This is a genomic window from Halomonas sp. MMSF_3323 (genome assembly GCF_030733595.1).
Taxonomy (GTDB): Bacteria; Pseudomonadota; Gammaproteobacteria; order Pseudomonadales; family Halomonadaceae; genus Halomonas; species Halomonas litopenaei.
Window position 1 is genome coordinate 1 of sequence record NZ_JASHIT010000021.1, and the last position, 93,128, is coordinate 93,128.

Consider the following 93,128-nt stretch of genomic DNA (forward strand, 5'->3'; position numbering starts at 1 on the left):
GGTGACGGTGTCCACACCCGATCCGGCGGTGACACTGGCCGCTGCGGTGACGGTAAGGTCTCGAGTCACGTCCAGGGTGTTGGCGCCATCGCCCATGGCGATGGCGAGCGAGCCGGCCTTGACGCTGGCGTCGAGGGTGATGCGGTCATCACCACCCGTGGTTTCGACATCGAAGGCGTTGGTAACTGTAAGCGTGTCGCTTACGCTCAGGACGTTATCGCCGGCGCCCAGCGCCAGGCTCAGCGAGCCCGCCTGATGGGTGCCGTTGAAGGTGACGGTGTCCACACCCGATCCGGCGGTGACACTGGCCGCTGCGGTGACGGTAAGGTCTCGAGTCACGTCCAGGGCGTTGGCACCCTCGCCCATGGCGAGGGAGAGCGAGCCGGCCTGGATACTGGCGTCGAAGGTGATGCGGTCATCGCCCTCTTCGGTCGTCACATCAAAGGCGTTGGTTACCGTCAGGCTGTCTTTGACGCTCAGCACGTTATCGCCGGCGCCCAGCGCCAGGCTCAGCGCGCCCGCCTGATGGGTGCCGTCAAAGGTGACGGTATCGACGCCGGTGCCGGCGGTGACACTGGCCGCTGCGGTGACGGTAAGGTCTCGAGTCACGTCCAGGGTGTTGGCACCCTCGCCCATGGCGATGGAGAGCGAGCCGGCCTGGATGCTGGCGTCGAAGGTGATGCGGTCATCGCCCTCTCTGGTCGTGACATCGAAGGCGTTGGTCACGCCCAGTGAGTTGTTGACGGACAGCACGTTATTCCCGGCGCCCAGCGCCAGGCTCAGCGAGTCCGCCTGATGGGTGCCGTTAAAGGTGACGCTGTCCACACCCGATCCGGCGGTGACTTCGGCCAGACCATCGACGGTAAGGTCTCGAGTCACGTCCAGGGTATTGGCGCCCTCGCCCATGGCGAGGGATAGCGAGCCGGCCTGGACGCTGGCGTCGAAGGTCAGGGAGTCATCGCCACCCGTGGTTTCGACATCGAAGGCGTTGGTGACCGTCAGGCTGTCTTTGACGCTCAGCACGTTATCGCCGGCGCCCAGCGACAGACTCAGCGAGCCCGCCTGGTGGGTGCCGTTGAAGGTGACGGTGTCCACACCAGAGCCAGCGGTGACACTGGCCGCTGCGGTGACCGTCAGGTCCTTGGTCACGTCCAGGGTATTGGCGCCCTCGCCCATGGCGATGGAGAGCGAGCCGGCCTGGATGCTGGCGTCGAAGGTGATGCGGTCATCGCCACCCATGGTTTCGACATCGAAGGCGTCGGTCACGCCCAGTGAGTTGTTGACGCTCAGGACGTTATCGCCGGCGCCCAGCGCCAGGCTCAGCGAGCCGGCCTGATGGGTGCCGTTAAAGGTGACGCTGTCCACACCCGATCCGGCGGTGACACTGGCCGCTGCGGTGACGGTGAGGTCTTCGGTTACGCCCAGGGCATTGGCGCCCTCGCCCATGGCGATGGAGAGCGAGCCGGCCTGGATGCTGGCGTCGAAGATCAGGGAGTCATCGCCCTCTTCGGTCGTGACATCGAAGGCATTGGTGACGGTGAGTGTGTCGCTTACGCTCAGCACGTTATCACCGGTGCCCAGCGCCAGACTCAGCGCGCCCGCCTGGTGGGTGCCGTTAAAGGTGACGGTGTCGACGCCGGAGCCGGCGGTGACTTCGGCCAGACCGTCGACGGTGAGGTCTTGGGTCACGCCCAGGGTGTTGGCGCCATCGCCCATGGCGATGGAGAGCGAACCGGCCTGGATGCTGGCGTCGAAGGTCAGGGAGTCATCGCCCTCTCCGGTCGTCACATCAAAGGAGTTGGTTACCGTCAGGCTGTCTTTGACGCTCAGCACGTTATTCCCGGCGCCCAGCGCCAGGCTCAGCGAGCCCGCCTGATGGGTGCCGTTAAAGGTAACGGTGTCGACGCCGGAGCCGGCGGTGACTTCGGCCAGGCCGTCGACGGTAAGGTCTCGAGTCACGTCCAGGGTGTTGGCGCCATCGCCCATGGCGATGGAGAGAGAACCTGCCTGGATGCTGCCATCGAAGGTGATGCGGTCATCACCACCCGTGGTTTCGACATCAAAGGCGTCGGTCACGCCCAGTGAGTTGTTGACGGACAGCACGTTATCGCCGGCGCCCAGCGCCAGGCTCAGCGAGCCTGCCTGGTGGGTGCCGTTAAAGGTGACGGTGTCCACACCAGCGCCGGCGGTGACACTGCCCAGGCCGGTGACGGTGAGGTCTTCGGTCACGCCCAGGGTGTTGGCACCCTCGCCCATGGCGATGGAGAGCGAGCCGGCCTGGATGCTGGCGTCGAAGGTGATGCGGTCGTCGCCACCAGTGGTTTCGACATCGAAGGCATTGGTGACGGTGAGTGTGTCGCTTACGCTCAGGACGTTATCGCCGGCGCCCAGCGACAGACTCAGCGAGCCGACCTGATGGGTGCCGTTGAAGGTAACGGTGTCGACGCCTGCGTTGCCGTCGATTCTCAGGCTCGCCGCCTCGACACTACCCTCGATAGTGACGCTATTGTCACCATCGCCGCCGGCAATGTTGAGTTGCTGGGCGATGTCCAGGCTACCCTGCTGGGTCAGCGCATCATTGCCGGCGCCCAGCGCCACACTCATGCTGTCGGCTTTCAGGCTTGCACCCGCCGCGATCAGTACCGTCTGGCGCTTGTCACCTCCTTCCAGAGTGATATCACCGGCCACTGTCCAGTCACCACGCAATTCGACCTTGGCCTCCGGCGTGTCCCGGAAGGCGGGCTGGTCTTCATCTGGCGTGTCGACCTTCATCACCACATGGCGCGCGGCCTTCACGATGATGTCGTTGGCCTTGAATAGCAGATCGTCGCCCGCGGTCATCAGGATGTCGCGACCGGCATCCAGCGTCACCCCTGCCTCGATGTGCAGGTAGTCTTCGTTGTCATTGGCGTCAGAGGTGTTTTCCCTGGCCGTCAGCACGATATCGCCATCAGCCGAAACGATATCCTCGGTCACCGTGATCGGACTGTTGGCGGTTATCTCGATATCGCCGGTGGCCGTCAGTCCCAGACCATGGATGGTCAGATGTCCGGTGTTGTTGAGGTAGACCTTGCCGTCGCGGGACTGGCCTTCCAGGGTACCGATACGGGAGGTCAGCACCTTGCTCTTGGTACCCACGTCCTTGACCGCGATCAGACGTACCCCGGCGGTCAACAGGTTGAACGTCTCGTTGGCACCCAGGGCGCTGTAGATGGCGCCCTGCGAGAACACGAACGCCAGTGCATCGGTGGAGCCCGCCGGCCCCGCCTGCACGGTTCCCAGCCGCAGATCACCCTTCACCTCACGCACGAACACGGAATCGGCGCTATCGATATCGACGCGCCCCGCGGTGTCATCGGTGACCAGCGCCAGCAGGCGATCGGCGGCGCCGACTCCGCCGAAGCCGGTCTCGAGCTGCAGCGTTTTCGCCTCGATGTCGCCGCGGAATTCATCGGCATGGGTCGCGATGATGGAGTTGAGCGCGCTGAGTTCGACCCGCTCCCCCCCCTTGATATGGCCGACCCTGAGATTGCCATCCACCGCCGCCAGGTAGACGTCTTCGCCGGCATCGACGGTGACGACACCATCGCCGCGCGTGGCCAGCTCGATGGCGTTGGTCGCCTGGCCCACGCTGTCGCCGGCGATCAAGGTGACATTGTTGGCCAACACCTTGAGCAGGTCATGGTTCAGCCCGTCGATGATGCTGCCCGCGGCCTTCAGCCACAGGTCGCCGCGCTCGGTGAACAGGGTCGAGATCGCCAGATCCCCCTCGATCTCGTGCAGCGAGATATCGCCCTGAGCGCGTGCGGTCAGGGTGGCGGCATCGGTCAGGGCCAGCTTGAGCGGTGCACTGGCGCCGGAACCGATCTGCCCGCTGGCCGCTTCCAGCACCAGATCCGAGGTGCGTATGACCAGGTCGGCACCGGAGGACGTGGCCGCCAGGATCGATCCGGACACCTTGACCCTGGCGTCCTGTCCGGCCACCAGCTTGGCCAGGCGAATATCGGTCTCCGACACCACGTAGGCCGAGTTGGCGGCGGTGATAAAGGTATCGCCTGCGTTTTCGATGGCGAAGTCATCGATCAGGTTGATCGAGATGTAGCGAATCAACTGCTCACCGCTACTGACCTGGGTCTGGGGGTCCAGCAACACCGTTGCCAGCTCCACCTGGGCACCAAGCTCGCCGACCACCTCCAGCGCGGTGGACAGCTCCAGCGTGCCGCCGCTTATCGCGGTCACGGTGTAGTAACGTCCATTCTCGGTCACATTGAGCGACTTGCCGGCAAGATCGACGGCCTCGCCCACCTTGAACACGCTGGTATCCCAGCTCTGCCCGTCGGTGCGCACCAGCTTGACCGTGGTCACGCCCTGGTCGCGCTGGATATCAAGGAAGTCCACCACGGCGCTCTGTGGCGCCTGCTTGAGGTAGGTGACATCGGCCCGTTCGGCGGCGGACAGCAGTACCCGCTGCTCGTCGGAGAGCCCGGTCAGCCCACCTGACATGTCGAGCAGCTCGCGTCCGCGGGCCACACCGACACTGTCGCCGGCGATCAGGGTGATATCGCCCCCGGCAATCACGTTGGGTTCCTGAATCTCGGTGCGAGTATCGGTGGTTTCCTGCAACAGGCCCGCGCCGATCAGCGACAGCAGCTCCTGCTCGGTCCACACCTTGATGCTGCCGCGCACCTGCTCCTTCTCTGCCGCGCTAAGGGTGACCTTGAAGCTTGCGTCCTGGTACTCGGTCGCACTGCCGTAGACGTCATACAGCTCGTGGTAGATATCGGTGCGATCGGACTCGATGCCCGTGAGGCGAGCCTCGATCTGGGCGTCGTCGAGACCCTGGTCGGCGAAACGCTGACGATAGGCGTCACGCTCCGCCTGGGACAGCCTGATCACCTGATCGCTGGCGTAGAACGCCACACGCCGGTAGGTCAAGGTGTTGCCCTGGGCCACGCCAGCCCCGGAGGCCAGGATCAACCCTTCTGCGCTGAGGTCGGTCAGACTGTCGATGGTGAAGTAGCTGCCATCGGCCCGATAGAAACGATGCTCGACGCGGGCATCACCGGCGGCGATGTCCGGCGCGCTGAGGCGCAGCTCGTCACGTACTTCCAGGGTGCCGCCGCTACCATCGCTGATCTGACGCACAAGACCGAGCAGGATGGCCCCGCTGTCGACGCTGAGCACACTGTAGCTGGTGCCATCGGCCAAGCCGCCGATCCAGTCGTCGGAGGTTGCCTGGCGGTAGTTCCAGTAGGTGTTGTACTCCTGGGTCTTGCGGGTTGCCAGGTCGTCCTGGGCGTCCTGAATCTTCTGCTCGGCGGCGCTGCCGACCAGATTGAGCTGTGACCAGACGCCGTCACGCAATTGCTCGACCGTACGTTCATCGACCGTGGCGGCGTCATTGCGGTCGAGCAGATTCCCCGCGGCACGCACCCAGACGTCGCCCAGGCGGCTTTCGACCCGTTCGATCCCCAGGTCCCCGCTGAGCTGATCGATGGCAATATCGCCACCGGCCACGGCATTGAGACGGCCATCGGCGTGCTGGGCCAGGGTCAGGGGGGCGGCCAAGGAGCCGATCGCATCGTCGGCCGCCAGACTCAGGTTGTTGCCCTTGACGTGGACACCGCCAAGGGCACTGCCCGCCTTGAGTGAGCCTTCGGCAGACAGGCTGACGTCGCCCCAGCCGCTGTGGGCGCGCAGCACGATCAGGTCAGCGTTTTCGTGCGCCAGATTCAGCGGACCACGCTCGGTCACGGCGTCCACCGTCATGGTCATCGCCGCAGCGCCGCCAGCGCCCTCGATGGACAGGAGCTTCAACGCCGAACCATCACCGATACCGTCCGCTGCGCGCAATACCACGCTGGCGCCGGAGACCCGCACATCACGGGTCGGGTCATTGTAGTGAAGAATCTGGCCATCGCTGTCGATGCGTGTCTCGCCGTTGTAGTTGGCCAGATCCCCGAGCACCACCACGTCGCCCACCGAATCGATATTGATCGAACCCGTAGCCTGGCCGAAGAAGCTGATATCCACCGACTTGTTGGCGGCCACCGAGTGGGTGTGCAGGATCTGACTCGACTGTTCCTGGACGAACTTGGCGTAGTGGGTCTTCTTGCCATACCAGGTGCTGGTCGACCACTTGTCGACGAGCTGCGGATCGGTCCACTCGCTGGCATTGACCTCGCTCTTGTTGTACTGATAGCCGGACTCGCTGCTGGTATAGAAGTAGGACAGCGAATCCTGCAGGCGCCCAGGCGATATCTCGGATTCGCCCCAGTTCAGGGTATCCGGGTCGGCGGCAAAGGCGTCGATTCCCGCCCAGGCGCTGGAGGCGGTCTGAGCATAACGTCGCTTGGAGCTGTCCTGGACCACGCTGAAGCCGTAGCGCACATCACTGTCCGGCGTATAGCTGTAGGTCTTGCCAGGATCGGCGAAGTCGTAGCGATACTCGGTCACCAGGGGATTGGTACTGGAACCCTTGTACTTGTCGGCGATCCGTAGATAGCCCTCGCCATGACGGCTGACGTCGAGATCCCCCACCGCCAGGGTGTAGGAAGTGTTGTTGGTGATATTGATCGCACCATAGCCCCCCAGCACCTCAAGCTTGCCGTTGCCGGTATTGGCGATGTGACCGGTGATATCCAGCTTGCCGCCGCTGATGGCAAGGCCGGTGACCTCTATCTGGCGAGTATGGCCATTGAAGATCACCAGGGCGTCGCCGGAGGACGCCGACAGCGTCAGGTTACCGCTGGAGCCGCTGCGGATGTGGTCGGCGATACGCTGGGCATCGGCGGCGCCGATGGTCAGGTCGTAGCCGTCGACGCCGGCACGAATATAGCCGTTGAGGTTGACGTATTCGGCATCGATGACGATGCTGCGCGCCTCCACTTGTGGGCTCGCGCTAGCGCTGTTGGCGATCGCGGATAGCGCATCAGCGTCCAGCGCCCCTGCGCCATCGTCGCCATCGGCTCGCACCGCGGCAGCATCCGCATTACCCCCGGGGTTGAACTGTGACAGCCCCTTGATCGTCAGTTCGCCCGGCGAGCTCAACAGGATGCTTTCAGCGCGCATCTCGTTTTCCACCGAGATGGATCCCTTGGCGTAGCCGATCAGCTCACCGGAAATATTGCGGGTCAGCCCACCGAACACCAGGCTCGAGGGCGGAGCGGTGTCAAAGATTCGTCGGTCGTAGAGCGACTCCGCGTCGCTGTAGCCAAGCGCCCCCATCAGCACGTCGCGGATCTTCTTCTGGTTGGCGTCGTCCTCGCTGAAGGCAACACCGTAGCTGTTGACCACGGTGATGCGCGGCTGGCCATTCTGAGCGCCAGGGTCTCCCTCCACCTTCAAGCCGGCGCTCACGCTCGCGTTGATGGCGTCGATCTCGGCGCTGGAAGCCACCTGGGTCAGGTTCAGGTAGAGCCCCCCGGTAACCTGGGGAATCTCGATATCGCCCAGTACCATGCGCGAGGGCGCCTTGTTGAGGATGGTGATGCTGGCGTCGGTGGGCGCCTCGACAACGCCGTCACCGCTCAAGTCGTCGGCGTAGACGTAGACCGCCCCCGCCTGGGCCCAGACGTCATCCAGGGTGATGGTCAATTCGTCCACCCGACTGACGATCAGCTGGCCGTTGACCTTCTCGCCATAGCCTTCATCGACCAGGGCCTGCTCGAGGCGCGCGATCTCGCCCTGGTAGAAGTCGACCAGCCGGGTATTGCCGGAGTTGCGATAGACGTTGTATGCCTCGCGAATGCGTTGAAGTTCGTCGACCAGTCCGCTCTGACCCGGAGTGACGCTCACCGCGAAACCAATATCGTCATGGCCGGATTCGGCCACGATATAGTTGCCACTATTGGCCACCTTGGCCGCTAGCTGGTCCTCGAGGGCTGCCATTTCGGCTTCTTTCTGGGTGCGCTCGGCGGGGGTCAGGCTGGTGCTGTTGAGCGCTTCTGCGAGGGCATTGATGCGCGAATTGAGATCCGCGATGTCTTGCTGTTCCTGCGTTACGTCGATCACCCCGAGCACCAGCGTCTTGTGGCGCCCCAGGCCGGTTTCCACCCGGCCGTCGATAATCACGTCGGCGTCGGCGTCGGTCTCGACATCGCCGTCCACCAGTTGAGCGCCGCCGCTGCCGAGGGCGGCGTCGATGGCGCTGCCCACCGCCGACAGCCAGTTGACGCCCTTGGCCCGCGCCTCCATGTCGCTGAAGCCAAAGCGCTCGGTAAAAAGCAGGATATCCCGCGCACCGATGACCTCGGCCCCGCTTGCCACCTCGATGCGGTTGGTCTGGTCCATCTTGGCCAGGGCGTTGAGGTCATCGATCGGAATGATGCTGCCGGCGAAGCTGTCGAGCACCGCGCTGACCGCGTAGCGATCACGCTCGCCCTGGGCACTGCCACCGGCCACGATATCGATATTGCCAAGCGCGGACACCTTGGCACCACCGCGCACGGTGACCCTGTTGTCCGGAGTCACCACCACCTTGGCGCTGCCCACCCCGACGGTGGCCGCGCCATAGGTATCCATCAGCAGGGTCGCCGCCAGGTCGCCGCCGCCACGGGCCGACATCAGCAGTTCGCCCTGGCTGACCAGCTCGGCGTTGCTCTTGATCTCGACGCTGGCGGCCAGATTGGTGGTCAGGATGTCCACCGTGATACCGGCGCCGGAGGCCAGGCCGCCGGCGGTCAGGTTGACCTTCTCCTTGAACACCACCTGGTTCTTCGCCGCCAGGCGCAGATCACCGTCACTGGTGTGCAGGTACGCACCCGCACCGACCACCACTCGGGTATTCAGATCGAGACGGGCGACGCTGGAGGCGCCGGCGCCGGCCACCGCACCACCGGCCACCCCACGGATATTGCCATCGTCGGTGCCTGCCAGACGCTGCTTGTCCAGCCGGGTATCGCTGAATACGTCGATCGCCGCAGCCTTGACCAGCGCCTTGTCACCGACCTCGGCCAGGGTATTGGCGGTAATCCAGTAGCGCGACTCGGCACCGCTTCCGGCGAACACGCCCCCGGAGACACTCATGATGCGGGCGTCGACGTCGAAGCTCTGATCGGCGTGTACGGTCAGCAGGCCGCTGTTGCCGGCAGCCTTCACCAGCAGCAGTTCGGCGGCGCCGATCAGCGCTTCGGTGGTGGCATGCTGGGTGACGTGGGTGGCGGCGCCGGCGCCGGCGGCCACACCGCCACTGCCGGCCAGGGCGTCGAGGGTCGCTTCCAGCTGCCCGTTCGCACGGACGCTGGCGTCTCCGGCGAGGATGCCATTGCCGCTGCCAATGCGCGCACGACTGACGGTGCGCTGATCGACGGTAACCTTGGCGGCACCCGCCGCCACCAGGCCGCCGACGATACTGCTGGACTTGCCAGAGAGGCGCGAGATCAGGTCGCTGGTGACGTCCAGCCGCCCGGCGATGGCAATATTGGTGCTCTCGCGCAGGCTACCGCTGCCGTCCTCCAGGGAGGTGTCAGCGATCTCTGCCACCACCTCGGTGCTGTCCTTGAGCGTCACCAGGGTCGCATCGACGCCCAACAGCGCCCCCCCGGCGGAACCCAGGGCCTCACCGCTCAGACTGTTGCCATTCGCCAGGGTATTCAGGGACGCGGCAACGTCCATGGACCCGGCGGTGATGCGGATATCATGGGCCGCGCTGGAGTCAGGCGTGCCGACCCGCGCCAGCACCTTGGCCTTGAGCTCTCCTTCGACCACCGAGACGCCGATGCCGACGCCCGCCGCCACCGATACCCCCAGGGTCTTGATCTGTACCGCAGGCGTCAGGCTGGCGTTGATGCTCAGGGCGTCAGACAACGAGATCCGCGCGCCGTCACCGATCCACGCCTGCACCTCCTGGGACAGGGTCACCAAGGCCACGTTGGCGCTGCCGCCGGCCATCCCGGCGGCCACCGCCACCACCTCCAGCGCGACCCGATCGATACTCGTGGCCGAGACGTTCAGCGAACCGACGCTCTGGTTCTCGCCCACCCTGGTATGCTCGCCGACCCAGGCCCTCGTCGCACCGCTGATCTCGACGGTGCCCACCGACACGCCTGCGGCCACCAGGCCGATGGCCCCACCTGCAGCCCTCAGTGAATAGTCGCGATCGGCGCTGGCCATAATATCGACGCGATCCGCCGCCTTGATCAGGGTGCCGCCAGCGGCGCTCGTGGCGCCTTCCAGCGAGGCAAGCTGCTGGGTGCGATCCAGCAGGATGGCCACCTGGCCACCCACCGCGATGCTGGGTGCCGCCGAACCGCCATAGGCGCTGATCGACACGTCACCGTCGTAGTCGCTCGCCACCTCGATGGTGTCCGCCGCATCCAGGGTCGAGCCGCGGCCCACCTGGGCGGTCACCGCCCCGTTGAGCTCGACCACCCCCACCGACAGGCCGACACTGGCAACACCGCTGACCGCACCGGAGCCGGTCAGGGTCTGCACCTTGAGGGCTTCGCTGGCCTTGACGCTGACGTCCCCGCCGGCGGTAATCACCACGCCACGTCCCAGGGTCGCCGCGGTGTCACCTACCTTCAGAGGCGACTTGACGTCGAACAGCTTGTCACCCGAGAGACCACCGGTCAGGGTGCTCAGGGCGCTGTTGGTCGAGGTGCGGTTGGCCTTGTTGTGGTTTCCGGCATCGTCGGGACGATCGAAGTCACCGTCGAACGCCGCCTGCTCGTCGCTGTCCAGCGGCGTATCGGTGCCGGAATCAGAGTCTTCGGCCTCGGCCTTCATGGCGAACTCGCCGCTCTGGAAGCCGGCGAAGGTATCGCTCACCAGGTCTTGCAGGTCCTCGACCCGCTCGAAGCTCTCCTCACTCAGCCCCTTGCCCAGACTGATCACCGAGATGGCGCCACTGAGGCTCAAAGAGCCGGAGCCAGCAAAGGCGATCACCGTGGAGTTGAGGGTACGCGACAGCCTGGCCTCGGCGGTCACATCGCCCCCCGCGATGATCTGCGCACCATCCGCCACACTGACACGGGTCTGCTCGCGCAGCACCATGACGTCCACCGAAGCACCGAAGCCCGCCGCGCCGACGGCGGCAGCGCCGACCCCCTGCAGATAGCCGGCCAGGCCACTGCGCTCATTGACCAGGGTGGTGGTGGATGCCTCGAGCAGCACGTCATTGCCGGCGTTCAGTTCGCTATCGCCGGACACCAGCACCTGCGTCACCGAATCCGCCGTCATCACCGATACCGCGCCGGCCACACCGACCGCACCGCCACCGGCGGTGGCTACGGTGATGCCCAGATCCAGGCGCTGGCTTGCCGTCACCGCGATATCATTGCTGGCAGTCACTATTGCCTTGTCCAGCGACACTCGTGCCTCGGGGTTGAGCAACCCCAGCGCCAGCGAGGCGCCAAAGCCGACGGAGCCACCGGCCACCGCACCGACGATAAAGCGGCCGTCCACGTCGTTGTCGGCACGTACCGCCACGTTGGTGCCGGCGACCTCCACGTCCTTGAGATAGGCCAGGGTCTCAAGCGACAGATCGACCACGCTGGCCGATCCCGCACCGGCGACGCCGTTGAGGCCCACCGCCGCCCCCATCACCGTGGACAGGAAGCTCACGTCGGCGCGGGCCTCCACCGCCACGTCGCCACCAGCCTTGACCATCAGGCCGTCGCTTTCAGCCGAATGGTCGAAGCCGTCACCGCTGATGAAGGCCTCGGTCTTGTGCTGGAAAAGGGTGACATCGACACCAGCGGCGCCGGAGCTGCCTCCACTGACCGCCGCCGCGCCACCGCCACTGTCGGCGTCGCCACGATGCAGGGCCCGCACCACCACGTCGGCGGTGCTGTCGATGCGCGCCTTGTCGATGTAGGCGCGGGTCGCGCCGGTGACACCATCCACCACCACATTGGCCGCCAGGGCATTGCCGGCGGCTCCCGCCGCGGTCACCGCCACGCTGGTGAAGGACACCTCGCTGGTGGCCAGCACCACCACACCCTTGTGGCTGTCTGTCGTCCAGCCATTGTTCCAGTCATCGCGCACCGATAAGGCCGCACCGCCGGCGCCGGCGCTGACGCGCGCTCCACCACCGATCCAGGCTTCGGAGGTGCTGCCCAGCAGGTCGACCCCGACACCACCGCCCAGCGCCACCGCACCCACACTGACGGTGCCCAGGGTAATAGTGCTGACGTCCTTGCTGTCGCTGACCACGCTGACGTTGCCGGCGGCATCGACGCTGCCGCCGTCGATGCGCGCGACGCTGGTGTTGTTGATCAACGAGCTGCCGGCGTTGCCGGCACCTGCGCCGAAGGTGCCATAGCTGACACCGGCTATCACGATCAGGTTGGTGGAGCGCGAGCGGGCATCAATGGCGATATCGCCGCCGCTCGAGTCGAGCGTGGCGCCCTGGCTACCGGCCAGGATGCTGTTGTCGATATCCAGGTAGGCCACCGAAAGACCGGCCGCACCACCCTTGACCGCCACGTTGACCTGGGCACTGGCCGCCGAGATCGCGCTGGTGTCGCTGGCGCTTACCGCGATGCCGCCGGCGCCACTCACCTCGGTGGCGCTGTCGCGAATATCGGCGACCACGTCCTTGCGGGTGAAATTGAGCGAGGTGGTACCGCTGAGTGCGGCGAAACCGGCCACGGCACCACCCAGGGAGTAGGCGCTGATGCTCGAGGATGAGACCGCTGAAAGGCTGACCTTGCCGGCGCTGGACGCCACGCTGGCGCCGCCCTTGATCAGCGCGTGGATACGGTTGGCGCTGTCGCTGGTGGGGTCGTCCGGATCACCGCCGATGTAGTTGTAGGCCAGGTAACCGGCAAGGGCGAAGGCCCCGGCACCGGACCCCGCCACGGTAAAGGCATTGAGGCCGAGATCATCGCTGGCCGACAGGGCAATGTCTCCCGTCGCCGAGACCGTGGCCTGGTCGATCACCGCCGTGACGCTGCCGCGCAGCCAGTTGAGCGACAGCGCCCCGGCCACCGCCACCTTGCCGGCACCGGCACCGGCCAGCGCAAAGCTCCAGACCTGGTCGCCCTGCCCAGGCGTCGCCGGGCGATTCTCGTCTGAGTCTTCTGGCGGTATCAGGCTGTCATCGACCTTGACCGAAGGCACATCGGTGATCCGAATCAGCTCGGCCTTGACGTCGACGCGCCCACCCGCCGTTACCTCGGTGCTCGCCCCGAGGATGCTCGCGCTCAGCGTCGACGCCATGTCGTTGGTCGCCGAGGCGCCGGCAAGACCGACGGAGCCGGCACCAGCCGCCGCGCCGGCCACGTTGATCATGATCGGCGCCACCGAGGCATGCACGCTGACGTCACCGGCGCTGGCCATGACCACGGCGCCATTGCCAATCGATGCCAGCACATCGTTCTGCATGAAGTTGATGCCGATGGAGCCGGCCAGGGCCACCGCCCCGGCGCCCGCACCGCCGGCGGTAATGTTGAGCATGCTGGCTTCGGAACGGGCGTCCACCAGCACGTCGCCACTGGTGGCGGTCACACTGGAGGCATCGATCAAGGCGGCGATCTGGCCCACGCTGTAGCCGTGGTCGCTGCGCTCGCCCTGGAGGATGAAGGCGTCTTCGCTGGCGTCGACGTTCTGGTCGCTGGTGTTGTCGACGGTGCGCGAGGGATCGCTGGGGTCGCCTCCCAGATAGTTGAAAGCGATCGCCGCGCCCCCCGCCGCATTGCCGGCACCGGCGGCGCCGAAGGAGAAGTTGACCAGGCCCTTCTTGTCCTGGGCCAGCACGCTGACACTATCAGCGGCGGTGATACTGGCGCCGCCCGAGACTTCGGCCAGCACGCTGGAGCGCAGCCAGTTGAGCCCCACCGCAGCGGAGCCGGCCACGCTGCCGGCGCCCGCACCGGCGATGGTCAGGTTGATCACCCCGGCGGTCCAGTCCATGTTGGACATGTCCCGGGTGGCAATATCCGATGATCCCGTGCTCGGATTGGTCTCGGTGCCCTGGGTCGCCGGGTCCACCTCAAGTCCCAGTGCCGACAATTCCAGCGCGGCGCGACCGCTGCGCTCGGCCAGGCCCGCCCAGACAGCCACGTCACCACCGGCGATCAAGGTGGCCCCCGTCACCCGGGCCACAATGGCGTTGTCGACCTGAACGGTACCGCTGCTGACCCCGCCGGCCACGGTGCCGGCGCCCGCGGCGCCGATGGCCACGACCACCACCTGGGCACTGTCGGTGGCCTGGATGCGAATATCACCGGTACTGCTTTCGACGCGACCGCCGTCGATCAGCGCCTCCACCTTGCCCTTGATCAGATTGACGCTGACGGCACCGGCGAGGCCCACCTTGCCGGCCCCGGCGCCTCCAAGGGCGACTGACACCACCAGGCTGCTGGCCTCGGCGTCCACCACCACATCGCCACCAGCTGTAACGGTGGAGTTCTGGATCAGCGCCTGGCTGTCGTTGTCGATCAGATTGACCGAGACGCTGCCGGCCAGGGCCACCTTGCCGGCACCGGCTCCTGCACCGCTGATCGCCACCAGCTCGGCGCGATCGCGGGTGGCCACCAGCACCTGGCCGCTGGCCGAGACGCTGGTGTTCTTCAGGGAACTACGCAAGGTATTGGCGATCTGGTTGACCGAGACGCTACCGGACCCGGCGAACTTGGTACTGGCGCCGACCCCCAGGGTCAGCGATCGCACCAGACCGGTGTTGGCCGCTACCACCGACACCGCGCCGGCGTTGGCGATGGCACCGCCACTGATCAGGGCCAGCGTTTCATTGGACAGACTGTTGACCGACACCCCGGCACCAAAGCCGGCGGTGCCACCGACACCGACGGCGCCGGCCAGGGTCCAGACGCTGCTGTTGTCCTCGGCGTTGACCGACACGTTCGGCGTCGGTGCAAGGGCGTCACTGCCCTTGGCCAGGAAACTGTCGACCACACGTGCCTGGGTGGAATTGTCGATCAGATTGACCGCGGCAGTTCCCGCAAGGCCAACCCCCTTGGGCCCGGTACCGATACCGGCCGAGCCGGCCAGGCTAATGACCAGCGTATCGCTGAGCGCCTTGACCGAGAGTCCACCAATCACCAGCGACTCGCTGGCACTGCCCAGCGCTTCGACGTGGGCGTCGACGTCGTGGCTGATATCGGCAAAGGCCGCCGCCCCCCCGACACCCGCCTTGCCGCCGCCAGCCACTGCGCCGGCGATCAGTACCGTGTTGGCGGCGTCACGCGCCACCACACTGACATCCCCGAGATCGCCGGACTGGATGTTCAACAGCCCCGCATCGACGGTGCGAGCGGAGGTCAGCACACTGGCCGCCCCGGCCACACCAAAGCCCTTGGCGCCCGAAGCGACGGCGACACCGGCGGCAGCGACCACCGTCCAGCCCTCACGCGCCGCGCTGAGTGCCAGACCGCCCGTATCAAAGGAGGTGACGCGATCGATCCGCGCCCGGGTGATGCCGCTGTCGAAGGCCAGGGCGGCGGCCCCGGCCACCGCCACCTGGGTGCCACTGCTGCCCAGCGACAGCGCCGCGCCACCGGCCAGCATGCCAAGATGGCTGCTGTCCTTGGCGGCCACCGACGTCTTGCCGGTGATCTTCAGCGTCTCGATCCCCTGGATCAGGGCTTCGGTACGATAGTCGGCGATATTCACCACCACCGAACCCGAGACACCGAGGCCGAAGCTACCCTTCTGGTCACCGCCGGACGAGGTGGAAGACGTGCCGCCGCTGCCGCCGGAAGACGCCTTGGCGGCACCGCCGAGCTTGCCACTCAACTCCTTGAGCACGCTGTCATAGTTGCTCTGGTTGTTGGGCCACTTGTTGGGGTCGTCCTTGGTGGCGCTGCCCCCAGCCGAACCACCACCAGCGCCCGAGCCGCTGGCGTCACCGGCCGAATCCAGCCCGCTGGTACCGCTGCTGCCCGCCTTGGCTCCGGCCAGGGCGAGGTTGGCTACCACCCCGCCGTTATTGGCCTCGACCAGCAGATCACCTCCTACGGTGATGTTGCCGCTGGCGCTGGCTGGCGTGGTCACACCACCGATCACCGCTCGGGTGTCGCGCTCCATCACCGAGACCACCGCCGACACACCGACGCCAGCGCTTTTGCCGGAGGCGACGCTGCCGCCGATACCAAAGGCGTAGGTGTCGTCGTTGGCGCCGACCCTGAGCGCCGGCCCACTGGCCCCGTCCACCGAGACGGCACCAATGTTCAGCGATACCCCGTCCTGAATCTGCGCCAGGGTGGTGTTGTCGACGATATTGGCCACTGAGGTGGCGTTGAAGGCGACCTTGTCGGCCTTGCCACCGGACACCGCCGCCCCGATCAGCAGGGTGTCGCTGTCGGCGCGCACGTCCAGACTGCTGGCGACCAGCGCCACACCTGTCTCGATGACCGCACGGGTATCCGCGCCGAGCAGATGCACGCCGATGGAAGCACCGATGGCGCTGCCGTCGGACTGGATGCCGGCGAACCCGGACTTGATGGTATCGATATCGCTCTTGAAGGCGTCACGCCAGGCCTCGGCGCTGGCCTCGTCGGCGCCGGCAAAGGTCGGCAAGCTGAGATTGCCGACCAGCGACAGCAGGTGGTTGTCGCTGCGAGCGATGACCTCGACCTGCTGCTCGTCGCTGGGTGTGACGCTGGCCACATCGGTGGCGCCCCCCAGATTGATCCGGGCACCCTCGCGGATGCGGGCCTCGCTGTCCTGATTGACCAGGAAGACATTGGCGGCACCGGCGATGGCCAGCTTGCCCCCCTCGGCGGTGGCCACGGTCCAGCTGTCGAAGCTGCCGCTGATCCCCAGATTGCCGGTAGTGAAGGCGTTGAGCGCCTCGACGAATTCCTCGATACGGGTCTGCAACGGCGAGCTCAGGGCAGTCCAGCGGCTGTCGTCGCTGAAGTCTTCACTGGCGAGATCCACACCGCTGACGTCGGCCCCCTCGAACTGATAGATCAGGCCGGCCTCGCCCCCGCGCTGGTGGTCATCGGCCACCAGCACCTTGTCGCCGTTGGCCAGGTCTGCCGTACCTTCCGCGCTTGCATGGTCGTAGGTGCCATCGAGTTCACCCAGGGCCTTGCCCGCCACATACAGGTGACGCCCCCACAGGCTATCCATATCGACGCTGTTGAGGCTCTCGGCGGTGACGCTGATGGCATCGCCGGCGTCCAGGTCCACCAGGCCCTCGACCACCGCATCGGCATGGTTGTTCTGCAGCGCAAAGACGAAGCCGCCGGCGACACCGACATCGGCTACCTGGCTGTCTTCCTTCTGATCCTTGGCGCTGTCGGTGCCCTGGACCTCGGACTCCGCCGCGGCGTCTCGCAGCTTGCCGATCAGGGTGTTGCCCAGCACCTTGTCGGTGAAGCTCTCTTCCTTTTCCTTCTTGTTGGGGTCGACGCCGGTAGCGGAGCCCTCTGCACTGACCGCCGGGCGGTGGGCGCTGGTGGCGCTGACACTGACCGCGCCGGCCACCTCGATGTCGCTGCGCTGGGAGGCGATGGCGCCCAGTCGCGTCACGCTGGTGCCAAGGCGGGCCTCGGCACGATTGATGTCCACCGAGACCGCCAGGGCGGCGGCCACGTCCAGGGCGTTCTTCTGCTGGCCCTGGGATTCCTTGAAGTGCTCGCCGATGGAGGCAGGCCCGCGGTCGGCGATGCCTTCCTTGATCTTGTCACCGATGACGCCGCTGAGCGCCTCCTGAAAGTTGCCGATCACCGATGTCGGCGACAGGTCCTCGGCGCTGGCCGTGGCCCCGTCGACAAGGCTATCGGGGCCACCACCGGGGGCGGTACCGGCGCTGGCGCTGGTACCGCCGTGGTCTTCGCCCTGGGAGGTCTCGGCGCTCAGTGTCAGATCGCCGCCCACACTGACGTCACCGGCCAGTTGCGCCTCGGTGTTGCTGGTCTCGACGTTGATCGCCAGGGCGATGCCGACCTTGCCCTTGTCAGGGGCGGAACTGGCGGAGGTCTCGTTTTCCTCCACGCTGGTCGCCGCAACCACCAGATCATTGCCTGCACTCAGGCTGGCGTCTTCCCACACCATCACCCGGGAATCGCTGACCAGCACGCTGACCGCCACCGCGCCGGCCACGCCCTTGAGGCCATCCGGTTCAGCAGAGACGCTCTGGGCGGTGCTGACACTGCTGCTCAGGTTGATGTCATTGGCGGCGCTCAGGGTACCGTGGACGTGCACACTTGAGCGGGTGATCAGGGTGCTGACCGACACACCCAGGCCCCAGGCCTTGCTGGCGCCCACCTCGGTACTGATGTCGAGCTCGGAGGCGACGGTGATGTCCCCGCTGGTGGCGGTGATGACCGCGTCGGAGCCGATATCGATGGCGACCTCGGCCACCATCACCGAGACACTGCCAAACAGCGACAGTCCCTGAAGGAAGTCCAGCGCCGTATCGATGCCCTGGTCGAGGAAGGCCACGCCGGTGCGCAGGTTGAACCAGTCGCGATCGGGATCCACCAGACGCGCATCGATGGTTACGTCCCCGCCCTTGAGCGTGGCCTTGTCGATATCCACCGACAGGTCGAACAGGCCCACGTCGACCAGGCCATTGGCAGGCGCCAGCAGGGGTTGAAACAACTGCGCGCCAAGGTGCAACTCGCCGCTACCGGCATCGATCACACTATCGCCACCGATCGTCAGCTCACGCGCCAGGATCGACAGATCGTGTCCCAGCGTCGGATCACTCATGCTCAGATCGACGTTGTCCAGGGTCAAGGCACCGTCGGCACGTAACTCGACACTGCTGGAGAACGTTCTGGTCACGTTGGACAGGGAGGCGTCGCCATCCCAGTAGCCCACCAGGCTGGCGCCCTCACTGACGGTCACGTCGTCGAGCCGGGCGAGGCTCCCCGCCGCCAGTTCCACCTCGACCTGATCGCCAGGCTTGGCGTTCACGATGGTGTCGGTCGCCGCCTCGGCGATATCGATGGCCAAAGCGCCGGTAAAGGCAGTGGCCGTCAGGGTCTTGTCGGCGCCTCCGGTCAGGCTCAGGCGCGCCGCCTCGATCCCGGACAGCGTGGTTGTGGCCGAACCAACGACCAACCCGCCATCGGTCAGCGTCATGGAGTCGCCCGCCGCCGCCAGCAGGCTGTCGGTGCCGGCGCCGCCGTCGACACTGGCGGCGCCGGACACGACGACGATACGGTCATCGCCACGGCTACCGATCAGGGCATCGCTGCCGCCGGCACTGGCGTCCAGCACCACGCCGGCCCCGCTCAAGGCGGTGCTCTGCCATTTGTCGCCACTGACGCCCATGCCGAGTGCATCGGTCAGGATCTTCGCGGTGGCGTCGGCGCTGACGGCGAAGCTCGCGCTTCCCGTGGTGGTGTCGGTGACCACAAGACGCCCGCTGGCACCATCGAAGCTCGCGGTCAGGCCCTCGACACTGCCGAGCAGCACCAGCAGGTCGCCGAGGGTGCGGGCGTCGGCCACATTGAGCGCCCGCGTCACGCCATTCTGCAGGGTGAAGCTCAGGTGCGCGCCGGAGTTCTCGAGTTCGCTACCGGTGACGTAACGCGCCAGATAGGACTCGTACTCCGCCTGGCTGGCAAAGTCTTCTGCACCGGGAATCGCATCGCCCAGCGCCGAGAGGAAGGTCTCGATCTCGGCGTTGGAGGCGCCGCCAGCGGCCATCAGCGCAGTGACCCGGGTCTGTTCGCCGACCCCGTGCCAGCCGCTGGCATCGAGGGTGTTGGCGCCGGCGTTGCCGACCAGCGTCAGCGCCTCGATATCGCGATAGCTCGACGCGGTCCCGCCATCGATGCTGAAGCTGTCCCCACTCACATTGACGGCGTTCTGGCCATCGGCCAGGACGATTTCCAGACGATCCTGGCCGACGCCGCCGCGGATCTCGTTCTGCCCAGCCCCGGCACGAATGACGTTATCCCCGGCTACCGCCACGAACTGGGTCGTGGCCTCGCCACCGATCATCAGGTCGTTGCCGCTGCCCCCCTGGAGATAGACACTGCCGCCAAAGCCGCTGGCGTCGAGCACGGTGTCGCCAAACTCGGCACGCAGCATGCCGTGCTCGATGCCGGCCAGGCTGTCACGCCCCGCTTCCCGAGCGCGCACCTGGGTCGAGGTCACCGTGGCGCTGGCCCCGGAAGCTCCCAGCGCCAGACCACTGCCGACCAGCGCCTTGGCGAAGGCACCATCGTCGGCCACGGCCATGAAGTCGCCGATAAAGCTGATGCGCCAGCGTACCTGCTGCTCACCAGCAGACTCGAACAGCTCGCGGGCCACCTGCAGGTTGCCTTCGCCCACCGCAGACAGCGCCTCGAGCGCCTGCTGTACCGCCAGGGCGTCGGCGTCCCAGGCCAACGCGTCTGTCTGCTCGCCGGCGAAGTGAAAGACCACCGTCTCGCCGGCGCTGCGCGACCACACCAGCTCGCGCTCCTCGGCGACGTCACCGCGCACCAGGGTGGCGCTGCCGCTGCCGCCGAACAGACGCAAGCTGTGGGAAGTACTGCCCAGCACCGAGTCGCTGCCGCTGCCACCATCGAGGCTGTTGCTGCCGCGATTGCCGAACAGCACGTCGTCGCCGACACCCCCGACCAGGGTGTCGTTGCCACTGCCGCCCAGGAGTACCGCGTCGCCGGCGCCGGCCTTGAGGGTGTTGTCACCGGCGACGCCTTCCAGCTGAACCGAACCGCTGAACGCAGAGGCGTCCAGCATATTGGCAGAAGCACCGCCCACCAGGGTGGCGAGTTCGACGTCGCCCAATACCCAGTTGGTCCAGCCGGTCACGCTCAGCGCGGTATCGGTCAGGGTCATGTCGGCGTCGGCGCTGGCCTCGATGCGGTCGTTGCCGCCACCGGCCTGGACACTGCCGCCCCCGGCGCTGAGCACGAATCGGTCATCCTGCGCGCTGCCGACAAGTTGGCTATTGCTGGCGCCATCCAGGCTCTGGAAGGTCACGCCGGAAAGCGAGTAGCCGCTGGCATTCAGCGTCTGGCCGGTCCCCGCGGCGGACAGCACCAGTTCCACGGGCTGGCGCTGGAAGCTCAGGCTGCCGTCGCCAGTGGTGATCGTGGCGGTGGCGCCAGCGCTGGTCAGGGAGATGTCCCCGGATGCGCGCTGCACCACATAGGTCAGCTCGGCCTCCTCGGGGGTGAACTCACTGCCCAGCTCGCTCTGTTCGAAGCGATCGCTGCCGCTCACCGACACCAGGGTACTGCGACCGGCGCCGGCTTTCAGGGTATCGTCGCCGCCGCCCCCGACGATCAGGTTGTTGCCATTACCCCCGTCGAGGATAGTGTCGACCTGCGAGGTGACATCACCGATCAGGCGGTCGTCGCCGCCGGTACCGATAACGTGATTGAAGCCGTCGATACCGACGAAGCCGGTGGCCTTGCCGGTCCCCAGATCGACCTCTACCGAGGTGGAGAAGTCGCTGAAGTCGAGGATCTGGCCGGCCCGACCGTCGAGTCGGTCGATGCCGTTGAACGCGATATTGCCAAGCCCCAGACTGCCCTCGTCGTAAAGCGACCAACGCGCCCCGTCCTGGCTGCTCGAGAGCCGGTGCTGGGCGGCATCGTCCGTGGCTGACAGCACGCCGTCGTCGCCCTGGCGATAGGAGGCGGCGTTCACCGTCTCGATGCCCGTGAAACTGAGCCAGCTATCGTTGCGCGCCGCCGTGGTGGTGCTCGACCAGTCCACGCTGCCCGCCCCATCGGCGCTCACCTGCCACTCGGTGTTGCCCTGGATGCCCTCGATGCGATCATCGCCCTCGCCCCCCGCGAAGGTGATGGTCAGCCCCTGGCTATGCTCGAGTGCCAGAACGTCGTCGCCGTCGCCGCCCTGGAAGCTCACCAGCAACCCATCCGCCTGGCCCAGCAGGCTCTGGTCCACGCGCAGGATGTCCTGGGCGTCGCTGCCCTGGATGACCACGCCGCCACTGGCCTTGGCCTCATCGAGGCCGCGTGAGGCCACCACCTGACTGACGCCTTGCTCGTCGAGTTCGACCACCTGCAGCACCTGCTGCTGGTTCTCCTCGACCACCCGCAACGTCATCTCGGCGCCACCGGCCACGCTGGCAGTCAGCGGGTCCGCCGACATCAGCATGCGTGGCTCGAGTCCCTCGAACACGAACCGGGACGGCTCTGCCTGGGCACGACGAGCACGCCTGGGCTGGCGGAGAAGACGAGCGATCAATTCGGACAGAGGCTTGCGCTGGTGGCGACTCATGGGGGGACTCCGGTGGCGAAAAACGTCAAGAGGCGCATCGCGGCGACGATACGCCCCCTGATCTCGGTCGATCAGTGAACGGGAGTGTCCTGTTCGGCGTCGGACGCGACCGCCTCCTCGGCGGGGTCGCCCTTGGCCAGAGCACCCAGCCGCGAACCACCCTGCGCCTGACGGCTCAGTCGATTGAGATTGCGCAGCGACTGCAGGTGGACGTAGAGCAGCTCCAGTTCGTCACTGTCCAGCAGCGCCTTGAGGCTGTCCTCAGGCAGCGCCTTGAGCTTCTGACGGTTGACCGCCTGGAAGCCGGTCAGGGTGCGCTGACCACCTTCCGGCAAGCGAATCTGGGCCTCGACCGACTCGAGCAGGTCGAGCTCGACCAGACGGGCGCAGAAGGCGCGGGTGCGCTGGAAGTGCGCCTGATAGTCCTGAAGGAAGTCCAGCACCTTGCCCAGGTACTGGGTCTGCTCACCGTCGGCGTCGAAGAAGCGCTCGCCGCGACCGTCACGATTGAGCCCTTCGTAGTCATCATCGATGCACAGGGTGAAGGTCTTGTCGTTGTCGGCGGAGGCAAACACGAAGGGATAGCGGCGGAAGAAGGCCGGCACGTACTCACCGCGCCACTGGCCTTCACGGTCCACCAGCAGATTCTGGTCCTGCTCGAGTCCCAGCACGGCGACCGGCAGCACCCCGTCGTCGGCCTGGGTGAAGACGATCGGCAGGTCGGTGGCGGCGGTCGGAAATTCGGCCGCCATCAGCGGCACCGAGTTCACCCCGCTGGCAAAGCCGAAGTCCTTGCCGACCTTGAGCGACAGCTCGCCATGCTTGTCGCGGGTGATCGGCTGAACGTTGCGATAGATAAGAAGTTGAGTCGCCATGAAAGAGTCCTCTAGTACTTGAGTGTCGTCCCTGGGCCTGGACGTCAGCGCCATTGCGCGGCCAGCGCGCCGGTGGAAGTCGGGGAGACCAGTGTCACCCCGTGGTAGAAGGTCACGAAGGGTTCGCCTTTCGCATCGAACCCCAGAGAAAGGTTGCTCAGCGGCTTGTCGCCGTGGGCGGCGATCCACTCGATCGCCTGTGCGCGCGACGTACAGCGCCACTCGCGAGCCAGCGACAACAAAAGGCCCGCCAGTTCGCCCAGACGTATCTCGGCCGGATGTAGATGCAGATTGAGGGAATCACGACCGGTATCGCGACCCTGGCGCCGTTCCTCGATCCTCACGGTCAACGGTGGCCAGGGCTTTCGTGCCAGCGCGTGGCTGACCTCGAGCTGTTCGATCACGTCACCGACGAGCGGGGGCATCGCCGCAAGCGTGCTCGCCAATGCATGGCGCACCGCCTCGGCGCTCTCGAGCAGGACATAGTCGGAGACACTGGCGTCGACGCCAGGGCGCCACTTCCACGCCTGGTACAGCGGGAAGCGACGCCCCGGCAGGGCCTTGTCCGGCAGCGGCGCTTCCCAGTACACCTTGGTGGTCGCGGCCTCCAGCCCGAGATGCAGATAGTGCGCCATCGTCTGCGTCGACAGTCCGGCGACGAAGGCCCTCCGGTCGCCAGGCGCCAGCGCCAGCGACTCCAGCAACCCCTCGAGGCGCACCGCCAGATCGTCGGCGTCAACGCCCTCGAGCGGCACACTGTAGAGCCTGCGCTGATGCGCCCAGCGGGCGGGAGCGCACTTGACCGAGCGCTCGGCACTGTAGGGACGCGCGAGGCTATCGAGCCAGGACTCGATCAACGCCTGACGCTCGGCGAAGGGCCGGGGTTCAGTGCTGGAAGGCAAGGAGGTCCATCCGGTCATTCATATGGGCGTCGATCTCCGCCAGGTCTTCGCCATTGATGACGCCGGCGGCATGCTTCAGCCGCAGCACGCTGATCAGGTAGTCGTAGCGCGCACTGGCAAGTTCGCTGCGGGCGAAGAACAGATCGCGCTCGGCGTCGAGCAGTTCGAGCACCGGCATGACACCGGATTCATAGGCCACCTGGCGGTATTCGACGATGCGCTGGTTGGCGCTCAAGGACTCGCTCAGAGCCCTGACCCGGGACATGGCGGTGACGATACCCTCGAAGGCCGCACGTATCTCGCGGTCGAGTTCTCGCCGCACCTGTTCGAGTCGAGCCTGCCCTGCCTCGATCAGACGGGTTCCTTCGCGCACCTCCGACGACACTCGCCCACCGCTGTAGACCGGCACATCGAGGCCGACCCGAATGGTCTGGGTCTCGACCTCGCTGCCGCCGCCGAACAATGAGCCCTCGGTCTCGTCGTTGTCGTAGTCGAGACTCAGATCGAGGGTCGGATAGTGACCACCACGACTCACCTTGACCTGCTGATTGGCCACTTCCACCGCCAGCCGTGCGGCTGATAGACGAGGATTGCGCTGCATCGCCAGCTCGATCCAGGCCTCGACTGACGACGGTTCTGGGCTCGCCAGCGTCAGGTCCTCATCGACCAGGCTAAGCTCCACCGGACGCACGCCGCTGACCTCGGCCAGGGCATTGAGGGCATCGCGCAGACGGTTGGCCACGTCCAGCTCCCGCGCCTCGACCTGCAGAAAGCGCGCCTGGGCGTCGAGCAGATCGATCTCGCGAATCAAACCGTCCTCGAAACGCGCCCTGACCTGCTCGAGATTGGTCTGGACCTGCTTCTTTTCGGCTTGCAGGAAACTCAGGTTTTCCGAAAGGGCGAGTACCGCAAAGTAGCGTTCGGCCACCCGCAGGTAGAGATCCTGGCGCGAGACCTCGAGCTCGGACGCGGCCTGCTGGATCTCCAGCTTGGCCTGGCCAAAGGCTGCCCAGCGGGAATAGTCATAGATCGACTGCTCGAGCGAGACACCGTAGACGGTGGTCGGGTAGGACGTGCTGCCGCTGCCGTAGACCTCGTTGTCGGTACTGACGATGTCCTGGGAGATCTCGCTGCGCTCGACATTGACATTGATCTGCGGCAGCAGCGCTGAGCGCGCCTGATAGTAACGCTCATCGGTGGCCTGCTTACCATGAAAGTCGGCCTGAAACTGAGGATCGCTGTCCACCGCGAGCTCGTGAAGTTCCAGCAGACTTTCTGCCAGCACGGACGGAGCAAGCAGGCACGCCCACCCGCCCAACGCCAGGCCGAACGCAAGCTTGTTGAGATGCATGATGATTTTTCCCCTGCGCACCGGTGGGACAAACACCGGCATTACGCAACTGCTTTGTAATATTTTATTAACAACGGATGTACGATATTACCCACATCTTTTGTAGGAACACAGCTCCTATCTACTCTTTTGCAGGCAACATGATCAACGCAGTATCGACGCAGTAGGAAACCACATCGCAAAAGATGAGAAAGTTCATACCCGCTATCGCATTCCGCCACCGAAGGGAATCGGGTAACACATTGAAACCTGGAAAGTTCAGGAACTACGCCTAGGCAGGAGGCACTCTTCGGGGCCGAGGGTGTGGTGAAAATCCCGTTATGGGAAGGTGATGCCAGGGCCTGCCAGCCGCTGCAACCTCGACCAAGACGCCTGAGATCACTCAGCCAACCAAAGCAGACCTTTCGGCCTGATCCGTCAGCACGAGCAAAGCCCTACGTCAGCGATGACAACGCTGCACCTGGCGATACCTGGGCACTATTCATCCAGGCTGGCAATGCGGTTGCGACCACTACGCTTGGCGCTGTACAGGCGCCGGTCGGCGCGCTCGAACAGCGGTGCAAACCCCTCCCCCTTGCGATACTGACTGACACCGATGCTGATGGTGATGCGAATCGTCTGTCCATCCGACAGGGTGATTTCCCCCCCTTCCACCGCACGACGCACCCGCTCGGCCGCCTTGATCGCCTCGGGCAAGGCGGTGCGCCGCATGACCACCACGAATTCCTCGCCGCCGGTGCGCGCCACCAGATCGCCATCACGCAGGCAGTTGGCTACTGTTTGCGCCAGCCAGGTGAGCACCTGGTCACCGGCCGAATGACCGAAACCATCATTGACCTGCTTGAAGAAGTCGATATCGACCGCGGCCAGCGAGAACACCATCCCGCCACTGTCGCATTCCTCGATCAGGCGGGTGACGTGGCGATCCAGCTGGCTTCGATTGGGGAGTCCGGTCAAGGCATCGGTCATCGCCTGGTCTTCCAGCTGATCACGTTCGAGGCGAATACGCTCGACCTCCATCTCGTTGGAAATGACACGTTCGACGGCCCCGACCAGTAGTCGGACCAACTCGATGTCGACCTCGCTGAAGGCGTGCCGCCGCGCCGACGGACTGGAGAAGTTCAGCGTCCCCCAGACCTTGCCCTGGATCCGCAGCGGTGCACCGATATAGGTCTCCAGCTGAAAGTTCTCGTAGCAGGGGTGGCCCTTGACTCGCTCGTCCTGACCGGCGCGGTGGGTATGGAAGACGTCATCGGCGTCGAGGGTCAGCCGACAGTAGGTGTCACCCAGTGCAAAGCTGTCGCCGGCCCCTACTGGCGCATTATCCGAGGCCGCCCAGCGAACCGTGTAACACTCCCCCTCGACCTGACTGACCAGCGCGATATCCAGCCTCAGGTAGCTCAAGGCGTCACGCAGCAGCATGTCGACGATCTCTGATACTCCGATATCGGTGCGATTTACCCCGGTATGGACATCCCGCAACAGCTGGATCATCGAGCGATACTCGGAGACGTCCTGGATGATGGCGTAGAAGCCCATCACCTCATCTTCCACCAGGTCCGGCAAATAATGGACCTTGAAGTAGATCTGGCGACCGTCCTGGAGCGCCAGGGAATCCTCGTAGCTGACCTCCTGCCCCGCCAGCGCCAGATCAAAACGTGGCCGGATCTTGGCGTAGGAGTCTGCATCGAGCACCGAAGACACCGGCTGCCCCATCAGCGCCTCGGCAGGCAGGCCGATGAAGTCGAGGTAGGCACGATTGTTGAAACGGAAGCAGAAGTCGCGGTCGACGTAGGCCACCATCACCGGCAGGTGGTCGGCCATCCGCGCGATGACACCGCGGCTTGCCTTCTGCCGAGCCGACAGTCGCAGCACCAGCCCACCATCGGCCAGGCGACAGCAGCTACCATCGCCCAATTCCAGCGGCATCGAAGGCTTGGCAGCGTGAACGGCACCCCGGGAGACCCAGGCTTCGGCGACCGCCGCGGCCTCGCCAGGCAGCTCTGCCAGCCCCCGCCCGATCCAGACCTCTCCAGGCTCGCCCAGCACGCGCACGGCATCACCGACCACGTCGTGCACCTGCAACTCCGGCGTCAGGCGTACCAGCACCGTTCCGGACGACACCAATGCCTCTTCCACCCAGGCAAAACGCTCCATGAGGACATCTCCTTGCGTAAGCCCTGCCCTGGACCGGCAGCAGGTCAATACCCTGGCGGCTCGCGTGCCGTCTTCTCTAGCCTATGAAAAGATGCTTATAGATGCCGGATTATTTCGCTTGCCCGCTTCCACGTTATGCTGGCGTCGCCGACACCGCCGCGGGAGCTGCCCATGAACCACCAGGACCTTGTCGCCATCGAACACGCCCTGACGCTGGCCAATCGCGGGGATACCAGTTGGCTGTGCACACGCCTGGACACCCCTGCTCCCGCCTTCCCCCACCTGAGCGTCACCAGCGATGCCGATGGCCCCAGGTACGCCGGACAGCCCATCTTGCTGTCCCAGGCCCGGGACGGCGGCGCCTGCCTGGTCAATATCGACAACAACGCCAACGATGGCACCCCCTGCCTGGTCGAGCGCCTGTCACCGAGCAGCGAGACCCTGGTGCACCTGGAGGTCATCCATGCAACGCTCGCCGGCCAGCCATCGCTGATCCGCCGCGTCAGCCTGGGCAGTACGTCCATGAACCTGCAGCGACCCACGCCAACCAGTCCGCTGGTCCAGATCGGCGACGACGTCGTCGAGGTGCTGATCCAGCCGGCCTTGCGTCTGGTGCTGACCGGCCACGCCCCGGTCAATGCCGACCTGGCGCGCCAGGGACAACGGCTCGGCTTCGAGGTCATCCTGTGCGCCCCAGACCACCCCGACACGCATCACTCGACAGCGCCCCTGCCGGCAGGCGTCGAGTTCCAGCGCGCTCCCGCGGCCCCCTTCCTGCGCGGCGGCGGCGGGCACCGACGCACCCTGGTGATGGACGCCACCGACGCCTCGACCATTGTGCGAGCGAGCCGCGAGGCCTGCTGTCATGGCTATCTGGCGATGGCTGACATCGATCCAAGCCGAGCGGCAAACTGGCTTTACGATGGCTGGCACAGCCTCCGCACCTCGCCCACCGTCTGACGCCCCGTCGCTGCGGCCAAAGCGCCAATTGACAGCCATCGGAGGCGGTCCTACGCTGTGCGCATTCCTGGGGGAGCCTGACGGCTGAGATTCCGCATCACGCGGTAACCCTTTGAACCTGATCCGGGTCATGCCGGCGAAGGGAAGGATGGTTGCGTTATCTCCTCTTTCTTCCTGTCCGCCGCTCGTCCCGCCTGTCCACCGGTCCCTGCGGACAACGACAAGAAAGAGGTCTTCTTTCGATGATGCTCGATCCCACCTGGACGGCGCTGTGGCTTCTGCTGTGCGCCGCCATCTTTGCCATCCCCGGCCTGATCTATGCCCGACGTCGTCAGGGCGGCCTGGATGACTACATCTCGGCTCGCAACAGCCAGAACACCCGCGCCACGGTGTTGACCCTGGTGGCCACCACCCTGGGCACCTGGATCCTGTTCGGCCCCGCCCAGGCGGCCACCTGGGGCGGCATCGGCGCGGTACTGGGCTATGCGCTGGGTTCCATGGTCCCGCGCCTGGTGATGATCCCGCTGGGACGACGCATGCGTGAGCTGATCCCCGAAGGCCACGGCCTCACCGAGTTCGTGATCCATCGCTACGGGCGCACCATGTACGCCTTCACCCTGACGATCATGCTGTTCTATCTGTTCATCTCGCTGGCGGCAGGCCTCACCGCGATCGCCCATATGGTCACCCTGCTGGCGCCGATCCCGCTGTGGCTGACCGCCTGCGTGGTGATGATCGCGACCCTGCTCTACACCTTCTACGGCGGCCTGCGCACCACCATCTTCACCGACAAGGTACAGATGCTGGTGATCCTGCCGTTGCTGGCGCTGCTGCTGGTGTTCGGCTGGCAGGCCGCCGGCGGCGTCGCGCCGACGCTCGAGGGCCTGCAGGAGCGTGCGCCCCAGTTGCTGGATGTCACCGATGCCGGTGGCCTGCGTGCCGGTCTGACGTTCTTTATCGCGGTGATGCTGACCGGCCTGTTCTACCAGGGCACCTGGCAGCGCATCTACGCCGCCCGGGACAGCAAGGTGCTGCGGCGGGGCTTCTGGATCGCAGGGCTGTTCAACTTTCCGGTGATCGTGCTGATGGGCCTGTTCGGCCTGGCCTTCGTCGGCCTCGGGCTCGAGGGAGACGGTTCGGTGGCGCTGTTCAGCGTGCTGCTGTCCGAGGTGCCGCTGTGGTTCGCCCTGGCCTTGATTCCGCTGGGTCTGGCCCTGGTGATGAGCAGCGCCGACACCACCGTCAACGCCACCTCCAGCATCATCGCCGTCGACATGCACCGGCTGCTGCCCCAGGCCAGCGAAGCCACCCTGATGCGCCTGGCACGCTGGCTGATCGTCGCCGCAGCGGTGCCGGTGACCTGGGTGGCGGCCCAGGGCTACAGCGTGCTCTATCTGTTCCTGCTGGCGGACCTGCTGTGCTCGGCGGCGGCCTTCCCAGTGTTTTTCGGTCTGTTCAATCGCCGCTACGACGGGCGCAACGCGGTCCTCAGCACCGCTGCAGGTCTGGTCGCCGGGCTGGCGATGTTCCCGTCCCCCAGCGGCGGTACCGCCACCCTGCTGGAATCCTTCCTGCTGGCGGCCTTCGTGCCGGTGCTGGTCTCGCTGGTGCTGATGAAGCTGCTGCCATCCCGCCAGGACTATGACTTCACCCGCATGGGCAGCCTGGTGCGGCGTTTCCAGAGCTGACACCGCCACGCTGACAGTCTGGCAAGGCGTGATAAAAAACAGCGGGACGTGCTGACGCGTCCCGCTGTTGTGGTTTCAAGGCCTGGCGATCAAGGGCCTTGGCAGTTCCGGCTCATCAGCGCCCGGGACGCGCCAGCCCCAGGTGGTCGCGCAGGGTGCGGCCCTGGTACTCGCGTCGAAACAGCCCGCGGCGCTGCAGTTCCGGTACCACTTGTTCGACCACGTCCTCGATGCTGTCCGGCAGCGACGGCGGCATCAGGTTGAAGCCGTCCGCCCCGCCCTGCTCGACCCAGCGCTGCATCTCGTCGGCGATACGCTCCGGGGTGCCGACCATGGTGCAGTGGCCGCCACCGGCGGCGAGCCGTCCCAGCAACTGGCGCAGCGTCGGTCGTTCGCTCTCGATGATCCGCAGAATCGTGGCGTAGCGCCCCTTGGGCCCGTTGAAGGCCTCCAGTGGCGGCAGCTCGGGTACTGGGGCATCCAATTCCCAGTCGCTCACGTCCTGACCGATGAACTGACTCAACTGGCGCCGGGAGCTGTCCACCGGCAACAGTTCGTCGAGCTCCCGCTGCTTGCGTCTGGCCTCCTCTTCGGTGGAGCCGACGTAGGTGACGAGTCCCGGCAAGATCGCGACCTTCGGTCTGCCCGCGGCCTTTACCCGGGCCTGAAGATCGCTGTAGTAGGCCTGGGCGGAGGGCAGATCGTAGGCCACCCCGTAGATGGCCTCGGCGTAGCGCGCGGCCAGGTCACGGCCCTGATCCGAGGCGCCTGCCTGGAACAGCACCGGGTGGCCCTGGGGCGGACGCGGCACCGTCAGCGGGCCATCCACCAGAAAGTGCTCGCCGTGATGATGGATGGGACCGACCCGGCTGGCGTCGACGTAATCGCCCTGGCGATCCCTCACCAGGGCGTCGTCACTCCAGGAGTCCCACAGCGCCAGCATAGTATTGGCGAATTCCTCCGCCCGGGCATAGCGCTCGGCGTGGCTCGGCATGGCCTCGAGCCCATGGTTGCGCGCCTCACTGTTGAACATCGAGGTCACCAGGTTCCAGCCCAGGCGTCCGCCGGATATATGGTCCAGCGAGGCCAGCATGCGCGCAGCGTGAAACGGCGTATAGAAGGTGCTAGAGACGGTCGAGATAAGCCCGATGTGTTCGGTGGCCCGCGCCATGGCCGCCAGCATGGTCAGCGGTTCCAGGGTCCACAGCGGACCGTCGGCGACGTTGCCCGCGGCGTGACCATCGGCGAAGAACACCGCATCGAAGCGACCCCGCTCGGCGAGCCGCGCCAGTTCTTCGTAGTAGCGGATATCGGCCAGGCGCTCGACGCTGGAACGGGGATGACGCCAGGCCGCCTTGTGGTGGCCGCAGCCCATGATGAACAGATTAAGGTGCATGCTGGCCATCAGTCCTTCACCAGTCCGCCGTCGACCACCAGGTTCTGGCCGGTGACCGCTCGCGACCAGGGCGAAGCGAACAGTAGCGCAGCGTCGGCAAACTCTTGCGGCGTGGTCACCCGTCTCAGCGGTGTGCTGGCGGCGATCAGATCGAACACTGCCTCCGGCGTGGCGCGGGAGGCATCGGTGGTGCGCAACAGGCCCCCGGAGATCATGTTCACGGTGATGTTGTCCGGGCCCAGATCGTGGGCCAGGGTGCGCGTCAGCGACAGCAGCGCCGCCTTGGCGGCGGTGTAGTCGTGGTAGGGCACCACCGGGTTCTGGAACAGGTTGGTACCGATATTGACGATGCGACCAAAGCCGGCCTCACGCATGCCAGCAAGCGCCGCCTGCACAGTGTTCAGCGCCCCCCGGGCAACCCCCTGAAGCTGATGGTCGAGGTGCTCCCAGGTCAGCTCGTCGGGACCGGGGCGGGCGTCGCCGTTGAAGGCGAAGTCCGGCAGCGCATTGTTGATCAAGGTGGTGACCGGCGCACCGAAGTGCTCGCGGGCACGCGCGAACATGGTATCGACCGCGCTGCGATCACAGACGTCGGCGGCCACTGCCAAGGCTTGCTCGGGATAGTCGGCTACCAGCGCGTTGGCGCCCTCTTCGCTGCGTCGATAGTTGACCACCACCCGCGCGCCCTGCTCGAGGAAACTGCGCGCCAGGCTGACGCCGAGGCCACGTCCGGCGCCGGTGACGACGACCAGCTGGCGGCAAATGGGAAGCGCGGGCGGGCTTGCGGAGGTAGCGGGTGAGGCGTCGGAAAGGGTCATCTGGCGGGTCCTTGGTCGAGGCGAGGAACGCACGCCGACCCCTGGACTGACGACTGCGCTGACATCCCTTCGCCGGTATGAACTGGATCAGGTTCGACGGGTGTTTCTCAGCCCCGCTATCGTGCGGGACACCCCGTGCCATGCGCCTTCGACCTTAGCCCATCGGCGCGGGACGGACAAGCCGCGCAGCACCTGGAACATCACCGCAGCCAGGGCATGCAGATGGGCGCTTCAGACCCGACGGTCAGCCCGGTGCCTGGACGGCTTGCATCAAGTCACTTCCTTCCTCTCCCGCCCGATTGACCCTGGTCGAGACCGGCCATGCCTCGAAGGCGCCAGCGGGTAGATGCCGCACCGTCTGGCGCATGACGTGGCGATCACTCAGGGCAGGATCGAGCCAGGGTTCAAGGCTGCCGTCGTCCAGCGCCAGCGGCATCCGGGCGTGCACCTGACTCGCGCAGCCCCGGGCAGGTTCGGTAAGGATGGCAAGGCCCGGCCTGCCGTCAGCCCTTTCACTGAAGATTGCCGCCAGCCACAGCGGCGCGCGATCTTCACGACATAAAAAATAGGGCTGCTTGCCGGTCTCGCCCGGCAGCCACTCGTACCAGCCGTCCGCCGGCACCAGGCAGCGATGGCGGGCAAAGGCCCCACGAAAATAGCGCGAGGTGGCGACCTTCTCCACGGTGGCGTTGATCGGCTCCGGCGACCCGGCCTGGGCCCAGTGGGGTCGATAGCCCCACCACATCGAGGCAAAGGAAGGTACGCCCTCCCCCTCCATGGCGAGGGACGTGATCCAGGTGCCTGGCGCGACGTTGTAGCGAGGTTGCGGCTCCTGCTCGGGCAGGCGCGGCGCCACCGGCAAGCGCATCAGCGCCGCCAGCTGAGCAAAAGGTGTGTAACAGGCGAAACGGCCGCACATGGTTACCTCCGTTACCGGACCCTGCAGGATCAGCCTAGCACCATCTGTTGCGCCCCCATCGGCCTGCCCTGCCCGCTGCGGGTTAGTCATCTGCGAACGTTAAGTTTTCGCTAAGCTAGGCAGCCTAGCCTTGCCATCAACTCCTCTTTCAAGGACGCGATGACATGGCCCCGGCAATCGCAGCATCGGCCTCGAAGACGACAGCCCACACGGATGCTCCCGAGCCGGACATGCCCTCGGGACTATGCTGGGCGTCCCCGGAGCGGCTGGGTGAGGCAAACGCCTTCATCTCCGACGTCTATCGTCTCCATCACAATGCCTCCATCAGCAACCCCTACCAGCGCTTGCTGACACTGCGAGACCACCATGGCGCGCTGGTCGCTACCACGGGGCTCAGGCGTGCCGATGAAGGCCCTCTCATGGTGGAACACTACCTCGAGGCACCTGTCGAGATGGTGCTCGCCACTCGTGGCCTCTGCGACCTTGCGCCGCCGCGCCACCAGGTCATGGAGGTCGGCGCCCTGGCCAGCGCATCGCCAGGCGCCGGCCGACGGCTGATGCTGTCGCTGGTGGTGGTGCTCGAGCGACTGGGCATCGACTGGCTGGTGGTGACGGCGTCCAGGGACGTGCGCAACGGCCTCGCCCGACTCGGCATCGAGATGCACACGATCGGTCGCGCCCATCGCCACTGCCTGGACAACCCTGTGGACTGGGGACGGTATTACGAGCGGGACCCCAGGGTCGTGGTGATTCGCCCCCTCGAGGTGGCCAACAGCATGCGCGCCACTCCGCTCGGCGCTTTGCTTCTCGCCGGCGCAGCACAGCTTGCCCCGGAGGCGGCAGATCCCGTACCGGCGCTACCCCATGTCCACGCCTGCTCGGCGGCCGGGGACATGCCCCATGGATAGGCTACACCAGCGCCTGCGCCAAAGGGCGAGGCTGTCGCCGGATGTGGAGAGCCTGATCGGGCAATCCCCGGATGGCGCCGACATCCGACTTACCGCCCGGCAACTGGAGGCCGCCACCGACGCTGTCGCGCACCAACTCGAGCAGTCGGGCGTTTCTCACCTGGGCCTGCTGGGTCACAACTCTCCTGGCTGGCTGGTCGCCCAGCTCGCTGCCTGGCGGGCTGGCCTGCCGATCACCCCGATACCTGCATTTTTCAGCGAACAACAGCTCAACCACTTGCTCGATACCACCGGGCTGGACGGGCTTCTGATCGCGCAGGACAGCCCGCTGGACGCCTGGCTGCCGTCTGCCCGCGCAAACGACTTCAAGCGCCAGCCACTCGACGCTCCGGCCGGCCTGTCCATCGCCTTGTTCCGGCGCCCCTCGACGCCCGCACCATTGCCGGACGGAACGCGACTGATCACCTTTACCTCCGGTACCACCGGCACCCCCAAGGGGGTCTGCCTGTCCGGGCCTCATCTCGAGTCGGTCATTGAAGGGCTGGAACAGCGCCTTGCAGGTGTTCCCCTCCATCGTCACGGCGTGGTGCTGCCCATGGCGGTGCTGCTCGAACATCTGGCCGGCGCACTCTTCGCGCTCTGGCGAGGAGCCACGATCGTTATCGATACGCCCGATCTTACCGGGCTACATGGCAGCGGTACGCTAGACCCCGACCAGTGGCAACGCTGGCTGGCCAAGCGCCGACCCGACAGCCTGATTCTGGTGCCGGCGCTGCTCAGGCCACTTTGTGCCCTCGCCGCCAAAGTCAGCGAAACGGCACGACGTCCAGACTGGGCGACGGCGCTATCACTGGTAGCGGTAGGCGGCGGATACGTTTCCCCGTCGCTGCTGAATCAGGCCATCGCATGTGGGCTTCCCGTTGCCCAGGGCTACGGCATGTCCGAGATGGGCTCGGTGGTCTGTCTGAGCCGCCCGGACGAGCCCCAGGATGGCCGTGTCGGGTGCCCCCTCAAGGGATTGCGCCTGAGCACCGATGAGCAGGGTCAACTGCTGGTCCACGGTCGTCGCATGCTCGGCTACCTAGGGTCCGATCATCACCTTCCATCAACCGAGATGCCCTGGCCCAGCGGAGATCTCGGCCACCGCCTGGCGGACGGTCACTGGCGCCTGGACGGGCGTCAGCGCAACGTCATCATCCTGTCGAACGGACGCAATCTCTGTCCCGAGTGGCTCGAGGCGGAGCTCGAGCTCATCGACGGTATCGATCGTGCCTTCGTCTTCGGCGAAGGCTTGCCGGGGGTGCTGGCGCTCCTCAGCCCTTCAGCCGCTATCCCGGCACCCCGCCTGGAAGCCCACATCACCGCGCTCAATCAGCGCCTGCCCGACTACGCCAGGGTCCGCGGCTGGCAGTCGTTGATGCGGCAACTGCCAGGCGTCGCCGAGCCGCTGTCGATCGCCAGCAACGAACTGACCGCCAACGGACGCCTGCGCCGGGCCAGCATTCAGCTCCGCCGTCGCTGCGACATCGAGCGGCTTGTCGCCAGAACCTTCCCTGGCCATGAGCAGGTGTCAGCAGCGCTTTCCTCCGCCGCCGACGGCCTCCCTTCATACCCACAGGACCCCCCACCCCCATGAACACGCTGACCGATACCCCGAACGTCGCCTCGCCACCTGTCGACAACGGCAAGCCCGACGGTTTCTACCGCCACCTGCTCGCTGCCACCGAAGACGAACGCCAAGCCTTGATGGGAGGGGAACTGATCGGGCGCGCCCAGGGTGGCAAGATCACGCTGCCCGAATATCGCGCCTTTCTCGCCCAGGCCTATCACCATGTGCGCCACACTGTCTCACTGATGATGGCCTGCGACGCCGAGTTGTCCGCTCCTAACTTCGTGCTGCGCGACAACCTGCGCATGGCCATCGCCGAGTACATCGACGAGGAAAAGGGCCACGAACACTGGATACTCGATGACCTCGAGTCCACCGGCGTCGATCGGCACCACGCGCGTTCACGCCCACCGCTGTTCGAGACGGAATGGATGGTGTCCTACGCCTACGACAGCATCAGACGGCGCCATCCGCTGGCCATGTTCGGCATGGTGCTGGTGCTCGAGGGTACCAGCACCTCGGCGGCCAGCGCCGCCGGCAGGGCCATCCGCGATAGCCTGGGCCTGACCGATGACGCCTTCCACTACCTGTTTTCCCACGGCGAACTGGACATCTCCCATATGGCCTTCTTCGCCGAACTGATGGACACCATCACCGACACCGAGGAGCAGGCCCAGATCATCCATTCGGCCCGTGCCTTCTATCGCCTCTATGGCGCGGTCCATGACGCCGCCCTGCGAGACGCCGAGCACTGGACGGACGAAGCGCTGGAGGCAAACTCATGCCATCACTGAGCGAGCGCAGGATTCTGGTGACCGGCGCCACTGGCGGCATCGGCTCGGCGCTGGTGAAGCGGCTTGACGCCGAAGGCGCCAGCCTGTGGCTGGCAGGGCGTGATGAGGGCAAGCTCAGCGCCCTGGCGGGCGAGCTTGGCAAGGCTGCCTCGAGACACACCCTCGTCGCTGGCGTCGATCTGACCACCGCGATGGGCCGCCAGCGGCTACTCGACCAGCTAAGTCAGGCAGCACCCGAGCAGCGCCCTTCGACGCTGGTCCACCTGGCCGGCATCAATCATCTCGGCTGGTTTCGCGAAACCTCGCCAGACGACGTCACCCGGGTACTCGATACCAATCTGACCTCGACCCTGCTGCTGACCCAGGCCCTGCTGCCTTTGTTTCTCGGCCAACCCAGCGCCAACCTGCTGTTCGTGGGCTCACTGCTGGGGCATATCGGCCACCCGGGCTATGTCGCCTACTGCGCCAGCAAGGCCGGCCTCAAGGGCTTCGCCGAAGCGCTGTCCCGGGAGCTCGAAGACACCCCGGTCCGGGTGCAGTACCTGGCCCCCCGCGCCACCCGGACTGCCATGAACGGCCCCGACGCCGAGGCCATGAACGAGGCCCTGGGCAATACCGTGGACAGCCCCGAGCGCGTGGCCGATGCCATCATCAAGCAGCTGACAAGAGGCCAGCGTCGCGCCGTCATCGGCGGCAAGGAGCGCCTGTTCGCGCTGATCAACGCCATCGCCCCCAAGCTCGTCGATCGCGCTATCGCCCGGTCCCGAGCCGATATATCCCGCCACCTGGATCCCCCTGCGCAGGTTATCCAGGACTGACCAGCCGATGACCGTATCGCCTTGACCCTTGTGCTGCACAAGGGTTTTAGTCTGTGGTGGAGATGCTCGAACTTGCATAGTAGTGACGGAAGCTTCAGGGGCCACCACCCTGGCCTGCCTGGGCTTTTCTCAACCACCACAGGGAGAGGAAATGAGCACGAACACAGCAAGCCCGGCGCAGCGGGCCTCATCCAGCACTGCCCGCCTCTATCGTATGAAGACCGCGGAGCACCTCTGCCCCTTCGGCCTCAAGACCTTGTCGCTGCTCAAGCGCAAGGGCTACCAGGTCGACGACCACACCCTGACATCACGTGAAGCCATCGACCGCTTCAAGCAGGAAGCCGACGTGGACACCACACCCCAGGTGTACATCGGCGACGAGCGCATCGGCGGCTACGAGGAACTGCGCCGCTACCTCGGCATGAGCGTGCCCGGCGACAAGGAAGTCAGCTACCGTCCTGTCATCGCCATCTTCGCCACGGCCCTGCTGATCGGCCTGGCGGTGGGCTGGGTGTCCGGCCAGTCGCTGGTCTCAGTGCGCACCATCGAGTTCGCCGTCGCCTCGGCCATGGTTCTGCTGGGCCTGCAGAAACTGCAGGACGTGGAAAGCTTCAGCACCATGTTTCTCAACTACGACCTGCTGGCCCAACGCGATGTACGCTACGGCTACATCTACCCCTACGCCGAAACACTGGCCGGCATACTGATGCTGGCAGGCAGCCTGATCTGGATCGCCGCGCCTGTGGCCCTGTTCATCGGTACCGTGGGGGCCATTTCGGTGTTCAAGGCGGTCTACATCGACAAGCGCGAACTCAAGTGCGCCTGCGTCGGCGGCAACAGCAACGTTCCCCTGGGCTTCGTTTCCCTGAGCGAGAACCTGATCATGCTGCTGATGGGCCTGTGGATGCCGGCCAAGGCACTTCTGATGTAGAGCGCGCCTGATCTGGCCGTTCCAGACGCGTAGCAAAAACCCGCCAGGTATTGCCTGGCGGGTTTTCTCTGGCACGATGCAACGTTTATTCGAAGCCGACATGCAGACTGTAGCGACCACTGTTTTCATTGGCGCTGCCAAGCACACTGCCTCGCACTTCAAGCTCATAGTTTCCGGGAGTGACAGGCTCCTCCAGCAGGAAGTGGCCGTTGTTGTCCGCGTCGCTGGCCACCAGCTGCCCCGCGGGGGAATACAGCCTTCCCTCGATACTCATCGACTGACTCGAGTCGCTGGCAAGATGTTCACTGCTGACGACGATCATTCCTTCCTCTTCGATCGGCAACCGGTAACGCACGGGTGCACCACGAAGCTGTTGGGTGGCAGACACACCTTGCCGCAAGATTTCGGCTTCCTGCGAATGGCCCTGCGCAGCCCATACCGGTAGAGAAACGCCCACGAGGACAGCTACACCCATCATGTGTTGCCACAATTTCATAACGATTACCTCCTTTGAATGTTGGCACCTTCATGATGTGTCATCTGGCTTAATCTACGCTGAAACATTGAAAAACGGCGTAGTGAAGCAGATCCCGCCAGCGGCCTGAATGGCAACCGTAGGCGCAGAGGCATCAAAACCAGACGCGCAGCCCGGCAACCACTGCGGTGTCCTCCACTTGATCGCCTTCATCACGCGCCATATCGGCAGTATCACCATAAAGTTTCTGCCAATAGGCGCCGATATAGGGCGCGAACTTGCGATGTAGCTCATAGCGAAGGCGCAGGCCGGTGCGCAAGGAATTGAATCCCTCCCCTACACCGAACTCCTCGGCATCATCGAACGCCACTTCCATTTCCAGGCGAGGCTGCAGATAAAGCCGCTGGGTCAGTCGCAGATCATATTCCTGCTCCAGACTCAAGGAGGTATCACCATCGTCACTGACACGAAGATCCAGCTCGGTTTCCAACCGGTAGGGCGCCAGCCCCTGCAGACTGATCACGCCGAAATAGCGCTCGGGATGGTCATCGCTGCCAAGCCCGCCCTGGTAGCCAAGCCCTCCCTGTAGCTCCCAGAAGTCGGCGATCAGTCGGCTATACAGCAGATCCAGCGATTCAAATTCCGCATCTTCGCCATCCCCTTGGGTATTGTTCCCTTCCCCCTTCAGGTAGACGCGATGAACGTCGCCTCCGTACCAGGCCTGAAAATCCCAGGTTACTGCCTCGCTGTCTTCAGACGGCCAGACGTATTCCAGACGGTCGACCAGCACCGAGCCACGCAGATGCTCCTGCATGGGCGACGGCCAGTGATCTGGCGCGTCGTAGCCATCCTCAGCCAGCGCCAGCGACGACAATGCCAGACCAGATAGCGTTGCCAGGCAAATACGGCCCACACGAATTTCCATGCGTCATCTCTCCTCAGGCAACCTTGACGACGCGGAACATGCCGGCGTCCATGTGATAAAGAAGGTGGCAGTGGAACGCCCAGCTGCCCTCGGCATCCGCCGTGATCAGTGCAGAAAGGCGCTCGCCTGGCTTGACGTTCAGGGTGTGCTTGCGCGGAATCAGCTCACCGGCACCATTCTCCAGCTCCATCCACATGCCGTGCAGGTGGATCGGGTGCTCCATCATGGTGCGATTGACCAGGATGAGGCGCAGACGCTCGCCCTTGTCGAAGTGGATCGGCCCCGAGACCTCACTGAATTTCTTGCCGTCGAAGGACCACATGTAGCGTTCCATGTTACCGGTCAGATGAAGCTCGAGTTCGCGACCAGGAGGACGACGGTCAGGCCAGGGCGCGATGGCCTTCAAGTCCTGATACACCAGCACACGACGCTCGCGGGCATCCAGGCCGATTCCAGGCTGATCGAGGCGGGAGCCTGGCTGCGCCACGCCCACCGGCAGCATGGCTGTACCAGTGGCGCTCTCCGTACTGTCCATCTGAGCGTGATCCGTTCCCGCCATGCTCGAGTGGTCCATACCGGTCATCGAGCCATGATCCATGCCGCCCATGTTCGAGTGATCCATACCGGCCATCGAGCCATGATCCATGCCCGTCATGCTCGAGTGATCCATACCGGCCATCGAGCCGTGATCCATGCCCGCCATGCTCGAGTGATCCATACCGGCCATCGAGCCGTGATCCATGCCCTCGTGGGCTCCCATGGCCTCCATTCCTCGATCGGCGATACGTCGGCGTTCCGGCACCGGCGCCACCATCCCCATACGCGGCGCCAGGGTCCCCCTGGCAAAGCCGCTTCGGTCCATGGACTCGGCAAAGATGGTGTAGGCCACATCGTCTTTCGGCGTCACCAGAACGTCATAGGTTTCCGCCACCCCGATGCGGAACTCTTCGACGGGCACGGGCCGAACCGGCTGGCCGTCGGCCGCCACCACCGTCATTTCGAGCCCCGGAATCCGCACGTCGAAGTAGCTCATGGCGGAGCCATTGATGACACGTAGCCGCTGCGTCTCGCCGGGGCGAAACAGGGCAGTCCAATTGTCATCGGGTGAATGACCGTTGAGCAGATAGGTGTAGGTGGCGCCGGTAACATCGGCGATATCACGGGAGCTCATGCGCATCCGGCCCCACATGGCACGCGCTTCCCAGGTGGAGGCGAGCCCCTGACGGTCCACATCGGCGATGAAGTCACCCAGGGTGCGCTCCTGGAAGTTGTAGTACCCCTCCCCGGTCTTCAGGTTGTGGAAGATGGTCGAGGGGTCCTCGAAACTCCAGTCGGTCAGCAGCAGCACGTGCTCGCGGTCATAGCGAAAGGGTTCGCGCTGTTCGGCGTCGATGACCAGGGGGCCCACATGGCCAATCTGCTCCTGCAGTCCTGAGTGGCTGTGGTACCAGTAGGTGCCGCTTTGACGGAGGGGAAAGCGGTAGGTAAAGGTTTCGCCCGGCATGATGCCGGCAAAGCTCACGCCGGGGACGCCATCCATCTCAGGCGGCAGGAGAATGCCGTGCCAGTGAATCGAGGTGGGCTCGTCCAGCAGGTTGGTCACCCGCAGCGTCACGTCCTGCCCTTCCTTGAGCCGGATCAGGGGGCCAGGGCTGGTGCCGTTGAGGGTAATCGGCCGTGCAGACTGGCCAGCGATGGGCACGCTCTGGCGACGTATGGCCAGCGAGATATCCGGACCGCTTTCCACCCCCTTGGGGTAACTCGAAGTCTGTCCCCAGGGGTTGGCCCAGGCAGGCGCCAGACCGAGGGCGGCGGTGCCGATTCCCAGGGCTGCGCTTCCCTTGATGAATCCTCGTCGTGATAGCCGATGTGGCGGTAGAAGTGTCGTCGACATGGGTGCTGTCTTCCTGTGCGATGAACTTCTGCCATCTTCCATCGCCAAGCTGAAAGCCAGCTGAATCCTTAACGCACGGCCTCTCTCTCGGAGGTTGACGCCAGCGCCAACGGCAAGCGGATGGTCACCTCGAGTCCACCGCTGGGCGGCGCCTGAAAGCCGACCTCTCCCCGGTACTGCTCGACCAGTTCAAGCAGAATCGACAGGCCAATGCCGTTGCCTGGCCGCCCTTCATCCAGCCTCTGCCCTCGCCGGCCCAATAGCGGCAGCAACTCCGCCGCCACCCCAGGGCCATCGTCCTGGATCTTCAGCTCTAAGTGTCGCCCCAACGTCAGCGCGAGCCACACCGACTGGTTGGCCCACTTGCCCGCGTTGTCGAGCACGATGCCGATCATTTCCAGGAAGTCCTGTCGTTCCATCTCGATGCAGGCATCCTCGGCGTCCCCGAGGGCCATGACGAAGCGCTTGTCGGGGTAGAGGCTTCGAAACATGTCGAAAAGCTGGTCGAGTTCCCGCTTGACCCGGGTGTGCTGGCCGCCACCGGGGCCCGCCAGACGCGCCTGACGCAGGTGGGACTCCATCAACTCCTGCATCAGCGTCAACCGCTCCAGCAGACGCTCACGGCGGGATTGATCAAGCTCACGCTTGCTGCGCAGCGCCTGCATCACCGCGGTCAGAGGGGTCTTGAGCGCATGGGACAGGTCGGCAACGGCGTTACGCGAACGCACCAATCGGCGCTCCTGGCTGTCCATCAGACGATTAAGCTGCGAGACCAGAGGGCGGAACTCCTGCGGCACCTTCATTCTGAGACGCTGTCGCTGACCACTTCGCAGCTCGGCCAGCTGGCGCTGCAACAGATCCAGTGGCCGCAGGGCGGCATTGACCGCCAACCCGTTAAGCAGCGAAAGAGCCAGCAGCACCAGACCTGCGATGGCGCCAATCCACCAGTGCAGGGCCGCAAGGCCTTCCTCGACGCTGTCGAAGGATTCTCCGATGAGCAGCACCCCAGGCCTGCCGTCCACCGTAAAGGTTCGCCTCAACACCAGCAGGTGACGCCCCTCCAGGTGCACATCCAGCAGCGACCTGTCAGGCCCATCCAGATGGGGCGTCAGCGCCGACAACCAGGTCGGATGGGAGGTGGTGACGATCTCGCCGCGCTTGAGCACGTAAAGATGATGAAAGACCTCGGCCGACAGGCTCGAGGGCAAGGTGGGGGCCGGTACCGGGTCTGCGGCTTGACGCAGTTGCGCCAGGCGATACTCCGCCTCCTGCCGCAGTCGATCACCCAGAAAGTCCCGCGCGGTCTCGCGCAGCAGCAGGCCATGCATGAACCAGGTCAATCCCATGACCAGCAGGGACACCGCCCCGAGGCTGACCAGCAGGCGCAGACGGAGACTATTGCGTCTAATGCGAAACAAGCACGTACCCCTGGCCTCGGCGGGTCTGGATGACATGCTTGCCCAGCAGACGCCTCAGGCGCGCGATATAGACCTCCACCAGGTTGGGCGCCGGGGCATCCTGCTCCAGGGCGTAGAGCTGATCGAGCAGCTTCGTCTTGGAGTGCACCCGGTCAGGGTGGTGCATCAGGTAGCGCAGCAGGCAGAACTCGGTGGCGGTAAGCGTCTGCCATGGGCCTCCCGCGCAACTGACCTGGCGCTGCTCCTCGTCAAGGCGGATGCCATTGACGATCAGCCGCGCCGTCAATTCGGTACGCCGCCGCAGCAACGCCTGTATCCGCGCCAGCAGTTCCTGTTCGTGAAAGGGCTTGGTGAGGTAGTCATCAGCCCCCCGACGCAGGCCGTCCACCTTGTCCTGCCAGGCATCGCGAGCCGTCAGGATCAGCACCGGAAGGCCTAGGCCGTGTTCACGCTGGAACTCGAGCCAGTCGAGCCCCGAACCATCGGGCAGGCCGATATCCAGGATCATCAGTGCATACTCTTCGCTGTGCAACAGCGCCTTTGCCACGCTCAGTCGCTCGGCAACGTCGACGCGATAGCCATGATCATCCAGCGTATCCTTCAGACTCTCGCAGAGCAGGTCATCGTCCTCGACCAGCAACAGCTTCATCACCATCATCTCCCTGCCAGCGGGCCCCGGCATGCCACGCCTCACTCGAGCCGGACGGGGTGGCCCCGTCCCAGGCTTGCCGCCTATTCTCCCACACTCAGGGTGCCATGCATGCCCGCTTCAAAATGTCCGGGTACATTGCAGGCGAAGGTCAGCGATGCCCCCTGCTCCGGCGCCTGCCAGACAAGCGTCCTGGTCTCTCCCGGCGCCAGAGTCACCGCCGGCATGTCCATGGCGCCTTGCATCTGACTCATGTCGTGGCCGTCACCGTGCATGCCATGCCCTCCTCCCGAGGCCATCTCACGCATCATCTTGCGGTGTTCGTTCTGAGCCTCGGCGGAGCCGATCACGAACTCGTGCTCGAGCTGACCGCTGTTGGTGACCTCGAAGGCCACCACCTCCCCGGGGGCAACGCTCAAGCTTTCCGGGCCGAACCAGATATCGCCGGCCTCGACGGCGATGGTGCGATCCGCCTGATCGGGGTCCATGGCCTCCGATTGAGCGTGGCCGGGACCTGCCAATGCCTGGGTCGACAATAGGCCAAGAGCGACCACCATCAGTGTGCTGCGCATGACGTCATCCTTCCGTTTTGGGTGTCTCCCTCTGTTTGTAGCGCAAGAACCTGAATCCATACTGAATCGGCGATAGATGGCCACGCTGTTCACTGCGCCTACGAATGCTTCCACTGTTCCAGCAGCAGATCGATAAACAGCTGGGCGGTGCCCGAGATACTGTGCACGTTGCTGCGTACCAGGCCGATGGTGCGCTGGATGCGTGGCTCCGGCAGCTCCCGCGAACACAGGATCTCGTGATCCGGGCCCGGCATGGTCATGCGCGGCAGAATCGCCACCCCCAGGCCCGACTCCACCAGCCCCAGCGAGGTGGACAGATGCTGTACTTCGTAGAAGCTGTTGAGGTGGATGCCCTCGGCGGACAGCGCATTGTCCAGCAGGGTGCGATTGCCGCTGTCGCGACTGACGGTGATCAGCCGCACCTGCTCGAGGTCTGACCACTCGATTTGCTCCCTGGCCGCCAGAGGGTGATCGGAGCGCAGCGCCAAGACGAAGGGGTCTCTCATCAACTGGGTGAAAGACACCTCAGGCCGCTGGGCGCTGAACATGTTGATGCCGAAGTCGGCCTCGCCGCTGATGACCTTCTCGAGACCCTCGTTGGCGCTGACATCCAGAATACGAATACGGATGCCCGGCCAGGCCTCGCTGAACCCCCTGATCACGCTTGGCAGAAAGTAGAAGGCAGCGGTCGGCAGGCAGGCGATGGTCACGGTGCCGGTCTGGTGGGTGGCCAGCTCGCGGATACCGAGGATCGAGGACTCGTACTCTTCGATCATCCGTCGCGCCCGAGGCAGAAAGTCGGCGCCTATCGGCGTCAGCCGCGTACGCCGGGTGGTGCGCTCGAGCAGGCCCACCTCCAGCAACTCTTCGAGCTTCTGGATTCGCCGTGACAGCGCAGGCTGCGACAGGTGCAGGCGCTGAGCCGCCTCATGGAAGGAGCCCAGCTCCGCGACCTGGATGAAGGCCTGCAGATCGAGAAATTCAAGACGGTGCTGCATCGGGTCACTCTTGCATGAAGGCTTTTGGACTAATAACCATAGCGCATTAATCCTCATTTCGCATTGATAGACGCCAAACTTTGCATTTGAAGCATCAATAGACGCCTGACAAGCTGATACCACGACCTCCAACAACGGCGTGGCATCACGATGATGAACAGCATCCCCTGCATGATCATGCGCGGCGGCACCTCCCGCGGGCCCTTCCTGCGCATGAGCGACCTCCCCGACGACGAGCCCGCCAGGGCGGAAATCCTGATCAGCCTGATGGGCTCCGGCCACGCCCTGCAGATCGACGGGATCGGCGGCGGCGACCCGCTGACCAGCAAGGTGGCCATCGTCGAGCGCTCCAGCCACCCGGACGCCGACGTGGACTACCTGTTCGCCCAGGTGGACGTGCTCAACCGCCGTGTCGACTTCAACCCCAACTGCGGCAACATGCTGTCTGCCGTCGGCCCCTACGCCATCGAGTCCGGCCTGGTGGAGCCGCAACCGGACTACACCCTGGTGCGGGTACGCAACCTCAACACCCAGCGACTGATCGAGTGCCACGTACCCACCGACGCCGGCCAGGTCCGCTACGACGGTGACACTCGCATCAGCGGTGTTCCCGGCAGTTCCGCCGCCATTCAACTGAGTTTTCTCGACATCGTCGGAACCAAGACGTCGGGACTGCTCCCGACCGGCCAGGCCGCCGACACCATCGACGGTGTCACCGTATCCTGCCTGGATGCAGCCACCCCGATCATCATGATCGACGCGCGAGAGCTTGGACTGAGTGGCCGCGAGACGCCGCTCGAGCTGGATAGCGACAGCGACCTGCTCAAGCGTCTGGAGAGGATCCGTCGTCATGCAGGAGAGCTGATGGGGCTTGGTGACGTCAGCGACAGCGTGCTACCGAAGCCCGTGCTGGCCTCGCCCGCCGAGGATGCCGAGCGCACCCTGTGCACCCGCTACTTTGTCCCCCATCGCTGTCACAAGGCGATCGCTGTCACCGGTGCCATCGCTGTGGCGAGCGCCGTCAGCGTCCCTGGCACCGTCGCCAATCGCATCGCCATCGATGCAGGGCAACTCAAGGCCGGTGACCTCAAGGCGGCCGTCAGCCTGGAGCACCCGTCGGGCTTCATCGATCTCCAGGTGGAGCACCGCGACGGCGACCCCGGCGATATCGCCCGAGCCTCATTGATCCGCACCGCCAGAAAGATCATGAGCGGCACCCTGTTCTACGCCCTGCCCGACCCTACTCTGCCCGGCACGTCTTCCAGCCGCCCCGGCCCGGACTGATCTGCACCGACAAGGACGCTGCCGGCTGCGCCGAGCGCCGCCGCGCCCGACAACCACAACCGCCATAACAATCACCACCTCCCCAACCGACATAACAATCGTCACAACGACCGTCAGGAGACACGCCATGAAGACCCGTAAACCTTCCTCGTTCACCGCATCACGCCTCGCCTTGTCCCGCGTTACCAGGGCCGCGGCACTCGGCATCGCCATCGCAGGCACCAGCCTCGCCGGCAATGCCCAGGCCGCAGAGGTCGAGGTACCCGCCAATATCAAGTGGACCGTGCCGTTCGGCGTCGGCGGCGGCACCGATGTGTGGGCGCGCTTCTTTTCGCCCTGGCTCAGCGACTATATCCCCGGCGAGCCGACCATCATGATCGACAACGTCCCGGGAGGCGGCTCGATCAATGGCGCCAATCTGTTCGCCATGCGCGCCAAGGCCGACGGTTCAAACTGGCTCGGCACCTCGGCCTCCACCCAGTACCCGGCGATGCTGGATGATCGCCGCGTACGCTATGACTACAGCGAATGGACGCCGATCCTGGCAACCCCCACCGGCGGGGTGGTCTATGGCCAGCCGAGCCTTGGCGACACCGCCGACGCGGCGATCGATGCCCTGCTCAGCCAGCCGGTCAAGCTGGCCGCCCAGAATCCCACCGGTCTCGAGCTGCCCGTGCTGATCGCCCTCGACCTGCTAGGCGCCGACGTCCAGGCGGTGTTCGGTATGCGTAGCCGCGGCGAGGGACGACTGGCCTTCGAACGCGGCGAAGCGGACATCGATTTCCAGACCAGCTCGGCCTACCTGAGCAACGTCACCCCGCTGGTCGAGTCCGGCAAGGCAGTGCCGCTGTTCTCGCTGGGCCTGCTCGACGACGACGGCAAGATTGTTCGCGACCCGGCCTTCCCCGACCTGCCGACCTTCAACGAGGTCTACCAGGCGCGTCACGGCGAGGCGCCCTCCGGGCCTGCCTATGAGGCATTTCGCAAGTTCTTTGCCTCTGGCTTCGCCCTGCAGAAGCTGATCATGGTGCCCAGGGACACCCCTCAGGAGCTGGTCGACGCCTACCGTGACGCTGCCCGCGAGTTCGTCGCCACCGATGAGTTCAAGCAGGACGCAGAAGCCCAGCTCGGCCCCTATACCCCGGTCATCGGTGACGTCATTCAGCGCCACCTGGAAGACGCCATGTCGATCGATGAGGCGACCCGTGAGTGGCTGGCCAAGTGGCTCGAGGAGAAGCACAACGCCAGGATCTGACACCGTTCGGGAAGCGCCGGCCACGACGGCCGGCGCCTCCTGGCTCAACGACTTCAACAAGACGCCCTCGGGCGTCACCAACAACTCGAGAGCCACACGCCATGCTTGATATCCTTCTTTCCAGCCTGGGACAGCTGTTTACCCTGTCCCATCTGCTGTTCATGACGCTGGGGGTGCTGGTCGGCCTGGTCGTCGGCATCATTCCAGGCCTCGGCGGCATCGCCGGCATGTCACTGCTGCTGCCCTTTCTCTACGGCATGGAGCCCACGGTCGCACTCGGCATGCTGATGGGCCTGGTGGCGGTCATCCCCACCGGCGACACCTTCGCCTCCGTGCTGCTGGGCATTCCCGGCTCCAGCGCGTCACAGGCCACCGTCATCGACGGTTTCTCCCTGGCCAAGAAAGGCCAGGCCGCACGGGCCCTGTCCAGCGCCTTTCTGTCTTCGATGATCGGCGGTCTGATCGGTGCCGTGGTGCTGACCGGCTTTATCCTGATCGCAAGACCACTGGTGCTGTCGTTCTCGTCATCGGAACTGTTCATGCTGACCCTGCTCGGGCTTTCCATGGTGGCGGTGCTGTCGGGTGCGGACCTGTTCAAGGGTCTGGCCGCCTGTGGCCTGGGTCTGCTGGTGGGCGGTATCGGCATGGCACCAGCCACCGGAGAATTTCGCCTGAACCTCGACATCGACTACCTGTTCGATGGCCTGCCGCTGGTGGTCGTCGGCCTCGGCATCTTCGCCCTGCCGGAGATCATCGATCTGCTGGTCAAGCGAGGCGCCATCGCCGAAAAGCCCTGCCGTCTCGGCGAAGGCTGGCGTCGCGGTATCCAGGACGTCGGCCAGCAGCGCGGGCTGGTCGCACGCTGCGCCGCCATCGGCAGCCTGGTCGGCACCATTCCGGGGCTCGCTGGCTCGGTGGTGGACTGGCTGACCTACGGCCATGCGGTGCAATCGGCCAAGGACAGCTCCGAGTTCGGTAAGGGGGATATTCGCGGCGTCATCGCCCCGGAGTCGGCCAACAACGCCTGCGCCTGTGGCGCCATGGTGCCGACCTTGCTGTTCGGGGTGCCCGGTTCAGGCACTGCGGCGGTGTTCCTCGGCGGCCTGCTGCTGCTCGGCCTGCAGCCCGGGGTCGGCATGATCGAGACCCATCTGGACCTGACCTACACCATCATCTGGTCGCTGGCCCTCGCCAATATCCTTGGTGCCGCGCTCTGCCTGATCCTGGCCCGCCCCGTGGCCAACCTGACCCGGGTGCCCTTTGCCACCCTGGCGCCACTGATCACGGTGCTGATCATGTTCGCCGCCTTCCAGGCCACCCGCGCCACCGGCGATCTGCTCGCACTGGGCGCCATCGGCGTGCTGGGCGTGCTGTTCAAGCAGGCCAACTGGTCACGTCCGGCCTTCCTGATCGGTTTTGTGCTGGCACCGGGCGCCGAGGCCTACTTCTACCAGGCGGTCCAGTTCCAGGGCACCGACGCTTTCCTGCGCCCCGGCGTGCTGATCATCGGCGCCATGATTCTTGCCGCCATGTTCATTCCGGTGATCGGCAAGCAGATCAAGAAGCGGCGTCAGCCGATGTCGGTGGGCGCCGCGGCCACCGAGCCTAAGCCCGACGCTGAATCCCATCGTCTGGGGATCATCGATATCGTGCTGCTGGGAGCCCTGCTGGCGCTGGCGGCCAGCGCCTGGGTCAACGTCTCGGAGCTGTCACTGATCGGCGGCATCATGCCACGGCTCGCGATTGCCATCATGGCCCTCGCCTGCCTGGCCGAGATCGTCCGCAGCGTGGTACGTCGCCCCCGCTGGGAGCGTCAGACCTTCGCCCGAGAAGCCATCTGGCTGGTCGGCTTCTTTGCCCTCGTCGCCGCCATGCTGACGCTGGGCTTCATCACCACGGCCACACTGTTCACCCTGGTGTTCCTGCTGGCCATCGCCAAGCTCAAGCCCTGGGTCGCGGTGCTGATGGCGCTGGGGGTACTGGCATTCCTGCTGGCCATGGCAGAGTTTCTGACCCTGACCTATCCCCAGGGCATCCTCGACCCGCTGTTGTTCTACTGACCCCCGAAGCGACCCGCAGCAGCCCTGCGAGTACGAAAGCCACCGCTGTACACCGTTGTAAAGAGATAAGCCCCGCCTCGGCGGGGCTTATCCTGTAAAGACGTGCGTGAGGGGAACACCATCGAGGTCGACGAGCATCGTCGACGGGGCTCGCTCGCTGGCCGGGCTATCGAGCATAGCGAGAGCCACGAACTTGGCCTGAGCCACCTCGAGATTCACCAGCGTCGGCAAGATCCCCTCTGGCGGCAACGAGCCTTAGGAAAACGACTGACTGTCAGCCGCCTGGTGGCTACGATTGGACTCGGGCGTGCCATCTGGACATGACCGCCGCGCCCCGGCTAGCTTGACCACATGTCGCTCGGCTCGACGCTACTGCCGCACACGACTTTGGGCCGAAAAACCTTCGGCAAGACACTGTCAATATCCGTACATGTGAGATTATTCAAGGAGATCTGCCAAGGAAGCAAACCAAGCTTGTCCTGGCATGGGCCGAGCTTCACCAGGACGAATTGATGGCAGACTGGCGACTGGTCATGAACGGCGAAGAACCCTTCAAGATCGAGCCGTTATAGTGAGGGGGGAAATCATGTACCCATCTGTGAAAAAGGTTACACCGATTGACGACTATCGCCTCTCGATCCATTTTGACAACGGAGAGAATGGCGTCCTGGATATGAAACCCTACCTGGATTTTGGAGTGTTTCAGAAGCTAAAGGATCGCAAGGCATTTGATCGCGTTCGGGTATCATTTGACACCATCGAATGGGAATCAGGAATCGATCTTGACCCAGAGTTTGTCTATGCCAAAAGCCAGCGTACTGACGTGCCACATGGAGAGGCAAGCGAAGAACAGGGCACACACAGCTAAGCACGCCACCAGGCCAGACAGCTGGACTGTCCAAGCGCAGATAAAGAACACTCGCTCGGGAATACCTTCCATTCTTCCGAGTCCCGAGCCACTCAGCGATCCACTTGAAAAATATCCTGGAGGGCCGCGCTCAGGCACGTCAGCAGTCCCCCGCGCCCTTATTGGCTCCCCTCGAACATGCGATGCCGGGCGTTGTCGATATGAGCCCGCATGGCGGCTTCGGCGCGCTCGCCATCCTTGTCGCTGATCGCCTCGACGATCGCCAGGTGTTCATCCTGGACCAGCTTCAAGCGCTCCTGAGAGGCCATCAGTGACAGCCCCCGGGTCAGGTTCATGCCTTCCTTGATGCTCTCGTTGAGCGACTTCAGCACGGTGATGTAGTAGTGGTTGCTGGCCGCCTCGGTGATCGCCAGGTGGAAGCGATAGTCCTCGTCGGTGGCCAGATCGTGGCGGGCGTTGGCCTCATCGATGATGTCGTAGCAGCGACGGATCTGGTCGAGCTGGTCCTGGGTGCGTCGCAACGCCGCCAGGTGCGCCGCCCGCGCCTCGACATTGGTACGAAACTCGAAGCAGCGCTGGATATCGGCGATGCTCGAGATCGGCGCGAACTTGAGCACCGCACTGTCGGGCTGACGGATCACGAAACTGCCGGAGCCCCGCCGGGACACCACCAGTTCGTCTTCCTTGAGCCGGGCTAGGGCATCACGCAGCACCGGCCGGGACACTTCGTAGCGCTGGCACAGTTGCGCTTCGGTCGGCAGCTTCTTGTTGACCGGATACTGGCCCTCGATGATCGCTTCCAGAATCTTCTCGTAGACCGCCGAAGCCAGTGAAAATTTTTCGTCTTGTGCCATCTTGCCCTGCTCCGGTTCTCTGTTCCCTGGAAGCCGCCTGGCTTGTACCATCAGGCGCCACCTCCCTTTTACCACTGCAAAAGGCGCCCCGCATTGGGCCTTTAGGCCACACAGGGCGCCTCTCACCTCTTCCTGCCCTGTCCGGGCGGATCACCACTACTCGCTGGTCAGGATGCCTCGGTGGTGACTCCGCCGCCCTTACCGGCCTTGCGGCCCTTCCACACGCCGTTGGCGATGATCAGGGTCCAGGTCAGGATCGCCAGCCCCGCCAGCACCATGGCGATGGGCCGGTCGACGAAGGCCATCAGGTCGCCGTCTGACTTGAGGATCGAGCGCATGAAATTGCTCTCGATGATCGGGCCGAGAATAAAGGCCAGAATCAGCGGGCCCAGCGGGAAATCATTCTCCATCAGGAATACACCGACCAGCCCCAGGCCGAGCATCACCCAGACATCGAACATGCTGTTGTTGGCGGAGAAGGCCCCCACGATACAAAACATCAGGATCAATGGGTAGAGAACGCCAGTGGGCACGGCCAACAGCCTGCCGGCGCCCTTGATCGCCATCAGCCCCAGCGGCAGCAGCAACAGGTTGGCCAGCACGAACACCATGAAGATGGCGTTGACCAGAGCCCCCTGCTCGGTGAAGACGTCGGGGCCCGGGGTGATGCCCTTGGTGGTCAGCACACCGATGATGATGGCGGTGACGGTATCACCCGGAATGCCGAACACCAGGGCCGGGATATAGGCGCCGGACAGGGCCGCGTTGTTGGCGGCGCTGGCCGAGACCAGCCCTTCCGGATGGCCGGTGCCGTACTTCTGCGGCTCCCGCGACAGCTTGCGGCTGATGGCATAGCTGATCCAGGAGGCGATGTCGGCGCCGGCGCCCGGCAGTGCACCGATCATGGTGCCGAGCAGCCCGCCACGGGCGACGCCGCCCTTGTAACGCCAGGTGGTACGGGCCACGCCGTCGAGCAGCTTGCCCTTGGGCGTTTCCACCCTTGAGGCGCGCTGCCCGGCGTTGGGCAGGCTGCGCAGCAGCTCGGTGATGGCGAACAGGCCGATCAGCACCGGCAGCAACGAGATACCCGCGAGCAGGTCATAGCTGCCCATGGTGAAGCGCATCTGGCCGGATACACTGTCCATGCCGATCATCGCCAGCGACAGGCCGATCAGCATCGAGATGGCGCCCTTGAGCGGATCACCGCCGGCGACCAGGATCGCACAGGACAACCCCAGCAGCGCCAGCCAGAAGTACTCGTCGCTGGTGAACTGCAGGGCAAATTCGGCGATCCGCGGGGCAAACAGCGCCAGCACCGCGACCCCGATGATGCCGCCGAGCATCGAACAGGTGACGTTGATACCAAGTGCCAGGCCGAGCTTGCCCTTCTTGCCCATCAGGTAGGCTTCGTCGGCGTAGACCGCCGACGCTGGCGTCCCCGGCATGCGCAGCAAGGCACCGGGAATGTCACCGGCGACGATCGCCATGGCGGTGGCGGAGACGATGGCGGCGATGGCCGGCAGCGGCTCCATGAAAAAGGTCACCGGCACCAGCAAGGCGGTTGCCATGGTGGCGGTGAGACCAGGGATAGCCCCCATGAAGAGTCCGAACAACGAGGCGGCGACAATCACCAAAAGCACCTCGCCGTCGAGCACCATGGCAGCGGCTTGCATCAATTCATTCATCAGTAGAGCACCCGTTCAAGCAGTCCTGCCTCCAGCGGCACGTGCAGAAGCTGTGCGAACAGCATCCAGATCACGGTCGTGGCAATCACCGCGATCAACAGCGCACGCCCCCAACCACGACGGTGATAGGCGCGAAACAACAGCGTCAGAAGCGCCACCGCAACGATCGGAAAACCCAGCAGCGGCGTGAGCACCACGTAGGCGATGACACTGGCGACCACCGCCGCCAGCGCCAGCACAAACGCACGGCCGGATACCTTGGAGGTCCAGCGCGCCCAGGGCTGGCGTTGGCGCAGGCCCTTGAGCACCAATAGCCCTCCCATCAACAGCAGCAGGGCCCCCACCACCTTGGGGAAGGTGCCGGCGCCATAGACCTGGCGCGGCAGCGGACTCAAGTCCGCGGAAGCGACGATGAGGGCGGCCCCGAGGGCCGCCGCCATGGTTCCCGATACCGCGTCACTGGTACGCATGATGACGATCTCCCGGGCGTTACCGCACCTTTGTCAGTGCGCCGCCGATGCGGCGCTCAATCGGGTGTATTGCAGACTGTGCCAGCCGACCGCTCGATGAGCTTTCTGTCACCGAGCGGTCTGTCACTGGGCTCTCGTTTACTGGGCCTTCAGTTTCTGGACTCTCGGTTACTGGGCCAGGCCAAGCTTGTCGATGATGGAGGCGTTGTTGGCATCCTGTTCGGCCATGAATGCCTCAAAGCCTTCCGGTCCTTCCCACACGGCGCCGAAGCCGCGGCCTTCCATGAACGACTGGAAGTCCTCGGAGTTCCACACCGTCTCGGCGGCGCTCAACAGGCGCTCGGAGATGTCTTCAGGCAGTCCCTCGGGGCCGACCAGGCCACGCCAGGACCCGTGGGACCAGTCATCACCGGTCACCTCGCCGGCCGCCGGGATATCCGGGAAGGCTTCTTCGCGTTCACTGGACAGCACCGCCAGAGTGCGGACGCGATCGGATTCACGCATGGACTCGGTTTCCGGCAGCGACGAGAAGACGATGTCGACACCGCCCGCCGCCAGCTCCTGCAGGCCCGGCGCGGCGCCTTCGCTGGGTACCAGATTGACGGTATTCGGATCGATGCCCTGCTGGTCGAGGAAGCCGGCGAACGACAGGTGGTAGGCAGCACCTGGCGCAGAACCCGATACGGTGTACTCGTTGGGTGACGCGGCCAGGTCGGACAGGGCGTCATCCAGGTTCTGCCAGGGCGACTCTGCGTTGACAGTGAAGGCCGCATAATCGAGGTTGAGCAGCGCGATCGGGGTAAAGTCCTCATAGGACAGGTCGGCGGTGCCGATATGGCGATAGGTCGCGATCTCGGCGGTGCCCAGGCCCAGGGTATAGCCATCGGGACGCGCCATCTTCATCGCCATGTGGCCGACCACACCGGAGCCACCGGTACGGTTGACCACGTTGACCGGCTGCCCCAGCTCTTCCTGCAGACCGGCGGCAAACTGACGACCGACGGCGTCGGTGCCGCCACCGGCGGACCAGGGCACGATCAGGGTGATCGGCTTGGAGGGATAGTCGTCACCGACGGCAACCGTGGAGGTGGCCACCAGCAGGGAAGCGCAAAGCAGGCGTGGGAGCGTTCGCATGAGTTATCTCTCTTGTCGTCGAGCGTCTGGGGATCCGGTCAAGGTCGTGGCGACCCGCCACCGGAAAGAACGCTTGCAAGAGTGCCGCCACGGCGCCAACTAGACAAGTTATTACAACTTATACTTTATGCTAACGGGCCCCGTAGACGAGCCGTCACCGCCACCTGGCGAGAGGAAAAATCGATCGCCGACACCCCACTAAAACCTTTTATTTACAAAGATTTAACAAACAAATCAATCGTAAGCACTGCGCTTTCCAAAGTTCTCTTTGACAGCAGCTCCCTGCCCACAAGACCAAAGTACCATGCCCACTTGTTAGTATTTGTTTGAAGTCCATCAGGCGCTAGGCTAAGGTTTATCCCACAATCCCAGGCTGGTCGCGCTGCGCCCTCCTTTCTCCTATCAACATCCATGATGCGGCCTGTTGCAGGCCCGATTCGTTCAGGAGCACTTCATGTTCGCCGATCTCAACGACAAGACCGTCCTTATCACTGGCTCCACCAAGGGCATCGGTCGTGCCGCCGCGGTGGCCTTCGCCCGCCAGGGTGCCATCGTCGGCATCAACAGCAGCCAGAAGGACAGCGCCGCCGAGGAGCTGATCGCCCAGCTGGAGTCCGAGGGTGCGCGCTTCGCCTACTATGAGCGCGACCTGACCAAGAGCGGCGAGTGCGAGACCCTGGTCAACGAATTTGTCGATCAGTTCGGCAGCCTTGACGTGCTGGTGAACAACGCCGGCGGCCTCGGCGTGCGCAAGGGCCTCGAGTCCCTCGAGGACGACGACTTCAACCTGGTGATGGACCTGAACCTGCGCTCGGTGATCATGACCACCCGCTTCGCCATGCCGCACCTGAAGGCCTCCGCCGAGAAGCGCGGTGAGACCGCCAGCGTCATCAGCACCGGTTCCATCGCCGGTCGCGAAGGCGGTGGCCTCGGCGCCTCTCTGTACGGCGGCTCCAAGGCCATGCTGCACAACCTGCATCGCAACTGGGTGAAGGAATTCACCAAGGACAACGTGCGCTTCAACATCGTCGCACCGGGCACCATCGACACCGCCTTCCACGCAGACAAGAGCGCTGAGGTGAAAGAGAAGATCGCCTCCACCATCGCCATGGGCCGCCTTGGCACCTCCGAGGAGGTTGCACCGTCCTTCCTGTTCCTGGCCTCCCACGCTGCCAGCGGCTACATCACCGGCCAGGTGATCGACGTCAACGGCGGCCAGATGTGCCCCTGAGGCATATCGCAGCATCCCGGGCCACCGGCGTGACGGCGCTATCGACGTCTACCCCTTGAGCCCCGAGCGGCCGGACATGCTTCCGGCCGCTTCGCTATCCACTCCCCTACTCGGCGTTCGTGCGTACTGCGATCGCAGGTTTCGTGCGCGTCGACCCCGGTTTGGCAGCGGCCGCCCCTTGCCACCTTTCATCATCTTCACTGCGCAATAACAGGAGTCCCCATGACACTCGAAGGTCATCATCTGATCGGCTTTTCCTCGGTGGCCGGTGCCACCGACGGACGTACCATCTCGGCGGTCAACCCCGCCTCCGGCGAGACCCTTGCCCCGGCCTACCCCCTGGCGGGCCAGGCCGAGGTGGAGCGCGCCTGCCAGCTGGCCGAGGACGCCTTCCTGGCCTACCGCCGCCTGCCGCTTGGCGACCGCGCGGCCTTTCTCGAGGCGGCAGCCGACAATATCGATGCCCTCGGCGACACCCTGACCGAGCGCGCCATGGCCGAGACCGGCCTGCCCAGGGCACGTCTTGAAGGCGAGCGTGGCCGCACCTGCGGACAGCTCAGACTTTTCGCCGAGGTCCTGCGCAGCGGTGACTATCTCGACGTGCGCATCGAGGACGCCCTACCCGAGCGCGCGCCCATGCCACGCCCCTCCCTCGCCCAGCAGCAGGTGCCGCTGGGTCCTGTGGCGGTGTTTGGCGCCAGCAACTTCCCGCTGGCGTTCTCGGTGGCCGGCGGCGATACCGCCGCCGCGCTGGCCGCGGGCTGCCCGGTGATCGTCAAGGCCCACTCCGCCCACCCCGGCACCTCGGAGCTGGTCGGGCGCGCCCTGCAACAGGCCGCCAAGAGCAGCAACATGCCCGAAGGCGTGTTCTCGCTGCTCTATGGCAGCGGCAGCGAGCTCGGCCAGGCCCTGGTCAAGGACCCACGCATCCAGGCGGTAGGCTTCACTGGCTCGCGCAACGGCGGCACCGCCCTGCTGCGCACCGCCCAGGCACGCCCCCAGCCGATCCCGGTCTACGCCGAGATGAGCAGCATCAATCCGGTGCTGCTGCTGCCGCAGCACCTGGAAGCCAACGCCGAGGCCCTGGGCGACGCCTTCGTCGCGTCGCTGACCATGGGCGCCGGCCAGTTCTGCACCAACCCGGGGCTGATTCTGGCACTGTCCGGCGCCGCGCTTGAGCGCTTCGCCGAGCAGGCCGGTGCCGCGGTACGCGAAGCTGCCCCACAGCTGATGCTGACCCCCGGCATCCACGCCGCCTACGAGCAGGGAGTCGCCCAACTCGTCGACCAGCCGGGCGTCAGTCTGGTCGCCAAGGGCAAGGCCACCGGCCATCTTGCCTGCCCCTGCCAGCCGCACCTGCTGCGCACCAGCGCCAGTGACTTTATCGGCAACGCCGCTCTGCATGACGAGGTCTTCGGAGCCTGCGCGCTGATCGTCGAGTGCGACTCGGTGGCACAGATGCAGCAGGTGCTGACCGCGCTGGAAGGCCAGTTGACCGCCACGGTCCACCTCGAGGAAGCCGACTACGCGCTGGCCGACCAGTTGCTGCCGCTGCTTGAGCGTCGCGCCGGTCGCATCCTGTTCAACGGCTGGCCCACCGGCGTCGAGGTGTGCCACTCCATGGTCCATGGCGGCCCCTGGCCCTCGACCTCCGACTCGCGCACCACCTCGGTGGGCAGCGCCGCGATCCAGCGCTTCCTGCGCCCGGTGTGCTACCAGGCGATGCCCGAGGCCCTGGCCCCGGACAGCCTCAAGGCCGACAACCCTCTGGGGCTGACCCGCCAGGTGAACGGCAAGCGCTAGCCCAGCGTTCTTTCTTTTTCTCCTTCTCTACTTCTCTACAACAGGCGACGCCAGCCCACCGGCGTCCCTGGCGCACCATCAACGAGGCCCTCGCCACCGGCGAGGGCCTTTTTTGATGGTGTCGATCTACTCTCCAGCGGGCCCCGACTTGTCGCGTCTGCCCAGAAATGCCCCCAAGATGCCCCTGAGACACCCCGGAGATGCCTTCAAGGAGCAAGCTCGCCTAGGCTAGGCACATCCTTTACATACAAGAGGCTCGCGACGATGCGCAGAGGCTACGTCTTTCCATCCAACCGTTCCCAGGCGGTACGCCAGCCAGAGGCAGCCGCCTTTGCCGAAGACGCAAATAGAGGCGGTATCGTCTCCACAGCTCAAAGAGGCGCTCGCACTCCTGCCGACAAGACCTGGGACGACTGGTTTGACGCGGAGGGAGCGAGCGAAGACTTCATGGAGGATCGTGGGCAACCAGGCCACTCGCCCGACCCTTCCGCTCGGCATCATCAACAAAAAAAAGCGCCTGACCCGGGCGATATGCCGTCGGACAGGCGCTGAAGTTTCCTGCTCTGGAATCTGTACGGGCCTCAGGTCGTGTTCTGGCTACCCTTCAACTGCACCGGCTTGCGGATCGCCAGGAAGTACACGAACACCCCGGTCAGCACGATGAAGAACAGACTGTCGGGCTGGGTCACGAAGACCGTCAGGTCACCGTTGGACAGGGTCAGGGAACGGCGCAGGTACTCCTCGAGGCCCGGGCCGAGGATAAAGCCGAGCAGCAGCGTTACCACCGGATAGCCGTGCTTTCTCAGGTAGAAGGCCAGTACCCCCATGACCAGCGTCATCATCATCTGGAAGGTCGAGTAGGTGGCCACGTAGCTGCCCACCACCGCCAGCATGGCGATCGAGCCGAACAGCACATCACGGCGAATGCGCACGATGCGGATAAAGTAAGGCCCGAGCAGGTACATGGTCAGCGGAATCAGGATCAGCGCGCTGAAGATCAGTGCCGCCAGCATGGGCGCGATCAGCCCGGCCTGGGATTCCATCAGCTGCGGCCCCGGCTGGATGCCGTTGATGACCAGCACGCCGAGCACGATGGCGGTGATCGGGTCGCCCGGGATACCGAAGGTCAACATGGGCACCAGGGCGCCGCCGCAGACCGCGTTGTTGGCGCTTTCCGCCGCCGCGATCCCCTGGGGATTGCCCTTGCCGAAGCTGTCCGGCTCGCGCGAGGTACGCACCGCTTCCACGTAGGCCAGAAAGCCACCCATGGAGCCCCCGGCCCCGGGCAACGTGCCTACCAGATAGCCGATGGTGGAAGACTTCAGATAGCAGGCCGCGCCGATACGACGGATCGCCGAGCGCGACGGGATAAAGTCGCGGCGACGAATCTTCGCCACTCCCTTGAGCTTATCGCGAATGGCCTGGGCCTTGTCGTTCTCGGCAAGCTGGGTCAACAGCTCACTGATGGCGAAGGTACCGATGATCACCGGCATCAGGTCGATTCCCGCCGCCAGGTCACCCATGCCGAAGCTGAATCGGGCCACCGGCACCATGGCGTCTAGCCCCACGGTGGCGAGCATCAGCCCCAGACAGGCGGCGATAGCCGCACGGCGGACATTGCCCCGCTGGGCGATGACGATGACGATCAGCGCAAACAGGATCAGCGCACACTTGCCGGTGGTCTGCACCAGCAGCGACAGGTCGGCGATCAAGGGCGCCAGCAGCACCAGCAGTACCGCCCCGAACACGCCGCCGATCATCGAGGCGAAGGAGGCATGGCCCAGCGCCAGAGGCCCTTCGCCGCGCTGCTGCATTGGGTAGCCTTCCAGCGCCGTCATCATCGACGAGGGAGCACCGGGAATATTGATGGTGGTGGCGGTGATGCTGCCACCGCACATGCCGGCCATATAGATGCTGGCACAGGCCATCAGCGCCGTGGTCACGTCCAGGCTGTAGGTCAGCGGCAGCAGCAGCGCCAGCGCCAGGGTCGCGGTCAGACCGGGAATCGCCGAGAACACGGTGCCGATCAGAAAACCGGCCACCACATAGAACAGCACCGTGGGATTGAGCAGCAAACCGAAGCTCGCCAGCACCTGGGTCAGGAAGTCCATGGGTCACCCCCGGCGTGTCGCCCGGCAGCGAGCGCCGAGCGGGTTGCATCAGTCATCATGGCTCAGCCCCAGAGTGTCGGTAGACGGACGTTGAAGACCTGGTTGAACAGCACGAAGCCCACCGCGGTGATGGCCAGCGCGATCAGGGCCTTGCTCAACCACTTGTCGAGCCCCGAGAACAACAGCATCACTCCCAGTACATAGACCAGGGTGGACAGCACATAGCCGAGTGACTGAAACACCAGTACATAGACCAGAGTCGCCAGCATCAGGGTCAGCTCCGGCGAAAGACGACGGCCCCTCGGCCTATCGCCTTCATCGGCCGCGTTGTCCCGATCCAGGGCAGCGGCGCTGCGCACCGAGGACCACCACTGCAGCACGCACAGCACGGTGGCCAGCACACCGATCAGCAACGGAAAGAAGGATGGCGTCAGCTTGCCGGCCTCCAGCGGAGGCCCCATCGCAAGGCCACCGATCAGGTAGCCCAGGGCCAGCAGCGCCAGCACGCCGTGGAAACGGATCGCGCCAGCACTGGAGCCAGGGCCAAGGCCAAGCGCACGCGCCAGCAGAGATGAAGATGAACGAGACATGCGAAACCTCTCTCGGCCCCCAATGACGGGAGACCGACAACACAGTGTTCGTTGGAAGGGAAGTGAAGCGGGCCGGCAGAGGCAGGTGCTCTACCCGCCCGCTCCAGATGGAGGCAGGAAGCGGAAGGTCGCTGCGTGAAGCTCAGACATGTTTCACCGGACCTTCCTCCCCGGACCTTGCACCCCGGACTTACAGGTCCAGCTCATCCATGGCGGCGAAGGTCCGCTCCTGGTAGCTGCCGATCCACTCGTTGACTTCCTCGCTGCCGAGCCAGCCCGGGGTGACACCGATACTGGTGACCCACTCTTGGAACTCGTCGCTCTGGTAAGCCTCGTGGTAGGTCGACTCCAGGGTCTCGATGGCGTCTTCCGGGGTATTGGCCGGCGCCGCCAGCACGATGAAGCTGCCGGTCTCGAGATCCACGTCGAATTCGGAGATCGGCGGCACCTCGGGATAGGCCGGGTTCTGCGAACCGGACAGCTCGACCACGCCAAGCGCATCACCCGAGGACAGGATCCCGGAGAAGTCTCCCAGGCTCGAGATGGCGGCGTCGATCTCGCCGGACAGCAGCGCCTCGGCCTCGGCGGTGGACGACCCCGGATAGGAGATCACGTTGAAGGTGACCCCGGTGGCCGCCTCCAGGCGACGTACCGCCAGGTAGGGACCAGAGCCCTGGGGCGCCACACCGATGCGCACCGTGCCGGGATTTTCCCTGGCCGCCTCGATCAGCTCCTCGTAGGAGGTGAAGCCCGACTGCTTGGATACCACGATGGCGTCGGCTTCCTGGGTCACGCGGGCGAACGGCTCGAGCTTTTCCAGCGAGTAGCCGGGCACCATGTTGCCCCGCGGCAGGGTGACGACGCTGTCGTAGGTCAGCACGCCGATGGTGTGGCCGTCGGGACGCGCCTTGGCCAACTGCATCAGGCCGGTGGCGGTCACCGCCCCGCCGATGTTCTCGACGTAGATCGAGGTCGGCAGCGACTGCTCGGCCAGGTTGCTGATCTTGCGCGAGATGGCATCGGCACCGCCGCCGGCAGGCCAGGGCACGATCATGCGGATGTCACGCTGGGGGAAGTCGGCCTGGGCCGTGGGCACGGCGACGACCGCGGCCAGCGCCACACCGGCCAGGGTAGCGCCGGTCGCGCCCTTGATCAGGCGCTTGCGCAGGGTCGTGCTGAGGGTGGCGTTGAGGGGAGTGAGAGCAAACATGGCGACTCCTGGAATTATTTGTGATTGTGTGGGGATAGATGAGGCGGCGCTTGTCTGGCCGCGCGACTCCTGCTTCAGCCGCGAGACTTCTGCTCGCGCAGGTAGGCCTGGTATTCCTCCTGGGCCTGTTCGTTGGGCGGATAAAGACCGATGACCGCCGCGCCGTTGTTGACCTTGTCCAGCACGTAGGCTTCGAAGGCCTCCATGCCACTGGCTTCTTCGGCGATCTCGTCGGCCAGCTCAAGCGGCACCACCATGACGCCGTCGCCGTCGCCGACCAGCACGTCGCCGGGATAGACCGGCACGCCGCCACAGCCGATGGGCTGCTGGATGTCCACCGCGTGGTGCTTGGTCAGGTTGGTCGGGGCGCTGGGCTTGGTGCAGAACACCGGCATCGACATGCTCTCGGCGTACTCCGAGTCACGCACACCGGCGTCCGACACGAAGCCCGCACATTCGCGCACCTGCAGGCGGGTCAACAGGATGCTGCCGGCACTCGCGGCGCTGGCATCCTGACGGCAGTCGGATACCAGTACGCGGCCAGGCGGCACACTCTCCACCGCCAGACGCTGGGGGTGCTCCGGATCACGGAAGGCGGCCACCACGTCCAGGTCTTCGCGGGCCGGGATATAGCGCAGGGTATAGGCCTGCCCCACCATCTTGACCTGGCTCTTGTTCATGCGACCGACGTTCTGGATATAGGTGTTCTTCAGACCCCGCTTGTGCAGCAGGGTATGCAGCGACGCCGTCGAAGCCCGCATCAGTCGCTCGCGGGTCAGGTTGGACAGCTCTGCGTGGGGGTAATCGTTGATGATGCTCATGGGCTCCGCCTATCGCTGGCAAACTGGGTTGTTCGTTGACGGAGTCACTATAGGAAGCGTCGAAAGGCTTTTCAAACAACTTTTTACAACTTGGCTTTCATCTTGACCTTAACACGGCACTCGAGACCACTTCGACAACCCGAAGCATAACATTTAACCCTTTACTTTCAATTATTTGAAAAACATCTCCCACTCAGGATCGATCAATATGCCTGCCCCTTAGACATAGGTCTAATAAGAAAGAATTTGTCTTTAAAAGGTACAAGGTGTGGTCGAGATGGAGCGCTGCCATCCGCACGACACCCCTCCCCGGCCTTTCCCGCGCCCGGGATGCCCACTAGGCTGATACACCCCGTTGCTATACATGCCTGTCCGATCACTCAGGAGATTTTCGATGGCTGTACTGACGACCTTTGCACTCGACGGCAAGACCGCCCTGGTGACAGGCGCGAGACGCGGCATCGGCGCGGCCATGGCGCTGGGCCTGGCCGAAGCCGGTGCCGACATCATCGCCGTCAGCACCAGCATGACCGCCGACGGCGGCGAGCTGGGCGAGCGAGTGCGCGCCCTGGGGCGAGACTGCACAGGGATCGCCTGCGACCTGTCGGACCGCAGCGCGCTGATGGCGATGGTCGAGCAGCTTGCCGACCGGCGTATCGATATCCTGGTCAACAACGCCGGCACCATCGAACGCGCCCCCGCCACCGAGCACACCGATGCGCTGTGGGACAGGGTCATCGACGTCAATCTGAGCGCCCCCTTCGTGCTGACCCGGGAGATCGGCAGGCAAATGGTCGCGCGAGGCAGCGGCAAGGTGATCTTCACCGCCTCGCTGCTGTCGTTTCAGGGCGGCATCACCGTGCCCGGCTACGCCGCCAGCAAGGGCGGCATCGCCCAGTTGACCAAGGCCTTCGCCAACGAATGGGCCGCCCACGGGGTCAACGTCAACGCCATCGCTCCTGGTTACATCGCCACCGACAACACCCAGGCACTGCGCGACGATCCCGAGCGTTCCCGCGACATCCTCGCGCGCATCCCCGCCGGTCGCTGGGGGGACGCCGCTGACTTCAAGGGACCGGTGGTGTTTCTGGCCTCCAGCGCCTCGGACTATATGCACGGCAGCGTGATGACCGTGGACGGCGGCTGGATGGGGCGATAGGCAGGAGGACGCACCATCGTCCCCCCTCAAGCAAACGCCCCCGACGAAGACGTCGGGGGCGTTGGTTGTCAGGGGCGCAACGTGTCCCCTTGCCTGCTCGATGCTAGCGATAGATCAAGGTCGGCAGCCACAGCGAGATGGAGGGCACGAAGGTGACCAGCATCAACACGATCAACAACGGGATCAGGAACGGCAGGGTCGCCGAGGCGCAGCGCTCGAAGGGCACCTTGGACACCTGCGAGAGCACGTAGAGCACCAGTCCCACCGGTGGCGTCAGCAGGCCAATCATCAGGTTCAGCACCATGACGATACCGAACTGCACCGGGTCGACGCCGAGGTTAACCGCGATCGGCAGCAGGATCGGCACCAGGATGGTGATCGCCGCGATGGTTTCCATGAAGCAGCCCACCACGAACAGGATCAGCGTCATCAACAGCAGGATGATGGTGGGGTTGGAGGTGACCGCCAGCATCCAGTTGGCGAAGTTCTCGGCCACATGGTGACTGGTCAGCAGCCAGGAGAAGATCGACGAGGCGGCGATGATCATCATGATGATCCCGGTGGTCTCGATGGTCTCCATGGTGACCGCCAGCAGTCTCTTGAAGGTCAGGGTGCGATAGACCACCGCCCCCAGCAGCATGGCGTAGATCACCGCGGCGATGGCGGCCTCGGTCGCGGTGAAGATGCCAAGCACGATGCCGCCGACGATGATCACCGGGGTCAGCAGCGACAGAAAGGCACGACGGAAGGTCAAGGCGATCCAGCCCAGGGCGAAGCCGACGTCACGCGGATACTGATAACGCACCGCGTACCAGGCCACCATCAGCATCAGCGAAAGCGCCATCAACAGTCCCGGCACCAGGCCGGCGGCGAACAGCTGACCGATCGAGGCCGAGGCCATCACGCCGTAGATCACCAGCGGCAGGCTAGGCGGAATGATCGGCCCGATGGTGGACGAGGCAGCGGTGATGCCCACCGAAAAGCCAGGGTCATAGCCCGCCCGGCGCATCGCCTTGATCTCGATCGCGCCGAGCCCACCGGCGTCGGCCACCGCGGCACCGGACATGCCGGCAAAGATGACCGAGGCGCCGACGTTGACGTGGCCGAGCCCCCCGGGCATCCAGCCCACCAGGGCCCTGGCGAAATCGAAGATGCGACTGGTGATACCGGCCGAGTTCATCAGCGCACCGGCCAGGACAAAGAAGGGAATCGACAGCAGCGGGAAGCTGTCCATGCCACCGACCATACGGTGCAGCACGATAAAGTCGGGGACGCTGCCATCGACCAGGATCGCCGCCAGCGACGAGGCGCCAAGCGCCACCATCACCGGAAAGCCCATCACCAGCATCAGCAGCAGGCCGCCGAACAGGACCAGTAGCGTCATGATGCCTCCTCGCCGGTGGTGTCAGCTCGCTGCGCCGCCAGCCACTGTTTCGGACCGCTCGCCCGCACCAGCTGCCAGGCCTGACGCAGCGCCATGATGGCGATGCTCAACAGCACCACGCTGTAGAGTGTGTCCATGCCGACCGCCATCGAGGTCATCTTCTGGGCGCTCATCAGCGGCAGGATCTTCCAGGTGACCCACCCCAGCAGCACAAAATAGACGAGCTGGCCCAGGTCGACCAGCCAGATCATCGCCGCCGAGGCACGCAGGGGAAGGTAGCGATACAGCAGTTCGAGGCGGATGTGGCTGCGCTTGCGCACCCCCACGGTCGCCGCCAGAAAGCCGACGCAGATCAGTAGATAGCGGGCGACCTCCTCGGTCCAGCCCAGCGGCGAGCCAAGCACGTAGCGGCTGAAGAACTGGGCGAACACCACCGCTGCCATGGTCCAGAAGACCACCAGGGTGAGCGCGTCCTCAAGCCCGATGTCGTGCCAGGCGAAGGTCGGGCCGTCGTCGTCAAAGTCGATATCCGGGCCTTGCGGCCCCTCACGGGCATCCTCCCGGGATGCCCGTGCGGGGCCCAGAGCCTCGCTGTCAGTGTGGTTCATAGCGTTATTCCCGAGGCGTTACAGCGCCTGCAAGCGATCGAATTGTTCCTGGGTCCAGGTCGCCTCGTCGCCGTTGAGCACCGGCAACGTCTTCTCGCGGAAGGCCTCACGCTCGACCTCCAGCACCTCCACGCCCTGCTCCTTGAACCAGTCGATGGATGCCAGCTCCTGCTCGCGCACATCGTCGGAGACCTTCCTGGCCACCTCGCCGAGCACCTCGCGGAAGATCTGCTGATCCTCCTCGGACAGGCCGTTGAAGAAGGGACCGCCGGCAACGATCAGGTTGGAGCCGGTCACGTGGCCGGTCAGGTTGATGTAGTCCTGGACCTCGTAGAACTTCTTGGCGCGGATGGTCGGCAAGGGGTTCTCCTGGGCGTCCACCACCCCCTGCTGCAGGGCCAGATAGACCTCTGAGAAGGCCACCGGTGTCGGCTGGGCGCCGACCGCACGGGGGAACAGGCTGTAGATGGGCGCATTGGGCACCCGAATCTTGAGGCCTTCCATGTCGGCGGGCTCGACGATGGGGGTATTGGAGGTCACGTGGCGCTGGCCGTAGTAGCAGTCACCCAGGATCACGTTGCCGCCGGAGGCATCACGGTAGCCGTCGGCGAATTCCGCGAACAGCTCGCTGTCGGCGTAGGCCTTCCAGTGCTCGTAGTCACGGAACACGAAGGGGGCGTCGGACAGCGCCAGCGGCCCGTAGGTCTGGGCGGCGAAGCTCTGGCCGGTGTAGATGATGTCAACGGTGCCGAGCACCAGCCCCTGGTTGATCTCGACCTCCTTGCCCAGGGTCGAGGCGGGGAAGACCTCCACTTCGTAGCGACCGTCGGTGCGCTCGGCGATCTGCTCGGCGCCCCACTCGGCCCAGTGATGGTAGGCCTCGGAGGGTTCGTACACATGGGCCCACTGGACGGTGTCGGCAGCCTGGGCAGCACTGGCTGCAGCGGCGAGACCTACGCTCAGGGTCAGCGGAAGGAGAGTAAGGCGTGTCATCGGATGCTCCTTTTTCATTGTTGCTATTGGTTGCTGTCGGTTGCTGTCGGTTGCTGTCGGTGCTTGAAAATCCGTTCAGTAGATCAATGCATCGCCGCCCCGGTGGCCTTCACCTCGGGCGCTGCAGCGTCGCGCCGGGCGTCCTGGCCCAGGCCGGCATCCTCGCCGATAAAGTCGGCGCAGCGGCTGCCCAGCATCATCGCCGGGGCGGTGGTGTTGCCGGCGGGTATATCGGGCACCGCGGACATGTCGCAGACCCTCAGCCCGCGCACCCCACGAACTTGCAGTCGTGCGTCGAGCACCGCCATGGGGTCGTCATCGGCACCCATGGCCGCAGTTCCGGCCGGGTGGTAGTTGGTCTTGACGAAGCGTCGGCAGTGTTCGAGCAGCTCATCGTCGCTGGCGCCGCTTCCGGCGAAGGGCAAGGCCACACCGTGCAGGTTTTCCTTGAGCGGTGACTGTTCGAAGGCGCGCAGAAAGAACTTCTGCCCTTCCACCATCGCCTGCATGTCGTCGGGATGGCCGAGCAGGTTGGGCGACACCCGCGGCATGTCGCCGGGGTCGGCCGAGCGCAGGCAAACGCTGCCTCTGGCCTTGGGCTTGACCACCACGGTGGTCACCGTCAGGCCGTAGTCGTCCTTGAGCGCGTTCCGGGTATCCCGGTCCAGATAGACGATGGGTACGCAGAAGGCCTGGATGGTCGGTGCCGCCTGAGGATCGACGGGATTGACGAAGGCGCCCGCCTCGACCCCGGCCGAGGTCACCGGGCCACTGCCGAACAGCTTGAACTGGAGCCCGTTGGCCAGCATCCGCCAGCCGACGCCCTGGCGATAGTAGCCACACGGGGTCCTGGCGTAGGCGGTGATCGGCACCTCGGGGTGGTCGATCAGGTTCTGCCCCACTCCCGGCAGGTCCGCCTTCACCGCAATGCCGTGCTGCGCCAATTGCTCGGCCGGCCCGATACCCGAGAGCATCAGAAGCTTCGGGGTCACCAGCGCACCCGCCGCCAGGATCACCTCGCCCTGCGCGCGCACCCGGTGCACCTTGCCCTTGCGGTCGCGGTACTCGACGCCCACGGCACGTCCGTCTTCGACCAGCACCTGCTGGACCTCACAGTCGAGCGCGACCTCGAGCCCCGGGTGCTCGCGCAGCGGCTCTACGTAGGCGTAGGCAGCAGAGCAGCGCTTGCCCGCCCGATTCATGAACTGATAGAAGCCGACCCCGGTCTGACGCTCGCCATTGAAGTCGCCGTTGTAGGGCAGCCCCGCCGCCTGGGCGGCCTGGATAAACCAGCGCGAGGCCACATCCACATGACCGGGATCAGAGACCTTGAGTGGCCCGCCGCGCCCATGGTGTTCATTGACCAGACGGTCGTTGTCCTCCATCCGGCGAAAGTGCTCGAGCACCCCTTGCCAGGACCAGTCGGCCCTCGCCGCGTTGCCGGCGAGTCGCCGATCCCAGTCGTCGTAGTCCTCGGGCCGCCCGCGCATGTAGACCTGGGCATTGACCGAGGTGCCGCCGCCGAGCACGTGGCCCTGGGGAATGTCGTGGACCCGTCCCCCCAGATGAGCCTGCGGCTCGGTCTGGTGATAGCGCATGAACTTCGAGCCATTGATCATCTTGAAGATGCCCGGGGGCATGTCGAGCAGCGGGTGGTGGTGGGACGAGCCCGCCTCCAGCAGCAACACCCTGGCACCCTGCTCGCGCACCAGGCGGGCGGCTACCACGCACCCGGCGGCCCCGCCCCCGACAACAATATGATCGACGTCGCTCACTCGTTCTCTCCTGCAAAGAAAGTGCTGCGCACAAACTCCCATGAGGCCTCGAGGTGATCGACCAGGGCACGCTCCGCCGCGTCGGGATCACGCATCAGGATGGCCTCGTAGATCGCCTGGTGGGCCAGGAAGTTGTCGTGATTGCGCTGCTCGCTGCGTGGCATCCGGCTCCACTGGGGCGCCAGCCACTCGACAAAGCCGGCGTGAATGGCCGGATAAGCCGGGTTGCCCGAGATGGTGTAAAGCACCCGGTGAAAGGCCACATCGGTGGCGTAGAAGCGCTCTGAATCGCAGATCGCCGCCTGGTTGTCGTCCAGCGCATCCTTCAGCCGCTTGAGGTCGTCCTTGCCCGCCCCGGTGGCGGCGTCCCGCACCAGCACCCGCTCGAACAACACCCGCACCTGGTAGAGGTCATGTACGCCTCGGGAGTTATCGAGCAGGTGCTTGATCACCCCTCCCGCCGCCTGCATCGCCGAACTCGCATCCGGGCGACAGACGATCGGGCGATAGCGCGGACGACTCTTCAAGAATCCCTTGGCGGTGAGCGCGGTGATCGCCTCGCGAATCACGGTGCGACTGGCGCCGTACTGCTCCATCAGCGCCCGCTCAGCGGGCAACGGACGGCCTTCCTCCAGCTCGCCGGCAACGATGGAGCGCTCAATATCCAGAGTGATCGAGTCCGCACTGCGTCCGCTCATACAACACCTCGTTTATCGTCGTACCAAACTAATCATTAAATTCTCGAACAACAACTACAACCAATGGCTAATATCGCCACAACAACCCATAAAATTGCTATTTTTCAAAAACTTAAAACAAATATAGACAATGGTCGTAGCGCCTCACGCTTGCCAGCCACCTCGACCATCAACAATATATGGTCGTACCAAACGTCATTTCAGCGTTATCCAACAGACGTTCTGACCACCCCAACGTTGTTCTGGCGTTATCCAATCATCGTTCTGGCCTTACCCAACAGAGGACGCCCCATGGATTTCCAACAGTTCGGTGCCACCCCCCTGGAAGGCCGCATGTGGGTCGATGGTAGCTGGTTTGAGCATGCCGGCTCCCACGCCATCGAGGTGGACAACCCGGCCAGCGAGGCGCTGCTTGGCCAGGTCCCCGCCGGTGACGCCGCCGCCGTGGACGCCGCCGTCGCCGCAGCCACCAGGGCTCAGTCCGACTGGGCCAGGCGACCGGCCAACGAGCGTGGCAAGCTGCTGACCCGCTGGGCCGAGGAGATCGATCGCCATCTCGAACCCTTCGCCCGGCTGATTGCCCTGGAGCAGGGCAAACCCCTGTCCCAGGCTCGCGGCGAGGTCGGCGCCTGCAGCGAATTTCTGCGCTACAGCGCCCAGTGGGCCAGACGCATCGAAGGCGACATTCTGCCCTCGGACAATCGCCACGAGGAAATTCAGATTCGCTCGCTGCCGCTCGGGGTGGTCGCCGGACTGACCGCCTGGAACTATCCGGCGGCCCTGGCCACGCGCAAGGCCGGCCCCGCCCTGGTGGCGGGCAACACCTTTATCCTGCTCGGTCACGAGATCACCCCCTTCGCCGGACTTTATCTGGCGGCGCTGTCCGAGCGCGCCGGGTTTCCGCCCGGCGTCTTCAACGTGGTGACCGGCCAGGGCCCGGTGGTGGGCCAGGCGCTGGTGGAGCATCCCGACACCGATCTGATCACCATGACCGGCAGCACCCGGGCGGGGCGCCAGATCTTTCGCAGCGCCGCAGAGGAACTCAAGATCGTGCGGCTGGAGCTCGGCGGCAAGGCGCCCTTCATCGTGATGGAAGACGCCGACGTCGACGCCGCGGTGAAGGCCGCCGTCACCGCGCGCTATACCAACTGCGGCCAGATCTGCACCTGCAGCGAGCGTATCTACCTGCATCGCCAGATCGCCGACGAGTTCATCGACAAGTTCATCGCCGCCTCGCGCGCACTGAGCATCGGCAATCCGCTGGATGACCCCGACATGGGCCCCAAGGTCAGCCGTGGCGAACGCGACAAGGTCGCCGCCATGGTCCAGCGCGGTATCGCCCAGGGCGACCGCGTGCTGCTCGAAGGCGGCCCGCTCGACTCAGGCGACTACGCCAAGGGCTACTGGATCGCCCCGACCATCGTCGAGACCCGGGACAATCGCTCGCCGCTGATCGACGACGAGGTGTTCGGACCGGTGGTGCCGATCCAGCGAGTCGACGACTTCGAGCAGGCCCTGGCCTTCGCCAACGACACCTCCTACGGCCTTTCGGCCTATGTCTTCACCCGCGACCTCAAGCGGCTGATGCGGCTGCCCTCGGAGCTGCGCTTCGGCGAGATCTACTTCAATCGCGCCAACGGCGAGCAGGTCCACGCCTATCACTCGGGCTGGGGCCACTCCGGCGTCGGCGGCGAGGACGGCAAGTACGGTTTTTCCGCCTACTTCAAGAAGCAGACGATGTACGTCAACTGGGGCGATTGAACGCCCCCTCCCTGCAGCACGGAGCACTGCCGACGCGGTGCTCTTTTGACAACAAGCACAATAGCCCAGGAGAACACGATGCCTTCGACCCACCACTCCCCGACTGCCCGTCACCCCCGCGCCCGCCGCCTGGCGGGGCTTGCCACCGCCGCCCTGCTGGGACTTTCCGCCATGCCCGGCTGGGCCCAGCAGTTGCCGCCGCTGGAACAGAAGGACAGCTACCGGGTGGGCTTCGCCCAGATGGAAAGCAACAACCCCTGGCGCATCGCCGAGACCCAGTCGTTTCGTGATATCGCCCCCGAGTGCAACTGGCAGCTGACGGTGACTGACGCGGCCGGTTCCGCCGCCAAGCAGGTCGCCGACGTGGACAGCATGATCGCCCAGGGCGTCGATGCGATCTTCCTGCCCCCGCGCGAGGAAAAGGCGCTGATCCCGGCGGTGATGAAGGCCCGTGCGGCAGGCATCCCGGTGTTCCTGGTCGACCGTATCGTCGATGACGAGGTCGCCAAGGCCGGTGAGCACTACGTCAGCTTCCTCGGCTCCGACTTCATCGAGCAGGGGCGCATCGCCGCCCAGTGGCTGGTCGATAACTTCGAAGGCGATCAGGCCCACATCATCGAGCTCGAGGGCACCACCGGCGCCTCCTCGGCCAATGACCGCAAGGAAGGCTTCGATGCGGTCATCGCCGAACAGGACAACATGGAGATCATCGCCTCCCAGTCCGGCGACTTCGCCCGCGATACCGGTCGTCAGGTGATGGAGACGCTGCTCCAGGCCCATCCTGAGGTCAACGTGGTCTACGCCCACAACGACGAGATGATCATCGGTGCCATCCAGGCGCTGGAACTGGCCGGACGCACCCCCGGCGAGGACGTGCTGCTGGTCTCCATCGACGGCACCCGCGACGCCCTGCAGGCGATCCTCGACGGCAAGCTCGGTGTCAGCGTCGAGTCGTCACCACGCTTTGGTCCGATGGCCTGCGACGTGCTCAACCGCTACGCCGCCGGCGAGACCATCGAGCCCTGGGTGCGCGTCGAGGACCGTGTCTTCACCCAGGACAACGCCGCCGAGCATATCGACGACGCCTATTGAGCCACGCCGGTTGATCCCGACCTGACATTCCAACCAGGTACCACGTCATGACAGCGCTTATCGACATGCGCGACATCCACAAGCGGTTTGGAGGTACCGTCGCCCTCGACGGCGCCTCACTCACGATCGCGCCGGGTGAGGTGCACGCCCTGATCGGCCAGAACGGGGCGGGCAAGTCCACCCTGATCAAGGTTCTGACCGGGGTCTACACACCGACCAGCGGCCAGATCCTGCTCGACGGCAAGCCTGTGGCCTTCTCCGGCCCGCGCCGGGCGCAGCAGGCTGGCGTTGCCACCATCTACCAGGAGCTCAACCTGGTGCCGCTGCGCTCGGTCACCGAGAACATGATGATGGGCTTCGAGCCCCTTCACTGGTGGGGCGGGATCGACTGGCCCCAGGCCCATCGACGGGCCCGCACGGTGCTCGAGGAGCTGGGGCTGGACATCGACGTCCGCCGTCCGCTCAGCGAGTACTCCACCGCCATCCAGCAGCTGGTGGCCATCGGCCGAGCCGTGTCCCAGCGGGTCCGGCTGGTGATCATGGACGAGCCGACCAGCTCGCTGGACGAACGCGAGGTCCAGCGGCTGTTCGAGGTCATCCGACTGCTCAAGTCCCAGGGCACCTCGGTGCTGTTCGTCTCGCACTTCCTCGAGGAGCTCTACGCGGTGTGCGACTGCGCCACCATCATGCGCAACGGCGCCACGGTGGAGCAGCGCACCCTCAGCGAGACACCGCGCCTGGAGCTGGTGGCCTCCATGCTTGGCCGCAAGGCCTCGGACATCCAGGCAAGCGGCACCACCAGCTTTCGCGAGATGGAACTCGACACCGACGAGACGCTGCTCGAGGTTGAGTCCCTGGCCACCGACAAGGGCCTGCGCGGCGCCTCGCTGGAGGTGCATCAGGGCGAGATGGTCGGCCTCGGTGGTCTGCTCGGCGCCGGTCGCAGCGAGCTTGCCCGCGCCCTGTTCGGGCTCGATCGCACCACCCGGGGCAGCATGCGGCTGGCCGGCCAGCGCTACGCCCCCCGCCACAGCCGCGACGCCATCGCCGCGGGGGTGGCGCTGCTCAGCGAAGACCGCAAGGTCGAGGGCATCATCCCCGAGATGAGCGTGCGCGAGAACATGACCCTGCCCCTGCTCGGCACGCTGAGCCGTCGCGGCGTCATCCAAAGGCGGCGCGAGCGCGAACTCGCCGCGCACTATATCGAGGCGCTCAAGATCAAGACCGCCTCCATGGAACAACCCATCGGCCAGCTATCCGGCGGCAACCAGCAGAAGGTACTGCTGGCGCGGTGGCTGGCGACCCAACCGCGACTGCTGATCCTCGACGAGCCGACCCGTGGCGTCGATATCGGCGCCAAGCGCGAGATCCAGCGCATCGTCCAGGACTATCAGGCCCAGGGCGGCGCGGTGCTGATGATCAGCTCGGAATTCGAGGAACTCGCCGAGGGCGCCCAGCGGGTGGTGATCATGCACGAAGGCCACTCGACCCGGGTGCTCGACAACCCCGGGCTCAGCGAAGACGCCCTGGTCACCGCCATCGCCACCGCCCAGCACGACCGAGCCGACGGCGCGGCCCGTGACGACGAGAGATCCCCCGCTACCGCCACCGACCACCAGGAGACCGTACCATGACGTCGCTCCACTCCTCCCGTCAGGCGACGCCCCGGTCGGCCAGCCCGCGATGGCGCCAGGCCATGCCGGTGAATCCCCGCAGTCTGGCGCTGCTCGTCGCCCTGCTGGCACTGATCCTGTTCAATGTCGCGATCACCCCCAACTTTCTCGAGTGGCAGACGCTGTCGGTCAACGTCTCCCAGGTGTCGACCATCGCCATCGTCGCCATCGGCATGACCCTGGTCATCGCCACCGGTGGCATCGACCTGTCGGTGGGCGCGGTGATGGCCCTGGCCGGCGCCCTGGCGCCACTGATCTTTCTGTCGGAGTTCGGCCAGCAGGCGCCGCTGGCGATGACCCTGGTGGCGATCGTCGTGGCCCTGGCCGTCGCCGTGGCCTGTGGGCTGTTCAATGGCGTGCTGGTCAGTCGCTTCGGCGTGCAGCCGATCATCGCCACCCTGGTGCTGTTCATCTCCGGTCGCGGTCTGGCCCAGGTGCTGACCAACGGCAACCTGCAGACCTTCGACAATCCCGCCTTCGAGTTCCTCGGCGCCGGTCGGCTACTCGGCCTGCCCTTCCAGGGCTGGCTGGTGGTGGTCATCGCCCTGGTGGTGGCCTGGGTCATCGCCCGCACCCGCTACGGCCGCTACCTGCTGGCCACCGGCGGCAACCCCCAGGCAGCACGCATGGCCGGGGTCCCGGTGACCCGCGTCAAGCTCGCGGCCTACACCAGCTGTGCCCTGCTCGCTGGTCTCGCCGGGCTGATCACCGTGGCCATCAATTCCGCCTCGGACGCGGCCAAGAACGGCAACCTGATGGAACTCGACGCCATCGCCGCGGCGGTGGTCGGCGGCGCCCTGCTCAAGGGCGGCAAGGCCCCCATCGCCGGGGTCATCCTCGGCGCCGCGATCATTCAACTGGTGCGCTACACCCTGCTCGCCAACGGCGTCGCCGACGAGGTAGCGCTGGTGGTGAAGGCCGCCATCATCGTGCTGGCGGTGTACCTCCAGACGCCCAGAGGAGCCCACTGACATGACCACCGTCTCCTGGCGCCAGCGCCTTGCCGACAATGGCCAGGCCACCGGGGTCTGCGTGATCCTGCTGGCACTGGTCTGCCTCGGCCTGATCCGCTACGACAATTTCGGCAGCGCCTACAATCTTTCGTCCTTTCTCAACTACAACGCCATGTTCGTGCTGATCAGCCTGGGCATGTGCCTGGTGATCATCACCGGTGGCATCGACCTGTCGGTGGGCACGGTGGCGGCGCTGTCCTCGGTCACCGCCGCCTACGTCAGCCCCTACGGCCTGGTCCCGGCGCTCCTGGCAGGGCTCGCCACCGGACTGGCGGCGGGTCTGGTCAATGCGGTGATGATCACGCGCCTGCATATTCCTCCCTTTATCGCCACCCTGGCGAGCCTGCTGGCGGCCAAGGGCACCGCCCTGATCATCAGCGGCAACCAGACGGTGCCGGTGGACTGGGCCAGCGGCTTTACCCGACTGGGGATGGAGTCGATCGGCGGCCTGCTGCCCTGGAGCTTCGCCATCACCCTGGTGGTCGGCGCCGGTCTCTGGTGGCTGCTGGAACAACGCCCCATCGGCCGCACCATGCTCGCGGTGGGCGACAACGAGGAAGCCGCCCACCTGATGGGCCTGCCCGCACGCAAGGCCAAGACCCTGGCCTACCTGATCAGCGGTGGTTGTGCCGGGCTCGCCGGGGTCTTTCTGGCCTCGGGCTTCGGCGCCGGCCAGCCGCTGGAGGGACTAGGCTGGGAGTTGACCGCCATCGCCGCCGTCGTCGTCGGCGGCACCCTGCTGACCGGCGGCAAGGGGTCGCTGGTGGCGACGCTGATCGGCGCCTTGATGCTCGGTCTGATCTTCAACCTTTTGAACTTCGAAAACGGACTCGGCACCTTCAACCTCAGCGCCTACTGGCAGATGGTCATCCGCGGCGCCTTTCTCTTCGTCGTGATCGCGATCCAGGTGCAGATCACGCGCACACGCAACACAGGATAATCCTCCCATGTCGACGATCACCTCCATCGAGCTCGACCTCTACCGACTGCCGCTGAGCGAGCCCATGGGCGATGCCAAGCATGGCGTGCACACCGACTTCGAGGTCGTGACCGCCACCGTCACCACCGCGGATGGCCACAGCGGCACCGGCTACACCTACACCGGCGGGCGCGGCGGACACGCCATCCTGGCACTGCTCGAGCACGACCTGGCGCCGATGCTGCTGGGGCGTGACGCCGGTGACATCGCCGGCTGCTACGACGACATGCTATGGCATATCCACTACGTGGGCCGCGGCGGCATCGCCGCCTTCGCCATCTCGGCGCTGGATATCGCGCTGTGGGACCTCAAGGGCCGCCGCCTCGGCCAGCCGCTATGGCAGATGGCCGGCGGCCAGGGCCGCCAGTGCCAGGCCTACTTCGGCGGCATCGACCTCAACTTCTCCCTCGAGCGGCTGCTCGCCAACGTTCAGGGCTACCTCGACCAGGGCGCCGAGGCCATCAAGATCAAGGTCGGCCGCCCGACCCTTGCCGAGGATGTCGAGCGGGTGGCCCGGGTACGCGAACTGATCGGCCCCGAGCGTCCCTTCATGGTGGACGCCAACTACGCGCTGAGCGTCGATGGCGCCATCGAGGCCGCCAGGGCCTTCGCGCCCTATGACATCACCTGGTTCGAGGAACCCACCCTTCCCGACGACTACCAGGGCTATGCCCGCATCGCCGAGGCGACCGGCATGCCGCTGGCCATGGGCGAGAACCTGCACACCTCTCACGAATTCGGCTACGCCTTCGAACAAGCGCGGCTATCCTTCATCCAGCCCGACGCCTCCAACTGCGGCGGTATCAGTGGCTGGCTCGATGTCGCCCGCCAGAGCCGCCACTACGGCCTGCCCATCTGCAGCCACGGCATGCAGGAATTGCACGTAAGCCTGGTGTCGGCCCAGCCCAACGCCGGCTGGATGGAGATCCACTCCTTCCCCATCGACCACTACACCCGACGTCCGCTGGTCCTCGACCAGGGTCGCGCGGTGGCCCCGGACAGTCCCGGCATCGGGGTCGAGTTCGACCGCGACCGGATGGCCCCCCATCGCACCGGCGGTGCACGGCTCGGCAGCGACAGCGGTACCGAGCGCCAGCAGCACAGCGCCTGAATTCTCCCTCTTCACAACGCCCCGACGACACGAGGAACCCCCATGGAAGCACTGGTCTATACCGGCCCCCGACAGGTCGAGGTCACCGAGGTACCGGAGCCCGCCGAGCGGGCCGGCGCCGTCAAGGTTCGCATGCTCTACTGCGGTGTCTGCGGCACCGACATCGGTATCTACTCGGGCAAGCACCCGCGCGCCCAGGCGCCCCTGGTGCTGGGCCACGAATTCGTCGGCCGCGTGGAGCAGACGCCGCCGGACTCGCGCTTCGCGGTGGGCGACCGAGTGGTGGCCTACCCGCTGATCTCCTGCGGCGACTGCCATCCCTGTCGCAACGGCACCCCGCATGTCTGCGCCAACCTGCGGCTGATCGGCATCGATCGTGACGGAGGCATGACCGACCATCAGTGGATCGACGAAAGCGTGCTGTTCAAGGTGCCGGACAGCCTGTCCGATGAGGTGGCGGCGCTGGTGGAGCCCCTGGCGGTGGTGGTCAGGACCCTGCACCAGGCGCGCTTTGCGCTGCTCGACAGCGCAGTGGTGATGGGCGCCGGCCCCATCGGCCTGTTGACCGCCATCGTGCTGCGCCACTCAGGCGCCTCCCGGGTGATCGTCTCCGACGTCGACGAAGGCCGCCTGGGACTTTGTCGCCAGCTCGGCTTCGATACCGTGGACGTGCGCAGCGAGAGCCTGGTCGAGCGGGTGGCCAGCGCCACCGGCGGCGACGGCGCCGACGCCGTGTTCGAGTGCTCCGGCGTCGAGAGCGCGGCGCTGGAGATGACCAAGGTAGTACGCGTCGGTGGCACCATCTGCCTGACCGCCACCCACAAGGCGGCCCACGCGGTCAATCTGATCGACGTGAACTTCAAGGAGCTGACCCTGATCGGCTCCCGGGTCTACACCCACAAGCAGTTCGGCGACGCCCTGGCTCTGGCCGACACCCTGGCCGATGAACTGCGCCAGACCATCACCCAGGTGGTGCCGCTGTCCGACGCGGCCGGTGTCTTCGAGATGATCGCCACTCCCTCCCTCAACACCGTCAAGGTTCTGGTGGACTGCCAATCATGAAGCTGTTCGATCTACACGGCCGCAAGGCCATCGTCACCGGCGGAACCCGGGGCCTCGGCCTCGGCATGGCCGAAGCCCTGCTCGAGGCAGGCGCCGAGGTCGTCATCCTGGGCTCGTCGGACAAGGTCCATGAGGTCGCCTCGGGCCTGTCCACGTCGACCAGCGCCTGTCATGGCGTGGTCGTCGATCTGGCTAGCCGCCAGCAGCGCAGCGAGGGCTTCGACGCTGCCCTTGCCAAGCTCGGCGGTCGCCTCGACATCCTGGTCAACGCCGCCGGCGTCCAGCGCCGCCACCCTTCCGAGCACTTCCCCGCCGATGACTGGGAGGCGGTGCTCGAGGTCAACCTGACGGCGGTGTTCGAGCTGTGTCAGCTCGCCGCCCGGCATATGCTCGAGCGCGACGTCGAAGGGCCCGACGGCCAGGGCAAGATCATCAATATCGCCTCGCTGCTGTCGTTCTTCGGTGGCATGACGGTGCCGGCCTACGCCGCCAGCAAGGGCGGCGTGATGCAGCTGACCAAGGCCCTGGCCAACGAATGGGCGGCCAGGGGCATCAACGTCAACGCCATCGCCCCGGGCTACATGGCGACCGACATGAATAGCGCACTGCTGGCCGACGAGGGTCGCAACGCCGAGATCACCGCACGCATTCCCGCCGGGCGCTGGGGCAATGGCGACGACATGAAAGGACCGCTGCTGTTTCTGGCCTCCCCTGCCTCGGACTATGTCCACGGTGTCACCCTGCCCGTCGATGGCGGCTACCTCGGCCGCTGACAGGAGACTTGCATGAAGATCGTCTTTACCGACCTCGACCACGCCAACCACGACGTGGAAACCGAGATATTCAAGCGCGCGGGCTTCGATGTCCCGCTGCTTGAATGCCAAAGCGAAGATGCGCTGATCGAACAGCTCCAGGGCGTCGATATCGCCCTGAACCAGTACGCCCCCTTCACCCGCCGGGTATTCGAGGCCCTGCCCGATCTCAAGCAGATCGTGCGCTACGGGGTCGGCGTCAACAACGTCGACCTCGAGGCCGCCAGCGCCGCCGGGGTCCAGGTCTGCAACGTCCCGGACTACGGCATGCACGAGGTATCCGATCACGCCCTGGCGCTGAGCCTGGCGCTGATTCGCAAGCTGGTGCCGATGAACGCCGGCTGCCAGGCCGGACGCTGGGAGTACGCCGATGCCATGCCGATCCGGCGCCAGACCCGGATGACCGCCGGGGTGGTCGGCCTGGGTCGCATCGGCCGGCTCTACGCCCGCAAGATGGCGGCGCTGGGCTTCAATGTCATCGCCCACGACCGCTACCATCAGCCCAACGCCGAAGACGGCACCGACCAGCTTCGCTGCCTGGAACTCGATGAGTTGTTCCGGGAGGCCGACGTGATCGGGCTGTTCTGCCCCTTGACCGAGGAAACCCGCCATCTGGTAGACGCCGCGGCGCTGGAGCGGATGAAGGACTCGGCCTATCTGATCAACACCTCTCGTGGCGGCATCATCGACGAGACGGCCCTGGCCCAGGCCCTGAAGGAAGGCAGGCTTGCCGGCGCCGCCCTGGACACCACCGAGCAGGAACCCTTGCCCGCCGATAGCCCGCTCAGGGGCATCGACAACTGCCTGATCACCCCGCACATGGCTTGGTATTCAGAAGACGCCGCGCAAGAGCTCAAGCGCAAGGTGGCCGAGGAAGCGGTGCGCTTCGCCAGTGGCGAGAAGGTGCTGTGGCCGGTGAACCGACTGCCCGCCTGAAGGCCTCGCCGGCCACCGAAAAGTCTGCCTGGAGAGAACGCGTGGAGTGAACGCCCGGAGACCGCTCCGGGCGCCTTCGGCGTCGTCCGAAAAGTCGACGAGCGAAGGTTAGACAAGGCAAAAATCGGTGCGACAGCGCAGTTTACGGGGTGTAAACGAGCATATTGACCGGACTGACGCACCAGCCGATTTTTAACGCCGTATTACCGAGCGCAGGTACTTTTCAGACAAGCCTCAATAGTCGACCCCGGTCATCACCCAGACCACCCGGGTCTCGATATCGCCGGGGTTGCGGATAAGGTGGGGCTGATCGCCGGTGATGGAGAAGCTGTCGCCCGCCTCCAGCAGATGGCATTGATCACCGATGGTGAGTTCGAGCTGCCCGGCTTCGACGTAGCCGGCCTCTTCGCCCTTGCGCTGCCTGGGCACCTCACCGCCGCTGCCGCCCGGTTCCAGCCGCGTCATGATCAGAATCAACTGGCCGCTGAGACGCGGCGACAGCAGCTCTTCACGGACGCCGATGCCTGAAAATTCCATGGACCGGCGGCCGGAGGCGCGCACGATCACGTCCCGCTCGTGCTCGGGCACGTCATTGTCGGCCTCGAAGAACCAGCTCACCCGCACCCCCAGCGCCTCGCTGATCGCCTGCAGCACGCCGATGGGCAGCGACGACGCGCCCCGCTCGACCTGGCTCAGATAGCCCACCGAGCGGTTGACCCGTTCGGCAAGCTCGGCCAGCGTCATCTGACGCGCCTTGCGCAGATCGCGGATCTGCTGACCGAGCCGCAGGGCGTCCTGACCCTCGCGGGTATCCCGGGTGGCGTCCTTGCTGGCGTCCTTCGTCCTGGCCATCGCTTTTCCCATCATTATTGGCGTGGACCTAGACTACCAGAGGCTCGACCGGGGGCTAAGGCATCGCACGGCGACTAAGGCGTCAACTGGGGTCAAAGGCGGGACGCTGCTTGCGAAACGCCTGCTTGCGGGTGATCTTGCCATCTCGCACGCTGAACAGATCGACCCCGTCCGCCTCGACTCGCTTGCCGTCTGGCTGGGTGGCGACGAAGGTCGACTCGGAGACGATACGCTCGCCGCCAGCGTCTGGCCCATCGCTGCCACCGTCGGCGACGCCGGCCATGACAAAGTAGTGCCTGCCGTTGATCCACTGCACGTCACGCATGGTGCCCCAGGTGTTCTCGAAGGCCGCCTTGACGGCCTCCCAGCCCTCTATGCGGGTGCCATGGGCCTGGTCCCCGGCGACGGTATCGAAGACGATATCGTCGGCAAAATAGCTCATCACCGCGTCGATATCGTGGGCGTTGAAGGCCGCGAAGAGGCGATTGAGCGTCTCGTTTGTCATTGTCGTCATGGGGTGTGTCTCCTGTCGGGACATGTTGGCCGCTGTGTGTAGCGGTCGCTGTGTGTAGCGGTCGTTGTGAGTAACGGTTGTGAGTAGCAGTTGTCGTGAATCGTGGTGGTGAGAAGAGGACGCCAGGCCTAAGCGGCGCCCTCCATTGCCATGGCTATCGCAGGCTGTCGAGCACCTGGAAATACCGGTAAAGGGCACGCTGGCCCAGACGACGCACCGGCCTCAGCGGGTGCCCGGGCAAGGGCGAATTGAAGATCGGCAGGTCGGCCTCCTTGAGCGATTCTCCGGCGATCAGCGCCGCCATCTTTTTTGAGGCGTAGGCGGAAAATGCCACGCCATTGCCGCTGTATCCCTGGGCGTAGAAGATGCTGCTGCCGGGGTCCGGCTGCACGATCCTCGGCATCATGTCGTGGGAGATATCCATCCAGCCGTGGGAAAACCAGGGCGTCTCGATACCGGCGATGGCCGGGAACTTTCGCGCGATGGCATCGTGGACCACCTTGAGGTGTCGCGGGTTCTGGGCGTCGGCACCGCTGATCGCGCTACGGGTGCCGATCTGCAGGCGCCTTTCCGGCAGAAAGCGATAGTAGTAGCGCAGCTTGCGGGTATCGGTGGTCAGCACGGTGGAACGAAAGCCGCAGGCCTCGACCTCGTCGTCGGTCAAGGTCCGGGTCCACACCGAGTTGGCCATGATCGGCATATTGCGGTAGGCCGTGACCCGGTGCAGCTGGGGGCTGGTATAACCCGCGGTGGCGATGCCCACGGCACGCGCCCGCACCACACCCCCCGGGGTCCTGAGGTGATGCACCCCACCCTCGGTGGTCCAGCCCTGGACGGGGCTTGCGGCGTGAATCCTGGCTCCGAGCCGCCGTGCCACCCGGGCGTAGCCGTAGGCCAGCTTGAGCGGCTGAACGGCGATTCCCACCGGCTCCAGCATGGCGCCCTGGGCCTCCTGGTCGCCGATGTAACCCTCGAGCACATCATCGCGGCCGAGCACTCGAGTCGGGTAGCCCAGCAGCCGATTGCACAGCCGTGACTCCTCCTTGAGTCCATCGAGTGCCTTGGCGCTGTGAGCGATCAACAGGTTGCCGTGGTTCTGCGGCTCGCAGTCGATCTCGGGGTCCTCGGCCATCGACTGGAATACCTCGAAGCCCTCGAGGCTATTGGCGTGAAGACGCCGGGCGACGTCCTGGCCCCAGCGCTTCACCCACTGGCTTCGACTCAGGCGGCCCCAGGCGAGATGCCCCTGGCCGCCATTGCGGCTGGTGCAACCCCAGCCGATCTGGTTGGCCTCCAGCACGGTCGCCTTGATGCCATACTCACGCGCCAGAAAGAGCGCAGTGGCAAGGCCTGTAAAACCAGCGCCGATCAGCACCACGTCGACGTCCATGTCGCGATCCACCGGGCCGTCGTCCTGCGGTGGAGGCCCGGCGTGATGGCGCCAGTAGCTCGGCGCGTAGTCCCGCCCGACACCGGGAGTGGCGTCTTTCAACGGGTCATAGCTGGGGTCGAACGGCGTGAGTACTGACATCAGACACTCCTCCTCGATGGTTGGCGGCAAAGGACGACGACACGGGGTTCAAGCTCGATCATCACTATGCCTCTCGCCATTGGCTCCCTGGCGGCCGATTTTGTAAGGCACCATGCCTCGGTAGAAGACGCCGATCCTGTCGTTGTGCACACCGCCTTTCTTGGCGGACTTGAGCATCCGGTAGACCGACACCATGTAGGCGATACCAACCACGAAGAAGGGAGCGCCGACCACGATGGCGAGGCTTCTGATCGCGTCGAAGCCACCGGTCAACTGGAACATGATGCCGGTAAACCCGATCACCACGCCCCACAGCAGGCGCATCGACACCTTGGGGTTTTCATCGCCGTTGGAGACCTGCATGGCGGCAAAGAAGGACGCCGAATCGGAGGTCGTCACCGCGAAGATGACGATATTGAAAAGCACCCCCAGACTCAGCCACCAGCCACCCGGCATGCTCTCGAGCAGGGCATAGATCCCCGACTCGGGCTTTTGCTGCACGCCTTCCCATAGAGGCGCGATACCGGTGACCTCGACGTAGCCGGCGGAGCCTCCCCAGATGCTGAACCAGCCGATTGCCAGCAGCATGGGCACCAGGATCACGCCGACGATGAACTCGCGCAGGGTCCGGCCGCGGGAAATCCGCGCGATGAAGCCGCCGCAGAAAGGGATGTAGGAGATGTACCAGAGCCAGTAGAACACGACCCACCAACCGAGCCATTCACGCTGCTCGAAGTTGCCGGCATCGCTCCAGAACTGCAGCGCAAACACCTCGCCGAAATAGTCGCCGACCTGCTGGGTGGCAAGGTTCAGCAGATATTGAGTGGGCGCATGGCCGAAGAACAGCAGCGCCAGCAGAATCGCCCCAGCCATCACCATATTGGCCTGGCTCAGCACCTTGATGCCGCGCTCCACACCGGTGGCGGCGGAAATCACGTAGGCCACGATCACCACGATCATCACCAGGGCCTGGCCAACGGGACCAAGGTCCCATCCGAACAAGGTCGCCAGACCGTAGTTGATGGAGGCCACCCCGAGCCCGATCATGGTGGCATTGCCGCCGATCGTGCCGATGATCCCCAGGGCATTGGCCAGGCGCCCCCAGACACTGGTGTTGCAGCGCTCTCCCAGGATGCCATAGAGACCGGTGGCCACCGTCAGCGGCAGGCCCAGGCGGTAGGCCGGAAAGGCGATCGCCCAGGCGGCGATGGCAAATACCGCCCAGCCATGCATGCCCCAGTCCAGCAAGGTCAGCTGGACCGCCTTGGCGACCCCGGCGGCTTCTCCCGTCGCCCCCATGTCGATGACGTGGGAGGACTGATAGAGGTGGGTCAACGGCTCGGCCACGCTGAAGAACACGAAGCCGATGCCAAAGCCGCAGCTGAACAGCATCGAGATCCAGGCGCCGTAGGAGAACTCCGGCACCTCATCGTCGGCGCCAAGCTTCAGATCACCATAGGGGCTGATCACCAGGTAGAGACAGAACAGCAGCGCACCCCCCATCCCCAGCAAAAAGCCCCAGCCGAAGTTGAAGATCAGAAAGTCACGGGTCGAGGACAACACCTGACCGGTCAGGGTCGGAAAGAACAGCGCGCAAGCCATGATCAAGCCGTAGATCAGCAGCACAGGCCAGAACAGCGAGCGATCATACTGGCCGAAGATGCGGCTGACCGGTCCCGCTGGCGGATGGCTTTCGACATTCGTTATCGATTGTTGGGTCATCGAAAACTCCTTGGTGGATGACACCCGAAGGCGGTGACACGCCGCCAGGCCGCAACCCCGGCCCCCGCGACAACGCCGCCGACTTCGAGCAATAGCTGGCGTAGAACTCTTTGACTTCACAAAAATGAAAAATAGCAGCTATTTTTTCACCAACAAGAAACATAACGGATTCATTTTAAGAATCTCGACCAAAGTTCTAGCCTGGCGTCGATCACTCAGATGCCGTCCAGCGCGCCAGGAAAGCGGCCCATATGCCGGAACATCAGCACCTTGGCGAGACAGGGGCGTCTGTCCCCGAGCGTTGTACGAAGCGCAGACGAAAACGCCCCCGACGAAGACGTCGGGGGCGTTGGTATTGAAGGCCATCGGCGCCTGACCGTTACACCGGCGCCGGTGGCTGGGCTGATCAGCCCTTGGCTTTGGCCAGCTGAGCCCTGCGCGCGTGCAGTTTCTTGTAGCTCTCGATCAGGCGCTGGTGCTTTTCCAGCCCTTCGAGCGCCATGCTGGTCGGGGTAAGGCCAGGGAAGCGCAGCTCGCCGCTGACCACACCGACCACGCTGTCCATGGTCTCGTCCCCGAACATGCGACGCAGGTTGTAAAGGAAGTCGTCGAGCATTAGCTCGTCGTCCAGGGTGATTTCCAGCACCGCCCGCACCGCCTGGTAGAAAAGGCCACGCTCGACGGTGTTGTCGTTGTACTGCAGGAACATCTCGACCCGATCCAGCGCCTCCTCGTGCTGACCGAGCGCCAGGTGGAGCATCAGCTTGAGCTCGAGGATGGTCAGCTGGCCCCACACGGTATTCTCGTCGAACTCGATACCGATCAGGGTAATGATGTCCATGTGCTCGTCGATCTGGCTCTCTTCCAGCCGCTCGAGCAGATCAGCGAGCTGGTCGTCGTCGAGACGATGCAGATTGAGGATGTCCTCGCGGTAGTCCAGCGCCATGTTGGTGTTGTCCCACACCAGGTCCTCAACCGGATAGACCTCGGAATAGCCCGGCACCAGGATGCGGCAGACCGGCGCACCCAGGTCCTCGTGGATCATCATGTAGGCTTCCTTGCCCATCTCCTCGAGGATGCCGAACAGGGTCGCCGCCTCCTCGTCGTTGCTGCCGGAGAAGTCCCACTCGACAAACTCGACGTCGGACCTGGCGCTGAAGAAGCGCCAGGACACCAGCCCGGAGGAGTCGATGAAGTGCTCGACAAAATTGTTGGGCTCGGTCACCGCCAGCGAGTTGAAGGTGGGCGGCATGAAGTCATTGAGGCCCTCGAAGCTGCGCCCCTGCATCAGCTCGGTCAGGCTGCGCTCGATGGCGACCTCGAAGCTCGGGTGGGCACCGAAGGAGGCGAACACGCCGCCGGTCTTGGGGTTCATCAGGGTCACGCAGGCCACCGGGAACTGGCCACCGAGCGAGGCATCCTTGACCAGCACCGGGAAGCCCTGGGCCTCCAGCGCCTTCACGCCCTCGACGATGTCCGGATACTTCGCCAGCACCTCCTCGGGCACGTCTGGCAGCGCCAGCTCCTGCTCGAGGATCTGGCGCTTCACGCCGCGCTCGAAGATCTCCGACAGGCACTGCACCTGGGCCTCGGCCAGGGTGTTGCCGGCGCTCATGCCGTTGGACAGGTAGAGGTTCTCGATCAGGTTGGAGGGGAAGTAGATCACCTCGCCATCGGACTGGCGCACGAAGGGCAGCGCGACGATGCCGCGCTCGACATTGCCGGAGTTGGTGTCGATCAGGTGCGAGCCCTGAAGCTCGCCGTCGGGATCGAAGATCTCCAGGCAGTAATCGTCGAGGATGCCCTTGGGCAGCTCGTCGTTGGGCCCGGGCTTGAACCACTTTTCAAAGGGATAGTGGACGAACTCGCTCGAGGCGATCTCCTGGCCGAAGAACTGATCGTTGTAGAAGAAGTTGCAGCTCAGCCGCTCGATGAACTCGCCCAGCGCCGAGCACAGAGCGCTCTCCTTGGTCGAGCCCTTGCCGTTGGTGAAGCACATGGGCGAGGCGGCGTCGCGGATGTGCAGTGACCAGACGTGGGGCACGATGTTGCGCCAGGAGGCGATCTCGACCTTCATGCCGAGCTCGGCAAGCATCCCGGTCATGTTGGCGATGGTCTGCTCCAGCGGCAGGTCCTTGCCCTCGATCCAGGTGCGCTGGCCCTCTTCCGGCTCCGCCATCAGCAGCGCCTGGGCGTCCTCGTCGAGGTTCTCCACCGTCTCGATCTGGAACTCGGGGCCTGTCTGCACCACCTTCTTCACGGTGCAGCGCTCGATGGAGCGCAGGATGCCCTGGCGGTCCTTGTCGGACAGGTCTTCGGGCAGCTCTACCTGGATCTTGAAGATCTGGTTGTAGCGGTTTTCCGGGTCGACGATGTTGTTCTGCGACAGCCGGATATTTTCGGTGGGGATATCCCGGGCAACGCAGTAGACCTTGACGAAGTAGGCGGCACACAGGGCAGACGACGCCAGGAAATAGTCGAAGGGGCTCGGCGCCGAGCCGTCACCCTTGTAGCGGATGGGCTGGTCGGTAATGACGGTAAAGTCGTCGAACTTGGCCTCGAGCCTCAGGTTGTCGAGAAAATTGACCTTGATTTCCATGGAGTCAGCACCGGAGTAATGGGTTTGGGTCGCCGGACACTCGCCACCGACAACGCCTTTGGGGCGCATTATCCAGTTTTCCCCCGGCGACGTCTTGGCCAGCCGGATGAAATTTGCTCGTGATGGCCTGGCGATAACCTCTATTGCTTCAGCAGTCGCGAGACAACCAACTGACACACGGCCACGATCATAAAGAAGCCTGCGCCGAGCCAGGTATCGGCGAGTACCGCCAACAGCAGCGATACCAGTGCGACGTACCGCACCAGTCGCGGCGCCAGCTTGCGCGACGGCCCACCGCTGTCCGGCGTGGTGTCCGCGGCCACCGGACGCTCCAGCCGGGCAAACAACTCGTCGACCTCTGCCTGGCGGGCGGTGCTTCTGGGTGGTGCATGGACGAAACGCGCCAGGTAGACGAAACCCACCACGCTGACGACCTGCAGCGTCAGCGAGACCGCGAGCTTGATATCGACCAGTTGGGAGGGATGGATCGACGGCAGGCCGAGCCATTGGCCGAACGCCTCGACGTCGAGCCACAGATAGCTCGTGGTGGTCACCAGGATACCCACCAGCACCCCGCCCCAACCGGCCCAGTCAGGGGCGCCGGTCCTGGCGATGGACAGCATGGCCGGCAGCGCCAGCGGCATCTGGAAGATCACCCCGAACATCACCATGATGTCGAACAGGCTGAGGTGGTGGACCTGGCCCAGGGCGATGGCCAACGTCACGATGATGACGGCACCGATCACCAGGGTGACGAAGGCCACCCGAACATCGAACACCGCGCCGAGAAACAGCGACACGCCATAGAGCGCGATGGAAGCAGTCATCAGGGTGAGAAGGATCTGGCTCACCACATAGAAGAGTTGGGTGAACCTGCCGTAGCTCATCCGAATATTGCAGACATACGACTAAAGACGTATAACTCGAAACCAAGAGATAAAACCCTATTTCACAATTTCTGGAATCTTGGCCCTATGGCTACTGAAGCGAAGGTCGACAACGTCACAGCGGTACTCAAGGTCATGGCGATCCTGGAGGCTCTGGATGAGGGTGGAGAATCCAGCCTGGCGGTGCTGTCCCAACGCGCGGTGATGTCAAAGAGCACCGCCTATCGCTTTGTGCAGACGCTCAAGAACCTGGGCTACATCGCCCAGAATCCGGAAAGCGAGAAATACCGGCTGACGATGAAGGTCTTTGCGCTTGGCAGTTCAGCGCTCGGCAAGGCCGACCTGATCAAGATGGCCGATCCCGACATGGCGGCGCTGTCCGAACTGACCCGCGAAGCCGTGCACCTGGGCACCCTGGACACCACCACCGCCGAAGTGATCTACGTACACAAGTACAACTCTCAATTCAACCTGTGCATTCACACCCGCATCGGCGACCGTAGCCCGGCCTACACCAATTCCATCGGCAAGGCCCTGCTGGCCCACCTGCCCCCGGCGCAGCTCGACGCCCTGCTCGCGAACGTCAAGTTCGAACCACGCACCCAGAACACCGTGACCACCGAAGCGGCACTGCGCGAAGAGCTGGCCGAGATCGCCGAGAGCGAGCTGTCCGAGGATCTCGAAGAGATGGATGAAGGCGTCTGCTGCTTCGCCACCCCGATCTTCGATCACACCGGGCGCGCCATCGCCGCCCTGAGCATGTCGATCCCGAGCATCCGCTACCACCAGGACAAGACCTCGGAGTACAAGCGCATTCTGGTCGAGGCCGGTCGCAACATTTCGGGCAACCTGGGCTACCTGGCGCGGCGCTGACGCGACCTCCCTGCCCTGCCGCCTGCCATGACGAAAGAAGCCGCCCCAAGGGGCGGCTTCTTTGGTTGCGGCCTGTCCCTCGCATCGAGGTCAGGTATCGCAACGGGTCAGTGCGAGTTGCGTCTCACACCAGGGCGCGGTGGCCCTTTTTCGCCTCACGACGATCGCGGGCAACGGCGCGGCAGATCAGCAGCAGCACGCCCAGGGTGAGCGCAGGCCAGACCAATACGTAAAAGCCAAAAAGCAGGGTCATGGGGAATCTCCGTCGGTGGGCGCCGCCAGCCTGCGGCGCCCGTCAAACAAGGGTTCAGCGCTGGGTCGCAAGTCCTGCCGGGGCGGGCTTGGACGGGTGCTCGCCGGCTACCGTCGCGGCCTCGGCGGCATCATAGTTGCCGACCCGCTCGGCGATGGTGTCGAAGTCGAACCGCTCGCGGCTGGCCAGGCTCATCACCACGCACACCAGGGTGCTGGTGCCGTAGGCGGTCAGCGAGGCCAGCAGCACCGTGTACTCCCTGAGGAAACCGGTGGCGAACACCAGCATGGCGACAAAGGCAGCGAGCCCGGCGACGGCGCCGGCCACGCGGCCGAGGAAGCCGAACACCATCAGCGCGATGATGATGCCACCACCGATGCTGGCCAGGAACTCGAAGCCAAGGCCGGCCACACCGGTCATCGGCAGCCATTCAAAACGCGCCACGCAGAAGGTCACCATGGCCACCAGCACCGAGGTGGTGAAGGCCGCGTTGGTGACCCGGCTCCAGAAGCAACTGGCGATCACCGGGAAGACAATGGCCCCCCACAGTGCCCCGACGAAGACCAGCATCACCAGGATATCCAGCGAGAAGCTGGCGAAGACGATACCGATGGCGGTGGCCACGATCATGGTGATGCGCCCTACCAGCAGCATGCGGCGGGGGTCGGCCTTGCCTCGAGCGATGTTCTTGCCGTAGACGTCGGCCATCATGATCGCCGACAGCGCCGACAGGTCGGAATCGGCGGTCGAGGACAGCGAACCGATCACCAGAATAAAGAAGGCAGCGATGAACACCGGCGGCAGGTAGCTGGACACCATCTGCGGGATCAGGTTGTTCATGTCACCGTTGAGCGGCTCGACCCCCAGGGTCAACGCCATCAGGCCGATCATGCCAAGGCCGATGACGATGGCACCGTAGCCCACGGTGGCGGTGAGGAAAGTCGGCTTGATGTGGTCCTCGTTCACCGCGAACAGACGCTGGGAGATGGTCTGGTTACCGATGGCATAGGCCAGCACCGCGACAAAGAAGGGTGCGCCCTGATTGAGGATGGCGTCCATCGAGAAGAAGTTGGCCTGCTCGGCGGTGAGGTTGTCGAGCCCGGCCACCAGTTCAGTGGGCCCGCCCATGGCGAAGAACACCGCCGGGATGATCACCACGGCGATCGCCATCAGCGCCACCAGTTGGGCGAAGTCCGTCAGCACCGAGGCGCGGAAGCCCGACCACAGCGTGTACAGCAGCACCCCGACACCGGCGATGATGACGCCGGCCTGGAACGACAGCGGCGAAAGTACCGATACCAGCGCCCCGGCGGCGGTGAAGTTGACCATCAGGCTGATGATGCTGCCCAGCAGGTTCGATAGCGCCAGGATCAGCTGGCTGGAGGAGCCGTGGCGCGCGTGGATCAGCTCGCCCAGGGTGTGGGCGTTGGGCGCCAGCCGCCGGAAGCGGCGGCCGAACGGATAGATGAACAGGATCATCAGCGCGCCCCACAGCCCGTAGTGGATCGGGCCGGACACACCATAGGTATAGCCGGAGGTGGCAGCGGCGTAGAAAGAAGCGGCCCAGATCCAGGTGGCCGTCATGCTGGCGGCACCGATGCCGAAGCCGACCCGGTGGTTCGAGACCATGAAGGCGTCGGCGTCTTCCTTCTTCTTGCGAATGCTCAGGGTCAGCAGGTAGGTGCCGCCATAAAAAGCGATCATCAACAGGATGACCGTCAGGGTCGAAAACTGGTGGAGGGAGGCGCTATTCAAGGGCAATTCTCTTGTTGGTGGAACACAGGCGAGCGACGGTTCATGCGAGCGCATGCCGGCACTTCACCGCGAAAAACTCACTAGACGAGCACGACAACGCCACAGGAATTCCGCCCACGAAAAGGACGAAGCTTCCTCGGGATCATTGAAGTCTCAAGGGCCGAAATAAAACGGATTACTGCCGCTTTTTCGGTACAGAAAGGCGTCGGGACGCGCCGCAGCACATGGCCAGCCATTGCAGCAGGGGCAGGCGGGCCGACATTGCGACAACCGGCGGGGCGTATCGAAGACGCCAGCAGACCACTGGTGGGTCAGGGAGGCGGGCGGCGCGGCATGCAGCGGCCCTGGTCGGTGTAGTGGGGCGACATCTCGGTCCTCTCCAGCGACAACGCAGGAACAGCATTAGACAAGACAAACAGGTCCCCGCCGGGCCATTGGCCCCGGGGTAATCCAGTCGGGAAGGTGCCACATCCATCCAGCGATGGCACTTCTCCTGGCGGTATAACGCCAGCTTGGCATCGGATCGCGAGCCAGGATAAGGGCTCGGCGTTCAGAGCGACGTGAGGCCTGTAAAAGGCGGGATAAAACCATCGCTGCGGCGCACATACCCTACTGTGCTGTGCAGAAAATGTCCAATCAGGCGGACGAAGGATAATTTACCCATTTTCGACCAGACGTCAAGATAGCGAAATTCTCTCGGCTCGCGGCGTAACCTTTCCTGCATTAAACCCAGTAACGCCCCCTGAATCTGCTTCGGCAATAGACGGACACACCAGAAAAAATCAAACGAACGATAGCGTTGAAGTCGACGTCCCCGGGATGATTGCTCGCACGCGACAGACTACCCACTTGCGCCTGGTGCGCGTCGGTTACGGCCGCGAGTTCGACCAACTACGATGCGATGGAGTCGTCGTCGGGTCAGCGTGCTGGACGGCCAAGATGAGTTCGGTCATTCGTGGCAGAGCGTCAAACGATGCCTTGCCGGCAACAACATGGCGCCCCTTGCCGATCAGCGGTACGCCGGACACACTGACGATTAGCGGCGGCGGCGATGGACTGGCGCCGCGGTACCCCAGACGACAACAGACTTCCGTCGCCCCCTCCCCGGACAAGCGAGGCCGCCGTGACCACATCGACTCCCACTTCCACCCTGTCGGCGGCCTGGAGCCTCTGGGCGCTGCTGCTCGGCGTCGGCCTGCTGATGCTCGGCAATGGCCTGCAGGGCAGCCTGCTCGGGGTGCGCGCCGCCGAGGAATCCTTCGGCAACACGGTCACCGGGCTGGTGATGTCGGCCTACTTCGTCGGCTTTCTGGCCGGCTCCACCCTGACCCCACGCAAGCTTCGCGACGTCGGCCATATCCGGGTGTTCGCCGCCCTGGCCTCGATCACCTCCATCGCCATCCTGGTCCACGTCATGTTCATCGACCCCTGGGTGTGGGCGGCGATGCGGTTGATGACCGGCTTCGCCTACGCCGGGCTCTACGTGGTGACCGAAAGCTGGCTCAACGGCCACGCCAGCAACCACCTGCGCGGGCGTCTGCTGGCGTTCTACATGGTCATCAGCTATCTCGGCATGGGCGGCGGCCAGTTGCTGCTGAACGTGGCCGACCCCAGCGGCATCCTGCTGTTCTTGATCGTCTCGATACTGATGTCGCTGGCGCTGGTGCCGATCCTGTTGAGCTACACCCCCCAGCCGGACACCAGCCAGCCCGAGGCGATGAACCTGCTGCGCCTGTATCGACTGTCGCCGCTGGGCACCCTCGGTTGCCTGCTGACCGGGATCGCCAACGGCACGGTGTTTGGCATGGGCGCGGTGTTTGCCGCCAACCATGGGCTGGAAACCCACCAGATCGCCGCCTTCATGGGGGCATTCATCCTCGGTGGGGCGCTGTTTCAATGGCCCCTAGGCAAGCTCTCCGACAAGACCGATCGCCAATGGGTGATCCTCATCGTCGCCGCCCTGGCCACCGCCTTCTCGCTGGCCGGGCTGCTGTTCGACCAGGGCGCAAGCCATGCGCTGACGCTGCTCGGCGTGCTGCTGGGTGGCACCACCCTGACGCTCTATTCACTGTTTCTCGCCTGCGCCAATGACGTCCTGACGCCACAGCAGACGGTGTCCGCCAGCAGCAGTCTGGTGCTGGCGCTCGGCATCGGCGCCATCCTCGGCCCGCTAAGCACGGGGCTATTGATGGACCTGCTGGGCTCTGCCGGCTTTCTGTGGGACCTGGCGCTGATCCACGCGCTTATCGTGGTCTTCGGCGGCTACTGCCTGTGGCGCTATCCGAACCAGCCCTCGGACACCCACGGCCACTATGTCGCGGTCCCCGCCGGCACCGCCTCCCTGGGGGCGACCTGGGTCGAGGAAGCGGCCGACGATCCGGTGCAACTCGACCTGGAACTCATGGAAGCAGACGAGGAGTCCTCCCTGGAGGAAGGTCAGGTGAGCGCCGCCGAACCCGAGCGCAGCTGACAGGCCCCTGCCGAACGCGCCCACCAGAACACGCCTACCGTCGTTTTTCCCCGCCAGC

62 protein-coding genes and 2 riboswitches are annotated in these 93,128 nt (G+C 64.9%); of the genes, 26 read left to right on the forward strand and 36 right to left on the reverse strand.

The genetic code is table 11. From position 1 onward, the window contains the following. The 5 genes from RBB39_RS11990 to RBB39_RS12010 form a co-directional block, all read right to left on the reverse strand. On the reverse strand, positions 1–22,125 hold a 22,125-nt coding region (locus RBB39_RS11990; protein WP_306169106.1), incomplete at its 3' end, for an LEPR-XLL domain-containing protein. A 71-nt stretch (positions 22,126–22,196) separates the two neighbouring features. Then, entirely contained in the window at positions 22,197–23,000 is an 804-nt protein-coding gene (locus tag RBB39_RS11995) for a SapC family protein (protein WP_287165795.1), read from the reverse strand. A 44-nt stretch (positions 23,001–23,044) separates the two neighbouring features. Further along, the gene (locus tag RBB39_RS12000; RefSeq protein ID WP_306169107.1) at positions 23,045–23,902 is read right to left on the reverse strand and encodes a hypothetical protein; all 858 of its coding nucleotides are present in this window, start codon (positions 23,900–23,902) and stop codon (positions 23,045–23,047) included. Then, positions 23,886–25,253, reverse strand: a complete 1,368-nt coding sequence (locus RBB39_RS12005; protein WP_286985200.1) for a TolC family outer membrane protein — start codon at positions 25,251–25,253, stop codon at positions 23,886–23,888. The genes RBB39_RS12000 and RBB39_RS12005 overlap by 17 nt, the downstream gene beginning before the upstream one ends. 477 nt (positions 25,254–25,730) lie before the next feature. After that, the gene (locus RBB39_RS12010; RefSeq protein ID WP_306169108.1) at positions 25,731–27,410 is read right to left on the reverse strand and encodes a diguanylate cyclase; all 1,680 of its coding nucleotides are present in this window, start codon (positions 27,408–27,410) and stop codon (positions 25,731–25,733) included. A 171-nt stretch (positions 27,411–27,581) separates the two neighbouring features. Here RBB39_RS12010 and RBB39_RS12015 point away from each other — a divergent pair, with 171 nt between their 5' ends. Then, the gene (locus RBB39_RS12015) at positions 27,582–28,370 is read left to right on the forward strand and encodes a hypothetical protein (RefSeq protein WP_306169109.1); all 789 of its coding nucleotides are present in this window, start codon (positions 27,582–27,584) and stop codon (positions 28,368–28,370) included. A gap of 59 nt (positions 28,371–28,429) precedes the next feature. Beyond that, a riboswitch (TPP riboswitch) is annotated at positions 28,430–28,532 on the forward strand. Between the two features lie 80 nt (positions 28,533–28,612). Then, positions 28,613–30,058, forward strand: coding sequence for a sodium:solute symporter family protein (locus tag RBB39_RS12020; protein ID WP_108449909.1), 1,446 nt, complete (start codon positions 28,613–28,615; stop codon positions 30,056–30,058). 115 nt (positions 30,059–30,173) lie between these two features. Here the strand turns inward: RBB39_RS12020 and RBB39_RS12025 are convergent, their stop codons facing one another. From RBB39_RS12025 to RBB39_RS12035, 3 genes are all read right to left on the reverse strand, one after another. Continuing rightward, positions 30,174–31,454, reverse strand: a complete 1,281-nt coding sequence (locus RBB39_RS12025) for an LLM class flavin-dependent oxidoreductase (RefSeq protein ID WP_306169110.1) — start codon at positions 31,452–31,454, stop codon at positions 30,174–30,176. An 8-nt stretch (positions 31,455–31,462) separates the two neighbouring features. Then, positions 31,463–32,272: a 3-oxoacyl-ACP reductase gene (locus RBB39_RS12030; protein ID WP_306169111.1), complete on the reverse strand. Its 810-nt coding sequence runs from the start codon at positions 32,270–32,272 to the stop codon at positions 31,463–31,465. A 47-nt stretch (positions 32,273–32,319) separates the two neighbouring features. Continuing rightward, positions 32,320–32,418, reverse strand: a riboswitch (TPP riboswitch). 98 nt (positions 32,419–32,516) lie between these two features. Beyond that, positions 32,517–33,191: an SOS response-associated peptidase gene (locus RBB39_RS12035; protein WP_306169112.1), complete on the reverse strand. Its 675-nt coding sequence runs from the start codon at positions 33,189–33,191 to the stop codon at positions 32,517–32,519. A 164-nt stretch (positions 33,192–33,355) separates the two neighbouring features. On the opposite strand from RBB39_RS12035, the gene RBB39_RS12040 reads away from it, so the two are divergent. The 5 genes from RBB39_RS12040 (at position 33,356) to RBB39_RS12060 (ending at position 38,251) form a co-directional block, all read left to right on the forward strand. After that, positions 33,356–34,099, forward strand: a complete 744-nt coding sequence (locus RBB39_RS12040; protein WP_306169113.1) for a thermostable hemolysin — start codon at positions 33,356–33,358, stop codon at positions 34,097–34,099. Beyond that, positions 34,092–35,735, forward strand: coding sequence for an AMP-binding protein (locus tag RBB39_RS12045; RefSeq protein ID WP_306169114.1), 1,644 nt, complete (start codon positions 34,092–34,094; stop codon positions 35,733–35,735). The genes RBB39_RS12040 and RBB39_RS12045 overlap by 8 nt, the downstream gene beginning before the upstream one ends. Then, the gene (locus RBB39_RS12050) at positions 35,732–36,502 is read left to right on the forward strand and encodes a TenA family transcriptional regulator (protein ID WP_306169115.1); all 771 of its coding nucleotides are present in this window, start codon (positions 35,732–35,734) and stop codon (positions 36,500–36,502) included. The genes RBB39_RS12045 and RBB39_RS12050 overlap by 4 nt, the downstream gene beginning before the upstream one ends. Further along, positions 36,490–37,320 (forward strand): SDR family oxidoreductase, encoded by an 831-nt coding sequence (locus RBB39_RS12055; RefSeq protein ID WP_306169116.1) that lies wholly within the window; start codon positions 36,490–36,492, stop codon positions 37,318–37,320. The genes RBB39_RS12050 and RBB39_RS12055 overlap by 13 nt, the downstream gene beginning before the upstream one ends. A 151-nt stretch (positions 37,321–37,471) precedes the next feature. Next, the gene (locus tag RBB39_RS12060) at positions 37,472–38,251 is read left to right on the forward strand and encodes a glutaredoxin (RefSeq protein WP_205254735.1); all 780 of its coding nucleotides are present in this window, start codon (positions 37,472–37,474) and stop codon (positions 38,249–38,251) included. An 85-nt stretch (positions 38,252–38,336) separates the two neighbouring features. Here RBB39_RS12060 and RBB39_RS12065 read toward each other — a convergent pair whose 3' ends face one another. The 7 genes from RBB39_RS12065 to RBB39_RS12095 form a co-directional block, all read right to left on the reverse strand. Further along, on the reverse strand, positions 38,337–38,747 hold the full coding sequence (locus RBB39_RS12065) for a hypothetical protein (RefSeq protein ID WP_124802262.1): 411 nt from the start codon (positions 38,745–38,747) through the stop codon (positions 38,337–38,339). 133 nt (positions 38,748–38,880) lie between these two features. Continuing rightward, positions 38,881–39,651, reverse strand: coding sequence for a copper resistance protein B (locus tag RBB39_RS12070; protein WP_108131727.1), 771 nt, complete (start codon positions 39,649–39,651; stop codon positions 38,881–38,883). Between the two features lie 13 nt (positions 39,652–39,664). Continuing rightward, positions 39,665–41,545, reverse strand: a complete 1,881-nt coding sequence (locus tag RBB39_RS12075) for a copper resistance system multicopper oxidase (protein ID WP_287165785.1) — start codon at positions 41,543–41,545, stop codon at positions 39,665–39,667. Positions 41,546–41,613: 68 nt separating this feature from the next. Continuing rightward, positions 41,614–42,963, reverse strand: coding sequence for an ATP-binding protein (locus tag RBB39_RS12080; protein ID WP_287165784.1), 1,350 nt, complete (start codon positions 42,961–42,963; stop codon positions 41,614–41,616). Beyond that, positions 42,950–43,612, reverse strand: a complete 663-nt coding sequence (locus RBB39_RS12085; protein WP_045994131.1) for a response regulator transcription factor — start codon at positions 43,610–43,612, stop codon at positions 42,950–42,952. The genes RBB39_RS12080 and RBB39_RS12085 overlap by 14 nt, the downstream gene beginning before the upstream one ends. 83 nt (positions 43,613–43,695) lie before the next feature. After that, positions 43,696–44,184 (reverse strand): plastocyanin/azurin family copper-binding protein, encoded by a 489-nt coding sequence (locus RBB39_RS12090; RefSeq protein ID WP_253028746.1) that lies wholly within the window; start codon positions 44,182–44,184, stop codon positions 43,696–43,698. A gap of 98 nt (positions 44,185–44,282) precedes the next feature. Continuing rightward, a complete protein-coding gene (locus RBB39_RS12095) occupies positions 44,283–45,182 on the reverse strand; it encodes a LysR family transcriptional regulator (RefSeq protein ID WP_045994126.1) in 900 nt (299 codons plus the stop codon). Positions 45,183–45,332: 150 nt separating this feature from the next. On the opposite strand from RBB39_RS12095, the gene RBB39_RS12100 reads away from it, so the two are divergent. The 5 genes from RBB39_RS12100 (at position 45,333) to RBB39_RS12120 (ending at position 50,649) form a co-directional block, all read left to right on the forward strand. After that, positions 45,333–46,466, forward strand: a complete 1,134-nt coding sequence (locus RBB39_RS12100; RefSeq protein ID WP_253028745.1) for a 4-oxalomesaconate tautomerase — start codon at positions 45,333–45,335, stop codon at positions 46,464–46,466. Positions 46,467–46,593: 127 nt separating this feature from the next. Continuing rightward, positions 46,594–47,721 (forward strand): tripartite tricarboxylate transporter substrate binding protein, encoded by a 1,128-nt coding sequence (locus RBB39_RS12105; protein ID WP_253028744.1) that lies wholly within the window; start codon positions 46,594–46,596, stop codon positions 47,719–47,721. A gap of 101 nt (positions 47,722–47,822) precedes the next feature. Further along, the gene (locus RBB39_RS12110) at positions 47,823–49,781 is read left to right on the forward strand and encodes a tripartite tricarboxylate transporter permease (RefSeq protein WP_045994123.1); all 1,959 of its coding nucleotides are present in this window, start codon (positions 47,823–47,825) and stop codon (positions 49,779–49,781) included. A gap of 422 nt (positions 49,782–50,203) precedes the next feature. After that, entirely contained in the window at positions 50,204–50,353 is a 150-nt protein-coding gene (locus tag RBB39_RS12115; protein WP_287165801.1) for a DUF4160 domain-containing protein, read from the forward strand. A 14-nt stretch (positions 50,354–50,367) separates the two neighbouring features. After that, positions 50,368–50,649, forward strand: coding sequence for a DUF2442 domain-containing protein (locus RBB39_RS12120; protein ID WP_286985187.1), 282 nt, complete (start codon positions 50,368–50,370; stop codon positions 50,647–50,649). Positions 50,650–50,807: 158 nt separating this feature from the next. Here RBB39_RS12120 and RBB39_RS12125 read toward each other — a convergent pair whose 3' ends face one another. The 4 genes from RBB39_RS12125 to RBB39_RS12140 all read right to left on the reverse strand — a co-directional run bounded on the left by RBB39_RS12125 (position 50,808) and on the right by RBB39_RS12140 (position 54,792). Then, positions 50,808–51,503, reverse strand: coding sequence for a FadR/GntR family transcriptional regulator (locus tag RBB39_RS12125; protein ID WP_108131721.1), 696 nt, complete (start codon positions 51,501–51,503; stop codon positions 50,808–50,810). Between the two features lie 167 nt (positions 51,504–51,670). Continuing rightward, positions 51,671–53,188: a tripartite tricarboxylate transporter permease gene (locus RBB39_RS12130; RefSeq protein WP_231498536.1), complete on the reverse strand. Its 1,518-nt coding sequence runs from the start codon at positions 53,186–53,188 to the stop codon at positions 51,671–51,673. Next, the gene (locus RBB39_RS12135) at positions 53,188–53,658 is read right to left on the reverse strand and encodes a tripartite tricarboxylate transporter TctB family protein (protein WP_222515337.1); all 471 of its coding nucleotides are present in this window, start codon (positions 53,656–53,658) and stop codon (positions 53,188–53,190) included. The genes RBB39_RS12130 and RBB39_RS12135 overlap by 1 nt, the downstream gene beginning before the upstream one ends. Positions 53,659–53,826: 168 nt before the next feature. Then, a complete protein-coding gene (locus RBB39_RS12140) occupies positions 53,827–54,792 on the reverse strand; it encodes a tripartite tricarboxylate transporter substrate binding protein (RefSeq protein ID WP_108131719.1) in 966 nt (321 codons plus the stop codon). Between the two features lie 454 nt (positions 54,793–55,246). Between RBB39_RS12140 and RBB39_RS12145 the strand changes: the two genes are divergently transcribed. Both RBB39_RS12145 and RBB39_RS12150 read left to right on the forward strand, forming a co-directional pair. Then, positions 55,247–56,023 carry an SDR family NAD(P)-dependent oxidoreductase gene (locus RBB39_RS12145; RefSeq protein ID WP_045994118.1) on the forward strand — a complete coding sequence of 259 codons (777 nt, stop codon included), beginning with the start codon at positions 55,247–55,249 and terminating at the stop codon, positions 56,021–56,023. A 222-nt stretch (positions 56,024–56,245) separates the two neighbouring features. Beyond that, positions 56,246–57,826, forward strand: coding sequence for an aldehyde dehydrogenase (NADP(+)) (locus RBB39_RS12150; RefSeq protein ID WP_287165780.1), 1,581 nt, complete (start codon positions 56,246–56,248; stop codon positions 57,824–57,826). 581 nt (positions 57,827–58,407) lie between these two features. Here RBB39_RS12150 and RBB39_RS12155 read toward each other — a convergent pair. The 4 genes from RBB39_RS12155 to RBB39_RS12170 form a co-directional block, all read right to left on the reverse strand. Continuing rightward, positions 58,408–59,937 (reverse strand): tripartite tricarboxylate transporter permease, encoded by a 1,530-nt coding sequence (locus tag RBB39_RS12155; RefSeq protein WP_108449895.1) that lies wholly within the window; start codon positions 59,935–59,937, stop codon positions 58,408–58,410. Between the two features lie 62 nt (positions 59,938–59,999). Continuing rightward, on the reverse strand, positions 60,000–60,527 hold the full coding sequence (locus RBB39_RS12160) for a tripartite tricarboxylate transporter TctB family protein (protein WP_108449894.1): 528 nt from the start codon (positions 60,525–60,527) through the stop codon (positions 60,000–60,002). 190 nt (positions 60,528–60,717) lie between these two features. Further along, complete coding sequence (locus RBB39_RS12165) at positions 60,718–61,737, reverse strand: tripartite tricarboxylate transporter substrate binding protein (RefSeq protein WP_253028738.1); 1,020 nt, start codon at positions 61,735–61,737, stop codon at positions 60,718–60,720. Between the two features lie 74 nt (positions 61,738–61,811). Next, complete coding sequence (locus RBB39_RS12170; RefSeq protein WP_045994114.1) at positions 61,812–62,558, reverse strand: ribonuclease activity regulator RraA; 747 nt, start codon at positions 62,556–62,558, stop codon at positions 61,812–61,814. A 394-nt stretch (positions 62,559–62,952) separates the two neighbouring features. Between RBB39_RS12170 and RBB39_RS12175 the strand changes: the two genes are divergently transcribed. After that, positions 62,953–63,717 (forward strand): SDR family NAD(P)-dependent oxidoreductase, encoded by a 765-nt coding sequence (locus RBB39_RS12175; RefSeq protein WP_253028737.1) that lies wholly within the window; start codon positions 62,953–62,955, stop codon positions 63,715–63,717. A 103-nt stretch (positions 63,718–63,820) separates the two neighbouring features. Here RBB39_RS12175 and RBB39_RS12180 read toward each other — a convergent pair whose 3' ends face one another. From RBB39_RS12180 to RBB39_RS12200, 5 genes are all read right to left on the reverse strand, one after another. Further along, on the reverse strand, positions 63,821–65,101 hold the full coding sequence (locus tag RBB39_RS12180; RefSeq protein WP_108131714.1) for a TRAP transporter large permease: 1,281 nt from the start codon (positions 65,099–65,101) through the stop codon (positions 63,821–63,823). After that, positions 65,098–65,709 carry a TRAP transporter small permease gene (locus RBB39_RS12185; RefSeq protein WP_306169117.1) on the reverse strand — a complete coding sequence of 204 codons (612 nt, stop codon included), beginning with the start codon at positions 65,707–65,709 and terminating at the stop codon, positions 65,098–65,100. The genes RBB39_RS12180 and RBB39_RS12185 overlap by 4 nt, the downstream gene beginning before the upstream one ends. A gap of 18 nt (positions 65,710–65,727) precedes the next feature. Continuing rightward, positions 65,728–66,702 (reverse strand): sialic acid TRAP transporter substrate-binding protein SiaP, encoded by a 975-nt coding sequence (locus tag RBB39_RS12190; RefSeq protein ID WP_231498535.1) that lies wholly within the window; start codon positions 66,700–66,702, stop codon positions 65,728–65,730. Between the two features lie 83 nt (positions 66,703–66,785). Beyond that, a complete protein-coding gene (locus RBB39_RS12195) occupies positions 66,786–68,477 on the reverse strand; it encodes a GMC family oxidoreductase (RefSeq protein WP_306169118.1) in 1,692 nt (563 codons plus the stop codon). Then, on the reverse strand, positions 68,474–69,175 hold the full coding sequence (locus RBB39_RS12200; RefSeq protein ID WP_108131711.1) for an FCD domain-containing protein: 702 nt from the start codon (positions 69,173–69,175) through the stop codon (positions 68,474–68,476). Before RBB39_RS12200 ends, RBB39_RS12195 begins: the two co-directional genes overlap by 4 nt. A gap of 291 nt (positions 69,176–69,466) precedes the next feature. Here RBB39_RS12200 and RBB39_RS12205 point away from each other — a divergent pair, with 291 nt between their 5' ends. The 9 genes from RBB39_RS12205 (at position 69,467) to RBB39_RS12245 (ending at position 79,614) form a co-directional block, all read left to right on the forward strand. Further along, complete coding sequence (locus tag RBB39_RS12205) at positions 69,467–70,936, forward strand: aldehyde dehydrogenase family protein (RefSeq protein WP_197037068.1); 1,470 nt, start codon at positions 69,467–69,469, stop codon at positions 70,934–70,936. Positions 70,937–71,014: 78 nt separating this feature from the next. Further along, positions 71,015–72,028 carry an ABC transporter substrate-binding protein gene (locus RBB39_RS12210; RefSeq protein WP_124802272.1) on the forward strand — a complete coding sequence of 338 codons (1,014 nt, stop codon included), beginning with the start codon at positions 71,015–71,017 and terminating at the stop codon, positions 72,026–72,028. A gap of 47 nt (positions 72,029–72,075) precedes the next feature. Continuing rightward, complete coding sequence (locus RBB39_RS12215; protein ID WP_045995137.1) at positions 72,076–73,662, forward strand: sugar ABC transporter ATP-binding protein; 1,587 nt, start codon at positions 72,076–72,078, stop codon at positions 73,660–73,662. Further along, entirely contained in the window at positions 73,659–74,672 is a 1,014-nt protein-coding gene (locus RBB39_RS12220; protein ID WP_197037066.1) for an ABC transporter permease, read from the forward strand. Before RBB39_RS12215 ends, RBB39_RS12220 begins: the two co-directional genes overlap by 4 nt. Before the next feature lies 1 nt (position 74,673). After that, entirely contained in the window at positions 74,674–75,654 is a 981-nt protein-coding gene (locus RBB39_RS12225; protein ID WP_045995138.1) for an ABC transporter permease, read from the forward strand. Between the two features lie 7 nt (positions 75,655–75,661). Then, positions 75,662–76,804 (forward strand): mandelate racemase/muconate lactonizing enzyme family protein, encoded by a 1,143-nt coding sequence (locus tag RBB39_RS12230; protein ID WP_045995139.1) that lies wholly within the window; start codon positions 75,662–75,664, stop codon positions 76,802–76,804. Between the two features lie 42 nt (positions 76,805–76,846). Then, complete coding sequence (locus RBB39_RS12235; protein ID WP_045995140.1) at positions 76,847–77,866, forward strand: zinc-binding dehydrogenase; 1,020 nt, start codon at positions 76,847–76,849, stop codon at positions 77,864–77,866. Continuing rightward, a complete protein-coding gene (locus tag RBB39_RS12240; protein WP_045995141.1) occupies positions 77,863–78,639 on the forward strand; it encodes an SDR family NAD(P)-dependent oxidoreductase in 777 nt (258 codons plus the stop codon). The genes RBB39_RS12235 and RBB39_RS12240 overlap by 4 nt, the downstream gene beginning before the upstream one ends. A 12-nt stretch (positions 78,640–78,651) precedes the next feature. Beyond that, entirely contained in the window at positions 78,652–79,614 is a 963-nt protein-coding gene (locus tag RBB39_RS12245) for a C-terminal binding protein (RefSeq protein WP_108449887.1), read from the forward strand. A gap of 234 nt (positions 79,615–79,848) precedes the next feature. On the opposite strand, the gene RBB39_RS12250 is transcribed toward RBB39_RS12245, so the two are convergent. From RBB39_RS12250 to RBB39_RS12275, 6 genes are all read right to left on the reverse strand, one after another. Next, the gene (locus tag RBB39_RS12250; protein ID WP_052704184.1) at positions 79,849–80,466 is read right to left on the reverse strand and encodes a helix-turn-helix domain-containing protein; all 618 of its coding nucleotides are present in this window, start codon (positions 80,464–80,466) and stop codon (positions 79,849–79,851) included. 82 nt (positions 80,467–80,548) lie between these two features. After that, the gene (locus tag RBB39_RS12255; protein ID WP_045990928.1) at positions 80,549–80,980 is read right to left on the reverse strand and encodes a nuclear transport factor 2 family protein; all 432 of its coding nucleotides are present in this window, start codon (positions 80,978–80,980) and stop codon (positions 80,549–80,551) included. A gap of 154 nt (positions 80,981–81,134) precedes the next feature. Next, the gene (locus tag RBB39_RS12260; protein WP_045990929.1) at positions 81,135–82,511 is read right to left on the reverse strand and encodes an FAD-binding oxidoreductase; all 1,377 of its coding nucleotides are present in this window, start codon (positions 82,509–82,511) and stop codon (positions 81,135–81,137) included. Between the two features lie 48 nt (positions 82,512–82,559). Next, positions 82,560–84,233 carry a BCCT family transporter gene (locus RBB39_RS12265; RefSeq protein ID WP_052704185.1) on the reverse strand — a complete coding sequence of 558 codons (1,674 nt, stop codon included), beginning with the start codon at positions 84,231–84,233 and terminating at the stop codon, positions 82,560–82,562. A gap of 406 nt (positions 84,234–84,639) precedes the next feature. Beyond that, a complete protein-coding gene (locus RBB39_RS12270; RefSeq protein ID WP_045990930.1) occupies positions 84,640–86,832 on the reverse strand; it encodes an OsmC domain/YcaO domain-containing protein in 2,193 nt (730 codons plus the stop codon). Positions 86,833–86,972: 140 nt separating this feature from the next. Beyond that, complete coding sequence (locus RBB39_RS12275) at positions 86,973–87,719, reverse strand: hypothetical protein (RefSeq protein WP_045990931.1); 747 nt, start codon at positions 87,717–87,719, stop codon at positions 86,973–86,975. Between the two features lie 87 nt (positions 87,720–87,806). Between RBB39_RS12275 and kdgR the strand changes: the two genes are divergently transcribed. After that, on the forward strand, positions 87,807–88,592 hold the full coding sequence (gene kdgR, locus RBB39_RS12280; protein ID WP_045990932.1) for a DNA-binding transcriptional regulator KdgR: 786 nt from the start codon (positions 87,807–87,809) through the stop codon (positions 88,590–88,592). A 124-nt stretch (positions 88,593–88,716) separates the two neighbouring features. Here kdgR and RBB39_RS12285 read toward each other — a convergent pair whose 3' ends face one another. Both RBB39_RS12285 and RBB39_RS12290 read right to left on the reverse strand, forming a co-directional pair. Beyond that, complete coding sequence (locus RBB39_RS12285) at positions 88,717–88,845, reverse strand: putative transporter small subunit (RefSeq protein WP_239452487.1); 129 nt, start codon at positions 88,843–88,845, stop codon at positions 88,717–88,719. A gap of 54 nt (positions 88,846–88,899) precedes the next feature. Then, positions 88,900–90,549 carry a sodium:proline symporter gene (locus RBB39_RS12290; RefSeq protein ID WP_045990958.1) on the reverse strand — a complete coding sequence of 550 codons (1,650 nt, stop codon included), beginning with the start codon at positions 90,547–90,549 and terminating at the stop codon, positions 88,900–88,902. 1,174 nt (positions 90,550–91,723) lie between these two features. Between RBB39_RS12290 and RBB39_RS12295 the strand changes: the two genes are divergently transcribed. Then, positions 91,724–93,070, forward strand: coding sequence for an MFS transporter (locus RBB39_RS12295; protein WP_239452488.1), 1,347 nt, complete (start codon positions 91,724–91,726; stop codon positions 93,068–93,070). Positions 93,071–93,128: the final 58 nt, after the last annotated feature.

Coding starts and splice junctions, on each gene's coding strand:
- RBB39_RS11995 (WP_287165795.1), bottom strand. CDS start 23,000: ATGGCGACTCAACTTCTTATCTATCGCAACGTTCAGCCGATCACCCGC.
- RBB39_RS12005 (WP_286985200.1), bottom strand. CDS start 25,253: ATGCATCTCAACAAGCTTGCGTTCGGCCTGGCGTTGGGCGGGTGGGCG.
- RBB39_RS12010 (WP_306169108.1), bottom strand. CDS start 27,410: ATGGAGCGTTTTGCCTGGGTGGAAGAGGCATTGGTGTCGTCCGGAACG.
- RBB39_RS12015 (WP_306169109.1), top strand. CDS start 27,582: ATGAACCACCAGGACCTTGTCGCCATCGAACACGCCCTGACGCTGGCC.
- RBB39_RS12020 (WP_108449909.1), top strand. CDS start 28,613: ATGATGCTCGATCCCACCTGGACGGCGCTGTGGCTTCTGCTGTGCGCC.
- RBB39_RS12025 (WP_306169110.1), bottom strand. CDS start 31,454: ATGCACCTTAATCTGTTCATCATGGGCTGCGGCCACCACAAGGCGGCC.
- RBB39_RS12030 (WP_306169111.1), bottom strand. CDS start 32,272: ATGACCCTTTCCGACGCCTCACCCGCTACCTCCGCAAGCCCGCCCGCG.
- RBB39_RS12035 (WP_306169112.1), bottom strand. CDS start 33,191: ATGTGCGGCCGTTTCGCCTGTTACACACCTTTTGCTCAGCTGGCGGCG.
- RBB39_RS12040 (WP_306169113.1), top strand. CDS start 33,356: ATGGCCCCGGCAATCGCAGCATCGGCCTCGAAGACGACAGCCCACACG.
- RBB39_RS12045 (WP_306169114.1), top strand. CDS start 34,092: ATGGATAGGCTACACCAGCGCCTGCGCCAAAGGGCGAGGCTGTCGCCG.
- RBB39_RS12050 (WP_306169115.1), top strand. CDS start 35,732: ATGAACACGCTGACCGATACCCCGAACGTCGCCTCGCCACCTGTCGAC.
- RBB39_RS12055 (WP_306169116.1), top strand. CDS start 36,490: ATGCCATCACTGAGCGAGCGCAGGATTCTGGTGACCGGCGCCACTGGC.
- RBB39_RS12060 (WP_205254735.1), top strand. CDS start 37,472: ATGAGCACGAACACAGCAAGCCCGGCGCAGCGGGCCTCATCCAGCACT.
- RBB39_RS12065 (WP_124802262.1), bottom strand. CDS start 38,747: ATGAAATTGTGGCAACACATGATGGGTGTAGCTGTCCTCGTGGGCGTT.
- RBB39_RS12070 (WP_108131727.1), bottom strand. CDS start 39,651: ATGGAAATTCGTGTGGGCCGTATTTGCCTGGCAACGCTATCTGGTCTG.
- RBB39_RS12075 (WP_287165785.1), bottom strand. CDS start 41,545: ATGTCGACGACACTTCTACCGCCACATCGGCTATCACGACGAGGATTC.
- RBB39_RS12085 (WP_045994131.1), bottom strand. CDS start 43,612: ATGAAGCTGTTGCTGGTCGAGGACGATGACCTGCTCTGCGAGAGTCTG.
- RBB39_RS12090 (WP_253028746.1), bottom strand. CDS start 44,184: ATGCGCAGCACACTGATGGTGGTCGCTCTTGGCCTATTGTCGACCCAG.
- RBB39_RS12095 (WP_045994126.1), bottom strand. CDS start 45,182: ATGCAGCACCGTCTTGAATTTCTCGATCTGCAGGCCTTCATCCAGGTC.
- RBB39_RS12100 (WP_253028745.1), top strand. CDS start 45,333: ATGATGAACAGCATCCCCTGCATGATCATGCGCGGCGGCACCTCCCGC.
- RBB39_RS12105 (WP_253028744.1), top strand. CDS start 46,594: ATGAAGACCCGTAAACCTTCCTCGTTCACCGCATCACGCCTCGCCTTG.
- RBB39_RS12110 (WP_045994123.1), top strand. CDS start 47,823: ATGCTTGATATCCTTCTTTCCAGCCTGGGACAGCTGTTTACCCTGTCC.
- RBB39_RS12120 (WP_286985187.1), top strand. CDS start 50,368: ATGTACCCATCTGTGAAAAAGGTTACACCGATTGACGACTATCGCCTC.
- RBB39_RS12125 (WP_108131721.1), bottom strand. CDS start 51,503: ATGGCACAAGACGAAAAATTTTCACTGGCTTCGGCGGTCTACGAGAAG.
- RBB39_RS12130 (WP_231498536.1), bottom strand. CDS start 53,188: ATGAATGAATTGATGCAAGCCGCTGCCATGGTGCTCGACGGCGAGGTG.
- RBB39_RS12135 (WP_222515337.1), bottom strand. CDS start 53,658: ATGCGTACCAGTGACGCGGTATCGGGAACCATGGCGGCGGCCCTCGGG.
- RBB39_RS12140 (WP_108131719.1), bottom strand. CDS start 54,792: ATGCGAACGCTCCCACGCCTGCTTTGCGCTTCCCTGCTGGTGGCCACC.
- RBB39_RS12145 (WP_045994118.1), top strand. CDS start 55,247: ATGTTCGCCGATCTCAACGACAAGACCGTCCTTATCACTGGCTCCACC.
- RBB39_RS12150 (WP_287165780.1), top strand. CDS start 56,246: ATGACACTCGAAGGTCATCATCTGATCGGCTTTTCCTCGGTGGCCGGT.
- RBB39_RS12155 (WP_108449895.1), bottom strand. CDS start 59,937: ATGGACTTCCTGACCCAGGTGCTGGCGAGCTTCGGTTTGCTGCTCAAT.
- RBB39_RS12160 (WP_108449894.1), bottom strand. CDS start 60,527: ATGTCTCGTTCATCTTCATCTCTGCTGGCGCGTGCGCTTGGCCTTGGC.
- RBB39_RS12165 (WP_253028738.1), bottom strand. CDS start 61,737: ATGTTTGCTCTCACTCCCCTCAACGCCACCCTCAGCACGACCCTGCGC.
- RBB39_RS12170 (WP_045994114.1), bottom strand. CDS start 62,558: ATGAGCATCATCAACGATTACCCCCACGCAGAGCTGTCCAACCTGACC.
- RBB39_RS12175 (WP_253028737.1), top strand. CDS start 62,953: ATGGCTGTACTGACGACCTTTGCACTCGACGGCAAGACCGCCCTGGTG.
- RBB39_RS12180 (WP_108131714.1), bottom strand. CDS start 65,101: ATGACGCTACTGGTCCTGTTCGGCGGCCTGCTGCTGATGCTGGTGATG.
- RBB39_RS12185 (WP_306169117.1), bottom strand. CDS start 65,709: ATGAACCACACTGACAGCGAGGCTCTGGGCCCCGCACGGGCATCCCGG.
- RBB39_RS12190 (WP_231498535.1), bottom strand. CDS start 66,702: ATGACACGCCTTACTCTCCTTCCGCTGACCCTGAGCGTAGGTCTCGCC.
- RBB39_RS12200 (WP_108131711.1), bottom strand. CDS start 69,175: ATGAGCGGACGCAGTGCGGACTCGATCACTCTGGATATTGAGCGCTCC.
- RBB39_RS12205 (WP_197037068.1), top strand. CDS start 69,467: ATGGATTTCCAACAGTTCGGTGCCACCCCCCTGGAAGGCCGCATGTGG.
- RBB39_RS12210 (WP_124802272.1), top strand. CDS start 71,015: ATGCCTTCGACCCACCACTCCCCGACTGCCCGTCACCCCCGCGCCCGC.
- RBB39_RS12215 (WP_045995137.1), top strand. CDS start 72,076: ATGACAGCGCTTATCGACATGCGCGACATCCACAAGCGGTTTGGAGGT.
- RBB39_RS12220 (WP_197037066.1), top strand. CDS start 73,659: ATGACGTCGCTCCACTCCTCCCGTCAGGCGACGCCCCGGTCGGCCAGC.
- RBB39_RS12225 (WP_045995138.1), top strand. CDS start 74,674: ATGACCACCGTCTCCTGGCGCCAGCGCCTTGCCGACAATGGCCAGGCC.
- RBB39_RS12230 (WP_045995139.1), top strand. CDS start 75,662: ATGTCGACGATCACCTCCATCGAGCTCGACCTCTACCGACTGCCGCTG.
- RBB39_RS12235 (WP_045995140.1), top strand. CDS start 76,847: ATGGAAGCACTGGTCTATACCGGCCCCCGACAGGTCGAGGTCACCGAG.
- RBB39_RS12240 (WP_045995141.1), top strand. CDS start 77,863: ATGAAGCTGTTCGATCTACACGGCCGCAAGGCCATCGTCACCGGCGGA.
- RBB39_RS12245 (WP_108449887.1), top strand. CDS start 78,652: ATGAAGATCGTCTTTACCGACCTCGACCACGCCAACCACGACGTGGAA.
- RBB39_RS12250 (WP_052704184.1), bottom strand. CDS start 80,466: ATGGCCAGGACGAAGGACGCCAGCAAGGACGCCACCCGGGATACCCGC.
- RBB39_RS12255 (WP_045990928.1), bottom strand. CDS start 80,980: ATGACGACAATGACAAACGAGACGCTCAATCGCCTCTTCGCGGCCTTC.
- RBB39_RS12260 (WP_045990929.1), bottom strand. CDS start 82,511: ATGTCAGTACTCACGCCGTTCGACCCCAGCTATGACCCGTTGAAAGAC.
- RBB39_RS12265 (WP_052704185.1), bottom strand. CDS start 84,233: ATGACCCAACAATCGATAACGAATGTCGAAAGCCATCCGCCAGCGGGA.
- RBB39_RS12270 (WP_045990930.1), bottom strand. CDS start 86,832: ATGGAAATCAAGGTCAATTTTCTCGACAACCTGAGGCTCGAGGCCAAG.
- RBB39_RS12275 (WP_045990931.1), bottom strand. CDS start 87,719: ATGAGCTACGGCAGGTTCACCCAACTCTTCTATGTGGTGAGCCAGATC.
- kdgR (WP_045990932.1), top strand. CDS start 87,807: ATGGCTACTGAAGCGAAGGTCGACAACGTCACAGCGGTACTCAAGGTC.
- RBB39_RS12285 (WP_239452487.1), bottom strand. CDS start 88,845: ATGACCCTGCTTTTTGGCTTTTACGTATTGGTCTGGCCTGCGCTCACC.
- RBB39_RS12290 (WP_045990958.1), bottom strand. CDS start 90,549: ATGATCGCTTTTTATGGCGGCACCTACCTGCTGACCCTGAGCATTCGC.